This is a genomic window from Sulfitobacter sp. IGS-18, from assembly GCF_059628195.1.
In genome coordinates, this window is the sequence record NZ_CM184556.1 from 894,740 (window position 1) to 1,009,563 (window position 114,824).

Annotated in this window: 101 protein-coding genes and 4 riboswitches (2 of these 105 running past the window's edge); of the genes, 63 read left to right on the forward strand and 38 right to left on the reverse strand. The window is 62.8% G+C overall.

The features are described 5' to 3' along the window. The 14 genes from ACWNZ3_RS04395 to ACWNZ3_RS04460 form a co-directional block, all read left to right on the forward strand. A protein-coding gene (locus tag ACWNZ3_RS04395) for an SMEK domain-containing protein (RefSeq protein WP_496901334.1) crosses the window boundary here: on the forward strand, positions 1-1,166 show its 3' portion. It extends 277 nt beyond the left edge of the window; 1,166 of the gene's 1,443 nt are visible here — the last part of the coding sequence; its start codon lies off the left edge, out of view; it ends in the stop codon at positions 1,164-1,166. Next, positions 1,163-1,534 carry a hypothetical protein gene (locus tag ACWNZ3_RS04400; RefSeq protein WP_496901335.1) on the forward strand — a complete coding sequence of 124 codons (372 nt, stop codon included), beginning with the start codon at positions 1,163-1,165 and terminating at the stop codon, positions 1,532-1,534. Before ACWNZ3_RS04395 ends, ACWNZ3_RS04400 begins: the two co-directional genes overlap by 4 nt. A 23-nt stretch (positions 1,535-1,557) precedes the next feature. Beyond that, positions 1,558-2,781, forward strand: a complete 1,224-nt coding sequence (locus ACWNZ3_RS04405; RefSeq protein WP_269367759.1) for an IS256 family transposase — start codon at positions 1,558-1,560, stop codon at positions 2,779-2,781. A gap of 178 nt (positions 2,782-2,959) precedes the next feature. After that, positions 2,960-3,895: an argonaute/piwi family protein gene (locus ACWNZ3_RS04410; protein WP_496901336.1), complete on the forward strand. Its 936-nt coding sequence runs from the start codon at positions 2,960-2,962 to the stop codon at positions 3,893-3,895. A 45-nt stretch (positions 3,896-3,940) separates the two neighbouring features. After that, on the forward strand, positions 3,941-4,285 hold the full coding sequence (locus tag ACWNZ3_RS04415; protein ID WP_496901337.1) for a hypothetical protein: 345 nt from the start codon (positions 3,941-3,943) through the stop codon (positions 4,283-4,285). Positions 4,286-5,035: 750 nt separating this feature from the next. After that, the gene (locus tag ACWNZ3_RS04420) at positions 5,036-5,311 is read left to right on the forward strand and encodes a helix-turn-helix domain-containing protein (RefSeq protein WP_496901338.1); all 276 of its coding nucleotides are present in this window, start codon (positions 5,036-5,038) and stop codon (positions 5,309-5,311) included. A 187-nt stretch (positions 5,312-5,498) separates the two neighbouring features. Beyond that, entirely contained in the window at positions 5,499-6,191 is a 693-nt protein-coding gene (locus ACWNZ3_RS04425) for a hypothetical protein (RefSeq protein WP_496901339.1), read from the forward strand. After that, positions 6,188-8,365, forward strand: coding sequence for a TnsB C-terminal domain-containing protein (locus ACWNZ3_RS04430; RefSeq protein WP_496901340.1), 2,178 nt, complete (start codon positions 6,188-6,190; stop codon positions 8,363-8,365). Before ACWNZ3_RS04425 ends, ACWNZ3_RS04430 begins: the two co-directional genes overlap by 4 nt. After that, positions 8,358-9,362, forward strand: coding sequence for a TniB family NTP-binding protein (locus ACWNZ3_RS04435; protein ID WP_496901341.1), 1,005 nt, complete (start codon positions 8,358-8,360; stop codon positions 9,360-9,362). The genes ACWNZ3_RS04430 and ACWNZ3_RS04435 overlap by 8 nt, the downstream gene beginning before the upstream one ends. Further along, positions 9,359-11,191 (forward strand): TniQ family protein, encoded by a 1,833-nt coding sequence (locus tag ACWNZ3_RS04440; protein ID WP_496901342.1) that lies wholly within the window; start codon positions 9,359-9,361, stop codon positions 11,189-11,191. Before ACWNZ3_RS04435 ends, ACWNZ3_RS04440 begins: the two co-directional genes overlap by 4 nt. A 241-nt stretch (positions 11,192-11,432) precedes the next feature. Continuing rightward, positions 11,433-12,647, forward strand: a complete 1,215-nt coding sequence (locus ACWNZ3_RS04445) for a DUF6361 family protein (protein ID WP_496901343.1) — start codon at positions 11,433-11,435, stop codon at positions 12,645-12,647. Further along, complete coding sequence (locus ACWNZ3_RS04450; protein WP_496901344.1) at positions 12,644-14,494, forward strand: phospholipase D family protein; 1,851 nt, start codon at positions 12,644-12,646, stop codon at positions 14,492-14,494. The genes ACWNZ3_RS04445 and ACWNZ3_RS04450 overlap by 4 nt, the downstream gene beginning before the upstream one ends. Continuing rightward, positions 14,491-17,547: a helicase-related protein gene (locus tag ACWNZ3_RS04455; RefSeq protein WP_496901345.1), complete on the forward strand. Its 3,057-nt coding sequence runs from the start codon at positions 14,491-14,493 to the stop codon at positions 17,545-17,547. Before ACWNZ3_RS04450 ends, ACWNZ3_RS04455 begins: the two co-directional genes overlap by 4 nt. A gap of 834 nt (positions 17,548-18,381) precedes the next feature. Beyond that, on the forward strand, positions 18,382-19,890 hold the full coding sequence (locus ACWNZ3_RS04460) for a glycoside hydrolase family protein (protein WP_496901346.1): 1,509 nt from the start codon (positions 18,382-18,384) through the stop codon (positions 19,888-19,890). A gap of 143 nt (positions 19,891-20,033) precedes the next feature. Here ACWNZ3_RS04460 and ACWNZ3_RS04465 read toward each other — a convergent pair whose 3' ends face one another. From ACWNZ3_RS04465 to ACWNZ3_RS04475, 3 genes are all read right to left on the reverse strand, one after another. Further along, positions 20,034-22,331: a BapA prefix-like domain-containing protein gene (locus ACWNZ3_RS04465; protein ID WP_496901347.1), complete on the reverse strand. Its 2,298-nt coding sequence runs from the start codon at positions 22,329-22,331 to the stop codon at positions 20,034-20,036. Between the two features lie 444 nt (positions 22,332-22,775). Continuing rightward, complete coding sequence (locus ACWNZ3_RS04470) at positions 22,776-24,173, reverse strand: FAD-binding oxidoreductase (RefSeq protein ID WP_496901348.1); 1,398 nt, start codon at positions 24,171-24,173, stop codon at positions 22,776-22,778. 122 nt (positions 24,174-24,295) lie between these two features. Further along, positions 24,296-25,201 carry a LysR family transcriptional regulator gene (locus ACWNZ3_RS04475; protein ID WP_269362414.1) on the reverse strand — a complete coding sequence of 302 codons (906 nt, stop codon included), beginning with the start codon at positions 25,199-25,201 and terminating at the stop codon, positions 24,296-24,298. A gap of 141 nt (positions 25,202-25,342) precedes the next feature. On the opposite strand from ACWNZ3_RS04475, the gene comD reads away from it, so the two are divergent. The 5 genes from comD to ACWNZ3_RS04500 are packed head-to-tail and all read left to right on the forward strand — an operon-like array spanning position 25,343 to position 29,392. Continuing rightward, positions 25,343-25,840, forward strand: a complete 498-nt coding sequence (gene comD, locus ACWNZ3_RS04480) for a sulfopyruvate decarboxylase subunit alpha (protein ID WP_496901349.1) — start codon at positions 25,343-25,345, stop codon at positions 25,838-25,840. 1 nt (position 25,841) lies between these two features. Continuing rightward, positions 25,842-26,405: a sulfopyruvate decarboxylase subunit beta gene (comE, locus tag ACWNZ3_RS04485; protein WP_274574312.1), complete on the forward strand. Its 564-nt coding sequence runs from the start codon at positions 25,842-25,844 to the stop codon at positions 26,403-26,405. A gap of 46 nt (positions 26,406-26,451) precedes the next feature. Next, positions 26,452-27,408, forward strand: coding sequence for a tripartite tricarboxylate transporter substrate binding protein (locus tag ACWNZ3_RS04490; protein WP_269362411.1), 957 nt, complete (start codon positions 26,452-26,454; stop codon positions 27,406-27,408). A gap of 26 nt (positions 27,409-27,434) precedes the next feature. Beyond that, positions 27,435-28,937 carry a tripartite tricarboxylate transporter permease gene (locus tag ACWNZ3_RS04495; protein ID WP_496901350.1) on the forward strand — a complete coding sequence of 501 codons (1,503 nt, stop codon included), beginning with the start codon at positions 27,435-27,437 and terminating at the stop codon, positions 28,935-28,937. Then, on the forward strand, positions 28,937-29,392 hold the full coding sequence (locus ACWNZ3_RS04500; RefSeq protein ID WP_496901351.1) for a tripartite tricarboxylate transporter TctB family protein: 456 nt from the start codon (positions 28,937-28,939) through the stop codon (positions 29,390-29,392). The genes ACWNZ3_RS04495 and ACWNZ3_RS04500 overlap by 1 nt, the downstream gene beginning before the upstream one ends. Before the next feature lie 75 nt (positions 29,393-29,467). Here ACWNZ3_RS04500 and ACWNZ3_RS04505 read toward each other — a convergent pair whose 3' ends face one another. The 5 genes from ACWNZ3_RS04505 to ACWNZ3_RS04525 all read right to left on the reverse strand — a co-directional run bounded on the left by ACWNZ3_RS04505 (position 29,468) and on the right by ACWNZ3_RS04525 (position 33,640). After that, positions 29,468-29,839 carry a hypothetical protein gene (locus ACWNZ3_RS04505; RefSeq protein WP_496901352.1) on the reverse strand — a complete coding sequence of 124 codons (372 nt, stop codon included), beginning with the start codon at positions 29,837-29,839 and terminating at the stop codon, positions 29,468-29,470. Positions 29,840-29,880: 41 nt separating this feature from the next. Beyond that, on the reverse strand, positions 29,881-30,408 hold the full coding sequence (locus tag ACWNZ3_RS04510; RefSeq protein ID WP_496901353.1) for a helix-turn-helix domain-containing protein: 528 nt from the start codon (positions 30,406-30,408) through the stop codon (positions 29,881-29,883). Between the two features lie 64 nt (positions 30,409-30,472). Next, the gene (locus ACWNZ3_RS04515; RefSeq protein ID WP_496901354.1) at positions 30,473-31,243 is read right to left on the reverse strand and encodes an SDR family NAD(P)-dependent oxidoreductase; all 771 of its coding nucleotides are present in this window, start codon (positions 31,241-31,243) and stop codon (positions 30,473-30,475) included. After that, positions 31,240-32,463 (reverse strand): SGNH/GDSL hydrolase family protein, encoded by a 1,224-nt coding sequence (locus tag ACWNZ3_RS04520; RefSeq protein WP_496901355.1) that lies wholly within the window; start codon positions 32,461-32,463, stop codon positions 31,240-31,242. The genes ACWNZ3_RS04515 and ACWNZ3_RS04520 overlap by 4 nt, the downstream gene beginning before the upstream one ends. A gap of 1 nt (position 32,464) precedes the next feature. Beyond that, entirely contained in the window at positions 32,465-33,640 is a 1,176-nt protein-coding gene (locus tag ACWNZ3_RS04525; RefSeq protein WP_496901356.1) for an MFS transporter, read from the reverse strand. Positions 33,641-33,756: 116 nt separating this feature from the next. On the opposite strand from ACWNZ3_RS04525, the gene ACWNZ3_RS04530 reads away from it, so the two are divergent. After that, positions 33,757-34,578: a LysR family transcriptional regulator gene (locus tag ACWNZ3_RS04530; RefSeq protein ID WP_496901357.1), complete on the forward strand. Its 822-nt coding sequence runs from the start codon at positions 33,757-33,759 to the stop codon at positions 34,576-34,578. Positions 34,579-34,629: 51 nt separating this feature from the next. Here the strand turns inward: ACWNZ3_RS04530 and tcuA are convergent, their stop codons facing one another. Then, positions 34,630-36,099 carry an FAD-dependent tricarballylate dehydrogenase TcuA gene (gene tcuA, locus ACWNZ3_RS04535; protein ID WP_496901358.1) on the reverse strand — a complete coding sequence of 490 codons (1,470 nt, stop codon included), beginning with the start codon at positions 36,097-36,099 and terminating at the stop codon, positions 34,630-34,632. A 58-nt stretch (positions 36,100-36,157) separates the two neighbouring features. Between tcuA and ACWNZ3_RS04540 the strand changes: the two genes are divergently transcribed. The 3 genes from ACWNZ3_RS04540 to ACWNZ3_RS04550 are packed head-to-tail and all read left to right on the forward strand — an operon-like array spanning position 36,158 to position 38,530. After that, positions 36,158-36,808 carry a GntR family transcriptional regulator gene (locus ACWNZ3_RS04540; protein WP_496901359.1) on the forward strand — a complete coding sequence of 217 codons (651 nt, stop codon included), beginning with the start codon at positions 36,158-36,160 and terminating at the stop codon, positions 36,806-36,808. After that, positions 36,805-37,836 carry an AbrB family transcriptional regulator gene (locus ACWNZ3_RS04545; RefSeq protein WP_496901361.1) on the forward strand — a complete coding sequence of 344 codons (1,032 nt, stop codon included), beginning with the start codon at positions 36,805-36,807 and terminating at the stop codon, positions 37,834-37,836. The genes ACWNZ3_RS04540 and ACWNZ3_RS04545 overlap by 4 nt, the downstream gene beginning before the upstream one ends. Positions 37,837-37,855: 19 nt before the next feature. Beyond that, positions 37,856-38,530 carry a transporter substrate-binding domain-containing protein gene (locus ACWNZ3_RS04550; RefSeq protein WP_496901362.1) on the forward strand — a complete coding sequence of 225 codons (675 nt, stop codon included), beginning with the start codon at positions 37,856-37,858 and terminating at the stop codon, positions 38,528-38,530. A 10-nt stretch (positions 38,531-38,540) separates the two neighbouring features. Here the strand turns inward: ACWNZ3_RS04550 and ACWNZ3_RS04555 are convergent, their stop codons facing one another. The 5 genes from ACWNZ3_RS04555 to ACWNZ3_RS04575 form a co-directional block, all read right to left on the reverse strand. Next, positions 38,541-39,515, reverse strand: a complete 975-nt coding sequence (locus ACWNZ3_RS04555; protein WP_496901363.1) for a D-2-hydroxyacid dehydrogenase family protein — start codon at positions 39,513-39,515, stop codon at positions 38,541-38,543. Beyond that, on the reverse strand, positions 39,512-39,751 hold the full coding sequence (locus ACWNZ3_RS04560) for a hypothetical protein (protein WP_274574328.1): 240 nt from the start codon (positions 39,749-39,751) through the stop codon (positions 39,512-39,514). The genes ACWNZ3_RS04555 and ACWNZ3_RS04560 overlap by 4 nt, the downstream gene beginning before the upstream one ends. Positions 39,752-39,802: 51 nt before the next feature. Then, a complete protein-coding gene (locus ACWNZ3_RS04565) occupies positions 39,803-40,894 on the reverse strand; it encodes a 4-oxalomesaconate tautomerase (protein ID WP_496901364.1) in 1,092 nt (363 codons plus the stop codon). A gap of 10 nt (positions 40,895-40,904) precedes the next feature. Further along, positions 40,905-42,932 (reverse strand): tripartite tricarboxylate transporter permease, encoded by a 2,028-nt coding sequence (locus tag ACWNZ3_RS04570; RefSeq protein WP_496901365.1) that lies wholly within the window; start codon positions 42,930-42,932, stop codon positions 40,905-40,907. 66 nt (positions 42,933-42,998) lie between these two features. Continuing rightward, entirely contained in the window at positions 42,999-44,105 is a 1,107-nt protein-coding gene (locus tag ACWNZ3_RS04575; RefSeq protein ID WP_274574331.1) for a tricarboxylate transporter, read from the reverse strand. Positions 44,106-44,209: 104 nt separating this feature from the next. On the opposite strand from ACWNZ3_RS04575, the gene ACWNZ3_RS04580 reads away from it, so the two are divergent. Continuing rightward, positions 44,210-44,914, forward strand: a complete 705-nt coding sequence (locus tag ACWNZ3_RS04580; protein ID WP_331284224.1) for a response regulator transcription factor — start codon at positions 44,210-44,212, stop codon at positions 44,912-44,914. Beyond that, positions 44,911-46,311 (forward strand): sensor histidine kinase N-terminal domain-containing protein, encoded by a 1,401-nt coding sequence (locus ACWNZ3_RS04585; protein WP_496901366.1) that lies wholly within the window; start codon positions 44,911-44,913, stop codon positions 46,309-46,311. The genes ACWNZ3_RS04580 and ACWNZ3_RS04585 overlap by 4 nt, the downstream gene beginning before the upstream one ends. Before the next feature lie 146 nt (positions 46,312-46,457). On the opposite strand, the gene ACWNZ3_RS04590 is transcribed toward ACWNZ3_RS04585, so the two are convergent. The 8 genes from ACWNZ3_RS04590 to ACWNZ3_RS04625 form a co-directional block, all read right to left on the reverse strand. After that, a complete protein-coding gene (locus ACWNZ3_RS04590; RefSeq protein WP_496901367.1) occupies positions 46,458-47,234 on the reverse strand; it encodes a class I SAM-dependent methyltransferase in 777 nt (258 codons plus the stop codon). Continuing rightward, positions 47,231-47,656 carry a pseudoazurin gene (locus ACWNZ3_RS04595; RefSeq protein WP_496901368.1) on the reverse strand — a complete coding sequence of 142 codons (426 nt, stop codon included), beginning with the start codon at positions 47,654-47,656 and terminating at the stop codon, positions 47,231-47,233. The genes ACWNZ3_RS04590 and ACWNZ3_RS04595 overlap by 4 nt, the downstream gene beginning before the upstream one ends. Before the next feature lie 4 nt (positions 47,657-47,660). Further along, on the reverse strand, positions 47,661-48,428 hold the full coding sequence (locus ACWNZ3_RS04600; RefSeq protein ID WP_496901369.1) for an ABC transporter ATP-binding protein: 768 nt from the start codon (positions 48,426-48,428) through the stop codon (positions 47,661-47,663). Next, a complete protein-coding gene (locus tag ACWNZ3_RS04605) occupies positions 48,425-49,465 on the reverse strand; it encodes a FecCD family ABC transporter permease (protein WP_496901370.1) in 1,041 nt (346 codons plus the stop codon). The genes ACWNZ3_RS04600 and ACWNZ3_RS04605 overlap by 4 nt, the downstream gene beginning before the upstream one ends. Beyond that, on the reverse strand, positions 49,462-50,472 hold the full coding sequence (locus ACWNZ3_RS04610) for an ABC transporter substrate-binding protein (RefSeq protein ID WP_496901371.1): 1,011 nt from the start codon (positions 50,470-50,472) through the stop codon (positions 49,462-49,464). Before ACWNZ3_RS04610 ends, ACWNZ3_RS04605 begins: the two co-directional genes overlap by 4 nt. Before the next feature lie 171 nt (positions 50,473-50,643). Further along, positions 50,644-50,838, reverse strand: a riboswitch (cobalamin riboswitch). A 97-nt stretch (positions 50,839-50,935) separates the two neighbouring features. After that, positions 50,936-51,943 (reverse strand): ABC transporter substrate-binding protein, encoded by a 1,008-nt coding sequence (locus ACWNZ3_RS04615; protein WP_496901372.1) that lies wholly within the window; start codon positions 51,941-51,943, stop codon positions 50,936-50,938. 171 nt (positions 51,944-52,114) lie between these two features. Further along, a riboswitch (cobalamin riboswitch) is annotated at positions 52,115-52,313 on the reverse strand. Between the two features lie 20 nt (positions 52,314-52,333). Further along, positions 52,334-53,407, reverse strand: a complete 1,074-nt coding sequence (locus ACWNZ3_RS04620; protein ID WP_269362376.1) for an FAD-binding oxidoreductase — start codon at positions 53,405-53,407, stop codon at positions 52,334-52,336. A gap of 4 nt (positions 53,408-53,411) precedes the next feature. Continuing rightward, the gene (locus ACWNZ3_RS04625; RefSeq protein ID WP_496901373.1) at positions 53,412-54,638 is read right to left on the reverse strand and encodes an aromatic ring-hydroxylating oxygenase subunit alpha; all 1,227 of its coding nucleotides are present in this window, start codon (positions 54,636-54,638) and stop codon (positions 53,412-53,414) included. 122 nt (positions 54,639-54,760) lie between these two features. Continuing rightward, a riboswitch (cobalamin riboswitch) is annotated at positions 54,761-54,959 on the reverse strand. 129 nt (positions 54,960-55,088) lie between these two features. Beyond that, positions 55,089-55,280, forward strand: a riboswitch (cobalamin riboswitch). Positions 55,281-55,376: 96 nt separating this feature from the next. Here ACWNZ3_RS04625 and nrdH point away from each other — a divergent pair. The 4 genes from nrdH to nrdF all read left to right on the forward strand — a co-directional run bounded on the left by nrdH (position 55,377) and on the right by nrdF (position 59,161). Next, a complete protein-coding gene (nrdH, locus tag ACWNZ3_RS04630) occupies positions 55,377-55,598 on the forward strand; it encodes a glutaredoxin-like protein NrdH (protein WP_114274842.1) in 222 nt (73 codons plus the stop codon). Positions 55,599-55,608: 10 nt separating this feature from the next. Further along, positions 55,609-56,025, forward strand: coding sequence for a class Ib ribonucleoside-diphosphate reductase assembly flavoprotein NrdI (nrdI, locus tag ACWNZ3_RS04635; protein WP_496901374.1), 417 nt, complete (start codon positions 55,609-55,611; stop codon positions 56,023-56,025). A gap of 68 nt (positions 56,026-56,093) precedes the next feature. Next, positions 56,094-58,175: a class 1b ribonucleoside-diphosphate reductase subunit alpha gene (gene nrdE, locus ACWNZ3_RS04640; protein ID WP_496901883.1), complete on the forward strand. Its 2,082-nt coding sequence runs from the start codon at positions 56,094-56,096 to the stop codon at positions 58,173-58,175. An 8-nt stretch (positions 58,176-58,183) separates the two neighbouring features. Continuing rightward, positions 58,184-59,161: a class 1b ribonucleoside-diphosphate reductase subunit beta gene (gene nrdF, locus ACWNZ3_RS04645; RefSeq protein WP_269362372.1), complete on the forward strand. Its 978-nt coding sequence runs from the start codon at positions 58,184-58,186 to the stop codon at positions 59,159-59,161. A 167-nt stretch (positions 59,162-59,328) separates the two neighbouring features. Here the strand turns inward: nrdF and metH are convergent, their stop codons facing one another. Together metH and ACWNZ3_RS04655 are read right to left on the reverse strand one after the other, a co-directional pair. Continuing rightward, the gene (gene metH / locus ACWNZ3_RS04650; protein ID WP_496901375.1) at positions 59,329-62,043 is read right to left on the reverse strand and encodes a methionine synthase; all 2,715 of its coding nucleotides are present in this window, start codon (positions 62,041-62,043) and stop codon (positions 59,329-59,331) included. Further along, the gene (locus ACWNZ3_RS04655; RefSeq protein ID WP_496901376.1) at positions 62,040-63,083 is read right to left on the reverse strand and encodes a homocysteine S-methyltransferase family protein; all 1,044 of its coding nucleotides are present in this window, start codon (positions 63,081-63,083) and stop codon (positions 62,040-62,042) included. Before ACWNZ3_RS04655 ends, metH begins: the two co-directional genes overlap by 4 nt. 176 nt (positions 63,084-63,259) lie before the next feature. On the opposite strand from ACWNZ3_RS04655, the gene ACWNZ3_RS04660 reads away from it, so the two are divergent. The 3 genes from ACWNZ3_RS04660 to ACWNZ3_RS04670 are packed head-to-tail and all read left to right on the forward strand — an operon-like array spanning position 63,260 to position 66,279. Beyond that, positions 63,260-64,396 carry an ABC transporter substrate-binding protein gene (locus tag ACWNZ3_RS04660; RefSeq protein WP_496901377.1) on the forward strand — a complete coding sequence of 379 codons (1,137 nt, stop codon included), beginning with the start codon at positions 63,260-63,262 and terminating at the stop codon, positions 64,394-64,396. A gap of 60 nt (positions 64,397-64,456) precedes the next feature. Next, positions 64,457-65,524, forward strand: a complete 1,068-nt coding sequence (locus ACWNZ3_RS04665) for a FecCD family ABC transporter permease (protein WP_496901378.1) — start codon at positions 64,457-64,459, stop codon at positions 65,522-65,524. Continuing rightward, positions 65,518-66,279 (forward strand): ABC transporter ATP-binding protein, encoded by a 762-nt coding sequence (locus tag ACWNZ3_RS04670; protein ID WP_274574351.1) that lies wholly within the window; start codon positions 65,518-65,520, stop codon positions 66,277-66,279. The genes ACWNZ3_RS04665 and ACWNZ3_RS04670 overlap by 7 nt, the downstream gene beginning before the upstream one ends. A gap of 103 nt (positions 66,280-66,382) precedes the next feature. Here the strand turns inward: ACWNZ3_RS04670 and ACWNZ3_RS04675 are convergent, their stop codons facing one another. Continuing rightward, a complete protein-coding gene (locus ACWNZ3_RS04675; RefSeq protein ID WP_496901379.1) occupies positions 66,383-67,093 on the reverse strand; it encodes an FMN-dependent NADH-azoreductase in 711 nt (236 codons plus the stop codon). Positions 67,094-67,216: 123 nt separating this feature from the next. Between ACWNZ3_RS04675 and ACWNZ3_RS04680 the strand changes: the two genes are divergently transcribed. Beyond that, on the forward strand, positions 67,217-68,095 hold the full coding sequence (locus tag ACWNZ3_RS04680) for a LysR substrate-binding domain-containing protein (RefSeq protein ID WP_496901380.1): 879 nt from the start codon (positions 67,217-67,219) through the stop codon (positions 68,093-68,095). A 1-nt stretch (position 68,096) separates the two neighbouring features. Here ACWNZ3_RS04680 and ACWNZ3_RS04685 read toward each other — a convergent pair whose 3' ends face one another. The 7 genes from ACWNZ3_RS04685 to ACWNZ3_RS04715 all read right to left on the reverse strand — a co-directional run bounded on the left by ACWNZ3_RS04685 (position 68,097) and on the right by ACWNZ3_RS04715 (position 74,910). After that, complete coding sequence (locus tag ACWNZ3_RS04685) at positions 68,097-68,792, reverse strand: DUF1989 domain-containing protein (protein ID WP_496901381.1); 696 nt, start codon at positions 68,790-68,792, stop codon at positions 68,097-68,099. Continuing rightward, positions 68,789-69,688, reverse strand: a complete 900-nt coding sequence (locus tag ACWNZ3_RS04690) for a polysaccharide deacetylase family protein (RefSeq protein ID WP_496901382.1) — start codon at positions 69,686-69,688, stop codon at positions 68,789-68,791. Before ACWNZ3_RS04690 ends, ACWNZ3_RS04685 begins: the two co-directional genes overlap by 4 nt. Next, on the reverse strand, positions 69,685-70,935 hold the full coding sequence (locus ACWNZ3_RS04695; protein WP_496901383.1) for an amidase family protein: 1,251 nt from the start codon (positions 70,933-70,935) through the stop codon (positions 69,685-69,687). The genes ACWNZ3_RS04690 and ACWNZ3_RS04695 overlap by 4 nt, the downstream gene beginning before the upstream one ends. Next, positions 70,935-72,035, reverse strand: coding sequence for an ABC transporter ATP-binding protein (locus ACWNZ3_RS04700; RefSeq protein WP_496901384.1), 1,101 nt, complete (start codon positions 72,033-72,035; stop codon positions 70,935-70,937). The genes ACWNZ3_RS04695 and ACWNZ3_RS04700 overlap by 1 nt, the downstream gene beginning before the upstream one ends. After that, positions 72,032-72,853 carry an ABC transporter permease gene (locus ACWNZ3_RS04705; RefSeq protein ID WP_496901385.1) on the reverse strand — a complete coding sequence of 274 codons (822 nt, stop codon included), beginning with the start codon at positions 72,851-72,853 and terminating at the stop codon, positions 72,032-72,034. The genes ACWNZ3_RS04700 and ACWNZ3_RS04705 overlap by 4 nt, the downstream gene beginning before the upstream one ends. A gap of 1 nt (position 72,854) precedes the next feature. Next, the gene (locus ACWNZ3_RS04710; RefSeq protein ID WP_496901386.1) at positions 72,855-73,721 is read right to left on the reverse strand and encodes an ABC transporter permease; all 867 of its coding nucleotides are present in this window, start codon (positions 73,719-73,721) and stop codon (positions 72,855-72,857) included. 76 nt (positions 73,722-73,797) lie between these two features. Then, positions 73,798-74,910, reverse strand: coding sequence for a polyamine ABC transporter substrate-binding protein (locus ACWNZ3_RS04715; protein ID WP_496901387.1), 1,113 nt, complete (start codon positions 74,908-74,910; stop codon positions 73,798-73,800). A gap of 108 nt (positions 74,911-75,018) precedes the next feature. On the opposite strand from ACWNZ3_RS04715, the gene ACWNZ3_RS04720 reads away from it, so the two are divergent. After that, positions 75,019-75,963, forward strand: a complete 945-nt coding sequence (locus tag ACWNZ3_RS04720) for a LysR substrate-binding domain-containing protein (protein ID WP_269362341.1) — start codon at positions 75,019-75,021, stop codon at positions 75,961-75,963. Positions 75,964-75,981: 18 nt separating this feature from the next. Here the strand turns inward: ACWNZ3_RS04720 and ACWNZ3_RS04725 are convergent, their stop codons facing one another. Next, positions 75,982-76,911, reverse strand: coding sequence for a LysR family transcriptional regulator (locus ACWNZ3_RS04725; RefSeq protein ID WP_114275040.1), 930 nt, complete (start codon positions 76,909-76,911; stop codon positions 75,982-75,984). 211 nt (positions 76,912-77,122) lie between these two features. Here ACWNZ3_RS04725 and pxpA point away from each other — a divergent pair, with 211 nt between their 5' ends. The 16 genes from pxpA to ACWNZ3_RS04805 all read left to right on the forward strand — a co-directional run bounded on the left by pxpA (position 77,123) and on the right by ACWNZ3_RS04805 (position 95,433). After that, the gene (gene pxpA / locus ACWNZ3_RS04730; protein WP_496901388.1) at positions 77,123-77,863 is read left to right on the forward strand and encodes a 5-oxoprolinase subunit PxpA; all 741 of its coding nucleotides are present in this window, start codon (positions 77,123-77,125) and stop codon (positions 77,861-77,863) included. Between the two features lie 29 nt (positions 77,864-77,892). Beyond that, on the forward strand, positions 77,893-78,135 hold the full coding sequence (locus ACWNZ3_RS04735) for an acetyl-CoA carboxylase (RefSeq protein ID WP_114274825.1): 243 nt from the start codon (positions 77,893-77,895) through the stop codon (positions 78,133-78,135). Between the two features lie 7 nt (positions 78,136-78,142). Beyond that, positions 78,143-79,522, forward strand: coding sequence for an acetyl-CoA carboxylase biotin carboxylase subunit (locus ACWNZ3_RS04740; protein WP_496901389.1), 1,380 nt, complete (start codon positions 78,143-78,145; stop codon positions 79,520-79,522). Between the two features lies 1 nt (position 79,523). Further along, positions 79,524-80,399 (forward strand): 5-oxoprolinase subunit B family protein, encoded by an 876-nt coding sequence (locus tag ACWNZ3_RS04745; RefSeq protein WP_269362333.1) that lies wholly within the window; start codon positions 79,524-79,526, stop codon positions 80,397-80,399. Beyond that, positions 80,389-81,363, forward strand: coding sequence for a 5-oxoprolinase subunit C family protein (locus tag ACWNZ3_RS04750; RefSeq protein ID WP_496901390.1), 975 nt, complete (start codon positions 80,389-80,391; stop codon positions 81,361-81,363). Before ACWNZ3_RS04745 ends, ACWNZ3_RS04750 begins: the two co-directional genes overlap by 11 nt. A 434-nt stretch (positions 81,364-81,797) precedes the next feature. After that, a complete protein-coding gene (gene torT / locus ACWNZ3_RS04755; protein WP_269362329.1) occupies positions 81,798-82,847 on the forward strand; it encodes a TMAO reductase system periplasmic protein TorT in 1,050 nt (349 codons plus the stop codon). A gap of 18 nt (positions 82,848-82,865) precedes the next feature. Continuing rightward, positions 82,866-84,446, forward strand: coding sequence for a sugar ABC transporter ATP-binding protein (locus tag ACWNZ3_RS04760; RefSeq protein WP_496901391.1), 1,581 nt, complete (start codon positions 82,866-82,868; stop codon positions 84,444-84,446). A gap of 1 nt (position 84,447) precedes the next feature. Next, entirely contained in the window at positions 84,448-85,452 is a 1,005-nt protein-coding gene (locus ACWNZ3_RS04765; RefSeq protein WP_496901392.1) for an ABC transporter permease, read from the forward strand. Continuing rightward, the gene (locus ACWNZ3_RS04770; protein WP_496901393.1) at positions 85,445-86,428 is read left to right on the forward strand and encodes an ABC transporter permease; all 984 of its coding nucleotides are present in this window, start codon (positions 85,445-85,447) and stop codon (positions 86,426-86,428) included. Before ACWNZ3_RS04765 ends, ACWNZ3_RS04770 begins: the two co-directional genes overlap by 8 nt. A gap of 14 nt (positions 86,429-86,442) precedes the next feature. Next, positions 86,443-86,592, forward strand: coding sequence for a hypothetical protein (locus ACWNZ3_RS04775; RefSeq protein WP_496901394.1), 150 nt, complete (start codon positions 86,443-86,445; stop codon positions 86,590-86,592). A gap of 53 nt (positions 86,593-86,645) precedes the next feature. Next, entirely contained in the window at positions 86,646-87,608 is a 963-nt protein-coding gene (locus ACWNZ3_RS04780; RefSeq protein WP_269362319.1) for an AraC-like ligand-binding domain-containing protein, read from the forward strand. Between the two features lie 102 nt (positions 87,609-87,710). Then, positions 87,711-89,738 (forward strand): hydantoinase/oxoprolinase family protein, encoded by a 2,028-nt coding sequence (locus ACWNZ3_RS04785; RefSeq protein WP_496901395.1) that lies wholly within the window; start codon positions 87,711-87,713, stop codon positions 89,736-89,738. 3 nt (positions 89,739-89,741) lie between these two features. After that, complete coding sequence (locus tag ACWNZ3_RS04790; protein WP_274574374.1) at positions 89,742-91,703, forward strand: hydantoinase B/oxoprolinase family protein; 1,962 nt, start codon at positions 89,742-89,744, stop codon at positions 91,701-91,703. A gap of 69 nt (positions 91,704-91,772) precedes the next feature. Continuing rightward, positions 91,773-92,651, forward strand: coding sequence for an FAD binding domain-containing protein (locus ACWNZ3_RS04795; protein WP_496901396.1), 879 nt, complete (start codon positions 91,773-91,775; stop codon positions 92,649-92,651). After that, positions 92,648-93,130: a (2Fe-2S)-binding protein gene (locus ACWNZ3_RS04800; RefSeq protein ID WP_496901397.1), complete on the forward strand. Its 483-nt coding sequence runs from the start codon at positions 92,648-92,650 to the stop codon at positions 93,128-93,130. The genes ACWNZ3_RS04795 and ACWNZ3_RS04800 overlap by 4 nt, the downstream gene beginning before the upstream one ends. Beyond that, a complete protein-coding gene (locus tag ACWNZ3_RS04805; protein ID WP_496901398.1) occupies positions 93,127-95,433 on the forward strand; it encodes a xanthine dehydrogenase family protein molybdopterin-binding subunit in 2,307 nt (768 codons plus the stop codon). Before ACWNZ3_RS04800 ends, ACWNZ3_RS04805 begins: the two co-directional genes overlap by 4 nt. A 585-nt stretch (positions 95,434-96,018) precedes the next feature. Here the strand turns inward: ACWNZ3_RS04805 and ACWNZ3_RS04810 are convergent. Further along, positions 96,019-96,564, reverse strand: coding sequence for a TetR/AcrR family transcriptional regulator (locus ACWNZ3_RS04810; RefSeq protein ID WP_496901399.1), 546 nt, complete (start codon positions 96,562-96,564; stop codon positions 96,019-96,021). Positions 96,565-96,704: 140 nt separating this feature from the next. Here ACWNZ3_RS04810 and ACWNZ3_RS04815 point away from each other — a divergent pair, with 140 nt between their 5' ends. From ACWNZ3_RS04815 to ACWNZ3_RS04825, 3 genes are all read left to right on the forward strand, one after another. After that, positions 96,705-97,889 (forward strand): acetyl-CoA C-acyltransferase, encoded by a 1,185-nt coding sequence (locus ACWNZ3_RS04815; protein ID WP_496901400.1) that lies wholly within the window; start codon positions 96,705-96,707, stop codon positions 97,887-97,889. Between the two features lie 162 nt (positions 97,890-98,051). Next, positions 98,052-98,579 (forward strand): PaaI family thioesterase, encoded by a 528-nt coding sequence (locus tag ACWNZ3_RS04820; protein WP_274574385.1) that lies wholly within the window; start codon positions 98,052-98,054, stop codon positions 98,577-98,579. 3 nt (positions 98,580-98,582) lie between these two features. Continuing rightward, the gene (locus tag ACWNZ3_RS04825; protein WP_496901401.1) at positions 98,583-99,740 is read left to right on the forward strand and encodes an MFS transporter; all 1,158 of its coding nucleotides are present in this window, start codon (positions 98,583-98,585) and stop codon (positions 99,738-99,740) included. On the opposite strand, the gene ACWNZ3_RS04830 is transcribed toward ACWNZ3_RS04825, so the two are convergent. Then, on the reverse strand, positions 99,723-100,946 hold the full coding sequence (locus ACWNZ3_RS04830; protein WP_496901402.1) for a M20 family metallo-hydrolase: 1,224 nt from the start codon (positions 100,944-100,946) through the stop codon (positions 99,723-99,725). The two genes, ACWNZ3_RS04825 and ACWNZ3_RS04830, sit on opposite strands and share 18 nt — an antisense overlap. A 69-nt stretch (positions 100,947-101,015) precedes the next feature. Here ACWNZ3_RS04830 and ACWNZ3_RS04835 point away from each other — a divergent pair, with 69 nt between their 5' ends. After that, positions 101,016-101,804, forward strand: a complete 789-nt coding sequence (locus tag ACWNZ3_RS04835; protein WP_496901403.1) for a FadR/GntR family transcriptional regulator — start codon at positions 101,016-101,018, stop codon at positions 101,802-101,804. Between the two features lie 19 nt (positions 101,805-101,823). Here the strand turns inward: ACWNZ3_RS04835 and ACWNZ3_RS04840 are convergent, their stop codons facing one another. After that, the gene (locus tag ACWNZ3_RS04840) at positions 101,824-102,489 is read right to left on the reverse strand and encodes a DUF1028 domain-containing protein (RefSeq protein ID WP_496901404.1); all 666 of its coding nucleotides are present in this window, start codon (positions 102,487-102,489) and stop codon (positions 101,824-101,826) included. 95 nt (positions 102,490-102,584) lie between these two features. Here ACWNZ3_RS04840 and ACWNZ3_RS04845 point away from each other — a divergent pair, with 95 nt between their 5' ends. From ACWNZ3_RS04845 to ACWNZ3_RS04860, 4 genes are all read left to right on the forward strand, one after another. Continuing rightward, positions 102,585-104,159 (forward strand): ABC transporter substrate-binding protein, encoded by a 1,575-nt coding sequence (locus ACWNZ3_RS04845; RefSeq protein WP_269362423.1) that lies wholly within the window; start codon positions 102,585-102,587, stop codon positions 104,157-104,159. Positions 104,160-104,250: 91 nt separating this feature from the next. Beyond that, complete coding sequence (locus tag ACWNZ3_RS04850; protein ID WP_269362294.1) at positions 104,251-105,198, forward strand: ABC transporter permease; 948 nt, start codon at positions 104,251-104,253, stop codon at positions 105,196-105,198. After that, positions 105,195-107,078, forward strand: a complete 1,884-nt coding sequence (locus tag ACWNZ3_RS04855; RefSeq protein WP_496901405.1) for a dipeptide/oligopeptide/nickel ABC transporter permease/ATP-binding protein — start codon at positions 105,195-105,197, stop codon at positions 107,076-107,078. Before ACWNZ3_RS04850 ends, ACWNZ3_RS04855 begins: the two co-directional genes overlap by 4 nt. After that, positions 107,075-108,046 carry an oligopeptide/dipeptide ABC transporter ATP-binding protein gene (locus ACWNZ3_RS04860; protein WP_496901406.1) on the forward strand — a complete coding sequence of 324 codons (972 nt, stop codon included), beginning with the start codon at positions 107,075-107,077 and terminating at the stop codon, positions 108,044-108,046. Before ACWNZ3_RS04855 ends, ACWNZ3_RS04860 begins: the two co-directional genes overlap by 4 nt. 2 nt (positions 108,047-108,048) lie before the next feature. Here ACWNZ3_RS04860 and ACWNZ3_RS04865 read toward each other — a convergent pair whose 3' ends face one another. Continuing rightward, positions 108,049-108,549, reverse strand: coding sequence for a cell wall hydrolase (locus ACWNZ3_RS04865; protein WP_496901407.1), 501 nt, complete (start codon positions 108,547-108,549; stop codon positions 108,049-108,051). Between the two features lie 185 nt (positions 108,550-108,734). Between ACWNZ3_RS04865 and ACWNZ3_RS04870 the strand changes: the two genes are divergently transcribed. After that, a complete protein-coding gene (locus tag ACWNZ3_RS04870) occupies positions 108,735-109,409 on the forward strand; it encodes a hypothetical protein (RefSeq protein WP_496901408.1) in 675 nt (224 codons plus the stop codon). 255 nt (positions 109,410-109,664) lie between these two features. Here the strand turns inward: ACWNZ3_RS04870 and ACWNZ3_RS04875 are convergent, their stop codons facing one another. After that, positions 109,665-110,528, reverse strand: coding sequence for an NAD-dependent epimerase/dehydratase family protein (locus ACWNZ3_RS04875; RefSeq protein ID WP_496901409.1), 864 nt, complete (start codon positions 110,526-110,528; stop codon positions 109,665-109,667). A gap of 93 nt (positions 110,529-110,621) precedes the next feature. Between ACWNZ3_RS04875 and ACWNZ3_RS04880 the strand changes: the two genes are divergently transcribed. From ACWNZ3_RS04880 to ACWNZ3_RS04895, 4 genes are all read left to right on the forward strand, one after another. Next, positions 110,622-111,530, forward strand: a complete 909-nt coding sequence (locus ACWNZ3_RS04880; protein WP_269362284.1) for a LysR family transcriptional regulator — start codon at positions 110,622-110,624, stop codon at positions 111,528-111,530. Between the two features lie 183 nt (positions 111,531-111,713). Continuing rightward, complete coding sequence (locus ACWNZ3_RS04885) at positions 111,714-112,724, forward strand: BMP family protein (RefSeq protein ID WP_496901410.1); 1,011 nt, start codon at positions 111,714-111,716, stop codon at positions 112,722-112,724. A 247-nt stretch (positions 112,725-112,971) separates the two neighbouring features. Further along, on the forward strand, positions 112,972-114,504 hold the full coding sequence (locus ACWNZ3_RS04890) for an ABC transporter ATP-binding protein (RefSeq protein WP_496901411.1): 1,533 nt from the start codon (positions 112,972-112,974) through the stop codon (positions 114,502-114,504). Further along, positions 114,494-114,824, forward strand: partial view of an ABC transporter permease gene (locus ACWNZ3_RS04895; protein WP_496901412.1) — the start only. 719 nt of this gene lie beyond the right edge of the window; the window shows 331 of its 1,050 coding nt (coding positions 1-331); the start codon lies at positions 114,494-114,496; its stop codon lies off the right edge, out of view. Before ACWNZ3_RS04890 ends, ACWNZ3_RS04895 begins: the two co-directional genes overlap by 11 nt.

Below are 114,824 nucleotides of genomic sequence, written 5' to 3' on the forward strand. Positions count from 1 at the left end.
AGCAATTCATGGATCGAACTTACTACAACAGTTTCGACGAGCTTTTTGTTCTTATGCTGACCCCGAAACAGTCTTCCTACAGCCAAACCGCGATTGACGGACTGCTGTCGGACCGGTTCTCCTTCAATTGCAAGAAGCACATCATCGACCTTGGCGATCTTCTCAGGGAGGTGTCAGCATTGCGCGTCACCGCGCAAGAGCGGATCTTGCATGAGTTTGAGCATATCTTGGGCGAAGCCGAGGCCTTCACTAGCTTCAACGCCGAGACCGTTGAGGCACCGACCACGATCACATCTAACCTGCAGGCCATCGATCTTCCCGAGGCCATTTACGTCGCTGAACTCACAATTGACGATAAGGCAGTTATTGCGCGGGCAAAGGCCGAGTTGAACTATGGCGGTCGATCCAAGAGTAAACGGTCGACCATCAAAATGGCCCTCTTGTTAGAGGAGATTGAAACGGATGCGTGGGTCTACCACGATGGCAGATTATTCGCGTTCGAAGACATGGAGCTATCAGGGCTAGCGGCGGTAATCGACACAGGGTCGATTGAACGTTTGGACGTGGTGGACCTCGCAGACTCATCTGAGGTGGATAATGTCAACATTCTCAAGCAGCTTTTGCATGCCCATACCCGCGAACGGCTAAAAGCCGAGTGTGTTAAGGTGCACGCTAAGGACAGGTTTTTCTTCTTTGGCCCAAACGCGGATGGGCAAACGGAGCGGAGGGAGGCCTGGGTAGGCAAGAAAAAGTCGGTGCGCCGGGTGTATCGAGTAGTACAGCAGAAGAAGGACCCCACCAAGGTCGCGCATCACCAGCACATGTGTTTCGAGTTGTCATTCAATAAGTTTGGTGAAGAGTGGTACACAGAGATTGTGCCTAGTTGGTACTATTCTTTCAATGGCTATAGACGATCGAACTGGCATGAGGACCTTCTCTCGAAGCAAAAGCGGCTTGAACATAACGGAAGCGTTCGGGATCAAGTTCGCTTCGTTGCATACTTCCTCGCTAGCCTCTCCGAAGGGCGCTCAGCCGCTTCCGACATCCGCTACCGCTCTCTCCTGCAATTCGAAACGGATCAAGGTGCTGAAGCGGAGGCCTTGATGGACGAAGTGGAGGAAGACACAGAGTGTAGTAGTGAAAATTCCGATGAGGTGGCAGCATGAAGTTCACGACACTTTCAGAACCTCTGTTGGAATTCGGTACGGGTACGCACATCTGTCCTCGGGCTGGGATAGAACAGATGGGTGTCTACGATAAGCGTGATGAATTGCGCCGCACCGAACTTAGGATCGGCGTTGTCGGACGTGGCGAGGGCGTCGATTTGCTGGACGAATGGCTTGCAAAATGTAGGGCTGGACTGGAACGAAAGGCCGGATCTAAGCTACCTAATCTCTTCCGCGGCTTTGGCGGAATTAGTCCTGATCACGGTTTCCTGACCCGCGTTATCAATTCGCCGCAATACACCCGAATTTTGCAAAAGTCGGAGATCACTAGCGGGGACTATCCTGAATTTTGTGCTCTGGCGTGGTAGCTCTGAGATGAGGAGACCCCCGTATGAGCATCAACAAAGACCTTTTGGACCAACTTATGGAAGGCCGGAAGCCCGGCGACCTGTTCGGCAAGGACGGGATTTTGCAGGAGCTGACGAAGGCTTTGGCGGAACGCGCCTTGAGCACCGAGCTGGACGCGCATCTGACCGAGGAACGGGCCGATCCGCCGCCTGAAGGTGCGAACCCGCCGCCGAACCGGCGCAACGGCAGCAGTCAGAAGACGGTAGCAACGGACAACGGCAAGGTTGTTCTGGACATTCCCCGGGATCGCAACGGCAGCTTTGATCCGTTGCTGATCGCCAAATATCAACGGCGGTTTCCGGAGTTCGATACCAAGATCGTCAGCATGTACGCGCGCGGCATGACGACCCGGGAAATCCAGGGCCATATTGAGGAGATCTACGGCGTCGAGGCCTCCCCCAGCCTGATCTCGGCGATCACCGATGCGGTCATGGACGAGGTCACCGCTTGGCAGAACCGCCCCCTGGAGCCATGCTATCCGGTGGTGTTCATGGATGCGATCCGGGTCAACATCCGCAGCGACGGGGCTGTGTCGAACAAGGCGGTCTTCGTGGCCCTGGCCATCCTGCCAGACGGGACGCGGGACGTGCTGGGCCTTTGGTTCCAGGCGAACGAGGGCGCCAAGTTCTGGGCCAAGGTGCTGAACGATCTGCGCAATCGCGGCGTACAGGATATCCTCATCGCGGTCGTTGACGGGCTCAAGGGCTTCCCCCAGGCCATCGAGGCGGCGTTCCCGCAGACCCAGGTCCAGACCTGCATCGTGCATCTCCTGCGCCATTCCATGAGCTTTGCGAGCTACAAGGACCGCAAGGCTGTCGCGAAGGCCTTGAAGTCCGTCTACACCGCCGTGGATGCCGAGGCGGCAGAGGCCGCGCTGGCTGAATTTGAGCAAAGCGATCTGGCTGCCAAATACCCGGCCATAGCGCCGAGCTGGCGACGGGCCTGGAGCGAGGTGATCCCATTCCTGGATTATCCGCCGGAGGTGCGTAGGCTGATTTACACCACCAATGCCATCGAGGCGCTGAACTCGAAAATCCGCCGCGCCGTCCGCACAAGGGGCCACTTCCCCAGCGACGAGGCGGCGGCAAAATTGATCTACCTGGCGCTGAATGCTACATCACAGGAGTGGAAGCGCTCAGTGCGCGAATGGCATGCCGTAAAAAGTCAGTTGGCAATCATGTTCGAAGACCGCTTCCCAATGGCCTAATCAAACGCGCCAGGGCACAAAATATCTGACAGTCTCCACTAGCGCGCTGCGTCTCGAAACTCGGGCTGCTAGAGTAGATCGAGCTGTCGACCTCTTCTACGAGCAGGTTCGATTTCTCGCGGAAAATAGGGCTGTAGATGTTATCGTCTGCGTGCTGCCGAATGAGCTCTTTGACTCTGTGACCACGAAAACCGAAGGTGAGGCACCTAGAGAAGAACTGGAGTACAACTTCCGTCGCATCTTAAAGGCGAGGTGCATGCACCTAAGTACACCTTTACAGCTCGTGCGCGAGAAAACTATCCTCATTACCAAGCATGCGGGCGACCAGCAGGACCCAGCAACGAAGGCATGGAACTTTGCGACAGCACTCTATTACAAGGGAAACCGCACGATCCCATGGCGGCTAGTCGAAGATAACGCGAAGCCTCCTTCCTGCTACATCGGCATTGGGTTTTATAAAAGCCGCGACGGGGAGACTGTTTCGTCAAGTCTTGCGCAAGTTTTTGATGAATTTGGCCACGGTATCATCCTGCGCGGCACGCCGGTTTCTATCGATAAGAAAAACCGACGCCCCTACCTCTCCGAAGATCAAGCCTACAAATTGTTGCGCGATGCGTTGGATGAATATGACCGGGCTCTTCAGCATATGCCCGCTCGCGTTGTAATTCATAAGTCGAGCCACTTCCGTGACAGCGAGCGGGCTGGGTTCCGCCGGGCACTAAAAGAAAAGTCGATCCGCTCGCGGGACTTCGTGGCAATTACAGGTACCGACATTCGCCTCTTCGCGGACAAAAACTACCCACCAAAACGCGGCACCCTTCTAACGATGTCTGAATCCGACGGCGTCTTGTATACGCGCGGGACCGTAGACTTCTACAAGACCTATCCAGGTATGTACGTGCCCAATCCACTCCGCATTACAGCCTACGACCAAGATTCGTCTTTGGAGAGCCTATGTGGAGAGATCCTCGGGCTTACAAAAATGAACTGGAATAATACACAGCTCGACGGACGGCTACCCATCACCCTGGAATGCGCCAGCAAGATCGGGGACATTATGAAATACGTTGATCCGAAAGATCGCCCTCAAGTGAGTTACAGCTACTATATGTAGTTTGGATTTTTGAGTTTACGATATTCAGTTTGAAAGGTGGTGAGTTTGGAAAAGCCCCGCGATCTTACCAAAAGGCACTACGACGCTCTCAAAAAGCTGAGCGAAGAATGCGATTACGAGGATTCTCGCAGTGATGGGGTGTTGATTTTTGTCCTGCGTAACAAGCTGTCTCCCGGTATCGGCGATAAGACTCTTTCGGATCTCGAGATTTGGAGGATGATCGAAGCTGGTATCAACAAATGGTTTGGAACCCTTGGCTATCGTATCACCGACCTCGGCAAACAAGAGATTGAAGCCTACCCACTGAAGGTGTTCAAACCAAAGGCCAAGCACAAGCTGCGACCCTTGCCTTCCCGCCTAGGAAAACCGAAAGCGAGGCTTGATCGATAGCCAACAGAGGCGCATTGGACTCACTGTCTAGTTAATGATGAACGGCAGGTATGGAGAAGCTGCGTTGCAGCGAACGACCGCGCACTGTAGGTCTGCAATGGGCCGCTCTTTCCTGAGGGTCGTCGCAGCCGCAGTGTAAATCAAGCACTCGCGGCGAACGGCTGGAAGAGTTCCACACTGCGGTCCTCGGTCACTTGGACGATGCCGCGCGGTGTCATAAACGTCCGGTGTGGGAAGTCGGACTTCTGCAGTGGTGGCCCTTGCAAACGGCGGGATTGGCCGAGTGACGGCAAGGCAATGCTGGAGAACGTGGCAAGCCGCACGGCATCCGACCCGGCACCTATCGGACGGCAAAAGCGTGCGCAGCCCACAAGAGGCGCACAAGTTTGAGCTCACACACTTTATGGCGGCATCTCAGAGAGCAACCTGATTTGGTGTGCTTAAGAACCCCGACCTCTTTTCTCCAAAAAGTCATGCGACAAAGCGTCACACATTTATCGAATTACTGACGAGGCTTAGATTGGCTGTGCGCTGGCGGGAGACTGACGTTCTTCGCTAAGTTGTTGTTTCACTTGGGATGCGCACTTCGTTTGTGTAAGTATTTGAATTAATTATTTACATTGCAATAGGTTAGACCTTCAAGCTTGTGTGGTTAGGCGGTGCAGCCAAGTCGCATGAAATAGCTTGCACGCAAATTTCCTGATTCGTATCGCTAGGTTAAATATTCAACCTAAGCGTCTGGACTTGGCTTTGAGCGACAAGATCGACACTGCTCTCCGAGAGCGTCTCAAATACGAGCTTCGCCTTCGCGGGCACAACTTCAGCAGCATTGCTGTGGAACTCGGCGTTTCGTTTGGCGCCATTTCCAGTTGCGTTTCTGGAGCCATGAAAAGTCAGAAAATTCAGGCAGCTGTCGCTCTGAAGCTTGGCAAGGACCCTGCAGAAATCTGGCCTGACAGATACCGGCGGCCCGACGATAAGAATTCTACGAAATCAAAGAAGGAGGGAACCGAGCCAGAAACCTGATCGGGTTCCCGGAAACGGCAAAGGCCAGAACGCTGGAACGTCCTGACCTTTGAAAGATGTCGTGAAATTGGAAGCTTCACTGCGTCTTTGATCCCCTCTGTTGTGCCGAGAGTCAAGCCTGACGTGCCCTTGCTGGAGCGCGAACGGCCTCCCTTGGCCTTTTCTCTGACACTCTAGGGGAGGCAAAATGTCTTCGATACATCCAGAACGCCCTGTTCTGCAGCCGGTGATCTTGCAAGGTGCACGTAAGATCAACCGCCGCGCTCGCGGGCACGGAACCAGTCTTATCACCTTGCCAGGGCGACATGGCGCACCGAACACGGCGATCATCACGGAAGCGATCCTGGAGCGGAAAGCGGCCCAACATTACTTAGCGCAACCCGATGTCGTTTCGGTTCGCGCTCAAGTCGGTCCGGTTCCTTATCGCGGGCTGGATAACACCCAGCATACCCATGTCTTCGACTTGCTAGTCGAGCGTCGCGATGGACGCCGTATTGCCGTCGCGGTAAAGCCATACGCGCTTGCTGTGAAAGAGCGGCTGGACCTCAAACTCGGGTGCATCGCTCAGTCGATCTCGCCCAAATTTGCAAATGAGGTATCGCTCTTCACCGACCGTACGATTTCGCGTGCGACGGAGGCGAACAATGCGCGCTTTCACGCACTCCGCAAGGTTGAGGACACCGAAGCTGATGCTGCAGTTCGTCGGTTCATCGGCACACTGACTGGACAGATCACCTTGGGGCGGCTGGTTGAGGTTGTTGGGCTAGGAGGCCGCGCCTTCCGTGCTGCGTTCGTTGCGGTCTTTTTGGGCCTGTTGGTGCAAGTCAGTAGCGGCGTGATCGACTACTCTACTGTGGTTCGCGCGGGGAGACCGGCATGAACATGGTGCGCCCAAACCTCTGGCAATACTGCGGCGGTGATTTGTTCACGATAGATCAGACAGAGTATATTTTCGTTGATCAGGATCGGAACGGTATTAGCCTCGAAACCGTGCGTGAGCCGCGCGTCACAGAGTACTTTTCACATGACCAGCTAGATGAGTTGGGCAGGTTGGAGAGACTGAAGTACGTCCGTGACGGCGCGGCGCTGAAAATGAATCCCGCAATACGTAACAGGCTAGAGCTGGATTTTCCGGAGTTTCCGGATGACCCCGTGCAGCAAAAGGTTCTTTGGAAGAAGCTTTACTGCGACGAGCTGAACAGATTGCTGGTTAGCGGTCATGCTCTTCGGACTGATCGTTCGATTGCAGCCGTCCTCGCGGAAGTATCAATTGCCGTTTCACGAAAATGGCACGCGATGCAGAAGGAGGGAAAGAAAAAGCGTGCTGGAACTGATCTGAATTTCAATGAGGAGCCGTCGCCGCGAACGCTATTGCGCTGGTTCTGGAATTACGAGCGCAGCGGATATCGCGCGATCGGATTGCAAGAAAATTATTCAAATTCTGGAAATCGGACTCCCAGGTTTCCACCGGAGGCGATGGCGCTGCTCACGCGTTGCGTCCAAGGCTACGCAACGCGTCGCCGGAAGACGAAAAAGAGAATTGTCGAGGATACCCAGGCAGCCTTTGAAGAAATGAATTCCCGCCGCCTCGCCGAGGGGATGAGGCCGTGGCCAATTCCGGGCGCAAGCGCGGTGAGGCGAGCCATAGGAAAGCTCGACAAGTTTTACGTAGCCTGCCAGCGGTACGGTCTCGACGCCACACGTAAGAAGTTCGCTGTCTTCGAGAATGGGGTGTCATCGCTGTATCCAGCCGAGAGGATCGAAATCGACGAATGCGAAGTCGATGTTATGACCCTCGCGACCAATTCCTTTATTTGGCATCTGCTTTCAGAGGAGGAACGAAAGCGGGTACCGCGGGGGCGACGTTGGATGTACGTCGCTATATGCGCCACTACTCGCTGTATCTTGGCGCTCCATATCTGCAAGGCTCCGTCAGCCGCCGAAGCGGTTAAGTGTTTGGCACTGGTGACACGTGACAAAAGTGATTTGGCTCGAGCGGCGGGGGCGCAGTGCAGCTGGCACCAGCACGCCGGGCTCTCGGCAGTTGTGACCGACCAGGGAAGCGCGTTCATTGCCTTCATTTTTGCCCAAACTGTGGTCGCTCTTGGAGGCGATCACGACGCTCCTGCTGCTGCGACACCTTGGTTGCGAGCGTTCATCGAACGGGTCTTTGGTACCTTTAATACTGACCTGTTTCAGGAGGCAAATGGACGCACTTTTTCGAATCCGTTTGAACGAGGGGACTTTGACTCGAAAGGCAGCGCCACACTGACGGATGATCAGTTGGCAAAAATGCTGATCCGCTACGTTGTCGATGTATACCATAACCGTCCTCATGAAGGATTGCAGGCGGAAGCACCTGCTGACGCCTGGGAGCGCCTAGGGACGAAATATCCGATCGTCCCTCCTCCATTGCCCGCCGAGCGGCGGGCAATCTTCGGGTTGCGGATGAGGCGGAACGTGCGCGGAAACGGCGTGGTGGTCTGCGGCGTCAGTTACAACAGCCCACAACTGCAGAACCACTTCATCCATGGCCCTGACAACGAGCAGCATGTGCAAGTCCGTGTGAACCCAGAGGACATGGGGGCCATCGACGTCCTTTTGGGGCAGGAGTGGGTTCGATGTTTGCCAAATGGGGGTGGATTCGAGGGAATTCGTTTGGAGCTTTGGATCAACAAAGTACGTGAAATCCGCAAACGCAACCACGACCTCGCACAGATGAAGCGGCACATTGTTCGCGCAGCTCTCGAAGACATCCGGGCGTTGAACGAAGAGCCGTGGCGTCTGACAAGCGTTACTCCCTTTGCGCTCAGCGCTAAGCAGATAAATCAGGTCGAACGATCCGTCTTCATGGGCCTGGAACTTGAACCTCTGGCGGACGATCCGGCGCGAAGCGAGCTGACCGCAACCACCTTTCAGGTCACCGGTCGCTCTGACTCTGGGGAATTGGAAAACGTAACGGACGCAACGGTCGGCCTGACAGCTGTGGCGGTCTGCGACGATGAGATCATTGCTGAAAATGACCAGGTGTTTCGGGGGCGCGGCGATGGCTGATTATGAAGCGCAGGTGAGGGTCGTGAAAGCTTTGCGGGAGCTCGACGACATTTTCGTGGAGAATGATATCTTTCACAGGGTTACCCAGGAGTTTGGCTTGAAGCTCGCAACCTTGCTACTCGATATAGAAGAGGGAAGGGCCCGGCGGGGCAAGGCTTCTGGCTTGGTCGTTCTGGGCCCGTCTGGGTCCGGAAAGACCACGGCACTAGAGCGCTGCATCTTTTCTCACCCTATGCTGCGGCCACCGAGCACACAACGACGAGGGGTCGAGCGTGTACGGCAGATGGACGTCTGCGCACTGAAGACGCCATCTCCAGCTACGCTAAAGTCGCTTGGGCACGAAATCCTCGTCAAGCTGGGGTACGTCGACAAGAGTGACGCGCTGAGCCTGAGGGGAAAGCCTGCCCATGAAATTTGGCATCAAGTTCGAAACCTCCTTCAGAAATGCAGGGTGAAGGTTCTGTTCATCGACGAGATGCAGGACCTTGCCAGCACCGGGGCACGTGGCGCGACCCAAGAGGTCATCAACACGCTGAAATCGTTGCTGCAAGACCCTGATTGGCCAGTGTGTGTTGTTCTCGCGGGCACTCCTGAACTGCGACATCTCGTGGATCAGGATTTGCAGTTGAAGAACCGGGTGACGACGCTCTCTTGCAGGCCGCTTACGACGGAGGTCGACAAAGGAACTGTAGTGGCCATCTTGTCTCGATACGCGGAGGAGGTGGGGCTCGCGGTTCATCCTGACCTTCGAAAAATTTCGTTCATCCGGCGGCTACTTCACGCGTCTGCCGGACACTTTGGGAAGACCGTGCAAGAAATCAGCGGAGCCCAATCAGAAGCCCTGCAGCGGGGTGTCGACGAGGTGAAGATCGAGCATTTCGCTGCCGCGTTCCGTAACAAATACGATCGCGTGGATGCCGCGAACCCCTATCTTGCAGAAGACTTCCGACAAATTCGGAAGCTGGGAGAGAGTGCCGAAACGGATGAAACAGAATGACGCTCCCCGTCTTGGTTGATCTGCAAGAGTGCGAGACGCAGACGTCATTCCTGTCGCGCCTGGCTGCAGCGAACATGAGCAAGTCCGCAACGCGCTTCAGTACGGACATGTCGCTGTCATTCTTGGACCTGGTGCGGGGAAAACCACGCGATCTATCACGCCTTGCAGAACTGGGAGAAGTGGACTGTGAAGCATTGTTGCGACATGCGATCCGGTCAGTCGACGGCGGTGGACATGTTCTCGCGGATCAGGCTTTCGAAAAGAAAACACTGCTACGCTCGAACCTTCGTGTCTGCCCGGCGTGCATCTTGGCAGATCATGGTTCAGGAGGCGAATTCGCCCCCTTCGATCGGAGCTATTGGCACGTCGGCGGCCTTCGCACTTGTACGAGGCACCGTTGCACGCTGCTCAGCACCAGTGAGTTAGCCAAAGATCAGAGCCCACATGACTTCTTCGGTCGACTGATGGAGGTGGCACCACGGGATAGGCTGGCGGGGGGTAGCTCCACCGCGGCCGAGCCGACAGGTCTAGAGCACTACATTGTGGCCCGGATCCATGGCGACGCTACCCACACTTGGCTCAACAAGTTTGGACTGCAGGTCGTCATCAAGACGAGTGAGATGTTGGGAGCAGTCCTGCGCAGTGGTGCGAATGTCGATTTACTAGCCTTGGATGAACGAGAATGGGCGGCCTCGGGAGGAGCGGGATTCTCGGTCCTCTCAGCGGGTGAAGCGGCTTTTCGTGAAAGCCTTCGCGATCTCCAGCGTAGACATGGTGGATCGACAGGCGGTCCCCAGGCGCATTTCGGGCGGTTCTACCAGTGGCTCTATTCAGGTGCGAAGGCAAAGCAATATGATCGTGTAAGGGATATCGTGCACGACCACATCACCTCTTCATATCCGATTGCTACCGGCACTGTGGTGCTTGGCAAACCTTGTGTTCGACGCCGTGTGCATTCGGTGGCATCTGCCGCGAAAGAAGCCGGCCTTCATCCCAAGAGACTGCGCAGTATCCTTGAAGCAGAAGGCTTTTTGCAGAGTCCGTCCGGAGCAAGCCGAAACGACGGTGAGCATCTGTTCGACGCCGAGCTGGTTAGGCCGCTCCTGATAAACACATCAATGTCGGTCTGCCAGGGAAGAGCTCAGCGAGAACTTGGGATTTCCAGAAGCCAGTTCGATGTCATGCGCAAATGGGGATTTGTCGCGCCTGTCAGCGAGACTGCGAAGGCAAAACCCCGCTACTCAGTCCTGGCGATCCGTGAGTTCCGGAAAAAGATACTGAGACACGCGGAAACTGTTGCGCTTCCAGAGGCCGGGCAGTCCGATCTTCAAACTGCGGCTCGCAAGGTGGTTTGCAGCACGGGCGAGATCGTGACTCTCATCCTTAGCAATCAACTGGAATTCGTTGGATGCCTCCCGCGCCAACGCAACTTCGGCGGCCTTCTTGTCGACGTCGAGGAGGTGAGGGCAAAGCTCGCGATACCCCCCGATGATGGGTTGACCAAGCCTGAGCTGCAAAAGAGGATTCATGCTAGTTACGCGATGGTAAAATGGCTTTGTGACGAAGGCTATCTTTCGCTTGAGCGCAGTAGGTCATCGGTGTCGAGGAAGAGCCAGATGATAGCGCGGCGCGAATGTGTAGAGGCGTTTTGCAAGAGCTATACGACGCTTGGGTTGTTGATGCATGAGACCGGGCGTGCGGCAACTGCGATCCGAGCGCAATTGAAGCGCCTTGACGTGCTTCCCGTCGTTCCGGATCATCCGCTCGGCCGAAGGCTGTATCGGCAATCCGATTTACAGGCTTGTTCGTGGAATGCGTTAAGAAAGTGATTTGGTGTGTCTAGCGGGCCGCTGAAAGAGGTTTGATGAAGGCTGTGACGCTGGTTAGACATCAAAACCTGAGTTTATTCTACGCGGCGCAGCTTGCCAGAAGTGTCGGAAAGGTTTCATATGGCAAGCTGTCGTCAACGGTTTTGAATGAAGTTCAAGAGTAGCATCCTTTTCGGGAATACGATGAATTCGATGCCGCTGTTTCGATCAAAGACATGAGTCGGTGAGGCAGGCGGGGAAGTTGTCCCGAACAAAACGAGTAACAGCAGTAGAGCCGGCGCTCGGCTGGACCTATCTTTCGCGGGAGGCACTTGCCCGCGCTAAGGCTCAGATGGACGAAGAGTCCATGGGGGTGCGCGATGAGATCGGCTTTCTAACGATCCATCAGCGGTATGCCGACCATTTCTTTCCCGGCACGTCGGTTCTGCACACCCGAGCTCGCTACGCGTTGTTCGTGCCTTGGTTGTTCGAGGATCTCGCAGGCAAAGTTGGAGTGGCTGCACAACGTGCCCTGCGTGACGGAGAAACGCGGCTCGCAGGTCGGCTAAAAGACGCTGGCCAGGACCAAGTGATCGGCAGCCGCGTGTACCCCAAGCCCTCCAGCCAGCCGCCGTCAACAGTCTATTGGAACGCCCTTGCGGTTTGGGGAATCTTGCGCCCGCGGCCGGACGGTCGGAAAATTTCCCGTGAGCAGACGCATCGTCTCTTGAAGGCCGCTGCCTCGCCTGCCGACGACGATGGTCAGCCTCTCGTGAGCTTTGAGCCGCCTTTCGTGCCGCTACCCAAACGTCCGGACAATTGGCAGAACGGTGAAATCTTGCTGCATTTGGAGAAAGCAGAGGCTGAGTTCCTGCGCGAGCGTCTGGGGCAACTGCGGAGCAATGGCGACCGTGAGCTGTCGCTGCTTGCAAGGCTGGTCAGATCCAAGGAACCGGCTCCTACCGATATGTGGGATGATGAAACGTACGCCGTCGCCGGTCCCGACAAAGGTCTGCTCGACCGCGCGCGGCAGGCCGGTTGTCTCGCGGGCATCGGTCGCGCCGTCTATGACGCCCTGCTAGAACGGAGCATCGAGATCGACGACAAAAGGCAGATCTCAGCCCGCCACCGCGAACATCTGAATAGTATGCTCACAAAAGAACAGCGGGCAATGGCAGCAGAACTCGATATAGCGTCGCTTGAAACAGACATCGGGCCCCTGCCAGTGAAATTGCTTGCCGTGGTGAAGACGACGAAGGAGTGGATCGCCTCGGGATCAACGGATCCAAAAGCGCTTTTCGAAGTCTATAGGGCCGCCGAAGCGCGAAAGGGGCCCCGCGCGCGGCTGGCTCTGACTCCAAATGGGCGGGCTCGGCGACACGAATGGTCAAGCGACCAGCATGTATTGGCCGGTCCGCTGCATTACAGGTGGCAGCAGGTCCATATGCTTCTCGATGACTTGGCGCGCGCCAGATGACCGGTTCAGTCGAAAGTTGGCCAGCCCTCTCGTTTCTCGAAGGCCTGCGTCCCGGCCCTGATGAGCATGTCGAGTTGGCGTGCCTTGCGTTCTATTCGGCGGACCTTGGATCGATTGGGGCGACTTTGCTGGCCCTCGCGGGCAAGGACAGTGATGGGGGGACAGGCAGCCCATCTGATTTCGCTGATGCAGTCGAGCGCCTGCGCGGCAAAGTCCGGATCATTATCCAGCGCGGTCGGCTTGCAAAGATGCGGCGAACACCGAAAATCGCGGCGGTGCTGGACCAATTCTTGCAGGAAGTCGATTTCGACGAAGCTGAGCATAGCTGGCATCCCAAGGCGGCGCTGATAAAGACGCGAAGCGAGGGCGGTGCGGTTGGCTGGCGGCTCTGGATCGGAAGCCGCAATCTCACCGAATGCGTCAATCGCGACATCGGGCTCTTGCTTGTTTCAGACGCGAAAAGCGGAGGTACAATTTCAGGGGCAGGCGATCTGGCGCGCGCGCTGGCAGAGAAAGCCGAATTGAAAGGGGTCCGGCCAGCTTCCGTTGCAGCAGCAGTCTCCAAGGTCTCATGGCGCGCGCCCGTTGGTGTGCATGTCGAGGAAATTCGATGGTCCACAGGCATAGGAGGTCTGCAAGCCCCAATTATACCGCCGGGGGCCGATGAAATCGTGGTTGTGAGCCCGTTCGTCGACAAGACGTTCCTTTCCGCAAAAGTATTAAAAGGGTCGTCAGGCGCAAAACGCGTGCTGCTAACCACTATGCGAGAGATCGAGCGGATGGGCCCGTCACTCGCCTCTTTCGACGAGTTGCTGGCGTTGGATGCACCGGACTATCCCATCGGCGATCCGGAGTTGAATCAGGCACACGCTGCCCCGACATCCGAGGCGGATGTCGCAGAAGACGAGGAGGAAGAGATCGGCCGCGGTCTCCATGCAAAACTGCTTTTCGTGCGCGAGGGACGCGGACGGACGTTATGGCTTGGAAGCGCTAACGCCACCATGCGGGCCTGGACGGGCCGCAACGCCGAGGTCACCGCCAAACTACATGTCACCGGGGCCGTGGAAAAAGGTCTGATGGCATTGATCAACTCTGCACGGATTGTCGATGCTCCGGCCAACGAATATCAGACAGACGCGACGGCGCTTGAAGAAGAAGCGCTCGAGCGCGCTCGAGCGCAAGTCGCAGCTCGCTGGGCAGGCACGCTCAACATTGACGGTGACGAGATTGGTCTCGTCCATGATAGTGATCGCCACCCAAATGGACCACATCCCGAAGAAGCGGACATCCTTCTCGAAGTCGGCAGCTTGCGCGGCGAGCTCAAAACCTGGCCGCGGGGGCAGGCGGCGGTGATGCTTGGGGCGACACCTCTCGCTGAACGAAGCGAGTTTGTGCGTTTGCGTGTCAGTCGTGGTGAGACAGGACTTTCCTGGCTGCAGCGTGCCCCAACCGAACCGCCTTTCGGCGAAGACCGCGATCGCGCGGCCTTTGTGCGACTTCTAGGTGCCAAGGGCTTCCTTCTATGGGTCGCTGGACTGTTGGCAGATGATGGCCGCGATGGGGACTCGGATTGGACGATTGAGAAGCAAGCGGATCGTGCCACTCCCCGCACAAATCCAGCACTTGATCCCTTGTTGCCCACCCTGGAGGATATGCTCACCGCTTGGTCACGCGATCAAGGCAGGTTTCGCGAGATACGACGCCGTGTGTCGGACTACCTGCCGGCGGTGCTGGAACAGTCTGACCAAGAAGACCCAAAAGCCGCCGAAATGCTCCGCCGCTTCGAGACGCTGTGGTCTAAGCTGCTGATCGGTCTGGGCGAAGAGCGCAAGGGCATGCGTCGATGAGCGATCCCAAGCCCTTCCAGGCAGCAGCTGTCGATGCGGCTCTTGCGGCATTCGGCAAACATGGCGGTCGTCGCCGCTTTTTGGTGGCCGATGAAGTCGGACTGGGAAAGACCGTCGTCGCAAAGGAAGTGACACGCCGAATGTCGGAAGGCGGCAAGCGACCTCTCGTTGTCTATTACATAGCCAACGGCCATGCGGTCTCCCAGCAAAATAAGGAGCGGGTCGTCGGGTTCCTCGAAGAGCAAGCACGTAAGGCGGTTGTAGCGACGCCGGATCGGCTCTCTCTAATGGCAGTCGCGAAGCGGCCCGATCATCCGGTTTCGATCTACGCACTCACTCCCGCAACGTCCTTCCCAGGCGCCCGAGTTCGATTGACCGGCGGAAGAAAAGAAGAGAGAGCATTCATTAAAGTGCTGCTGGATCGAGCCTACCCCGCATTCGCTCGAGATCTCGATCCGGGCGTAATGCGACAGAGAGTTGGCAATTCTTGGGATCGACTCGTTGAAGATGCCGAGAGGAAACTTTCTGCAGCACCACCGAACTTGACGCGGCGGTTTCGAGAGGCGCTGGCGGCGGAATTCGGAAAGCCGGCGCGCGAGAAACTTGAGCAAGCCCTGCATGGTGACCCGCAGCGAAAGATCAAACCTCTCAAGCCAACGACCTTCGTCGGTCGTCTGCGCCGTGCCCTAGCGCTGGCGACCCTCCGTCACCAGCCGCCCGATCTGGTCATTTTGGACGAATTTCAGCGCTACAGGCACCTCCTTGATGACAAGGATGCCGATCCACTCCTGAAGGAGCTGCTCGAGCCGACCGGGTCGGGGGCCAGGCCCGCCATCCTGCTGCTCAGCGCTACCCCTTACCGGCTGCTTAGTATGCGATGGGAGGATTCTCAGGGTGCACTGGCGCAGACCGAGTTGCTGGCATTGATTGAGTTCCTCGCCGGCGGCTCTGTCCGCGACCACGCCAAGACCCTTTTTTCTGAGTTTGGCGCGAAATTGCGAGACATTGCTGTACGTGCGGAGGCACTCGAAAACAGCCTGCAAACTGAGATCCAAGAGGCCAGCAGACTGCGGGATGAACTTCGCTCCTTGCTGACCCCGGTCATGTCGCGGACAGAGCGGGACAGCGTCGCCTCGTTGGATCCGCTGGCTCGAACGCAGTTTCTTGCAGCGGACCCGATCGCAGAGGACTTTCAGGTCTATCGGCACCTTGCCGACAGCTTCCCCGAGGACCTGCGATACGAAGCGTTGCCTTATTGGTCCTCCGTTCCATTGCCCGCGCAGTCCTTGGGGCCGAGATATGCAGCTTGGAAGCGCGCGAACATCAAAGCCGCACCGAAACTCACGAAGATGACAAAGGAGCGCCGCAACAAGCTCGACGCGCCGATGAGCTGGCCTGACGCGAAACTTAGGGCGCTCAGCCTTGCTGCGCCGGCGAAACTTCTTTCCCTGCCATGGGTCGCGCCATCCCTGCCGTGGTGGCCGCTTGCTGGCGGCTGGAAGGGCAATACGAGCGATCCGAAACTTCTGATGTTCAGTCGGTTTCGGGCGACCCCGCCGAGCGTGGCGGCACTTCTGAGTTTCGGCGTCGAAGCGGCGTGCCTTCCCCACCAGCGCGGCGGCTACGAGAAAGCCTATCGGCGTCGACGCTTCAAGCTAACCGCCATGCCAGGACCGGTGATGGCGGCCTTTCATCCGTCTCCGTGGCTCATACGGCACACGGATCCGATTGCTAAGGCAGGCAAAAAGATAGGCGTCGTCCGTAGGCATATAAAGCGGCAGATTCTCGCTTCACTTCCCAAGGGGATCATCGACAAAGACACGGCAAAAGCCCGTCGGCGGCACCGGTCTATCGGCCAAACCTTGGCTGCGATAGAACGGGCTGCGGAGCTGGCAGACCAATCGGCGGATGCCTGGAGCAGTGCCGTCGGTGAGGACCGCGCTGCCCGGTCCGCTGTCCTCAAATGGCGGCAGACGCCGAAGATCGATCGCCTCTCGCCAGCCGAACTCGATGATCTCGTCGACTATGCCATTGGCGCACCGGGCGTGGCGCTTGGCCGGGCGCTGTTTCGGCATGACAAGACCGTTCTTGATCCTGAGCGCTATGGTGAACTCGTTCGATTGAGCTGGCAGGGCTTGCGCGCGTACTTGGACAATCCAGTGATCCTGTCGTCCCTGCCGGGAAGAAGCGCCGTCGACAAGGTGATGGGGGCCGTTGTCGATGGCGGTTTCGAAAGTGTCCTCGATGAGCATTTCTGGCTGCGAGCGCAGAATCTTCCAGATGGTGCGGCGGGCCTTGCCAGAGATTTGCAGTCTGCGCTCGGCCTGCGGGCGGGTAGCTTCAGCTTTCACAGTGTCGGGGGGGCGTCGCAAAAGATACCGGTAAGGTCTCATGTCGCTGTTCCGTTCGGGGATGCCGAGGCGGAACCAACCGGCAAGATGAATGGAGGGCACGCGCCGTCCAGACCCGCGCGACCGGACGAAGTCCGTCGTAGCTTCAACACGCCTTTCTGGCCGCACGTGCTAGCAACGACATCGGTTGGACAGGAAGGTCTGGATTTTCATCCTTGGTGTTCGCATATCGTACATTGGGATTTGTCCTCCAACCCACTTGACCTTGAGCAGCGTGAAGGTCGCATCCAGCGCTTTGCCGGCCTGGCGGTGAGGCGGCGGCTTTCGGTAATGCTCGATGATGAAGCCCTTGAATATGCCGCGGAAAAGGGCGGCTCGCCGTGGCATCACTTGGCGCGCGAGGCGGACAAGCTGGTTGATGCGAGTGGCCTTCGACCCTGGTGGGTGCTTGAAGGCGCGGAGATCCAGCGCCACGTCTTCGAGCGTCCATTTGGCCGCGACATAAGTCGCTTCGCACTGCTGCGCGAGCAGCGCATGATCTATCGCTTAGCGCTGGGTCAGCCGAACCAGGAAGACTTCGTCGAGTTTCTTGCGCGTGGGGGTGACGAGATCCGCCAGATATTGCGCCTGCTTGTGCTAGATCTGTCTGCTATGGGGCTGCGTCTCTCAAGCTTAGGCGAATATAATAGTGGCAACCCTTAGCGGTTCGCCGATCCTGTTGGTAGGACGCCCGGCGATAAGGACTTCGAGGATGGTCTTGAGGTGACGGCCTCCCAAGGCGCGGTAACCATGCTGAGACGGGCAGGGTCTCAAGTAATCCAGCCTGATAGCTTCGGTTTGCTTGTTAAGGGGGGAGGCGACGGTGTTCAAACTATGTGGTTTGAATGGGCACCAATATGACATTGGCTTTCATGTGATATACTAAACTTCAAAGGGTTATATGATCGCAAATGGGCAAACTATGGGTCATCTCAGATGTGATGTGCCACGCGACATGACCTGAGCGTCTCAAAAGGTTATTTTGGCTGAGATGGTGAGAAAGCGGCCCCGGAGCAATCCGGGGCCGATTGCGTATGTGGTGGGGACTGGTGAACGGCGGTCCGTTTCACCCCCGATGTTATCGGTGAATGTCGTATCGCCCCCTTTCGTGACATTGCTGCGCAAAGCGCTGCCGGGCAGTGAATGAACCGTCCATCGCTGATACGGCCTCTCTTCATCCTCTGTCTCCCCGGCTGGAGAACAGGCCAAGCTCAAATCGCGGACCTTTCAGGGGTGCAGGTCATGCGGTATGTGTGTTTACATTCCCAAGCTGATAAAAATCCCAACCGCGAACGCTGAATCCTTATGAAAATCACTGGCGTATCGAAATTTCTGGATGAGTTCGCCTCGCGGGTATCCGCTCTTCCAGCGCCTTATCCGCGTTTTGTTGTCTTTGTTTCTGCGACGGATGGGGACAGTCGGGCGCGGGTCAGGACAATCACGGCTTCATCGCTGGATGAATTGCGCGAAGCGCTGCAGGAAAAAGGCCCTTTGCAGATGCTTGGCGCGCGTCATCTGCGCCTGGACTGGGCGACCTCGGTACAGGCGGTATCCTTTGCCACCTACAAGGCCGCGATGCAGAAGGTGAAACGCAACTACAGCCGCAAGGGGCTGTCTCTGGATGCGGATTTCCAGCATGCGATCACCGAAGGTGAACTGAACGGCAGCGCCTTGCTATATCAGGGCGCGCAGGTCCCGCATTGCGAAATCAACCTCAACAACTTCGGGATCTACTGGAAAAGGCGGTTTGGCAAAACGTTTGAAGTTCCCAAAGAGGCCGACACCGTCCATCTCTTCTCAACTGACGGGATGTTTCGGGACCGCGACAGCGGCGAAATTGTCAGCCTCGAACCGTCCGGGCCGAATGGCGGCCGGCGCATTTTCGACATCATGCAGCCTGCCAATCTCGATTTTCTGATAGATGAGAGCGCCGGATATCTCGCCGCCCAGGTGAACGAAAACGGCATGTTCCATTATGGCAGGCATCCCTGCTTTGACCGTCCGATCAACCACTACAACACATTGCGCCATGCCAGCAGCACCTATGCGCTGTGTGAAGCCTATGAGTTGACGCAGAGAGATGATCTTCGCGCGGCCATTGACCGGTCTTTAAGGCAGATCGCGAAAAACCTTGTCAAATACAGCAAGGGACCGGGCGGCGCTTCTGCCTTTCTGATGGACACGGGCAGGGAAGTTAAACTTGGCGGCAACGCCGTTGCCATTCTGGCGTGCTGCAAGTTTTTCGAGGTGACAGGCGACAGAACCGTTCTTGAGCTGGCGCGTCGGCTGGGCAACGGCATTTTGTCGATGCAACGGGCGGACGGCAGCTTTTGCCACGTATTGGATGCGGACACCCTGACCCCGAAAGAGGACTTTCGCACGGTCTATTATGACGGAGAAGCTGCATTCGGGCTGATGCGGCTTTACGGTGCCACGGGCGATCAGCGCTGGCTGGATGCGACCCGGCGTGCCGTCGATTATTTCATCGACAAGGATTACTGGCAGTACAACGATCACTGGCTGGCCTATTGCGTCAACGAATTGTCGCGTCATTACACCGACCCGAAGTACATCGCTTTCGGCATCCGCAACGTCCGGGACTACCTGCCCTTTATCCGCGAGCGGATCACCACCTTTCCGACCCTGCTGGAACTGTGTTGTGCCACCCGGCTGCTGCTGCAAAGAGCGCTGCAGGACGCATCATTGGCCCCGGTCATCGACGCGCTGGATCTCCATGCGTTTCGCGAAGCGATGGAACATCGGGCGCAATATCTGACCAATGGGTTCTTTTTTCCCGAAGTTGCGATGTATTTCCGGAATCCGGCCTCTGTCACCGGAAGCTTTTTCATTCGCCATCACGGCTTTCGGGTGCGCATCGACGATGTCGAACATTATCTGTCCGGGTTGATCGCATATCGGTCCTATCTGAAAGAGCGGGACGGTTTTATCGCCCTATGCGATCAGCAAAAGCAAAGGCAGCTCGGAAAACCGGCATTGGAGCGCTGAACGCTTTCGGGGACCGCCATAAAGTTCCAACCCTGAGTGCGGGGCAAATGCGCTCTCCCATCGCGACAGCCGGCTGAAATGCAAACAAGCCCCACATGGAATGCGGGGCTTGAGATTGTTTCGTTGTTCTATCGAACCACCGGTTAGACGATGTCGTCTGCTCCACCGCCCAGACCACCGAGCAACCCGCCCAGCATCCCGTCTTCACCGGCTACACCGTCCAGCAGGCCGTCGCCACCGCCGAGCAGGCCGCCAACGAGACCCTCATCGCCGAGGACACCATCCAGCAGACCGCCGTCACCGCCGAGCAGGCCACCAACGATACCCTCGTCACCGAGCACACCATCCAGCAGACCGCCGTCACCGCCGAGCAATCCGCCAACGATACCCTCGTCACCAAGGACACCATCCAGCAGGCCACCGTCGAGAAGGCCGCCATCACTGCCGTCGCCCAGCAGGCCGACACCGGTCAGGTCACCGACCAGCCCATTCTCCCCGGTCACGTCACCCAGCAGGCCCATGTCACCGACAAGATCACCCGCCAGGCCGTCGGACCCGGTCACATCGCCCAGCAGGCCTTCGTTCCCGGTCACGTCACCGAGCAGACCACCGTCGGCGATCACCGGGTCAAGCAGGCCATCTTCGGCACCAATGCCGGCCAGCAGACCACCGTCACCGCCAAGCAGACCGCCAACGATACCCTCGTCGCCGAGCACACCGTCCAGCAGACCACCGTCGCCACCGAGCAGACCACCAACGATGCCTTCGTCCCCGAGCACACCATCGAGCAGACCACCGTCGCCGCCGAGCAGGCCACCAACGATGCCTTCATCGCCGATCACGCCATCCAGGAGACCGCCGTCACCGCCGAGCAGACCGCCAACGATGCCTTCATCGCCGATCACGCCATCCAGGAGACCGCCGTCGCCACCGAGCAGACCCCCAACGATACCTTCGTCGCCGATCACACCGTCCAGCAGACCGCCGTCGCCACCAAGCAAGCCACCAACGATGCCTTCATCGCCGATCACACCGTCCAGCAGACCACCGTCGCCGCCCAGCAGGCCGCCAACGATGCCTTCGTCGCCGATCACGCCGTCCAGCAGACCACCGTCGCCGCCCAGCAGACCACCAACGATGCCATCTTCACCGAGCACGCCGTCCAGCAGGCCGCCGGTTCCGCCATCTCCGTCAGTTGTCCCAAGCAACCCGGTTCCCACCAGATCACCGACCAGGCCATCAGCGCCGGTGAGATCCGACAAGGCACCATCGTTGCCTACCAGATCGCCAAGCAAGCCATCGGAACCCGTGACATCCCCAAGGACGCCGTCGTTTCCGGTGACGGCACCAAGCAATCCATCGTTGCCCACAACACCATCCAGCAGGCCGGTCTCGTCGGAGATTGTGCCGTCACCGACGACCGGTTGGCCCAACAGATCGTTGCCGGCGTCACCCAGGACACCGTCGTCGCCGAGCAGATCTCCAAGCAAACCGTCCGAGCCTGTGACAGCCCCGAGAAGCCCGTCATTTCCGGTCAGGCCCCCGAGAAGACCATCGTCTGAGAGAAGCGGGTCAAGGAAACCTTGTTCGCTATCTGCATCGGCGTCTGCATCCGCGTCTGCATCCGCATCTGCATCAGCGTCTGCATCCGCATCTGCATCCGCATCTGCATCAGCGTCTGCATCAGCGTCAGCATCCGCATCGGCGTCAGCATCCGCATCGGCGTCTGCATCGGCATCTGCATCCGCATCGGCGTCAGCATCTGCATCCGCATCGGCGTCAGCATCCGCGTCTGCATCCGCATCGGCGTCAGCATCGGCGTCCGCATCTGCATCCGCATCGGCGTCGGCATCCGCGTCAGCATCCGCATCCGCGTCGGCATCAGCATCGGCATCCGCGTCCGCATCCGCGTCAGCATCCGCATCAGCATCCGCGTCTGCATCCGCATCCGCGTCGGCATCCGCATCGGCGTCTGCATCCGCATCGGCATCAGCATCCGCGTCGGCATCTGCATCGGCATCCGCATCCGCATCAGCATCGGCGTCTGCGTCTGCATCCGCGTCTGCATCCGCATCCGCATCTGCGTCGGCATCCGCATCTGCGTCGGCATCCGCATCTCCGTCGTCGCTATCGCCGCCACCGGCAGACATTGCCAGCCCCAGGCCCGCCAAACCTGCCGCGACCAGGCCAGCCTGCTCTTCTTCGCTCAGCCCTTCATCCTGCTTACCTTCGATTTCAACATTGGTATCGTCGCCAAGCGTCAGGCTGTGCAGGGACCCGTCCTTTGCAGGCTTGAAGTAATCCTTGATGACAATCGTATCGCCATTTTTCAATTCGACAGTCAGCACATCGCCCTGCCGAGTGTAACGGGCGATGTCCGACTGAAGCGCATCGATTCGAATGTTAATCTCTTGTCCTGCTTGTAAAACAGTGTTGGCCATGGGGCACGTCCTCTCCACACCCCACGCGAGGGTGTCGTAAGTTGCATTCTAAAGAATATAAATCATAACTTAAGTATATATTCAATCGAGAACTCAGGCTCTTGCCGCTCGGATCAGGCTGCATGATTCCCATGGGCACCGAGTGGTTCACGTCGCTCGCGTCGTGTTGGCGATCTTTCAAAATTTCAAAACGAACTGAACGCGGCGACAGCGCGCAGCCCACCACGTTTCACCCAGCCAAAGCAGTCGGTGGTTTCATTTTATCAATGATTTATGAGAGAATAAGCCATGCGCGGCGGTCCAGGGTGCAGCGCCAGCACTGACGCAATGCATTGCGGTAAAAACGAAAAGAGCAGGGCGGCCCCGACCCGGGTGCCCGAAGCTGACCTGAGGATCCTATGATCCTCTTGTCAGGCCTGACGTCACAGCCGCTGCAGCGGCGGGTCAGTCGAGCAGCGCGCCGGGGTTCATGATGTTGTTGGGGTCGATGGCCTGTTTGATCTGGCGCAACACGGTCATCTTGCTCGCGCTTGCGTGTTTCTTCAGGTCATTTCGTTTCAAACGGCCAATCCCGTGTTCCGCGCTGATTGATCCGCCCAGTGACAGGGTCGCCTCGTTGATCGCCTCGCGCACGCGGTTGGCGATGCCGGGATGGGCCTGCAGGAAATCCGACTTGGCCATCCCCTCGGGCGGAAAGACATTGTGATGAATGTTGCCATCGCCGATGTGGCCATAGCTGTTTGTGCGCAGCCCCTGATGCACAGCGGTGACTGCCGCATGGGTCCGGGACACAAAGGCGTCGATCTGGCCGATCGGCACGGCGGTATCGCTGCTGCAGAAGGCGCCGGTCCTGTGGTTGGCCTCGGGCGTATGCTCGCGCAGTGTCCAGAGCGCGTCGCGCTGCGCCTCGGATTCGGCCATCACCACGTCGATGACAAAACCCTGCTCGATACAATCCGCCAGCGCCGCCTCGGTTTCATCACGCAGGCCCCGGTTGCCCGCGGTGTCGATCAGCAGATACCAATCATGGTCCCCGGCAAAGGGTTTCCTCAATGTCTGGAAATGCCTGCACACAAGGCCCACGCCGAACCCGCTCATCAGTTCCATGCCGTTCATGCGGTTGCCGATGGCCCGGCGCAGGGCGCGCAATGTCCGCAGGGCATCCGCCGGTGAGGTGATGGCGCAAAAGGCGGTCACGGCTTCCGGGTCACGCGGCTTCAGCATCAGGCTGGCGGCGGTGATGATGCCCAGGGTGCCCTCGCTGCCAATCAGCAGGTGCCGCAGATCATATCCCGTGTTGTTCTTGCGCAGCGGGCTCAGCTCTTCCAGCACCTCGCCGGAGGGCATCACCGCCTCGATCCCCAGGCAGAGATCGCGGGCATTGCCATGGCGCAGCACCTGTATCCCGCCTGCGTTGGTGGCCAGGTTGCCGCCGATGGTGCAGCTGCCCTTTGACGCCATGCTGAGCGGGAACATAAGGTCGTGCCGCTCGGCCTCTGCATGGATGTTCTCCAGCACGCAGCCCGCCTCGGCCACCATCACGAAATCGTCCGGCGAGACACTGCGCACCCGGTTCATCCGCTCCAGCGACAGGATGATGGCATCGTTGCTGTCGAGCGAAAGCTGCCCGGCCACCACGCCCGTGCCGCCGCCATAGGGGATGATCGCGATGCCGTTTGCATTGCACAGCCGGACGATCTGTGACACCTGCGCCGTCGTCTCGGGCAGGACAACAAGGCAATCCCTGCCGGTGAAGCTGCCGCGCGGGTCTTCGAAGTAACGCGCGGCATCCGCCCCGGACCTGCAGGCGGCATCCCCGACGATGCCCCTGATATCATTCAAAATTCTGTCTTCCGGCGTTTTCAGTGCCACCAACTGCCCGGTACTCCTGTCTTCTGGATCGTGGTACGGGCTCATTCTGTGGCAAAAGCGATCTTTAGCAAGGCAAGATAATTTGCGATTATCTAAGCCATCTCTTTAGGAAATGCCCGCCCGCCAGCGGCCTCGACCGTCCCGATCAGCTCCTCCAGGAACCGCGCCACCAGACGGTATTTCGAGCAATCGGCGCGGCTCAGGATCCCCAGTGTCCGCGAGGGGGCCGTGGGCCCCAGCGCCAGTTTGCGCAGGCTGCCAAAGATCGGGTCCGGCACGCAGAAATCCGGCCCGATGGAGACGCCCAGATCATGCGCCACCATGCTTGCGATGGTGTCGAGCGAGCTCATCTCCATCATGTCGCGCACTTTCAGCTTGCGGCGGGCCAGCCAGTCTTCCGCCATGATCCCAATGGCAGAGAGCGCGCTGTGGCGGATGAAAGGTTTGGTTTCAAGGATGCGCACGGGATCGGTTTCCGTCACCTCGACCGAGGTCAGAAGCACCAGTTTCTCGGCCACGAAAGGGGTCCATGTCATCGTTGCGGGGGTGCGGTTCGGTTCGCTCACCAGCGCGGCATCGACGGTACCGTTCTCCACCATCTCCTGCAGGGCAGGGCTTAACCCCGGCACAACCCGGATGCGCAGGTCGGGGTATTGCCCGATCAGCCCCTTCATCGCCTTGGGGACAAGCCCGCGCAGCGTGGATGGCACCGCCCCCAGCACCATGTCCCCGATCAGGCGCGGGTCACCTGTCAGGTCATCGAGAATCGTCTCATAGGCGGCGACGACCTCCTTGGCCTTGGGCACCATCGCGCGCCCCAGCTGGTTCAGGCGCGGCGACTTCTGCGACCGGTCGAACAGGGCGACGCCAAGGGTCTCTTCCAGCCGCTTCATCTGCTGGCCGACCGCCGCATGGGTGACACAGACGCGGTCTGCCGCTGCGTTGAAACTGCCTTCTTCGGCGACGGCGATCAGGGTTTTGAACAGGACGATGGACACTTGCGCAGCTTTCCCGAAACGTTTGAACAGAGGATTTACTAAAGCATTAATTTACAAATGGGAAAAGAATGTTGGTTTGTTAAAGGTTCTCTTATCGCGCAAGATCGGGAAGTATGAACCTATCCAGGGGGAGGCCTGCACTTGAGCATCGACGCAAAGATCGTCGCCGATCTGGTCAAGAATGACGTGAAACTGGTGACGACAGTTCCCTGCAAGCAGCTTGCAGGGGTGATCGCCGAAGTGGACCGGTCCGAAGACATCTATCACATTCCCGCCAACAAGGAAGACGAGGGGATCGGCATCTGCGCCGGTGCCTTCATGGGGGGCAAACGCGCCGCGATCATCATGCAGAACACCGCCCTGGGTGTGACGGTGAACACGCTGGTCACGCTGACCCAGTTCTACCGGATGCCGCTGCCCATGCTGATTTCCTATCGCGGCGAACTGGGGGAGCCGGTGGCCTGCCAGGTCGAAATGGCGGTGCATACCAAGGCGCTGCTCAATCAGCTTCACATCCCGACCTATCATTTCCATCATGAATCCGACGCGAAGGAACTGGACAAGATCCTGCAGTACACCTTCATGTGCAACAAACCGGTCGCGATCCTGACGGATGCCACTTTCTGGAAAGGGTACTGACATGATCCGATCTGACGTCCTGCGCACGCTGGTCCCGGTGATTTCCGACCATTTCGTGGTCTGCAACATCGGCCTGCCCAGCCAGGAACTGCACATGCTGGATGACCAGCCCACGAACTTCTACATGCTGGGCACGATGGGCCTTGCCTCTTCCATCGGGCTGGGCGTGGCGCTGGCCCAGTCGAAAAAGGTGATCTCGATAGACGGTGACGGTTCCGTGCTGACCAACTTCGGGACGCTGCCGACCATCGCCAACAACGTGGCTGACAATTTCATCCTGCTGATCATCGACAATGGCAGCTACGGCTCCACCGGGGATCAGCCGACCTATGCGGGCATGAAAACCTCGCTGGCCAAGGTGGCCGTGGCCTGCGGCTGCGAGAATGTCATCGAATGTCAGGCCGAGGAATGTGCAGATGTCATGAAAGCCGCGCTGGCCAGCGACAGGATGACCATCATCGTGTGCAAATGCGAAAGCGGGAACATCCCCGTATCGGTCATCACGACCGATCCGGTCGTGATCCGCGACCGGTTCATGAACGCGTTGAAGGAGGCCAACGCGTAATCAAGACGGCGCAAACGCCGATAGCAAGCAGCTCTGGGAGGAACACATGCTGAAAAGAACATTTCTGAAGATGGGCGCAGCCCTTGCCGTGACCGCATCGCTGGCAAGTGGTGCCAGCGCGGCCGAACTCAACGGGCCGGTCAATTATATCATCCCATTCGGACCGGGGGGCGAATCCGACATTTCCGCCCGCTTCCAGCAACCCTTCTTCAAGGACAAGTTCGGCCAGGACCTGGTGATCTCCTACCAGCCCGGCGGCGGCGGTGCGGTGGCCTGGGCCACGCTGAACGGGCTGAGCGATGACGGCCAGACGATCATGGGCGTGAACCTGCCCCATATCATCATCAAGCCGGCACAGAAGGATGTCGGCTTCAAGACCGAGGACCTGAAGGTCTTTCACATGTTCCACTTCACGCCGGATGCGATCATCGTGCGCGCCGACAGCCCCTATATGACGCTGGAAGATCTGGTCGAGGATGCCAGGGCGAACCCGGCGCAGGTCACCATCTCCGGCTCGGGCAAGGCCACGGCCAACCACCTTGCACATATCAAGTTCGACAAGATGGCCGATATCCAGACGACCTATGTGCCGTTCAAGGGCACCGGGGCCGCTGTCACGGCACTTCTGGGCAACCAGGTGAAGGCCGAGTGGGGCTATTCCACCGTGGCCGCGACCCAGGGCGAAGAGGTGCGCATGCTGGCCGTCGCGATGGAGGAGCGTCACCCGCTGTTCCCCGATGTCCCGACCTTCAAGGAACTGGGTTATGACATGGTGGGCGGCGCCTATCGCGGCATCGCGCTGCCGAAATCCGCCAGCGACGAGGTCACAGGCATGTGGTCCGACATGATCGCCGAGATCAACAATGACCCCGCTTTCCGTCAGCAGATGCTGGATAACGGCTTTGCGATGCTGGATGTGGAGGCCGCTGGCATGGAGGATTTCATGGCCGCGCGCAGCGAGGAATACCTCAACGACGCCCGCGAGGCAGGGTTGATCGAATAAGCTGATCCGCGCATAGGCTCCATATCATGGAATTCGGTCATTTCCTGTCCGCCCTGACACCGTTCAACCTGGTTCTGGCGTTGTTCGGTGTGGTGGCGGGCACGATTGTCGGCTCGATCCCGGGCCTTACCGCAACTATGGCGCTGGCCGTGCTGGTGCCGATCACCTTCAGCATGGATCCCGCCTCGGCGCTGATCCTGCTGGGCGCGATCTATACCGGGGCGATCTATGGCGGCGCCTATGCGGCGATCCTGCTGAACACGCCCGGCACGCCCTCTGCCATCGCCACCACCTTTGACGGCTATCCGATGGCGAAACGCGGCGACGGTGACCTTGCGGTCGCCCTTGCCTGCTTTGCCTCCGTTGTCGGCGGGCTCGTGGGGGCCTTCGCGCTGCTGCTTCTGGCGCCGCCCCTGTCCAAGGTGGCGCTGGCCTTCGGGCCGATAGAATATTTCTGGCTGTCGATCTTCGGCCTGTCGCTGATTGCCTCGCTCTCTACCGGCAACCTGATGAAGGGGCTGGCGGGGGGCGCATTCGGCATGCTGCTTTCCACCGTTGGCGTGGCGGAGGTTTCCGCCGATATCCGCCTGACCTTCGGCAGCCAGATGCTGGTCGGCGGCTTTGGCGTGATCGGCGCGCTGATCGGGCTATACTGTATCCCCGTGCTGATCGACCTTGTGGCGACGCCGGACCGGCACCTCAAGGTCGAGGAAGACGTGCGTTCCGTCCGCATCGGAGAGGCGTTCCGCATCGCCACGCGGTCCAAGTTCAACCTGATCAGATCGTCCGTCATCGGCACCCTGATCGGCATCCTGCCCGGCGCGGGTGGGTCCGTTGCCGGTCTTGTCGCCTATTCCGAGGCCAAGCGCAGCGCCAGGCCCGACCAGAAGTTCGGGCAGGGCGAGCCTGACGGCATCCTTGCCACGGAATCCGCCAACAACGCGACCGTGGGTGGGGGTTTCATCCCGACGCTGGTGCTGGGCATCCCCGGCACACCGCCCGATGCCATCGTGCTGGGCGCGCTGCTGGTGCAGGGCGTGCGCACCGGCCCCACGATGTTCAGCCAGAGCGGCTCCATCGTCTATACCTTCATCTACGGGTTGCTGATTGCCACGGTGCTGATGCTGCCCGCGGGCCTGCTGATCGGGCGCTATGCCTACAAGTCGATCGTGAACATTCCCAAGGCCGTCCTCGTGCCGACGGTGGGTTTCATGACGATCATCGGCACCTTCTCCATCCGCAACAGCGTCACGGATGTGATCCTGATGCTGGGCCTCGGTGTCTTCGGCTGGGTCGTCGGGCGCTTCGGCTTTGCAGCCTCGCCCATCGTGCTGGGCCTGATCCTTGGCCCCATCGCCGAACAGGGCTTTGTGCAGGGCTGGACCATCGGCTCGGCCACCGGCAACCTCTTTGGCATGTTCTTCGGGCGGCCCATCTCGCAGGGGATCATCGCCTTCACGCTGCTCAGCCTGTTCCTGCCGCTCTATACCGCGTGGCGGCTGCGTAAGAAACCACAGGAGCAAAGCTGATGCCGGACCAGCAACGCCAGCCGGAAGGCCATGTGGGATCGCTGGTGATTTCCGCGCTCTTCGTGATTATGGGGATCGTCGCACTTTACGACACCACGGGGTATTACGACCGCGACAGCCAGGTCTTTCCACGCACCGTCGCACTCCTGATGATCCTGACGGCGGGGCTGTCCCTCGTCACCCGCTTCCTGCATCCGCGCGAAAGCGGCGGCTTCGGCACCGGCACCTGGTGGCGGCGGGTTCTGCTGATACTGGCCATGTTCGCGGCAAGCCTCGCCATCCCGCATATCGGTTTTCTCGCCAGCGGCGCGATTGCCTTTGCCGGCGGGCTCATCGCGGCAATGCATGACCGGTGGACAGTGATGACAGCGGCGCTCTACGCGGGAAGCGGCGCGGCGGTCATGATCGCTTTCTTCGCGCTCTTTCGTTACGTGCTGCACGTTCCGCTGCCCTGAACGCCGACCTTGTGCGCCAGGCGCGCGCCGAAAGATCCGTGGCGGCGGAGCCTTCGAGATGCGTCTCGATCAGGGTCAGCAGCCCGTCGACGGAAGGGTCCGCGCAGTGATGTCGGGATAGGCTTCGGCGCAGTCCGGACCGGCTTCGGGCGTCAGCGCATGCGCCTTGCAGGGGTTGAAGGCAATGGTGATCCGGTCGCTGTCCGGTCTGCGGTGATCAATGGGCACGGAGACATTGCCGCAGATCACCATCTGGCCGCTGTGAAACGATTGCTGCGCCTTCATGAGTACAGCGAATGCGCCGACTGTCGCGCAGAACACGACAAACACACGCGTCAGGCCAAAGCCGCCCGCACCGCCCCGGTAGCGGGGCAGATCGCATTGCGCCCGCTCGAAACCAAAGAAATCAGGCGATGCTGAAACGGCTTGGTCCGCAAGCATGGGCATAGCTTCGGTCCTTTCGCGCACGACAGCCGTGCTGTTCAAGTCTATGGGACCATTGAAAACCCCTCTATCAGATCTTCGCGCGGGTTATCTGCTTTGCGCAACCGTGAGGCGTTCAGCCGCTGACCCCGGCCTCGCGTTTCGAGCGGCCCGGCGTCACCGAGGGCGGCTTGTGATGGCAGCCCGGTACGCCTGTGCGAAACGGCCAAGGTGGGAAATCCGCAGTCAAGCGCAATCGCCGTGACAGAGCGGCCAGCCCCCGCCAGAAGCCGCGCCCGCGCGCGTTCAAGCCGCATCGCCGTCAGAATTTCCCAGGGGCGCTGACCCGTCGCAACCCTGAAGGCATCCTGAAGACGCCGGGTCGGGACGCCGACAGCCTCGGCGATACCCGGCACCGTGAGCGGATCTTGCACATGGGCGGACATGTATTCCAACGCACGGGCGATCTCTGCGAGACCCCTTGACGGAAGGTGCCAATGGCTCGGTCGCGCGGGGACACCTGCGTCCAGCGGGCAGAGGGGGCAAGCGCCAGCGCCATCCCTTCCTGAATGCCCTGCCGCCGGGAAACGCATGTCGCGGTGTGGCGGCAGGTGTTCTGGCCTGACGGGCTAACGTCCATTCACCAGCGCGAAGGCGCTACAGCGTTTCAACCACCCCGCCGTCAACCCTGAGGCTGGCACCGGTGGTGGCCGAGGCCTGCGGGGCACAGGCGTAGACGATCATATGCGCGACCTCTTCCACGCTGGCCGCGCGGCGGATGATCGAACCTGGCCGGGCCTCCATCGTGAAATCGGCAGCGACCTCTTCGATGGTATGGCCCGTTTGCGCCACGCGTTCGGCCAGCATCTCGCGCAGCCCGTCGCTCAGTGTCGGGCCGGACAGGACCGAATTCACCGTGACGCCAGTTCCGGCAAGGCGTTTGGCCAGCCCGCGCGCCAGTGCCACGTCAGCCGTCTTGCTCACGCCATAGTGGATCATCTCGGCCGGAATGTTGAAGGCGGATTCCGAGCCGAGCATGACGATCCGTCCCCAGCCCTTTGCGACCATGCAAGGGGCCAGGGCACGGCTGAGGCGCATGGCGCTCATCACATTGACCTGCCAGTGCCGCTCCCATTCCGCGTCTTCGGTTTCGAAAAAGTCACATGGCACAAAGATCCCGGCATTGTTGACGAGGATATCGATGTCTCCGGCCGCTGCTGCCAATTCGGCACAGCCCTGCGCCGTGCCCAGATCGGCGGCGATGCCACGTGTGCCGAACGCCGCTGCCAATTCGGCGACCTCCTCCGGGTTCCGGCCATGCAGGATGACATCGGCCCCGGCCTGTGCCAGCGCCTTTGCCGTGGCTTTCCCGATGCCCTTGGTCGAGCCGGTAACGAGGGCGGTCTTGCCGCCAAGATCAATCTTCATTGGTCCAGTCCTTTCAGAAGTGTCTCTGCCACGGCGTCGGCCATGGCCCGGTTGCCCTCCGCCCCCGGATGCAGGTGATCGCCGCTGTCATGGGCCGGGTTCAGGCGCATGTCGTCATCCCTGTCGGCAAGCAATTGGTCGAAATCCACAAGGCCATCGTGAAAATCGGCACCGCGCAGCCACTCGTTCAACGCGCGGCGCAGGGCGTCCTTTTCGGGGCTCCAGTAGCGCGCTTCCATCGGTGTGCCCGGCAGCGCGCCGTCAAAGGGCGGGACAGTGCCGAGGATCAGGCGCATGCCCTGCGCCTGGACGCGGGCCGCGACCTGCAGCAGCCCGGCCTGAAGGCGGTCAAGGCGCATCGGCGGCTCTTCGGGCGCGAATGGCGTGCCGGGCCAGGCGATGTCATTGGTGCCGATCAGCAGCACCAGCGTATCGGCCCCGGGCACCGCCAGCGCGTCGCTCTCAAGCCGGGCCAGCACGCTGCGCCCCATGCCGTCGCTCAGCAGCCGTGCGCCCGAGATCCCCGCATTGACCACGGCAATCCCTCTGGCCGAAAGGGCGCGGGCGAGGAAATCGGGCCAGCGTGCCATGGCATCCATTGGCGCGCCGTTGCCGTCAGTGATTGAATCCCCCATCGCCACGACCACCTGTCGCGCCGGCCGGTCCGACAGCACCGCGCTCAGGGTCAGCCGCGCCGGGATCTCGCTCAGGACCGCCGGGTCGGCGCGGTCGGCATCGACCAGATAGCTGGTCTCGCGGGCGTCCCAGTGAAAATCCTCGGCCACGGCCCCCGGTCCAAAGGTCAATGTGACGGCGATCCGGGCCCCGGCCTCGGCTGGAAAATGCACCGGGTCCGAGACGAATGTTGCCCCCGGCGCGATGAATGTGCCGGGCCTGCCGCCGAAAAGAACGGGCTGCGGTGCATCAACCCTGGCCGCGCCTGCGCTCTGCGCCAGGCTCACGGCGTCGATCGGGAGGGGTTGCGTGCCGTGCAGGTTCGACAACACCAGCCTCAGGTGCGCCGCACCATAGCCAAGCGTCAGCGGCTGGCGGATCGTCGCACCGGCAATGCCGTCCGGCAGGCCGGTCTCAAAGACGGAAGTATCGCGCCAGACCGCTTGCGGGCTGGCCATCCAGGCCGGGGTCCAGCTTTCGGCGAGTGCGGGGGTTGCGAGGCTCATGGTCAGCAGGGTCGCGGTTGCTTGGGAAAGAGTGCGCATGTCAGGTCCTTTCGGGAAGGAAGGCCAGCGCCAGGGCGGCCAGGGGCAACAGGGCCGCGAGGGGCGGCAGGGAGGACAGAACGAAGCCTGTCGTGAGGGCAAGACCGCCAAGCCATGCGCCGATGGCATTGCCGAGGTTGAAGGCGGAAATGTTCAATGTGGCGCCAAGCGTGTCGGCCCCGGCGGGGCTGCGGGCCATCATGTGGTTCTGAAGCGGGGCAAGGGTGGCAAAGGCCAGCATGCCGAGCAGCAGCATCGCCGGGGCCGCAAGGACCGGCAGGGCAAGCGCGACGCGCAGGACGAAAAGCCCCGCGGCGAGCCCCGCCAGCACCACCGGCACCGAGGCGCCGGGCCAGCGGTCGGCAAGCCGCCCGCCCGCGACATTGCCACCGACAATCCCCAGTCCAAAGAGCAACAGGTAAAGCGCCACATGCCGCTCCGGCACGCCGGCCACCTCGGTCAGCAGCGGGGTGATATAGGTGAAGACCATGAACACCCCGGCATATCCCAGCGCCGTCATCGTCAGCGCCCGCCGCGGTGCGGGCCGCAGGAACAGCGCCAGTTGCCGCAACTTCAGCGGTGTGCCCGCATCGGTCTGCGGCACGAAGAGGGCGATGGCGGCAAGGGCCACGGCTCCGATCCCCGCAACCGCCCAGAAGGTGGCGCGCCAGCCAAAGATCTGCCCCAGCCAGGTGCCGAAGGGCAGGCCCAGAACGGTGGCCAGGGTCAGCCCGGTGAACACCGTGGCAATCGCCGAGGCCTTGCGATGCGGCGGCACGATGGCCTGTGCCACGACCGATCCGGTGCCGAAAAACGTGCCATGGGCGAAGCCGGTGATCACCCGTGCCGCCAGCACCAACCCGAAACCCGGGGCGAGGGCGCAGAGCAGGTTCCCGGCGGTAAAGATCGCCATTACCAGCACCAGAACCGCCCGATGCGGCAGACGGCTGGCGGCAATCGCCAGAACCGGCCCGCCGATGGTCACGCCAAGAGCATAGCCCGTGATCAGCAGCCCGGCCGACGGCAGGCCGACGCCGAGATCGCCTGCCACCTGCGGCAGCAGGCCCATGATGATGAATTCCGTAAGCCCGATCCCGAAGGCCCCGATCCCGAGCGCGATGAGCGGCAGCAGTCGCGCGGGTGTCTCCGCCTGCTCCACCTGTGTTGAAAAGGCCATCTGGCAGTCTCCTTGTGATGAACGTCCTGGCTCAGGGGAAACTGGCAGTGCCTGCCTTGTGAATTAATACGTCGAAGCATAACAATACCTATGCCGTGAATTCACAGGTTGTGCCGATGCGAGATACCAATCGCCTGCAGGAAATGGATGTCTTCCTTGCCGTCGTCGACGAGGGCAGCTTTTCTGCCGCTGCTCTGGCGCGCCGCATGACGCCCTCTGCGGTGTCCAAGATGATGACCCGGCTGGAACAGCGGCTTGGCGTCACATTGATGCGGCGCACCACGCGCAGCATCACCATCACCGACGAGGGGACAGCCTTTGCGCGGTCCGCCCGCGGCATCCTTGCAGCCCTTGATCAGGCCGAGCGCGAGGTCGGCTGTGGCCCGGTCGCGGGCATTGTCCGCATCGCCACCAGTGCCGCCTATGCCAACCACATCCTTGCGCCGATCCTGCCTGCCTTGCTGCGCCAGTATCCGGACCTGGAGATCGAGTTGCTGATCGGGGATGGTCTGATCGACATGGGCGGTCAGCCGGTCGATCTGGGGGTAAGGGCCGGGCCGTTGCCGGATTCGACAATGCGGGCGCAATCCCTTGGCGTCAGCGAGGTGATAACCGTCAGGGCCGCCGGTGGCCCTGACGACCCCATCGGATTTGCCTATGCCCGCCGCGACCCGATCTGGCGCGAGGCGGCATCACGGCTGAGGGCAACCGACGGCAATACCCTGGCGGCGCTGGCGGTGCATGGCAACGGCACGGCCCGCGTGGGCCGGTTCCTTGTCAGGGAAGAACTCGCGACAGGCCGCCTGCAGCTTGTGCCAGACGCACCCGTCGCCCGCGAAGAATTCCATGTCGTCTACCTCGGAAAAGCGGCAGCGCTGCCCGCCCGCGTCTCAACCGTTGTCGCGCATCTGGTCCGCAAAGGTCGGGTTGACAGATAGCCTGCGGGCGCGCTGTCCGGGCTTTGCGATCCGGATCGCGCCGCGCAACCCTCAGGACAGCGCAGCGCCATAGCCTGCGCGACGGCCGAAGACAGCGCCTGAGGTCAGGCCCGAACCGCCGGGGTAGCCTGCAAAGAAGACACCGCCGACAAGCTCGCCACAGGCGTAGAGCCCCGCAATCGGCGTTGCATCTTGGCGCATTACATTGCCGTCTTCGTTCACCTTCAACCCGCCATAGGTAAAGGTGATCCCGCCCGTCACCGGATAGGCGCGGAAGGGCGGGGTGTCGATTTTCTGGGCCCAATGCGATTTGGGCAAGGCGAGGGAAGGGGTGCCCTTGCCGTCAAGCCTGGTCGGATCGAATGGCCGGGTTTCATCGACCGCCGCATTGTAGCTTTGCAGGGTCTCCAGCGCGCCTGCACCGTCGACGCCGGTCATCTGTGCGGCCAGATCCTCCAGCGTTTCGGCCTCAACAAAATGCGCGTCGTCGAAGCGGTATTCGGCATAAAGCAGATCGAACACCTTGCTGTCGAACACCTGCCAGGCGAATTGCCCCGGCTGGTCAAGGATCGCGGCACCGTATTGCGCATAGGTATAATTGCGGAAATTCGCGCCTTCGTCGACGAAACGGTTCCCCTCGGCGTTTACCATGACCCCCAGGAAATAGCAGATTTTCCGGTAGTTCTTGCGCTCGCCCGGCGGCAGGTCGAGGTTGCCGAAATCGGCCATATGCAGGTCCATCGGGGTTGCGTGCCCGCCGCTGTAATGGCCATAGGCCTCTGCACCCGCCGCCATCGCCAGGGTCAGCCCGTCGCCGGTGTTATGCGGGGTGCCGCGCACCTTGGCCGATTTCCAGTTCGGCCCCATGTGGCGCACGCGCAGGTCTTCACTGGCCTCGAACCCGCCCGAGGCGAGGATGACGGCATCGGCCCGTATCTCTTCCTCACCAACTTTCACGCCGGTGACACGGTCGCCCTCCCGGAGCAACCCGGTCACGGCACTGTCAAAGCGGACCTTGCCCCCCAGACGGCGCACCGCCGCCAGTTCCATGTCAAACAGGCCAACGCCCTCATTCCGGGCAGCCAGGGTCAGACCGCCCCAGAACACATGCCGCCCGTCCTTTTCAAAGCTCTGGCGGCTGTAGATCGGCTCGAAGGTGACATCATGTGTTGCCAGCCATTTCATCGTCTCGCCCGATGTGGTGACCAGGCTCTGCTGCTCGGGCGAGAGGGGACGGCCATCGTTGAAGCCCAGCAGGTCCGCGCTGAACTTTTCAACCGTGTAGCTGCCGAAATCTGTGACATCCAGACGCGGATCTTCGGGATCGCGCAGAAGCGGCATCAGATCCTCCTTGCCCTGATAGGCAAAGCGCATGGCACCGGCAGTATACTTGGTGTTGCCGCCTGCCAGCGCCTCGTCCGCCTTTTCCAGCAAAAGAACCTGCGCGCCTTTTTCCAGGGCGGCAATGGCGGCGCATAGCGCTGCGTTTCCTGTTCCGACGACGATAACTGATTTCGGCATTGAATCTCACCTCGAATGGCTGCATTGTATCCGCGTGGATACAATATGAGGCAATACCGTGCAGAAGGTTGAAACGCAAGGGCTGTCCCAGGGCGAGGCGGCCTACCAGCAGCTCCACGCCGCGATCCGGTCGGGGACCTATCAACCCGGCGACCGGCTGCGCGAAGTGGACGTTGCCGAACGTCTGGCGCTGTCGCGCACACCCGTGCGGGAAGCGCTGCGCAAGCTGGAGAGTGACGGGATCGTCGAGCACCGTGCGCGGATCGGCGCCGTCATACGCACCCTGACACACCCCGAGATCGTGGAGCTTTACGAGATGCGCGTGGTGCTGGAACGCACGGCGGCAGAGATGGCGGCCAAACACGCCAGCCCGGCAGAGATCGACACGATGGTGGATATGAACGACCGGATCCTCGCGGCGCGCGACGATGCGCGCACAGCCTCCGCGATCAATCAGGACTTCCACCGGTGTATCTGCCTTGCGGCGCGAAACCGGTTCCTGCTGGCCTCGGCTCAGGCGCTGAACAATGCCCTGATGCTGCTGGGGCCCACAACGCTGGAAGATGAAGCGCGGATCAAAACGGTCTGCCAGCAGCACGGTGACATCATCGAGGCGATCCGGAGCGGTGATGCCAAGGCCGCCGGGACAGCCGCAGCACTTCACCTGGAAACCTCGCTGCGCCACAGGCTGAAGGCACAGGGCGCATGATCCGCTTCATCACCGCACTTGGCGTGGCGGCCGGTGGCGTTGCCGCCTTTCACCTTCTGGGCCTGCCCTTGCCCTGGCTGCTGGGGCCGATCCTTGCCTGCCTGATCGCCTCGCTCGCCGGGGTGCCGATGCGCGGCAACAAGATGCTGGGCGATGGCATGCGCACCATTCTGGGCGTTGCTGTCGGGGCGACCTTCACGGTCTCTTTGCTGGTATCCATGGGGGCGATGTGGCCGACACTGGTGCTGATCCCGGTGATGGTACTTGCCATCGGGGCGGTCGGCGTGCCGTATTTTCAACGGCTCTGGGGATATGATTTTCCAACCAGCTATTACAGCGCCATGCCGGGCGGATTTCAGGACATGGTGCTGTTCGGAGAAGAAGCTGGCGCAGATGTCCGCGCCCTCTCGCTGATCCATGCGACGCGGGTCATGGTCATCGTCGTTGTCCTGCCCTTCCTGCTGAGATGGGCCTGGGATGCGGACCTCAGCAATCCGCCGGGCCAGCCCGCGGCCTCGATCCCCCTGTCGCAGCTGGCCCTGATGGTCTTTTGCGGGTTTGTCGGCTGGCAGGTCGCGAAGCGGGCGGGCATGTTCGGGGCATCTATCCTGGGGCCGCTGATCCTGGCTGCGGGCTGCGCCCTGACGGGCTTGCTGCAGCACCGCCCCCCGGCAGAGGCGGTATGGGCGGCACAGTTCTTCATCGGCATGGGGGTCGGCACCAAATACGGCGGCGTGACCATGTCCGAGATCCGGACCTCCGTCACGGCGGCGCTCGGCTTTTGTGTCGTGCTGATCATTCTGACCATCATCATGGCCGAGACCATCCATCTGCTGGGCCTCGCCCCCGCGATGGAGACCATCCTCGCCTTCGCCCCCGGCGGGCAGGCCGAACTGACGGTGCTGGCCCTGATCGTTGGTGCCGATATGGCCTTTGTGGTGGCGCATCATGTGTTACGCATATTTGTTGTCATCATTGGCGCACCGCTTTTCGCGCGGTTGTTCAAGACCACGGCGACCGACCCATGACCCAAAGGAACGCTCAAAGATGACTGCAACCCTGGACACTCTCGCGCGCGACACCCGTTTGCGGGTCGCGATCAACACAGGCAATCGGGCGCTGGTGCAACAGGACGGAGACATCCTGAACGGGATCAGCCCGGCACTGGCGCGACGTCTCGCGACAGAGATCGGCGCGCAGATGGTGCCGGTGATCTATGACGGTGCGGGAAAGGTCTTTGACGATGCGGAGCATGACAAATGGGATGTGGGATTTCTTGCCATTGATGAGAAACGGGCCAGAAAGATTGCATTCACCCGGCCCTACAAGGTGATCGAGGCCACCTTTGCGGTGCGCGCCTCCTCGGACCTGACAGAGGTCGGCGAAGTGGATCGGGCAGGGCTGCGCGTGCTGACCTCCACCGGCTCCGCCTATGACATGCATCTGACCAAATCGCTGCAGCATGCCACGCTGGAACGTTCCGGCACCCCGCCCGAAAGCTTTGCCGAATTCCGCGCGGGGCGCTGCGATGCGGTTGCCGGGGTCCGTGAATCGCTGGCGGGCTTTTTCGGCGATGATCCGGCGGTGCGGATCCTGCCGGGCGTGCTGACCTCGGTGCGGCAGGCGATGGTTCTGCCACGCGCGGACCACCCGCTGATCGGCGCGCTGGACGATTTTGTCGCGCGCGCGATTGCCGATGGGTTTGTGGCCGCCGCCAGCTGAACCTGCGGGGTCAGCGCCCGGTCCAGACCGCTTCGTTGATCATGTGGATCGGTGCGCCATTGGCATAGGCGTTGATCTGTTCGAAGATATCCGTGAATTGCAGATTGAATTCGTCCTCGGTCACATAGCCGATATGGGGAGTCGCCAGGACGTTGGGATGGGTGAGAAGCGGGTCAGAGACATCCGTCAGCGGTTCGTGATCAAAGACGTCGACCGCCGCGTGAATCCGGCCCCTGGCAATCTCGGCCTCCAGCACACCCTTGCCGACCAGCCCCGAACGCGAGGTATTCACGAAAAGCGCCCTTGGCTGCATCGCGGCCAGATCCGCAGCGGTGATGATCCCGCGTGTCTCCGGTTTCAGGCGGACGTGAACGCTCACGATATCGGAGGTGGCAAAGAAGGCCTCGCGGGAAGGGGCGACAGTCTCTCCGTCCTGTGCGGCCCGCGCACGGCCCGCTTCGGAGGCCCACCATTGCACCTTCATGCCCAGTGCCCTGGCGTAACCCGCAACGGCACCTGCAATCCGGCCATAGCCGTAAAGGCCAAGGGTGCGGCCGCGCAGGGTGCGCCCGACGCCCGACTGCCAGTTTCCGGCCCTGAGCGAGGCCGCCTGCTGCGGGATCTGGCGATAGCTGGCAAGGATCAGCGCCAGCGTATGTTCCGCCGCGGCATAGGATGGCGTACCGCCGTGCATGTTCGAACAAAGCAGCACGTTGTGCGCGCTGCAGGCCTCCACGTCGATATGCGGATAGACACTGCGCTGCGAGATCAGCTTGAGCTTTGGCAAAAGCGCAAGCAGGTCCGCGCCGATGGGGGTGCGTTCGCGGAACAGCACCAGCGCCTCGGCCTCCTGCACGCGCGCAGCAAGGGCGGTGGGGTCAGGCTGATGATCGGTCCAGACCGTGACGTCGTGACCATCCAGCATCGAGAAACACGCCAGCCCGCGCAGCGTATCGAACCAATCGTCGAGGATATGAACTTTCATCGGCTTTCGACACCGGCATTCGGCGTTGGTGAGCGCGGCGTAGGCACGAAAACGGCATCATCCAGCGTTTGCAGGGTGCGGCGCACCTTTTCGCGCTCCGCCAGCAGGTGATTGAACTGCGCGTCACACCCGGAAATCGGTGTCGGATAGTTTGCGATCTCAGCGTTCAGGCTTTGGCGCGCCAGGGTCAGCTCCGACCGGGCAATCGCCAGACATTCTTCGTAGTCTTCCATCATTCTCGCCGCCCTCTTTTATTGTATACCATTGTATACCGAAATGCGCCGAGGTCAATGCCCCTTCCAGATCGCGCGGGGAACAAAGACCTCTCCGGCGGCCAGTTTGCGCGCCGTGCGCACCAGCCCGGCTGATTTCAGGTTGAAGCCCTGCGCGGTATTCTCGAAATCCACAACGACATCTATGGTGCCGCTGGCATGCTCCAGCGTGATCGTGGCGGGAGTCTCCTTCGGTATCGCGGCCAGGCCGTCGGCCACCGTGCCGGGCGTCAGCACGCATGAGGCGAGGCATTGCGCACCGGTCACCGCCATCGAGGGGTGGCATTTCCACGGCATGAAATAGCGCGTCGCAATGGTGCCGCCCTGCGTCGCCGGGGCCAGCAGCCCGAATTTCGGCGTGACGGATCTGGAAACGTCCCCCATCCCCATGCGCTTGCCCGCCTCCAGCCGCAGGGCCTCCATCCGGGCATAGAAACCGGCGTTTTCGTCCAGCTTTGCGGCCGTCTCATAGCCGGTTAGGCCGAAGTCTGCGGCCCTGGCGATGACCATCGGCATGGCCACGTCCATGCAGGTCACCTTGATCCCGTCTATCGTGTCGATCAGGTTGCCGGTCGGCAGGAATGCCCCGGTGACACCCCCAACGGTATCCATGAATTGCAACGCCACGGGGGCGGATGTTCCCGGCACGCCGTCAATCTGCACGGCACCGTCATAGCTGACCACCTTGCCGGGCGTCTGCACGATGGCGGCCACCCTTGCCCCGGTGTTGACGGCGCGGATGTTGACGGTTGTCTGACCCTCCTGCGCCTCGACCAGCCCCATTTCGATGGCGGCAGGGCCGACACCGGACAGGATATTGCCGCAGGTGGGTTTGAAATCGACCAGCCGGTCCTCGACGCCGACCTGCGCGAAAAAGTAGTCAACCTCCGCCCATTCATCATCCGAGCGCGAAAGCATCGCCACCTTCGTTGTCACGGCGGCCCCGCCGCCCACACCGTCGATGTTCAGCGGATGCCCCGAACCCACGATCGCGATCAGCGTTTCGGCCAGGGCATCAAGATCTTCGGGCAGGTCGGCGCGGTTCATATAGGGCCCGCGCGAGGTGCCGCCCCGCATGAAGACGAAAGGGATTGCGGTCTGCGTCATGTTAGTCTTCTCAGTTAAAGGGCCAGGGGAAGTTGGTGTATTCCTGCAAAAGTCCCGGCGGGAAATCACGGTTCAGCAACCACGCCATGCCGCACATGAAGGCGATCCCGGCGCCTGTGTAGATCAGGGCGTAAAGCGTACTGACACCCGCGCGGAACCTCATGAAGGCAAACAGGAACAGGCCAAGTGCCAGGATAAAGCCGAACAGCGCGGTCAGCGCCAGAAGGCCTGCAAACCACGACAGCGTCGGCCACAGCCCATGGGTCGCACTGGCGTCTTCGCCGTTCAGCTCGCGGTCGGCAAAGATCGTGTCGGTCTCGGGCTTCAGCATCATGCGGATGATCAGCGCGGCACAGCCCAGCAGACAGACCCCGGCCACGAACATCGGGAAAGTCCGGTCGCGGCTGTACTCCGGGATCGACGCCGCATCGTAGTAGGCATAGGCGATGTAGCCGGTGATGATCAGCAGGAACACGAAGGGTGCCCGCTTGGACCCGGATTGCACGTCACCCTCGGCCAGGATGTTCTTGGCCTGACGCAGCCCCAGCACGACGGAGATCACCGTGATGATCAAAAGGATGATCACAATGGGCGAGAAGATATATTCGATGCCTTCGCCAAAGCTCTTGCGGAACTGGCTTTGTGCGATCTGCACGGCCTGGTTGGCATAGGTCTCGGCCGGGCGGGCCAGCACGAAACCGATCAGGAAGGCCGGGCGCGACCAGTCAAAGCGGCGCATCATGATGCCAAGGAAACCGATGCCCAGAAGCGCCACCAGGTCCATCAGGTTCTGGCCGGACTGGAAGGCGGCAAAGCTGATGATCATGAACAGGAACGGGGCCAGCAGCGCGAACCGGATCGTCGTCAGCTTGGCAATCCCGCCCGAAGCCGCGATGCAGATGACCGTACCGACCACATTGGCCAGGGCCAGCAGCCAGACGATGGAATAGGTGATATCAAGGTTGTTCTTCAGCATGGCCGGGCCGACCTCGATCTGGCCGGAGCCCAGCAGTGCAATCGCGCCGATGAAGATCGCCATGGACCCGGACCCCGGAATCCCGAACAGCAAGGTCGGGACAAGCCCGCCGCCTTCCTTGGCGTTGTTCGAGCTTTCCGGCCCGATCACGCCACGCACTTCGCCCTTGCCGAACTGCGACTTGTCCTTGGTGGTCTGCACCGCATGGCCATAGGCGATCCAGTCAACGACAGACCCGCCAAGGCCGGGGATGACCCCCACGATCACGCCGATGATGGAACAGCGGACCGACAGCCAGATGTTGGCCCACCAGTCCCTGACACCCTCCAGCCAGCCGCCGCCAAGCTGCGGTTCGCGTGCAATGGCGCGATCCTGCCGGAGAAGCGAGATGATCTCGGGGATGGCAAAGATGCCAAGGCCGACGATGACCAGTTTCAGCCCGTCCGCCAGATAGGGGAAATCATAGGACGACATGCGCAGATCGCCTGAAGAGGCACCCTCGCCAATCGTGCCGATCAGCATGCCCAGACCGGCGGCGACGATGCCCTTGATGGCGACGCGCCCTGCAAGAATGCCGACCATCGACAGGCCGAAGATGGTGATCATCAGCAATTCAGGCGTGCGGAACTCCAGCACGATGGGCCGGGCGATCAGGATGAAGATCGTCAGGAAGCTCGCGCCGACCAGACCGCCGAACAACGATGAGGCAAAGGCGGCCGACAGCGCGCGCGCGGCCTGTCCCTTCTTGGCCATGGGAAAGCCGTCCAGCACCGTTGCCTGGCTGGCAGACGATCCCGGAATGCCCATCAGAACAGAGGCGAAAGTATCCGATGTCGGCACCACGGCCACCATCCCCACCATGAGCGCAAGCCCCAGAATCGGGTCCATCCCGAACATGAACGGCAAGAGCAGCGACAGCCCCGCGATGCCGCCCAGACCGGGAAACACCCCGATGCAAAGGCCCATCAGAACACCAAGTGTGAGGTAACCCAGTACGACGGGCTGCAGGATCAGCCCCCACGCACTGCCCAGCGCCGGCAGCGCCTCCATGATGACTTCCATGACAATTCCTCCCGATCCGCTTGGTCAAACGCCCCGCCTGCCGGCGGGGCGCTCGCAAAGCGGGTCTCAGTTCAGCGACACGCCGTATTTTTCCTGCAGCCAGTTCTGGATGAAGGCCTTGGCCTCGGGTGTGACCTTGGTGGCGCTGGCAAGCGCCTTTTGCGCAGGCACGCCGGTCATCTGGGGGTATTTGCCCAGACGCTTTTCCGAAATCGCAGCGAAATCGGGACGCGCCTTGATGGCCTCGAAGGCGGCGGTATAGGTCGCAATCGCCGCTTCGGAGGCACCATTGGGCAGGAAGACCATCTTCTGCGCCGGGAAACCGGCGATGAAGAACGCTTTCCAGGCATCCCAGCTCTCGCCGGAGGTTTCGCAGCCCTCGGTGGCTTCGCAGACTTCCTTGAAGGTCGGGATGTCGGGGAAGGTCGGATCGCGCACGATGTTGCCATCGTCATCCAGCGCGCCCCAAGTCATCATCGGCACGGCTGTGCCCGCCTCGACCAGCGGCGTCACGCCGGACAGGTAAGACGAGGACGTCTGATAGTCGATGTTGGCTTCGCCCCGCTCAAACATCAGGCGGCCATCGCCACGGCCCTTGATGCCCATGACGCTTTCGACATTCAGGCCCAGCATTTCCCAGGCCAGTGTCGGCACGAGGTCAAGGCGCGTGGCACCCTGGTTGCCATAGATGAAATCGACTTCCTTGAGGGCGCTGGCGTCCATGCCGTCCATCTTCGCCGCCAGGTCGGGCGGCAGATAGGCGACACCGCCGGTCCCCGAGGCCAGGACAACGTTCCAGTCGGCATAGTCGAACTTGACGCGCGGATCACCCAGCAGGAACGGGAATTGTGTGGAGCCGCTGGAGCCGAAGATGGTGGTGCCGTCCTCAAAGGTCTGCGACTGGAAATAATTCGCACCCTTGGTCGAACCGGCACCGGGCATGAACTTCACGACCACCGTGGGCTGACCCGGCAGCGCCTCGGACAGAAGCGGGGCGTAGAAGTTGGCCCATTTGGCCGAGCCGCCGGTTTCCGAGAACGGGATGATCCATTCGACGGTCTTGCCCGCCATATCCATGGTTTGGCCTTCGGCATGTGCCTTGACCGAGAATGTTGCAGCGGCAGCGGCGACGAGACCAACGGCCACGCGACGCGTGGTTTTGAAAGTGGACATATCTTCCTCCCTTGAATGTAGTCCCGATAGTAAGGGACCAAATTAGAATCACGAGGGGGTGTCCGCCCCCTGTTGATCTACGCTGAGTGAACTGCGAACCTTTCATGAAACTTGCATGCGGGAAAATAAGTGCCGTGCGGATTACGCTGATCGAGGACAACGCAAGCCTGGCCAAGGGCATCGGATACCGTCTGGAAGACGCAGGCCATGCCGTGGATCATCTGGCCGATGGGGCCGAGGCGGAAACCTATCTGCAGGCCGACGGGGCCGATCTGGTCATCCTCGACATCAACCTGCCGGGAGTGGACGGGCTGACGCTGCTGCGCCAGATGCGCCAGCGGGGCGATACCCGGCCGGTGATCCTGCTGACCGCACGGGCAGAGACCGAGGACCGCGTGCTCGGGCTCGATGCCGGTGCCGATGATTATCTGATCAAACCCTTCGACATGGCGGAACTGGAAGCCCGCGTGCGCGCCCTGCTGCGCAGGCGCGCCATTCCCCAGCAACAGCGCGAGGCCGTGGGCGCCCTGCAATATGATGTCGCCGGTCGGCAGTTGTTCGACGGTGAAACCGAGATCGACCTGCCACGCCGCGAGATGTCCATGTTCGAATGCCTCTATGCCGCCAATGGCAGGCTGGTGACCAAAAGCACCCTGCTGGACCATGCCTATGGTGTCGGCACCGATGTGGCCGATACGGTGGTCGAGGTCTATGTCTCGCGCCTGCGCCGACGGCTCAGCCCCCATGGCATCCAGATCAAGACCCAGCGCGGTCTGGGCTATCAACTCCTGACCGGGCAGGCAGAATGAGGCCGCATTCGCTCCGCTCCCGGCTGATCCTGATCATCCTGACCCCTTTGCTGCTGATCGCCCTGATCACCGGGATCTGGCAGTACAGGACAACGACACTCAGGGCCGAAGGCATCTTTGACCGGGGTCTTCTGTCGGCCGCCCTCGCAATCTCGCGCGATATTGCGGTTTCGGACGGCGACGCGCTGAGCCCGCCGACCCGCGCCATCCTCAGCGATACCTCGGGGGGCGAGATTTTCTACCACGTCTATGCGCCCGACGGCGTCTTTGTCACCGGCTATGCAACCCCGCCGGTGCAACCCCCGTCGGCCCCCCAGAATCAGGCCGAACCCTATTATTACGATGCCCGTTACCGGGGCGAGGAGGTGCGGGTCCTGCGGTTTCAGGATGGCACGACGATCAGCGGTGTCAGCGGGGTCTTCAACATCACGGTCTGGCAGAATGCCGATGTGCGCAACAACTTCGTGCATGAAGTCGTGACGCGATCCTTCGCTGTCATCGGTTTGCTTGTGGCCTCGGTGGCCCTTGTCGTCTGGTTCGGCGTCGCCCTTGGCCTGCGCCCGCTGCTGGATCTGGAAATGGCCATTGCCCGCCGGACCCCCACCGACCTGGAGCCGATCCGCCGTCCGGTGCCGATAGAGGCGCGCAAGCTTGTCGAAACGCTGAACACCCTGCTGGACCGGGTCTCTCGCCGGATCAGCTCGAAGGATGAATTCATCTCCAACGCCGCACATCAGTTGCGAAACCCTGTTGCCGGTGTGCTCGCCCTGGCCGAGGCGGTGCAGAACGCCCCGAGCCGCGAATCCGCCATCGCGCGCAGCGCCGAACTGGTCGATGCCGCCCGTGAAGCGAGCAGCCTGACAAACCAGCTATTGTCCTTTGAGCGGGCGAGCGGCACAGATGTTGACCGCTCCGGCACCCGGATCGACCTGCGCGACCTGCTGAGCCAGATCACCGAACGCTTCAAGGCCCAGATTGCGCCGAGGCAAGTGGATCTGACCCTCGCGCTTCCCGACAGGGCGGTCGTGATCAAGGGCGACGAATTCATGCTGCAGGAAGCCTTTTTGAACCTGTTGACGAATGCCGTGGTGCACGGCGGCCCCGACATGTCGGCCATCGCGGTCAACCTGGCCAGGGAAGGCGAGATGGCCGTGATCGAGGTGAAGGACAACGGCGTCGGCATCCCGCGCGAAAAATTCGTCGAAGCGGTCAGCCGTTTCGGTCAGGCCAATGGCGGCCCGGGCAGCGGGCTGGGCCTGCCCATCGCGGCGCGGGTGATGGAAAACCACGGTGGGTCGCTCAGGCTGCTCGACATATCGGAGGGGACGGCTGTGCTGCTCGCGCTTCCTTTGGATGAAGGGGACCTGCCGCACGACAGCCGCCGCAGAAGCGACTGACGATACAGCGTCCCGCCTTTAACCTGATACACGCCGTATCGCCGATGTCCCGAGAGAGCGGCAGGGTATCGGCGATTCAAGTTCAAGGCCGCGCGCTTTACCCGGTTGCGCCAGAGCGCCCCGATGATTTTGACCGCTGGGATAAATCAGGCGATCGGCGGTTTTTCGGCCAGCAGGATGAACCTTTCGTAAAGCCGGGTCCGCAGGTTGTTGCGCAACCCGGTGGTCTGCCGCTGCGCCCGCGCAATCGGCGCATGGGAGAGTTGCCGGATTGGCGAGAACCCGGCCGCCTCCAGCATGGGCGCCAGCCGTTCGGCCCTCAGCCCCCCAGCAAAGGGCAGACGCCGCATGATCGCGCGATGCTGTTCGCCCACCGCCCCGTCAATATGTGGCTCGGGTGAAATCCTGTTCCACAGCGCCAGAACCCGGGCGGCCACCCGCCCGGCAAGCGGCAGGTTCGCCCAGTCACCGTCATAGATCAGCAGCCGTCCGCCGGGGCGCAGAATGCGGTACCAATCGGCAAAGGCGGCCTCCGGCTCGACCAATGTCCAGACCAGATGGCGGCAAAGCACGGCGTCATAGCTGTTGTCAGGCTCCAGCGTGCGTGTGGCATCGGCATGAAGGAACCGCAAACGTGGCTTGCCTGCGTGTTTTTCGCGCGCCCGGGCCAGCATGGCTTCGGAAAAATCAAGCGCGGTGACGTCATGGCCCTGATCATGGATCAGCCTGGTGACCTCGCCCGTGCCACAGGCCAGCTCAAGCACACGCCTGGGCGCCGGTCCCAGATGTTCGCGCATCGGGGATGCCCAGGCCGCCGCTTCCGCGCCCGGCTCGATGCGGTGCCCAAAGGACATATCAAAGGTTGCAGCGCGCCGGGACCAATGGGCGCGGATTTCCTCGGTCAGATCGTGGTTCAGGGTCATTCGGTTTCCCGGGTAAGGATGTCGGTGAAACGATCTTTGGCGCGGCGCGGAAGATCGGCTGGAAAATCGGCTTGGGGAATGTCTCCGACCTGAATCAACATGACCATTCCCATCGCGAAATGCGGCGAGCATTTGATTCCGTAGCTGCCCGGCACTGTCAATGTCACGGTGAACTCTTCGTTGATCTGGCTTTTGAACGGCGCGGCACCCTGCGGCAGCATCCCGTCGATGATCGCGGCATTATGCCCCGATTGCACCGGGATGAAACGCACCGCGTCGCCGGGGGCGATTTTCAGAAATTCCGGTTCATAGATCATCGCCCCCTGGTCGTTGCGTGTGTACATCTGCACCTCATGCGTTTCGGCAAGGGCCACCGAGGGGGGCAGGGCGGACAGGATCGTCAGCAGCGCAATATGCTTCATCGGTTCACACCTCGTGACATAGAAAGCGAAAGACAGTTGCATTGTCGGCGGGGTCGCGGAGCCGGGTGGCCTGAACGCGAAAGATCGAGGCCAGCCGCGCGGTGCTCAGCACCTCATCGGGCGGCCCGCAGGCGACCATTCGCCCGTTGTCCATCACCGCCAGGCGGTCACAGCCCATCGCCTGGTTGAGATCATGCAGCGCCATGACCACCGTCACCGGCAGATTGGCCACCAGCCGCAGCAGCGACAGCTGGTGGTGGATATCAAGATGGTTGGTCGGCTCATCCAGGATCAGGATGCGCGGCCGCTGCGCCAGTGCCCGTGCGATCTGGACCCGCTGGCGTTCACCGCCCGACAGCGTGGCCCAGCGGTGCCCTGCCATCTGGGCCATGCCCACGGCCTCCAGCGCATCGGTCACGATGGCCCGGTCCTGCGCACCGAAAGGGGCCAGCGCCGACAGCCAGGGCGTGCGCCCCAACTCGACCACATCGCGCACCAAAAGTGCCTCTGAGGTTTCGGCGATCTGTTCCACAACCGCAATCTTTTGGGCGATGTCGCGCCTGCTGAGCGTGGTCAGGGGCGCGCCCTCCAGCAGCACGGTGCCGGTGCGGCGCGTCAGCAGTCCCGCCAAAAGACGCAGCAGCGTGGATTTGCCGGAACCGTTCGGGCCGATCAGGCCAAGCGTCTCACCCGGCGCAACCTCAAGCGAGACGTCCTCGACAATGGGCCGCGACCCTGCCGCCCAGCCAAGCGATTTTGCCTCCAGCCTCATGACCATCTCCTGTTGCGCACAAGGATCAGCGCAAAGCCCGGTGCGCCAACCAGCGCCGTGACCACACCAATCGGGACAACCTGACCGGGGATCAGCATGCGCGAGGCGATATCCGCCACGATCAGAAACACCGCCCCCGCCAGGGCCGAAGCAGGCACCAGCCGCGCGTGCCGGGGGCCGACGACAAAGCGCATGGCATGGGGGATCACAAGGCCCACGAAACCGATGGAGCCGACCAGGCTGACCATGGTGGCGGTCATCAGGGTCACGGCACCGATCAGCATGATCTGCACCCGACGCACCGCGATGCCAAGCGAGGCCGCCGAGGAGACCCCGAAGGAAAACGCATCCATCGCGCGGGCAAACCACAGGCAGATCAGAAAGCCGACCGCCGTGACGGGGGCCGCCAGCATCACATCGGGCCAGCGCACCCCCGACAGGTTGCCCAGCAGCCAGAACATGATGCCGCGCGCCTGTTCGGCATTTGCCGATTTGGCGATCAGAAAGGATGTGAGCGCGTTGAAAAGCTGCGAACCGGCGATGCCCGCAAGCACCAGCTGCGCCGAACCGCCACCCGCCGCGCGCGCCAGCATTGCCACCACGGCAAAGGCCAGCGTCGCCCCGACAAAGGCCCCGCCCGAGATGCCGAGCAGACCGCCGCCAACGCCCAGAATGGTGACCGCAACCGCACCGGCTCCGGCCCCTGCGGACACGCCCAACAAATAGGGATCGGCCAGCGCATTGCGCACCAATGCCTGCAGAACGACACCTGACAGGGCAAGCCCCGCACCACAGGCGGCAGCCAGAAGGGTGCGCGGCAGCCGGTAGCTCCAGATGATCCCGGCGTCGATGGGGTCCACAATCAGCCCGGCGTCCCAGATGTTATTGGCAAAGACCGCCGCCACCGTCGCAAGCGGCAGCGGCGTCTCGCCAATGACGACACCGCCCAGAACGGCCAGCATCAATATGGCCGCCCCCTGCGCGACCCGCAGCCCATATGTGCGCCGCAAAACGCGGGGGGCAGCCAGATCACTCATTGAAGATCAAACTCCGGCAGGGCCTCGGCCAAAGTCTCAAGCGCTGTGACATTGCGGATCGAGGGGTCCATCGAATGCGCGTTCAGGATCACGATGCGGTCATTCCTGACTGCGTCCATCTGGCTGGTCACCGGATCGCTGCGCAGGAATTCCAGCTTTTTCTCCACATCATCCGCCTCGAAACGGCGCCGGTCCATTTCGGCGACGACGATGACCGAAGGATTGGCGCGGGCGATGCTTTCCCAACTGACAACCGGCCATTCCTCGTCGCTTTGTACGACATTGCGCAGCCCGAGCTTGTCCATCATGTAACCCGGAGGTCCCTTGCGGCCCGCGACATAGGGGTCGATGTCCATCTCGGCGGAGGAGAACCAGAACACGGCCGAAGCATCCTCAAGATCCAGCGCCGCCGCCTGTTCGATGGCCGCCGCTTCGCGGGCTTTCAGATCGGCGACCAGAGCCGCGCCTTTTTCGGACACGTCAAAGATCTGTGCCAACTGGGTGACACCGGCATAGATGCTGTCCATTTCGAACATGGCCAGACGGGTGCCGTCCGATCCGGTGCTGTTGTCCTTGGCCCAGCAATCGGCGGGCAGCACGAAGGTCGGGATGCCAAGGTCGGCAAACTGATCGCGGGTGGCCACGATGCCCTGCGGGCCGATGTGCCATTCATATTGCACGACAACCACATCGGGGCGCTTCTCGACCACGGATTCAAAGCTGGGGTCATTGTCGGCCAGACGTTCAATGCCAGCGTTCAATTCGGTGAACTCCGGCAACACTTCGGTGAACCACACCGACGTTCCGGCAACCCTGTCGCCAAGCCCCAGCCCATACATCAGTTCGGTTCCGGCCTGACCGACAGTCACCGCCGTTTCAGGGGCCGCGTCAAAGGTGACGTCGACGCCGCAATTCTCGATCGTCAGGGGATAGGCCGTCTGGGCCTGCGCCACCGGCGCGAAACAGACCGCGCCCAGCAGGGCCGCCCTTAGTTTCTTGTGGTACATCCTATGTCTCCGGAGTGTGATGCGCCCGGAGACAAAGAGGGTATGGCGAACCCATGGCTGGCCTGCATGGCAACCGGGGCGGCTGACATCTGCAGGCTGGCGATGGAGGGTGCGTGGGAGCACCGCTGGACAAAGTTCATTCGACACCTCCCCGGACTCCCCGCCCGGGCCGCGTTACGTTTGCTGTCGGCAGGTCTCCTGACTGGCGGGTCGTCACGGCAGCGGCCTTCCCATGGCACGGGGCCACAGTGGCATGATCGCTGCACGCTCATCGCCTACAGTTGCGGGGGCAGTTCCGGTTCACCGGCGGACCGGTGGCGGATTCCCTTTTGATTCCTTGCGGAAACCGACAGGCGTTGTTCTAGCCAGCAATTTCCGCAGCCGCAATCGCCGATCTCGGGCCGCTCAACCACAGCCCGGAGCGCGACGGGTCGCAGCTGCGCGGCAGGGGCGGCGGCACAGGTCATTTCAGGCCCTGCGCCTCCATCGCTTCGGCCAGTGCCTCAAGCCCGTCGATGATCCGGGTCGAAGGGTTCAGCGTCATCGCGTCCATCGGCAGCACCCGGCCCTCGCTGACCGCCTCCATCAGGCTGGCCACCGGATCGCCGGTCAGGAACGCCATCTTGGCCTCGGTCGAATCCATCGGATAGCGGCGGCGGCTCATGTCGGCGATGGCGATGATCGTCGGGTTCTTCCGGGCGATGGTCTCCCAGCTCACGGTCGGCCAGTCCTCGAAACTGTCGATGATGTTGGTCATCCCGAGTTGCCGGGCCATGTAGCCCGGTGCGCCGTTCTGCCCGGCGACATAGGGGTCGGCCTCCGTGGTTGCCGACGAGAACCAGAAGACGACGCTGACATCCCCGGAGACCGCGCCGACCCTTGCCTTTGCCGCTGCTTCACGCTTGCGCAGATCCGCGATCAGCGCCGCGCCCCGGTCCTGGACGTCAAAGATCTCGGCCAGCTCGGCAATGTCACGATAAACGAGGTCCATCTCGAAGGGCACCGGGCGCGGGCCGTCCGAGGTTTCCATCTGCGGCCGGTCGGCACAATCCGAGGGCAGGTTGTAGGCCGGAATGCCGAGGTCCGCGAATTGCTGACGCGTGCCGACGGACCCCTTTATCCCGATGTAATATTGCAGGTCAGTCGTCACCAGGTCGGGGCGGCGTTCGATCACCGCCTCGAAGGAGGGGTTGTTGTTGTCCAGCCTTTCGATCCCGGCATCCACTTGCGCGAACTGCGGCAGCACCGGACTGCGCCAGACCGAGGTCGCCCTGACCCGGTCGGCCAGCCCCAGCTGATACAGGATATCGGTGCCCCGCTGGCCAAGCGAAACCACAGTCTCGGGGGCCTTCGGGAACACCAGTTCTATGCCGCAGTTGTCGATGGTCAGCGGATAGTCGGTTTTGGCCAATGCCGGCAGCGCCAGCACCATTGCCGTCAGGGCGGCGCCGCTCAGGGATTTGAGGGACATATGTGATCTCCGGTTGATGAAGCGACCGGAGACAGGAAGGGATTGCCGACCTCGGACGGCAACACGGCGCCGGCCGCGAGGGCCGGAGCATTGTTGCAGTTACCGGAAACCCCGAAAGGCCCCGTTGAGGAAAACGTCATATGGCACCTCCCCGGACACCCCGCCCGGACCGCGTTGCTGTTGCATGTCGGCAGGTCTCCTGACTGACGGGTCGCTGTGCTTGGCTGCCTTCCCATGGTCCTTGGACCACAGTGGCATTTATGGCTTGGCACTCGCCGTCTACAGTTGCGGGGGCAGTTCCGGTTCACCGCTTGCGCGGTGGCGGATTCCCTTTTGATTCCTTTCGGAAACCGACAGAAACTGGTTAACCTCTCGTTCTGGTGAATACAATCACACCTCGACGGTGACCTTGCCGATCGGGTTCGAACAGCAGGCCAGGATATAACCCTCCGCGATATCATCCTCCGAGATGCCGCCGTTATGGACCATGTGAACATCGCCCTCGGTCTTGCGGATCTTGCAGGTGCCGCAGATGCCAAAGGTGCAGCCCGACGGGATGTTGAGCCCGCTGGCCTTGGCCGCCGCCAGGACGGTGTCGGTCTGTGCGACCCTGGCAGTGACGCCCGAGGTGGCAAAGGTGATCTCGGCGCTGGTATCCTCGTCCGGCACGATGTCGTCCAGCGCGGGGGCCTCGGCCTCGTTCGGGGTGGGGGCCTGGAAATTCTCCTGGTGGTAGCGATCCATGTCATAGCCAAGACCCTGAAGCGCCTCGCGCACGGTCTGCATGAAGGGCTCGGGCCCACAGCAAAAGACTTCGCGCTCCAGATAATCGGGGGCCATGAGGCCCAGCATCAGCTGGTTGATCTGGCCGCGATAGCCGGTCCAGGGCGCAAAACGGTCGGCCGCCTTGACGATCCAGTGCAGGTCGATGCCCGGCACCCGGCTGGCCATGTGCTCCAGCCGCTGGCGAAAGATGATCTCGGACGGGCGGCGCGCGCAGTTCACAAAGACGATGTCAGGCTCGGTGCCCAGATCGAACATCCAGGTGGTCATCGACATCATCGGCGTGATGCCGGACCCGGCCGAGATGAACAGGTATTTGTCTGACGGGAAATCGGTATGGGTGAACCAGCCCGCCGGTCCCGTCACCTTCAGCCGCATGCCGGGTTCCAGGTGATCCAGCATCCAGCGTGTGCCGATGCTGTCAGCCTGCGCCTTGACGGTGATCGAGATCGACCGCGGCCGCGAGGGCGAGGAGGAAATCGTATAGGTCCGGTGCACGGTGCCGCCGGGCACCGGCAGTTCCAGCGTCAGGAACTGACCCGGCTTGAAGTCGAACAGCGCCCCCGAGGGCGCGCGAAAGGTGAATGTGGCGGTATTGGCCAGTTCGGGGATGACTGACACGCATTCCAGCGGTTCATCGTCCTGCCAGAAGATATTGGACGGATGGGCGATATCTTTCATCGTGTTACTCCGCCGCCATCTGGGTCGGGGTCAGCCGCCGCGACATCGTGTTGCAATACCAGTCGACAAAACCGATCACGCCGGTCTCGTGGATGGGCGAATAGGGACCGGGCTCATAGGCGGGTGAATTGATGCCGCGCTGGTTGTCTTCCACCACCCGGCGGTCCTCGTCATTGGTGGCGATCCAGACCTCGGTCAGGCGCCGGAGATCGTAATCCACACCTTCCACGGCATCCTTGTGGACCAGCCATTTGGTCGTGACTTGCGTTGTCGTCGCCGTCAGCGGTGTGACGCGAAAGACGATGGAATGATCCGGCAGGAAATGGTTCCAGGTGGTGGGGTAATGGTATTTCAGCAAAGTGCCGGCGGTGTCGTCCCGGACCCGCCCGAGAAACTTTGTCACTGCGGGTTTCAGATCCATCGTAAAGCTCTTGGCACCCGGCAGAAGCGGCATCCGCGCAAGGCGGTATTGCATGTCCTCGGCCATGCGGAATTGCGAGGGATAGCCCTGATCTTCCAGCCGGTCGAAATGGGTCTGAAGATGCGGCGGTGTCTCCCCTTCCTCGATGCCGGTGACGGTCGGATCATCGGTAAAGGACCGGCACAGGCCCGGATGGTTGCCGCCGCAATGGTAACATTCGCGGTTGTTTTCCCAGACCAGTTTCCAGTTGCCGTCTTCGATGATGCTTGTCTCATGCGCGACCTTGGCGTCGCTCAGGTCATGCACCGCAAGATAGGGCTGCGCGAGGGCGGCGAAGGCGTCGAAATCGGGCGCTTCATCGGCAAGGCAGATATAGATCAGCCCCTGCAGATCCCGGCAATGGACCGGCTTCAACCCATGCTGTGACGGATCGAAATCAGGCCCCATTTCGCGGGCCCACAACAGCTTTCCGTCCAGGCTATATGTCCATTGGTGGTAGGGGCAGACCAGGTTGGGCGATACGCCCTTTGCCTTGTTGCAGATGACCGAACCGCGATGGCGGCAGGAATTGTGAAAGGCGCGGATCACGCCATCGGAACCGCGCACGATGACCACGCCGTAGCTGCCGACCTGATGGGTGACATAGCTGCCCGCTTTGGTCAGTTCGCAGGCAGGGACGGCGAACAGCCAGTCGCGGTAGAAAATCGTTTCCATATCCGCGCGAAAGACGTCGGGATCGGTGTAGAAGGGTTGTTCCAGCGCATGGCCGGCGCGGCGCCGTGCCAGCAGGTCGCTGAGTGGGTGGGTCATCTTTCTGGTCTCCTGCCGCGCCCCGCGGATCGATTTGGGCAGATGACAGCACAAGACACCGATGGGCCGCAGCCTCTGGGAGGTGCCGCGCGCCAATTCAGTGCCAAGACCGCCACCCGCGGTTGAACAACTTCACCAAGGCTGGTTTCCGGACTTGATCGCAGCCCGTGAGGGCCCGAGGCGCAACGCCTTCCCGGGCTCCTCCTGCCCAGTGGCCGTTGATGCGCCGCATTACGATCTTACCGTTGCGGGGGCAGTGCCGGATTTTCGCCGGCTTCCCAATTCTCGGACCGAAGCCCGCACCTTGTCCTGTGATGATAGGCCGGACGCATGTTTTATGAAGATTTATTTGCGACCAAAACACTCTTGGAAAAGACAGCAACGCATTTTCCCGGAAGGGGAAGGTAAAAAGGCCGACATCTATATATTGACAGTTTGCCTCAAGTTCACCCAATATGCAGTTGCTTTGGTGCCGGCGACTCGTCTTGCCGGTGAAAAGGGAAGCTGGTGAAAATCCGGCACTGCCCCCGCAACTGTAAGCAGCGAGTCACGTCCCGTTACCACTGGTGCATGCCGCACCGGGAAGGGGGCCGCGACACCCGAGCTGCGAGTCAGGAGACCTGCCGGAGCGCCATAGATGACGACCGCGGCGGAGGGCCGGGGCGCGTGTTCCGGTGCCGCTGGCGCCCGATCCCGTGCCCTTGCTTTCGTGCCAACACCATAGTGAGGACAGGGCAAATGACCATTACAGTCTATTCCAAACCGGCCTGCGTGCAATGCACCGCAACCACCCGCGCGCTTGAGATGCGCGGCATTGATTTTCAGCTGATCGACCTGACCGAGGATGCCGCGGCAATGGCACTGGTGCAGGGTCTGGGCTATCGGCAGGCCCCCGTCGTGGTGGCAGGCGATGATCACTGGGCCGGATTCCGCCCCGACAAGATCAGCGCGATGATCTGAGGGCGCGGCAATGGGCGGGCTGGTCTATTTCTCGTCCCGGTCGCAGAACACGCATCGTTTCGTGGGCCGGACCGGTCTGGCGGCGGCGCGTATTCCGCCGGACCCCGAAGCGCCGCTGCCCGCTCCCGACGCGCCCTTTGTGCTGGTCACACCGACCTTTGCGGACGGGCAGGGGCGCGGCGCGGTTCCCAAACCGGTGATCCGCTTTCTCAACATCGCGCGCAACCGTGCGCTGTTGCGCGGGGTCATCGCCTCGGGCAACCGGAACTTCGGCGCGACCTATGCGCTGGCGGGCGATGTGATCGCCAGAAAATGCGCCGTGCCGGTGCTGTATCGCTTTGAACTCGCGGGGACCGACGGTGATGTCGCCCGTGTCCTGGATGGATTGGACAGATTTTGGAAAACGCAACTCTCGACCGCGAACTGACCGACAGCGCCCCGGCCGCAGCGGTGCCTGCCGAATGGCAGGGGCTCGACTACCACGCGCTGAACGCGATGCTGAACCTCTATGACGATCAGGGGCATATCCGTTTCGACGCCGACCGCATGGCGGCGCGGCAGTACTTCCTGCAGCATGTGAACCAGAACACGGTGTTCTTTCATTCGCTGGATGAAAAGCTGGACTATCTGGTCAGCGAAGGCTTTTACGAAGAGGCCGTGCTGAAGCAATATGACCGCGGCTTCCTGCACCGGATCTGGGCGGCAGCCTTTGCCCTGAAATTCCGTTTTCCGACCTTCCTGGGCGCGTTCAAATACTACACCAGCTACACGCTGAAAACGCTGGACGGGAAACGCTACCTCGAACGCTTCGAAGACCGCGTGGTGATGGTCGCCCTGACGCTGGCGCGCGGCAGTGAAGACGACGCGATGCGCCTGATGAACGAGATCATCGCTGGCCGGTTCCAGCCCGCAACGCCGACCTTCCTGAACGCGGGCAAGGCGCAAAGGGGCGAGCTGATCTCCTGTTTCCTGCTGCGTCTGGAAGACAACATGGAAAGCATCGGGCGGGGCATCAATTCGGCCCTGCAATTGTCCAAGCGCGGCGGCGGCGTGGCCCTGCTGCTGACCAACCTGCGCGAACATGGTGCGCCGATCAAAGGGATCGAGAACCAGTCGTCCGGGGTGATCCCGGTGATGAAACTGCTGGAAGACAGCTTTTCCTATGCCAACCAGCTGGGCGCGCGTCAGGGCGCCGGAGCCGTCTATCTGAACGCGCACCACCCCGATATCCTGCGTTTCCTCGATACCAAGCGCGAAAATGCGGATGAAAAGATCCGGATCAAGACTCTGTCGCTGGGCGTCGTCATCCCCGACATCACCTTTACCCTGGCCAAGAAGAACGAGGATATGTACCTGTTCTCGCCGCATGATGTGGAACGGGTCTACAAGATGCCTTTCTCGGAAATCTCGGTGACCGAGAAATACCACGAGATGGTGGACAACCCCAGGATCCGAAAGAAAAAGATCAACGCGCGGGCGTTCTTCCAGACGCTGGCCGAGATCCAGTTTGAATCGGGCTATCCCTATATCATGTTCGAAGACACGGTGAACCGCGCCAACCCGGTCAAGGGGCGCATCGTCATGTCGAACCTGTGTTCCGAGATTCTCCAGGTCAGCGAGGCCTCCGAATTCAACGACGATCTGAGCTACAAGCATCTGGGCACCGATATCTCCTGCAACCTCGGGTCACTCAACATCGCCAAGGCAATGGACGGGGGCGATCTGGGGGGCACGGTGCAGGCGGCGATCCGGGCGTTGAACGCGGTTTCGGAACTGTCGGCGATCGACTCGGTGCCTTCCGTGCGCCGGGGCAACGACGAAGGACATGCCATCGGGCTCGGGCAGATGAACCTGCACGGTTTCCTCGCGCGCGAGCACATCCACTACGGCAGCGCCGAGGGTGTGGATTTCACCAACATCTATTTCGCTACGGTGCTGTTCCACTGTCTGCGCGCATCTAACGCATTGGCGCGCGAACGCGGCCGCAGCTTTGCCGGTTTCGAAGCGTCGAAATACGCCGATGGCAGTTTTTTCGATACCTATGTCGAACGGGACTGGCTGCCCGAAACCGCGCGCGTCAAGGCCCTGTTTGATCAGTTCGGGATCGAAGTGCCCAGCCGTCAGGACTGGAACGCGCTGAAAGAAGAGGTCATGAAGGACGGGCTGTTCAACCGCAACCTTCAGGCGGTGCCGCCGACCGGGTCGATCAGCTATATCAACAATTCGACCTCGTCGATCCACCCGATCACCTCGAAGATCGAGATCCGCAAGGAGGGCAAGCTGGGCCGCGTCTATTACCCGGCGCCCTATATGACCAACGACAATCTTGTATACTACCGGGATGCCTATGAAATCGGGCCGGAGGCGATCATCGACACCTATGCCGCTGCCACGCAGCATGTGGATCAGGGCCTGTCGCTGACGCTGTTTTTCAAGGACACCGCCAGCACCCGCGACATCAACCGCGCCCAGATCTACGCCTGGAAGAAAGGCATCAAGACAATCTATTACATCCGCCTTCGCCAACTGGCGCTGGAAGGAACCGAGGTGCAGGGCTGCGTCTCCTGCTCGTTGTGAGGACCGAAATGAAAGATCTGACCCATTCCCGCCCCGTGCCGCGCGCGATCAACTGGAACCGTTTGCAGGACGACAAGGACCTGGAAATCTGGAACCGTCTGACGGTGAACTTCTGGCTGCCGGAAAAGATGCCGCTGTCGAACGACATCCAAAGCTGGTCGCAATTGTCGGAGGAGGAACAGCGCCTGACCATCCGCGTGTTCACCGGCCTGACACTGCTGGACACGATCCAGAACACCGTCGGCGCACCCGCGCTGATGGCCGATGCGGTCACGCCGCATGAAGAGGCGGTTCTGACCAATATCGCCTTCATGGAAGCGGTCCATGCGCGGTCCTATTCCTCCATCTTCTCGACCTTATGTTCCACTGCCGAGGTGGACGAGGCGTTCCGCTGGTCGGAAGAGAATGCGCAGCTGCAGCAGAAATCGCGGCTGATCCTGGATGAATATGACGCCACATCGAACCCGCTGCGCAAGAAGGTGGCCAGCGTGTTTCTGGAAAGCTTCCTGTTCTATTCCGGCTTTTACCTGCCGATGCATTGGTCCAGCCGCGCCAGGCTGACCAACACCGCCGATCTGATCCGCCTGATCATCCGCGACGAGGCGGTGCATGGCTATTACATCGGCTACAAGTTCCAGCGCGCCATGGAACGGCTGACCGAAGCGGAGCGGGCCGAGTTGAAAGACTTCGCCTTTGCGCTGATGTTCGACCTCTACGAGATCGAGACCCGCTATACCGCGATGCTCTATGACCCGCTGGGGCTGACCGAAGATGTAAAGAGCTTTCTGCACTACAACGCCAACAAGGCGCTGCAGAACCTCGGCTTCGAATCGCTGTTCCCCGAGGAATTGTGCAAGGTGAACCCGGCGATCATGGCGGCCCTCAGCCCCAATGCGGATGAGAACCACGATTTCTTTTCCGGTTCCGGCTCATCCTATGTCATCGGCAAGGCCGAGGCGACCGAAGACGCCGATTGGGATTTCTGAACGCGCGGGGCGGCCTGCGGTCTCGAATTCGCGCGTGGGGAAAGCGGAAACGGCTCGCAGGTCGCCCGGCCGTACCAGGCACAAACATCTCCTTTGCACGCGCGCCGGTGAACCGGATCCGCGATGCGCCTCGAACGCCGGTTTTGCCGCACAGCTGACAGCGGCGGCTATTCCGCCGCGATGACGGCCCGTGGGGCAGGCACATAGTTCAGGATCGGCGCAAGCCAGCGTTCAACCTCGTCAAAGGGCATGTTCTTGCGGCTGGCATAATCCTGCACCTGATCCCGTTCGATCTTGGACACGCCGAAATAATAGCTGTCGGGATGCGCGATATAGAGGCCGGACACCGATGATCCCGGCCACATCGCCATGCTTTCCGTCAGCGTGACACCTGTGGCGGCCTCGGCGTCCAGCAGGCTGAACAGGGTGCGCTTCTCTGTGTGGTCGGGCTGGGCGGGATAGCCCGGGGCGGGGCGGATGCCCTGATAGGGCTCGCCGACCAGTTCGTCAGGCGCAAAGGTTTCATCGGCGGCATAGGCCCAGTAACTGCGGCGCACGCGCTGGTGCAGCATTTCCGCCATGGCCTCGGCAAAGCGGTCGGCCAGCGCTTTGACAAGGATCGCGGAATAATTGTCGTTTTCCTTGTCGAACCCTTTGGCGATCTCTGCCTCCTGCGCACCTGCGGTCACGACAAACCCGCCGACCCAGTCGTCGGTCCCATCGGGGGCGACAAAATCGGCCAGTGCCACATTGGGGCGTCCGGGGCGTTTGGCATGTTGCTGGCGCAGCGTGTGCAATCTGGCCAGATCACTGGTGCGGGAGCTGTCGGTGAACAGCTGGATGTCATCGCCCCGTGCATTGGCGGGCCAGAACCCGACAACCGCCCGCGGCCCGAACCATTTTTCATCAATGATCCGTTTCAGCATTTGCCTGGCGTCGGCAAACAGCGCCCGCGCGGCTTCGCCCTGTTTTTCATCCTCAAGGATTTTCGGATAGACGCCCTTCAGCTCCCATGTGCGAAAGAACGGCGTCCAGTCGATATATTCGGCAATCTCGGCCAGATCCCAATCCTCGATGGTCCTGGCACCGGTGAAGCTGGGGGCGGGCACGGTATAACCGCTCCAGTCGATCCGCATCGCATTGGCGCGCGCCTCGGCCAGCGGCACACGTTTCTTGGCGCGTTCGGCGCGTTCATGACGCTCGGTCACCTCGATGTATTCGGATCTGATCCTGTCGATATAGGCGGCCTTGCGGTCCTTGCTCAGCAATTCGCCAACCACCCCCACCGCGCGGCTGGCATCCAGCACATGGACCGCCTGACCCCGGGTGTAGCGCGGCGCGATCTTGACGGCGGTATGTACCTTTGAGGTGGTGGCGCCCCCGATCAGCAGCGGAATGTCAAAGCCCTCGCGCTCCAGCTCGGCGGCCAGGTGGGACATTTCGTCAAGGCTGGGGGTGATCAGGCCGGACAGGCCGATCACATCGACATTCTCGTCGCGGGCGATCTGCAGGATCTTCTGCGGCGGCACCATCACCCCAAGGTCGATGATTTCATAGTTGTTGCAGGCCAGCACGACGCCGACGATGTTCTTGCCGATGTCATGCACGTCGCCCTTGACCGTGGCCATCAGCACCTTGCCCGCGGTCTCGCGGCCGACACCGCCGTTCAGCCGCTTTTCCTCTTCCATGTAAGGCAGCAGGACCGCCACGGCCTGTTTCATCACCCGGGCCGATTTGACCACCTGCGGCAGGAACATCTTGCCCGCGCCAAACAGGTCTCCGACCACGTTCATGCCCGCCATCAGCGGCCCTTCGATCACATGCAGGGGGCGTTCGGCAGACTGGCGCGCTTCCTCGGTATCGGCTTCGATGAACTCGGTGATGCCGTTGACCAGCGCATGTTCCATCCGCTTTTCGACACTCCATTCGCGCCATGCCAGATCACGCAGCTTTTCCGTGCGCGCGCCGCCGCGAAAACGGTCGGCGATGTCCAGCATCCGTTCGGTTGCATCGTCGCGACGGTTCAGCACCACATCTTCGCAGGCCTCGCGCAACTCGGGATCAATCTGGTCATAAACCGCCAGCTGCCCCGCGTTGACGATCCCCATGTCCATGCCCGCCTGAATGGCGTGGTAGAGGAACACCGCATGCATCGCCTCGCGCACCGTGTCATTGCCGCGGAAGGAGAACGACAGGTTCGACACCCCGCCCGAGACATGGGCATGGGGCAGGTTGCTGCGGATCCAGCGCGTCGCCTCGATGAAATCGACGCCGTAATTGTTGTGTTCCTCGATGCCAGTCGCCACGGCGAACACATTGGGGTCAAAGATGATGTCTTCGGGGGGAAAGCCGACCTCATCCACCAGGATGCGGTAGGCGCGTTCGCAAATCTGGATCTTGCGCGCGCAGGTGTCGGCCTGCCCGTCCTCGTCAAAGGCCATGACGACCACTGCGGCACCATAGGCAAGGCACAGGCGCGCATGGTGGCGAAAGGCGTCTTCGCCCTCTTTCATGCTGATCGAATTGACCACGGACTTGCCCTGAACACATTGCAGGCCTGCCTCGATCACCTCCCATTTCGAACTGTCGATCATGACCGGCACCCGGGCAATGTCCGGCTCGGCGGCGACAAGGTTCAGGAACTCGATCATCGCGGCCTTTGAATCGATCAGCCCCTCGTCCATGTTGACGTCGATGATCTGGGCACCGTTTTCGACCTGATCCCGCGCCACGTCCAGTGCCGCACTGTAATCGCGGTTGGTGATCAGCTTGCGGAACCGCGCAGAGCCGGTGACATTGGTGCGTTCGCCCACATTCACAAAGGGAATGTCGGGGGTCAGAACAAAGGGCTCCAGCCCGGACAGGCGCAGATGGCGGCTCATGCTGCCACCTTGCCTTGCAACCGGCGGGGGGCATGGGGTGCCACCGCCTCTGCAATGGCGGCGATATGGTCGGGCGTGGTGCCACAGCAGCCGCCGACCACGTTCACCAGCCCTTCGGCAGCGAATTCGGCCACCTGCCGCGCAGTATCCCCGGGCCCTTCGTCGTATTGCCCGAAGGCATTGGGCAACCCGGCATTGGGATAGGCACAGATCAGCGTATCGGCCACCCCCGCAAGCTCCGCGATATGCGGGCGCATCGCGCTGGCCCCAAGCGCACAGTTCAGACCCACGGTGAACGGCCGCGCATGGCTGACCGAATGCCAGAAGGCGGTGGGCGTCTGCCCCGACAGCGTGCGCCCGGAGGCATCGGTAATGGTCCCCGAGATCATCAGCGGCAGCCTGCTGCCCTGTTCCTCAAAAGCCTCGAAGCAGGCGAAAATCGCAGCCTTGGCGTTCAGCGTGTCAAAGATCGTCTCGATCAGGATCAGATCGGCCCCGCCCGCGATCAGCCCGCGCACCTGCTGGCCGTAGGCCAGGCGCAAGTCGTCGAAGGTGACAGCACGGTATCCCGGATCGTTCACATCCGGGCTGAGTGATGCGGTTCGGTTTGTCGGCCCGACCGCCCCCGCCACGAAGCGCGGCCTGCCGTCGATGGCCGTCGCCCGGTTCATCGCAGCACGGGCGATGCGCGCCCCTTCGGCGTTCAGGTCGTGCACGGCGCTTTCCATCCCGTAATCGGCCTGGGCGATGGTGGTGGCAGAGAATGTGTTGGTCTCGACAATATCCGCACCGGCCATCGCAAAGGCGAAATGGATATCCTCCACCGCCTGCGGCTGCGTCAGGGTCAAAAGGTCGTTGTTGCCCTTCTGCGGATGCTCGGAATGGTGGCGGCAGGCATGGCCGGACCCATGCCCGGCGTAGTCCTCTTCACTCAGGCCAAGGGTCTGGATCTGCGTGCCCATGGCACCGTCGAGGATCAGGATGCGCTCGCGTGCAAGGGCAGCGATCTGCTGGGCGGGATCTGGTTTTTGGGATGTCATGCGCTGCACATAGGTCATCGGGGGAGAAGAGGAAAATTCATAATATTGCAGAACAATATGAAAATCTCTCATGTCGGCATGATCTGACTTAACAGAGTAAATTTGTCGACTTTTTAGTTGACTGAAAAAGTGGGAAATAATAGGCGAGCCTCAGAGACCCTTCCAAGGAGCATCCCATGACCTTTCAACCCTTCCTCGGCGCATGTGCGCTGGGCCTTTTCGCAGCCAGCCTAGTGCAAGCCGATCCCGTCACCGTGACCGACATTGCAGGCCGCGAAGTCACCATCGACGCACCGGTCGAACGTGTGATCCTGGGCGAGGGCCGTCAGGTGTTCTTTACCGCCGTTCTGGACACCGAAAACCCCTTTCAGCGCGTGGTCGGCTGGCGTGACGACTTTCAGGAAGCCTCGCCGGAAACATATGACATCTACGCCGAGAAATTCCCGCAAATGGCGGATATCCCCACCTTTGGCGGTTTCAAGGACGGCTCGTTCGACATCGAACAGGCGGTCTCGCTGAACCCCGATGTGCTGATCATGAACCTTGAATCCAAGGCCGCAACCGACGAGGCCGGCTACGAGGAGAAACTGGCCAAGGTCGGCATCCCGATTGTCTACGTCGATTTTCGTGAAAAGCCGTTCGAGCATACGGCGCAATCCATGGAGATCATCGGGCAGCTTTTCGGCAAGGAAGAAAAAGCCGCAGAATTCGAGACCTTTTACGAAGAGCAGATCGCCCGCGTGACCGATGTGATCGCCGCCCAAACGGATTTGCAGCGCCCGCTGGTCTTTGTCGAACGTGCCGGCGGGTATACCGAGGATTGCTGCATGTCCTTCGGGAACGGCAACTTTGGCCGTTTCGTGGAACTGGCGGGGGGCACCAACATGGGCTCCGAATTCATCCCCGGCACCTTTGGCACCGTGAACGCGGAGCAGGTCATCGCCTCCGACCCGGACCAGATCGTGGTCACCGGCGGCAACTGGGACGCCTATGTGCCCGGCGGTGCCTGGATCGGCATGGGGCCGGGATCGGACATGGACGAGGCCAAGCGCAAGCTGGCGGCCCTGATGGAACGTCCCGCCTACACCGGGGTGAAGGCCGTGAACAACGGGCAGGTCCACGGCATCTGGCACCAGTTCTACAACTCGCCCTACAGTTTTGTCGCCGTGCAGCGGCTGGCCACATGGCTTCACCCCGAGCTTTTCGCCGACCTTGATCCCGAAGCGACGCTGAAGGAATTGCACGAACGCTTCCTGCCGGTGGATTACAGCCCCGGCTACTGGGTGTCGCTGGACGGCGCCCCGACCAACTGACCCCGTCACTGTCACAGCAAGGCGGCCCCGGACGGGCCGCCACTTGCAGTCGGAGAGATCATGACCATTGCAGACGCAGATGCCCCCAGGACCGCAGGCGCACAAAGCTATCGCGGGATGGCCACCCGCCGCATCGCCATCCTGGGCGGGCTGAGTATCGCCCTGGTGCTGTCGGTGGCAGTGGACGTGTCACTGGGGCCTGCGCGCTATGCGGTGTGGGAGGTGTTGCAGACGATCTTTGCGCCCGGGACCGCCGATGTGCAGATGCGCGTGGTGGTCTGGGACATCCGCATGCCCATGGCGCTGCTTGCGGTGACCGTGGGGGCCAGCCTGTCGCTGGCGGGCGCGCAGATGCAGACCATTCTGGCCAACCCGCTGGCCAGCCCCTTCACGCTGGGTCTTTCGGCGGCGGCCAGCTTTGGCGCGGCGCTGGCCATGGTGCTGGGCGTGGCGCTGTTTCCCGGCGCGGTGTCGCTGATGGTGCCGATCAATGCCTTTGCGATGGCAATGGCCGCCTCCATGCTGATCTTCGGCCTGTCGACCCTGCGCGGCGTGACCACGGAAACCATCATCCTGCTGGGCATCGCGCTGGTCTTCACCTTCAACGCGGCACTGGCGCTGCTGCAATATTTCGCCTCCGAACAGGCGCTGTCGGCGGTGGTCTTCTGGACCATGGGCAGCCTGACCAAGGCGACATGGGGCAAGGTCGCCATCACCGCCCTGATCCTGTGCATCTGCACCCCGCTCTTTGCCCGCCGCGCCTGGGCGCTGACGGCGATCCGGCTGGGCGAGGTCCGGGCGGCGGCCATGGGCGTGCCCGTGAAACGCCTGCGGCTTGAGGCGCTGGTGCTGGTCTCCATCCTCGCCGCTGTGCCGGTCAGCTTTGTCGGCACCATCGGCTTCATCGGCATTGTCGGGCCCCATGTGGCGCGCCTGCTGCTGGGCGAGGATCAGCGGTTTTTCCTGCCCGGCGCGATGCTGTCGGGGGCGGTGATCCTCTCGGCCACATCGGTCCTGTCCAAGGCGCTGCTGCCGGGGGCGGTCCTGCCCATCGGCATCATTACGGCCCTTGTGGGTGTGCCGTTCTTTGCCGCCCTGATCCTGACGAAAGGACGCAAATCATGGTAAGCCTGACGCTGGAGCACATCGGCGCACGCTACGGGCGGCGCGACATCCTCACGGAGGTCTCTGCCCCCGTGCAGGGCGGGGCGCTGACCGCCCTTGTCGGGGCAAATGCCGCCGGCAAATCAACGCTGTTCCGCCGGATCGCCGGACATCTGCGCGGCGCGGGCCGGGTGCGGCTGGCGGGGGCGGAACCCCATGAGCTGCGCTACATGCCGCAGGACACGGGCATGTCTGCGGCACTCACCGTCTATGAATCCATCATCCTGGCGCTGAAACAGGACCGCGGCGGCTGGCGTCTGTCCGCCGATGAATTCCGCGCCGTCGACGCGGTCCTGCACCGTTTCGGGATATCCCACCTGGCGGACCAGCAATTGCCCGATCTTTCGGGTGGTCAGCGGCAGTCGGTCTCCATCGCCCAGGCGCTGGTCAACGGCCCCAAGGTGGTGCTGATGGACGAGCCGACCTCGGCGCTTGACCTCAACCGCCAGTACGAGGTGCTGGAAACACTGCGGCAATATGCCGAGGAAACCGGCGCCGTGATGATCCTGGCGCTGCATGACCTCAATCAGGCGATGCGGTGCTGCGCCGCGACCCTGGCGCTGGGCGAGGGCCGGATCCTCGCCAGCGGCCCCACGCTCGAAGTGCTCACGCCCGCCCTGATCCGTCGCCTCTACGGGATCGACAGCCGCGTCGAACATTGCTCGCGCGGCTGCCCGGTGATGATCGTTGATGGGCCTGCGGATCGGGCACTGGCCTGACGCCCCGCCCCGGGCAGGCAAGGGCCCGGCCTGCGCTGCGCCTCCGAAGTTCAGGAAGGCGCCTTCCGAACCTCCACACCGCAGGCTGCTCCGGAGAGACGGGTCAGCAATGCGACACCAAGGCCGGTTCTGCGCGATAGCTGTTACCTGGCGCCTGGCCGGTTGCCTGCCCGAACCGCTGCGCCAGGGCGCGCGCCGCCTCTTTTGCCGTGGCCACGGAACGCGTATGGCGGGCATCCTTGAACTCCTGGTACTCGATGGCGATTGTCTCGATATCCGCCGCATTCACCCCAAGATAATGCGCGCAGGCGGCAATCGCTGGGTCCAGCGCGTTCAGATGCGCCCGTGGCCCGCCGGGTTCAAACCCGAACTCGCCGCGCGATGACAGGACGACCAGTTGCTTGCCCTTCAGGATCGGCTCGATCGGCACGTCGCCCCGCGCCAGATCGAAAGAGAAGGTCCGCCCGATCCGGGCGATGTGATCAATCCAGCCCTTCAGCGCGGCAGGCATCCCGTAGTTGTACATCGGTGCGCCCAGCAGGATGATATCCGCGGCTTCGACCTCGTCGATCAGCCGGTCCGACAAGGCCAGCCGCTCGGCCATCCAGTCTTCGCGGGCCTCAGACGGGGTGAAGGCCGCGTGGATAAACCGGTGATCAATCGCCGGAACCGGGTCTTGCCCGATGTCGCGGGTGATCACCCTGGCATCCGGATTGGCGGCCAGAAATTCGCTCGTGAACAGCCCGGTCAGCATGCGGGTCAGCGAGCGGTCTTCCAGCTGTGCGCTGGCGTCGATACGAAGCAGGGTGGTCATGGTGTTCTCCTTTGTGGGGGCCGGTGTGGCCCCGTCACAGCAGGAGGTAGCAGCGGCCAAAACCTTTGGCCAAAGCGAATATTTCAGGCATAAGATGAATGAGATTCACCCTGCGGAACGACCATGCGCAAACTGCCACCCCTACACGCCCTGCGCGCCTTTGAGGCTGCTGCCCGGCATCTGCATTTTGCCGATGCGGCAGAGGAACTGGGCCTGACGCCGACCGCGATCAGCCATCAGGTGCGCCAATTGGAAGACATTCTGGGGGTGACATTGTTCCACCGCTTTCCCCGGCCCGTGCGCCTGACGGCGGCGGGGGAAAAGCTGTTTCCGGTGCTGCGCCAGGCGCTGGACCAGATTGCAGGCACAATCGACCAACTGTCTGTCTCCACTGCCGAAACACCGCTGCGCCTCTCGGTGACCATGGCCTTTGCCAGCCGCTGGCTGATGGCGCGCCTGCCGCGCCTGCGTGCCGAGACGGGGCTGAAGATCACGGTAGAGGCCGCCGACCTGCCCGCCGATCTGCATGCCTCGGATATCGACATGGCAATCCGTTATGCGGGCCAGCCCGATGACCGGGCAGAGTGGCACCGGCTGTTTGACGATGCGATCATTCCGGTCTGTGCGCCGGATCTGGTGAACCTGCCGCTGACCCCGGATGACCTTTTGTCGCTGCCCTTGCTGGACTACCGCTGGAAATCCGCCTCGCAGAATGCGCCCAGCTGGCAGCGCTGGCACGCCCGCGCAGGCGTCAGGGCATCGCTGCCCGCTGTGGCCCAGACCTTCTCCGAAGAGATCCACGCGATTGACGCGGCGGTGTCAGGGCAGGGCGCAGTGCTGGCCTCGCAGCTTCTGGTGGCGGATCTGCTCAACACCGGTCAGCTTGTGCAGCTCTCCGAGATCGCCTTGCCCGGCCTGACCTATTGGGCGGTGTTCCTGTCCACCCACCCCGATCAGGCCCGTCTGGCGCAACTGCTGGGCTGGTTGCGCCGGCAAAGCTGAATCAGGCGGCCGAGACGGTCACCGACAGGCTGCGCGGCACCGCATCTGCGCCATTGATCGGCAACAGATCCATCGGACAGGCGGAGACCACGGCGATCAGGTCCATCTCGGCCCGAAACATCACCGTGTCACCGGCCCGCGAGACCGGCGGCAGCCAGACCATCTCGCCCCCGGGACGGGCAGGCGTGTTCATCCACAGGTTGAACGGGCAGGGCACCTGCGGCAGGGCCAGGCCAATCGCCGCCAGGGCCATGCGCAGATTGTCGGTGCAATTGTCATGATACCCCTGATGACCCAGCTCGTGATAGCGGTGAATGTCGCAAGAGGCGACAAGCGTGTCATGCACCCCCTCGGAACTGTCAGAGACCAACGTCAGGATCGCCCGCCTGCGGTTGGTCACCAGCGCATCACCGGCAGCGGGGCAGAGTTTGCGCAGGTTCGGGCGCATATGTTCCATCGACAGATGTTCGCCGGGGTCGGCGGCGCTGAAGGCCCAGAAATCCGCCACCTGACTGCCGTGGGTGTTGATGACCTTCAGCATCTGCCCGCGTTTCACACGGATGGCGCGGCCCTGACGTGCCGGCACGTCATAGGCTGTGTCCAGATGCGGCCGGCCCAGATCCCCCAGAGTTTCAATGGCCGAAGGGTTGCTGCCATCGGGGCGGGCGGGGTCGAAGGGAAGGGGAAAATCGCTCATCTTGATACTCCTTGAAAGACGGCTGAAGGATAGGGCGCTGCCGGTTCCACATGCGGTGTCCAGGCGCCGCTGTCGCGCAGCTGCCGGACATGTGCGGCGATGTCTTCCAGCGGGGCGAACCAGACATCGGGGCGGGACAGAACGGTCTCCAGCCAGCGTTCCACCACCCGCCAGCGCGCCAGCCGCCCGGTCAGGAACGGATGCCAGATGCCGACCCATAATCCGCCCGCTTCATATTGCGCCTCGAACTCGGCAAAGGAGGCTTCCAGCCCCTGCGCGGGGCTCATCACCGGCATCATATAGCCGATCTCGGCATAATGGGCGAAGGGGGGCCAGTCGTCGCTGCCCCAGTGGACGGGGACTTCGATCAGATCCCCTTTGGCCGCGGACAGGACATAGGGCAGGTCGTCGGCCATCATGGATGAATCATAGGTCAGCCCATGGGCGATGGCCAGGTCGATGACCTTTGGCGTGACGTTGTAGACCGGCGCGCGGTAGCCGCGCGGGGTCTGGCCGGTGGCGCCTTTGTGAACCTCCAGCGCGCGCTCGAACCAACAGGTCTGCTCGGCATCGGACATCTCGGCAGGGTCCTCGTGCAGATAGCCGTGCAGCCCGATTTCATGGCCGTCTTTCAGAATTGCCTCGACGGTTTCGGGATAGGTTTCCATCACCCAGCCGGGCATGAAGAACGATTGCTTCAGCCCCAGCCGGCGATAGGTTTCCAGAATCCGCGGCACCCCGGCGTTGGGGCCATAGCGGCCCATGCTGATGGGGTACAACCGCCGGTGGCTGTCGGCGGGACGCGCGATGTGGATCAGGCTGTCGGCATCGACGTCAAAGGTGATGGCACAGGCGCAGCGCGCGCCATTGGGCCAGGGGATCGGATTGCGGATCATGGGCAAAGTCCTTTCAGTTCAAGGGCGTGTTCCAGCTTGCAGGCGGCCATCAACAGCGCACGGTCACAATGGGGCGCGCCGACCAGTTGCAGGCCGACCCACTGCCCCGCAGCGGTCTGCCCGACCGGCAGCGTGACAGCGGGCAGGTCCAGCAGGCTGGCGGGCATGGTCAGGCTCAGCGCCTGCTGATTGATGCGCGCATAGGTTTCGGGATCGGAGAACAAGGGTTCAGCCAATGGTGCGCCAAAGGGCACGGTTGGCAGCGCGATGAGGGTATCGGGGGCAGGCCAGAGCCTGCGCAGATCCACCGCGCTGGTGCGGAGCTTTGCCATGGCCTCAGGTGACAGCCGTGCCGCCCTCTGCAGCCGCGCGGCCACCAGCGGGTCGACCTGTGCAACGGCCTCCGACTGGAGCAGGTCGTGGTAAAGTGCTGCGGCATCGGCCCCGCCGGGCCAGCCCTGCGCCGCAATCAGGTCCATCGCATCCGAGAGCGGGCTGCGCGGCTTTTGTGCCATGGCAAACCCTTGGCGGTGCGCGGCTTCCACTGCGCTGCGCGCCGCATCGGCAACTTCCGATCTGGCCCGCGCCGTCGCATATTGGTCCAGCCAGATTTGTGGCGCGCTGTCAGGTTCATCCGCGTCGCCGCTCAAGATCGCATCCAGATCAAGCAGATCACGGGCGGTTCCGGTGATCAGCCCAACGGTGTCATAATCCGGCGCCAGCGGCAGCACGCCTGTCATCGGATAACGCCCGCGTGTGGGTCGAAACCCGAACAGCCCGTGAAACGCCGCCGGAACACGGCAGGACCCGGCGGTATCGGTCCCCACCGCCAGCCGCACCATGCCACGCGCCACCGATGCCGCCGCCCCCGAAGAGGACCCGCCCGGCACCCGCCCCGCGATCAGGGGGGTGCCGAAATGCGGGTTCTGGCCGATGCCGGAGAAGGCGAATTCCGACAGGTTCGTGGTGCCGATGGTGATCAACCCCGCCGTCGCCGCGCGGCGCACCACCCCGGCGTCCTCGGGTGCGGGGGGCGTGTTCAGGCGGGTTTTCGACCCCGCCGTGGTCACGACACCTGCCAGTGCGATCATGTCCTTCCATGACACGGTGGCCCCATAGAGCGCCCCTTGTCCGCTTGCTGGCGCAAGTCGGTCAGCCTCGCGCCTTGCGCGCTCCCCGGTGACCGTCAGAAAGACATCGGGCGCGGCCCGCGCCGCCGCCAGCGCCCGGTCAAGCGGCATGGCCATCACGCCACCGCCTTCAACGCAGGGGCCCCCAGCAGCACCCCGTCCTCCGGGTGCCAGGAGGCATAGACCTGTTGCCCCGCCCGTGCCGACAGCCGTTCAAGATCGCGCTGCTGAAGCTGGGCGACAATCCCGGTGCCCGCCGCCGTTTCCAGATGCAGGTTGACGACGGCGCCTGCAAATTCTTCCGACATCAGGGTGCAGGGCACCTCGTTGGTGCCCCAGCCGGGCTGAGTGGTCACATTGATCCGGTCGGCGCGCACCGCGAGGTCGCATCTGGTGCCACTCTGCGCGCTGGCAGAGTCCGCGATCTGCAACAGCCCATCCGCGCTGTCGATCCCGATCTTGCCCTCTTTGGTGGATTTCAGCACGCCGCTGAACAGGCTGATACCGCCGACAAACTGCGCAACGAACCGAGACCGGGGCCGCAGGAAAATATCCTGCGGGGTGCCCAGCTGTTCGATCCGGCCCGCGTTCATGATCACCACGCGGTCGGCCAGCGAAAAGGCCTCCGAATGGCTGTGCGTCACATAGACAAAGGTGATGCCCAGCTCGCGCTGCAACCGTTTCAGCTCGCCCTGCATCCGGATCGACATATGCGCATCCAGCGCCGACAGCGGCTCATCCAGCAGCAGCACCTTGGGCTGCAACACCAGTGACCGCGCCAGCGCCACGCGCTGCCGCTGCCCGCCCGACAGCTTCGCCACATTGCGATCGGCGAACCCCGCGATGCCCAGCCGTTCCAGCCATTCGGCACAGCGCCGTTGCCGTTCGGGGGCAGGCACCTTTTTCATGCGCAGGCCGAATTCGACGTTTTCCCGCACGGTCATATAGGGAAACAGCGCCAGGTTCTGCCAGACCAGCGGCGTCTCGCGCTGCCAGACCGGCAGGTCGTTGATCTGCTGACCCTCCAGCCGGATTTCGCCGCGCGTCGGGTCCTCCAGCCCTGCCATCATGCGCAATGTCGTCGTCTTGCCGCAGCCCGAAGGACCCATGATGGCAAGAAACTCGCCCGCATCCACACTCAGGTCGATGTCCTTGACGGCCTCGAAGGTGCCGTAGGATTTGTTCAGGTTGTGCAATTCCAGAAGCGGTTGGGTCATGGCGACACCTCCTTGTTTTTGTGGGATTTCGTGCTGCGCAACAGCAACAGCTGCGCGGCAAAGACCAGGCTGAGCGTGGCGGCAAAGGCCAGCGTGCCGATCACGTGGATGGTCGGGTCGACCTGTCCCTGCAATGTGTTCAGCACGGTGACGGGAACGGTCTGTTCCAGCCCGCCGACAAACCAGGCGATGGCATATTCATCCAGCGACACGGCAAAGGTGATCAGCGCCGCCGCCCCGATGGCAGGTGCCGCATGTGGCAGCACGATCAGACGCAGGGCCTGCCCCGGCGTCGCGCCCAGGTTTTGCGCGGCGGTCTCATATTCCTGCGGCATCTGTTCCAGCCGCAGACGACAGATCGCCATGGCAAAGGGGGTGGCGACAACCACATGGGCCAGGATGATCGACCCCACCGTGCCCGACAGCCCGATCCGCGAAAAGAACGCCAGCATGGCAAGGCTCAGCACCACAATCGGCACCGTCGGCGGCAGCAGCGCCAAGGCCAGCACCATGCGCTGCCCGAAGAACCGGAACCGGAAGTCGGCATAGGCGGCAGCAAAGCCCAGCGTGGTGGCCACCAATGCCGTGCTCAGCGCGATGGTCAGGCTGTTTTTCAACGCCTCCAGCACGCGGGCATCTGCAAAGACCTGGGCATACCATTTCGTGCTGAACCGCGTGATGTCGAGGCTGGGAAACCTGTCGGCGCTGAAGGAAAAGACCAGCGCAGACAGGATCGGCGCATAGAGGATCACAAAGACCAGCATCAGCCCCGTGAACCAGACCCAGGCGGGCAGCGCGTGTTTCAGATGGCTGTTCATCTCAGTTTCCTTTCTGGCGATAGGCCCAGGCCACGGTGACCAGCGACGTCAGCAGCAGCACCGCCATCATCAGCAGCGACACCACCGCCGCGCGGGGCCATTGCTGGCCGCCCCGGATCAGGTCGGTCAGCAGGATCGGCAGGGTCTGGAAGACGCCGCCGCCCAGATAGGTGGCGCTGACGAATTCGGCATAGCTCAGCAAAAAGGCAAACAGCACGCCAAGGGTCAGACCCGGACGGGCGGCGGGCAGGATGATATGCCGCAAGACCTGCAGCGGGCGCGCCCCCAGATTGACCGCCGCCGACATCTCGGTGCGGTCCACATTGCCCAGCGCCAGGGTTTGCAGCACCAGCACCACGGGCAGGGTCAGGGTGGCGTGGCCCAGAAACAGCGCGGTATAGCTGTTCAGCAGGCTGGCCTCGGACAGGCCGACGCTGTGGAACATCTGCGGCAACACGCCGCCTTCGCCCAGAAACACCTGCAGCGAATAGATCCTGACCAGATAGCTGGTGAAAAACGGTGCCAGGGCAAGACCCAGAAAGGTCAGCCTTCTGGCGGGCGAGATCAGGAACGCCATCGCGTAGGAGGCCGGAAAGGCCAGCAATGACACCAGCACAGCGCTGAGCAGGGACAGCCCGTAGCTGCGCCAGAAGCTGGACCACAGAAAATCGAGCGACAGCACATAAGTCCAGGCCGACAGCGAAAAGTCGGGGGTCAGGCGATAGTTCTGCACCGACCAGAACGACATGGCGATCAGCAGCAGCATCGGGCCCAGAAAGAACAGCGCGAACCAGACCGGCAGCGGGGCGGCCCACAGGGCAAACCATCCACGCCGGCGCAAGCGCAGCTTTGCGGATAAGACAGACATCGGATTTCCTTTGAATGAAGGGCGGCCCGTCCCGCGCCTGTCAATGGCGGTGCGGGGACGGACACTTGGGGGCGGCTCAGGCGTTTTTGTAGCGCACCCAGGCGTCGTTCCAGCTTTCCAGCGATTGCTGGACGGGCAGGCGGCGCAGCTGAATGCGCCCGGCGCGGATTTCATCCAGCGCGTTGGCACCGGTCAGGCTCATGTTCTGGCGTGCGGCCTCATTCGGGTTGGTCTCGTTCAGCATCGCCCAGCCCGCCCTTGTCGGCACCATCGCGGGGTACGCCCTGAGCGTGGCTGTCGCCACCTGGCCGCGCGGGCTCATCATGTAGCGGATGAATTCCCGGGCCAGATCCTGGTTGCGCGACCCCTTGCCGATGGACAGCGACTCGGTCCATTGCAGCCCGCCCTGTTCGGGAATGGTGGTGGCAACATTGGCCCCGTCGCGCTGCAGGACGCCGGTGATCCAGTCGCCGATCCCCGGCATCGCCGCCACCTCGCCCGAGCGCAGGGCAGACAGCGTGCCACCGTAGTCATAAAAACCCCGCACCTGGGGCCGCAGCGTCAGCGCCGCCTCCTGCACCTGCTGCCAGGCGGCCGTGTCCAGGTCAAAGGGGGCCGGATTGCCTTCGATCAGGCTGATGGTGCCAAAGTTGGGCAGATGCCAGTCGAATTGCCCGACCTTGCCGCGCAGGTTTTCCTGCCACATCGCCCTGTAGCTGCGCGCATCCGAGCGGCTGATCGCGTCCAGATGATGCGACAGCCCCAGAAAGCCAAAGCGCAGGAACACCGCGTAAAGACCGTCATCATACCAATGGCCCTCGAACTTCTGGAACTCGGGGAAGAAATCATCAAACGGATAATCCGCCGGGTCCAGCTGTTCGATGTAATCGGCCTGATACAACTGCGAGACATATTCCGCGTCGGCCAGGATGACATCATAGGTTCCGGCCGGCGACTGGGCAAACTGCGCCAGCATCTGATCACCGCCGACATATTCCTTGGCGCGGATGCGCACGTTATGGGCCTGCTCAAAGGGGCCAACGACCTCCGGATCGGCGTGGCCTGCCCATGTCAGCATGGTCAGCTCGCGCTGCGCCTGCGCCCGCACAACCGACGGGGCGGCCAGCACGGCACCCGCAGCCAGACCGCTTTTCAGCAGCGCGCGGCGTGAATATTGAAAATTTGACATATCGTTTTTCTCCCTGTTTTGTGACTGCCACCTTCTGCGAAACGCCCCATTTGCTACAAATTCGTTTATCTCAGGGGGTCTTGAGCAAAACTTCACGAAGGACAAAGGATGCGACGGCTTCCGCCCCTGAATGCGATCCGCGCCTTTGAGGCGGTTGCGCGCTGCCTCAGCTTCTCGGCCGCCGCCGACGAACTGGGCGTGACCACGACGGCGGTCAGCCACCAGATCCGGCATCTGGAAAGCTATCTGGGCTTCAAGCTGATCGTGCGAAACCCCCGCGACATCGCGCTGACCCCCGCGGGGGCAGAGATGTTTCCGAAACTGCGCGAAGGGTTCGATCTGCTGGCCGAAGCCTTTTCGGTGCTGAATGTGGACATCGAAAAGAACGTGTTGCGCGTCACCACAACCCGCGCTTTTGCCGACAACTGGCTGCTGCCCCGGCTCTCGCGCTTTCTGGCCGAAAACCCCGGCATTCAGGTCGAGCTTGTTACCGACGATGCGGTGCGTGACCTGTCTTCGGACCGGCTCGACGTGGCAATCCGCTATGGCCAGAGCCCCAGAGACGCCGCCGACAGCATCCTGTTCTCGGATGCCTATCGCCCGATTGGCCGAAAGGACGTGATCGAGAACGGATCAGGCACCTATCCGGTGATCGGATTTTACTGGAACAACAAAGATCTGGACGGCCCTGTCTGGGCCCGCTGGGCACATGATTCCGCGCAGAGCTTCGCGGTGGCGGGCGTCCTGAACTGCAGCGATGAATCCGCGGCTTTCGAGGCGCTGGATCAGGGTCTGGGCCTGCTGTTGTGCAGCAACATCCTCGCCGCAGACCGGCTTTCGGCGGGCACCCATCAAAGCCTGGGGGATCTGCAGATCGAGGGGTTTCAATATTACATCGTCACCAATCACGCCTCCCGCGCCAAACCTGCCGCAAAGGTCTTTATCACCTGGCTGCAGGCGCTTGCGCGCGAGACCGCCCGGCAGGTCGAATGCACGCAGGAACAGCAGCGCGGCCCGACCGGGGGCGCAGATCAGCAGGAACACCCTTCCTGATCAACGCCCGCTTGCGCATTACTCGGCGGGTTTGGACAAGGGCCCGCCCGACCCCTGCACCGCCAGCTTCATGAACTCCAGAAACGACAGCGCGGCGGGGCAAAGCTCGGCGGCGCGGGGCCAGGCCAGTCCGACGTCCATCGTCGGCAGCGTGTCAGTGATATCAATCACATCGACCTTGCTGCCATCCAGCGACCAGGGCCGGTAGACCATGTTCGACAGGATGGAGACCCCCATGCCGGTCGCGACCATGCTGCGGATCGCTTCAACCGAAGAGGTCTTGAAGATGATGTTGGGCTTTGTCGGCAGGTGATCCCAATAGTGTTTCGCGGTCTCTGATGCCTCATCCACCGTCAGCATGATATAGGGTTCCCTGGCAACATCGCTGAGCGACACGGATTTCGCCGACAACAGCGGGTGGTTCGCCTGCAGCCACAGCCTGCGCCGCGACCGCAGCAGCACCGTATGATCTATGGCGCTGCGGTTCTTGAGGTTCGAGGTCAGCATGACCGCCACATCGAACCGCCCGTTGGTCAGCCCCTCTTCGATGGCCACCCGCTCGGCTTCGACAAGCGTCACCTGGACGTTCGGCAGCGCCTGCTGAAAGCGCAGCAGAAGCGGCGGTAGGAAATACCCCCCCACCGTATAGGTCACGGCAAGGTTGAAAGTGCCGATCACATCACGCTGAACCCGCCGGGGAATGCGAATCGCCTCTTCGACGGAATCGATGATCCCCCGCGCATGGTTGAGGAACAGGCTGCCCTCATAGGTCAGGGTCACCCCGCCGGCATGGCGGTCGAACAGCGATGTGCCGATCAACTCTTCCAGCGCCTTGATCGCCGTGGTGATCGCGGATTGCGAGACGTTGATCTCGCTTGCGGCCTTGGAAATCTGGCCCGCATCGGCGGCGGCGATGAAATAACGGATCTGGCGCAGGCTTGGGGTCATGGCAGGTTTCCTTGTGGGGCGGCGCCGCAACGCAGGGCCAAAGCAGGCGCCGCAGGCAGGCAAAGCATTATCTGTTTTTCAGAATGTACTACCTGAAAAATCATATTTTACAATCAAGTCATGCCCTGCGTAGCCTTGGCGCAACGACGCATCGGCCAGCAGGATTTGGCGGCGCATCAGTGATTTACCTTGGCATTTCCGGGAGGCTGAAATGGCTGTCGACATCAATTGTGACATGGGAGAGAGCTTTGCGCTCTACAGGCTGGGCGACGATGACGCTCTGATGCCCCTGATAACGGAGGCGAATATCGCCTGCGGTTTCCACGGATCGGACCCCAATCACATGCGCCACGCGGTGCGCTCGGCCAAGCAGCATGGCGTGCGGATCGGCGCCCATGTCGCGCTGCCCGACCTGTCCGGCTTCGGCCGCCGCGAAATGGTGATCGACCGGGACGAGATGGCCAATATCGTGCTTTACCAGATTGGCGCATTGAATGAATTTCTGGCGGTCGAGGGGCTCAGCCTGTCTCACGTCAAGCCGCATGGCGCGCTCTATGGCATGGCCGCGCGGCACGAACATATTGCCCATGCGATCTGCGATGCCTCCGAACATCTTGGCGTGCCGATCTTCGGCCTTGCCGGGACATTGCACGAGGAAATCTATACCGCACGCGGTCTGGGGTTCCGGGCCGAATTCTTTGCCGATCTCGATTACGACGACAATGGCAAGCTGATCATCACCCGCGAACATGATGCCAAGGACCCGGCGGAAGTTGCCGCCAAGGTGCTGCGCGCGGTGGACGAAGGCATCGTTCTGAGCGCCGCCAAGAAGCCAAGCAATGTGCGCGCCGAAACCATCTGCGTCCATTCCGATACGCCCGGTGCCGTCGAAATCACCCAAGCCGTGCGCGCCGCCCTCGGCGACCGGCTGGCAACGCGCGCGGATGCCTGAACACCCAACAACCCGACAGGAGAGAAAACATGGCCAAATCTGAAATCCGCTCCCCGCTGCCCGGTGTCTTTTACCGCCGTCCTTCCCCGGAAGAGAAAAACTACAAGGAAGTCGGCGACGACGTGAAAGCGGGCGATGTCGTGGGTCTGGTCGAGGTGATGAAGACCTATACCGAAGTGAAATCCGACGCGGATGGAAAGCTGACCGCTTTCCTGGCCGAGGACGAGGATGCGATCATGCCCGGCCAGGTCATCGCCGAACTGGAAAGCTGAGCGCATCATGGGGATCACAAAGCTTCTGATTGCCAATCGCGGCGAAATTGCCGTCAGGATCATCCGGGCGGCAAAGGAAATGGGCATCCGCACCGTGCAGGTCCACAGTGCGGCGGATGCCGGGTCGCTGGCCGTCGAAATGGCCGATGAGGCGATCGAGATCGGGCCGCCGCCAGCCTCCAAATCCTATCTGAACATCGCCGCCATTCTGGATGCCGCCCGGCAAAGCGGCGCGGACGGTATCCATCCGGGCTATGGTTTCCTGGCCGAGAATGCCGATTTCGCCGATGCGGTCGAGGCCGCCGGCATCGCCTTTGTCGGACCGACGGGCGACATGATCCGCGCGATGGGGGACAAGGCCTCGGCCCGCCGCGCCGCGCAAAAGGCCGGGGTGCCCACGGTGCCCGGCAGTGACGGCGTGATCGGCGACCTGGCAGAGGCGGCCCGCAGCGCCGATGAAATCGGCTATCCGGTCATGATCAAGGCCACGGCGGGCGGTGGCGGGCGCGGCATTCGCGTGGCCGAAAACGCCCGGGACTTTGCCAATCTCGCCCCCCAGGCCGCGGCAGAGGCGAAATCGGCCTTTGGCGACGGCGGGCTCTATCTGGAGAAACTGATCGCCAGGGCGCGCCATATCGAGGTGCAGATTCTCGGCGACGGCACCAACTTCGTGCATTGTTTCGAACGCGAATGTTCCCTGCAGCGCCGCCGCCAGAAGGTCTGGGAAGAGGCCCCGTCGATGGCGCTGACCGACGCCCAGCGCGCCGATCTTTGCATGAGCGCGGTGGCGCTGGCGCAGGCGGTCAAGTATCGCGGCGCAGGCACGGTCGAATACCTATACGACGATGAAACCGGCGCCTTCTATTTCATCGAAATGAATACCCGCATCCAGGTCGAACATCCGGTCACCGAATGCGTGACCGGGCTGGACCTTGTGGCAGAGATGATTGCCATTGCCGGGGGCAAACCGCTTTCCGTGCGTCAGGAGGACATCCACCTGCGCGGCCATGCCATCGAAGTGCGCATCAACGCCGAGGATCCGGCCAATAATTTTGCGCCTTTCCCCGGCATCGTCGATGGGTTCCGCGCCCCCGGCGGGCCGGGCGTGCGCTTCGATCACATGCTCTACGACGGCTACCAGATCCCGCCGTTCTACGATTCCCTGCTGGGCAAACTGATCGTCACCGCAGATGACCGTCCGGCGGCCATCACCCGGCTGAAACGTGCGGTGGGCGAATTGCGCACAGGCGGGTTGAAGACAACCGCGCCCCTGTTCCTCGCCCTGGCGGAGGACGCCGACGTGCAGGCCGGGAACTACCACACAAAATGGCTTGAGCCATGGCTCGCAGAGCATGCCGGGACATTTTCAGATGAGGAAGGTACATAACATGACATCCAGATATACCTTTGGCGGCGACGAACATGTGTTCGTCGAGGTCAGCGAGGAAATGTCGCTTGAGGCATTCTTCACCACGCTTTCGATGACCAATGCCGTGCGCGATGCCAAGATCGACGGGGTGACCGAAATCTGCCCGGCCAATGCCTCGTTCCAGATCAAGTTCGACCCCGATGTGATCCATCCCGATGCGCTGATGGACAGGCTCAAGTCGATGGAGGCCACAGCCGCCAAACAGGAGCCGAAGCTGACGACCCGGATCATCGAAATCCCGGTCTATTACCAGGATCCCTGGACCCATGAAACCCTGATGCGGTTCCGCGAAAGGCATCAGGACCCGGAGGCGACGGATATCGAATATGCGGCACGGATCAACGGCTATGACAGCGTCGATGCCTTTATCGCGGCCCATTCCGGCGCGCCCTGGTTCGTTTCCATGGTCGGTTTCGTCTCCGGTCTGCCCTTCCTCTATCAGATGGTGGAACGGGAACGGCAGATACAGGTGCCCAAATACCTGCGTCCGCGCACCGACACCCCGAAGCTGACCGTGGGATACGGCGGCTGCTTCTCCTGCATCTATTCCGTGCGCGGGGCAGGGGGTTACCAGATGTTCGGCGTGACGCCGATGCCGATCTACGACCCGGAACAGAAGACGGGCTACCTCAAGGACTTCATGGTCTTCTTCAAACCCGGCGACATCGTGAAATGGAAGCCGATCGACCGCGCCGAATATGACCGCTGCCTGGCCGCGGTCGAGGCGAACACCTATGCGCCCCGCATCCGCGAGGTGGTGTTTTCCCTTGATGAATTCAACGCGGATATCAACGGCACCAACGCCAGGCTGGAGGAGGCTCTTTATGCCGATTAATGTCATAACATCCGGTTTCGCCACCACAATTCAGGATCTCGGACGCCCGGGGTACTATCACCTTGGCATCCCCATGGGCGGCGCGATGGACCGTTTCGCCCTGCGCTGCGCCAATATGCTGGTGGGCAATGATGAAGGTGCCGCAGGCCTGGAATGCGTCTTCATGGGTCCGGAACTGGAATTCACCGAAGATTGCACCTTTGCCGTGACCGGCGGCGACCTGCCTCCCAAGCTGGATGGCGAAGTGCTCGAATCCTGGACAGCGATTCCCGTGAAGGCGGGCCAGAAACTGTCGTTCGATTACCTGCGCTCCGGCGCACGGGCCTATATCGCCTTTTCGGGGGGCATCGACACGCCGCTCGATCTGGGCAGCCGTTCCACCTATCCCATCGGTGCCCTCGGCGGCATCGACGGGCGCGCGGTGCAGCCCGGCGATACGCTGCCTCTGGGGGCGGCTGACGGCAAGGCGAAAACCGGCGCGCATATCCCCGAGACGCTGCGGCGCATGCCAACAAGGGAAACCGAACTCAGGGTCCTGCCCGGGCTCTACTGGCACCGCATCACAGAGGCATCGGGCACCCGGTTCTTTGAGGAAACCTGGAAGGTCGCATCCGAAGCGGACCGCATGGGCTATCGCTTCAAGGGCGGCACGCCGCTGGAATTCGTGGACCGCGAACCACCCTTCGGCGCGGGCTCCGACCCCTCCAACATCACCGACGCCTGCTATCCCTATGGCTCGGTCCAGGTGCCCAGCGGGACAGAACCGATCATTCTGCACCGCGACGCGGTCTCCGGCGGCGGCTACTTCATGATCGGCACGGTGATTTCCGCCGATATGGACCTGATCGGGCAGTTGCAGCCCAATGTGCCGACCCGCTTCGTCAAGGTGGACATGGACACGGCGCTGTCCGCCCGCCGCGACCGCGCCAAAGCCCTGGATGCGGTCCGGGCGCATCTGGCCTGAAACCGCCGAGGGTGGCCCGGCGCCACCCTCGACCCATCACGCAGATGCCAGGTGCCGCGCGGTTCACGGACCGCCACCTGACCACAACCGGAACGAGAGATCTGGAGAAGGAGGAAAACGACAGGGCACGATATCCGATTTTCCGATATTAAGAGTATGAAAATCGTATTTTACAATATCATGGGGAGAGGCCTAGTCTCAGGCAGACGGCCCTGAAGCGTCAATGCGACCCAACGCCCAAAGGGGCATGTTCGCGGATCTCTTCATGAAAGGCCGCTTATAACCAATAATAAGTCCGCTGCCCGTTTCATACTGCGAACTACAACCAACGACCAAATTTGGCGAACCGGGCCGGAGGGCCGGGCGCACCACATCGGCGCTTATAATGCGAAAAAGCAAACTGCGCTGTTCATCAACAAGACTGGGAGTCCAACATGAAGAAAACACTCAACAGCATTTCGACAGCCGCCCTCATTGCGGCGGGTCTGACCACCACGGCAGCCGCGCAGGATGCGATCTGGCCGTTCGACGTGGTCAACTCTGCCGGCGGCGGCAGCGAAATCGTCTCTTATCAGGGGCTGGAGAAGGCTGAGAAACCCTGGCACATCTGCGTGCTCTTTCCGCATATGAAAGACAGCTACTGGGTCGGCGTGAACTACGGCATCGTCGATCAGGCCCGCAAGCTGGGCGTCAAGGCGACCATCCTCGAAGCGGGCGGCTATACCGAAGCGGCCAAACAGGTGTCCCAGTACAACGACTGCGTGGCGCTCGGCGTCGATGCCATCGTGATCGGTGCAATCTCCGAAGCGGGTCTGGCCAAGAGCATGGCCGAAGGCAACGAAAAGGGCATCGTGCAGGTCGGTGTCATCAACCCGATGAGCGATGTCGCAGGCGCGCGGATCTTTGCGAATTACGACGATGCCGCAGAGGCAGGCGCGAAATTCCTCGCGGACATGACCGAAGGCAAGCCCATGCGCATGGTCCACTTCCCCGGCCCGCAGGGCTCCGGCTGGGCCGAGGCATCGACCGAAGGGGTCGAGCGCGGCATCGAGGGCAGCGGCATCGAACTGCTGGAAGCCAAATACGGCGACACCGGCAAGAGCATCCAGTTGCGCCTGGTCGAGGATGCCCTGCAGGCCTATGATGACGTGAACATCATCTACGGCACGGCTGTCACCGCCGAAGTGGCCAAACAGGCCCTGGAAGAAGCCGGCAACGACGATGCCCTGATCGCGGCCTATTACTCGAACGAAGGGATGGTCGATCTGGTCAAATCCGGCGTCGTGACCGCCACGGTAACGGAATCCCCCGTCATGGAAGCGCGCATCGCCATGGACCTCGCCGTGCGCATTCTGGAAGGCAAGGATCACCTGGTGGAGCTCAACCCCTCGATGACCGTGCTGACCAAGGACAACATCGACAGCTTCGACATGAGCCGCTCGTTCGCCCCCGCGGATTGGGAACCCGTCTACGCGGTCGAGTAACCCCTCATGACAGAACACATGATTGAACCGGACGCAGCACTTGCGTCCGGCCATCCCGCGCATAAGGCCGGGGAAACATTGATCGAACTGCGCGACCTCGACAAATCCTATGGCGCCTTCAAGGCCTTGCAGGGCATGCAGTTCGAGCTTCGCGCCGGTGAAGTCCACGTCCTGTTCGGTGAGAACGGGGCGGGGAAATCGACGCTGATCCAGATCATCTGCGGCGTGCAGGGGTTTGACAGCGGCAGCTACCGTCTCTTCGACGAACCGGTCTCGATTATGACCCCGGCGCTGGCCCATGACAAGGGCGTCAGCATCGTGTTTCAGGAATTCAGCCTGATCCCCGAGATGACGGTCGAGGAGAACCTGTTTCTGGGCCACGAGATGGTGCAGGGCCTGCGGCTTGCCAAAACCGAAATGCGCCGCAAGGTGCATGCGGTGCTGGACCGTCTGGGCTTTGCCCTCGATCCGCGCGCCAGGGTGCGCAACCTGCGCCGCGCCCACCAGCAGATGGTGGAGATCGCAAAGGCCCTGCTCTGGGACTGCCGGGTGCTGATCCTGGACGAGCCGACCGCTTCGCTCACCGATCAGGAAGCCGCCCAGCTTTTCGACATCATCGAACAATTGCGCGCCGATGGCCTGGGCATTGTCTATGTCTCGCACCGCATGCCCGAGATTTCGCGGCTGGCGGATCGCGTCACGGTGCTCAGGGACGGCAAATACATCGATACCGTCCAGATGGCCGACACAAGCGAGAAAGAACTGGTTCAACTGATGACCGGGCGCACCTTCGACGAATTCTTTCCCGAGATCACCCGCTCTGCAGGCGACACGCTCTTGCAGTTCGAGGGCGTCACCCTGCAGCGGGGCATGGCCCATGACCTGAGCTTCAGCGTGCGCCGGGGCGAGGTGCTGGGCTTTGCCGGTCTGGCGGGCTGCGGCAAGTCCGAAGTCCTGCGCGCGGCCTTCGGGCTGGATCCGCTTTCCAGCGGCCAGATCACCTGCGGCAGCACAAGGCTTGAACGCCACTCCCCCCGCAAGGCGCTGGGCAACCGCATCTGCTATTTCCCCTCCGACCGCGCGACCGAAGGTCTGGCGATGAGCCAGAACCTGATCAGCAACAGCACGGTCGCCGCCCTCGATGACGAAAAATTCTCCCGTCGCGGCATGTTGCTCAAACGCCCCGCCGAACGATCCTTTACCAAAGAAATCATCGAGAAACTGAAAATCCGCACGCCGGGGCTGAACGCCAGGGCCGATCAATTGTCCGGCGGCAACAAGCAAAAGCTGATGATCGCGCGCGGCCTGTCGCGGGAATTCGACATCTTTCTCTTCGATGAACCGACCGTCGGCGTCGACATCCAGGCCAAGCTGGAAATCTACGATGTGATCAAGACGCTGACCGAAGCAGGCAAGGCGGTGGTGATCGCCTCCTCCGAACTGGCAGAGGTCATGCATATGTCGCACCGGGTCATCGTGATGCGCGAAGGCGCCATCGTCGGAGAGCTGGACGGCGACGAGGTGACCGAACAAGCCCTGCTGTCGCATTTCTTCGCCCATGAAGAACCAGCAGCACAAGCGGCGGGGGAGGGGAATTAAGATGACCGTTCAAACCATCCGGAACACCGCGCGCCGCAACCGCATACTTGCCTCCATCGGTATCCTGCCCATCGTGCTGATCGTGACCTGCGGGCTGCTTGCCCTCTATGAACCCCGGTTCCTGCGCAGCTCGAACCTGATCAACGTGCTGCGCAACGCCTCTTTCCTGTCGATCATCTCTGCCGGGCAGATGCTGGTGATCATCGTCGGCGGTTTCGACATCTCGGTCGGGGCCATCGTGGCGCTGACCTCGGTCAGCTCGGCCCTGTCCATCGTCTGGCTGGCGGACCTCGGCATCGCAAGCACGGCTGTGGTCGTCGCCCTCGGATGCCTGCTGGGCCTGATCCCCGGCATCCTGGTCGGCCTCGCCAACGGGTTCTTCGTCAGCGTGATGAAAATCTCGCCCTTCATGGTGACCATCGGCACGATGACCATGGCGGCGGGCATCGCCGGATATGTGACCGGCGGAACGCCGATCTATGACCTGCCAGAGCTTTTCACCCGCGAGATCGGGCGCGGCAGCCTGTTCCGGTTGCCCTATATCGTCTATGCGGCGGCACTTGTGCTGTGCCTGCTGTGGTACATGCAGACCCAGACCCGGCTGGGCCGCTATTTCTATGCCGTCGGCGGCAATGAAAAGGCGGCGCGGCTGTCCGGGCTGAACACCCGCAAATACATCTGGGCCGCCTATGTCCTCAGCGCGCTGCTGGCGGGCATCGTCGGGCTGTTTCTGACCGCGCGGGTCGGCTCGGGCGAGGCGACCCTTGGCAGCAACCTGATGCTGGAAAGCATTTCCGTGGCCGTCATCGGCGGCGTGGCCCTGAAAGGCGGGGTGGGGCGCATCCCGATGGTCGCCCTCAGCGCGCTGTTCCTGTCGGTGCTCAGCAACGGGATGAGCCTGATCCGCATCGACAGCAAATACCACATCATCATCATCGGCATCGTGATCGTCATCGCGGTGGCCGCCGAAAGCTACCGCGAACGCCGGAGGGCCGGACATGGCTGACCAGACCCAAAGCACCCCGCTGGACATGCGCGCCATCGCCCCGCATCTGCTCTTGCCGCTGGCGATCATCGGGGTGGTGGTGTTCTTTGCGGCCCTGCAACCCGCAATGATCTCCGGCGGCAATGTCGTCAACATCATGAAGCAATCCTCGCTGTTCTTCTTTGTTGCGGCGGCACAGCTTGTTGTCATCATCACCCGGGGCTTTGACCTGTCGGTGGGGGCCAATGTCTCGCTGGTGTCGGTGGTGTCCTCGATGGTGATGACCAGCCTGCTGCCCGGTCTCGGCACCGGGATCGGCGTCTTTGCAGGCATCTGCACCGGCCTGGCCATCGGCGCGGCCCTGGGCGCGATCAACGGGGCGCTTGTCGCCTATGCGCGGATCAACCCCTTCATCGTCACCCTTGCCACGATGAGCATCTTCACCGGCATCGCCACAACGGTTTCGGGCGGCTTCCCGATCTTCAACCTGCCCGAAGGGTTCAGCTTTGCCCTGAACCAGATGAAGATCCTGGCGCTGCCGATCCCGCTGGTGATCGCGGGCGCGGTGGCCTGGGCGCTGCATTTCATGCTGACCCGCACCGTGCATGGCCGGGTTCTCTATGTGCTCGGCGACAGCAACGAGGTTGCCCATGTCGGCGGACGGCGGGTGCGCGAACATCTGTTCTTTGCCTATGTCACCAGCGGCATCCTGGCCGCGATTGCCGGCTTGCTGATGACCGCGCAGACCGGATCGGGGGAGCCGAACCTGGGCACCTCGCTGGTCCTCAGCAGCATCGCGGCGGCGGTCATCGGCGGCGCATCCCTGCGCGGCGGCACCGGGACGATCTCCGCCCCGATCTACGGTGCCTTGCTGATCACCTGCCTGTCGATCGGGATGAACCTGCAACAGATCAACGGCTCCTTGCAGCCGGTGGTGATCGGGGCAATCCTGATATTCGGCGCAGCACTCGACGCCTATCGAACCCGTGGACGGTAAGGAAAGGACAGATCATGTGTGACGCAGCCGCAGCCGGAACCGCCGTCGGCAAGGTCCTTATCCGGAACCACCGGACCCGCGTGACCGAATGGCGCTTTGCCGGGCGCGGGGCAAAGCTTTATGCGCAAATCGCCAAGTATTCGAATGGCGATAAGATAGGTTGAATTCAACGAGTCGGCCGGTTCACGCCGGAACACGGCCGACAGGGGAGAAGACGATGTATTTTTCGACGGACCATTGCGGTACAATGAACAAGGACGAAGTCTGGACCCGGACCTTGTCCGACACCTATTTCCCGCTCTCGGCAAAATGCGCCCGGCCCGAAACCTTCAAGGGCTCCTTGCAGTCCTGGCGGCTGGGCAACCTCGGCCTGTCCGAGATGAACTGCGACGGCGTCAAATACATCCGCACCAGGTCGCATTTCACCAACGAGCAGGAAAGCAGCCTGCTGATCACCATCCCGCATAAATCGGACGTCTGTTTCCAGCAGGGGGCCCGCGACACCAGCTGCAGCCCCGGCAGCTTCCTGGTGGAACGCGGAGACCTGCCTTATGAATTCTCCCATGGGCAGGCCAACAAGCTCTGGGTGCTCAAGGTGCCCACCGCCAGCGTGCGTTCGCGGCTGGGCGCCACCGACCGGCTTGGCGCGCTGACCTTTGACGCCAGCTCGGGGGTGGGTTCCTATTTCCTGGGGTCGGTGCGCAATACCATCGAAAGCATTGAACTGATCGGCGATGCCGCCCGGGAAATGGCCGGGCAGCACCTGCTGGACCTTCTGTGCCTGTCAATGCGCAGCGACAACCGCATCCTCGACAGCACCGCCTCGACGATCCGCGCGGCGCATTTGCAGCGGGCCGAACAATTCATCCGCGACAACCTCGCCAACCCCAACCTGAACTCCCAGGTCGTGGCGGAATCCTGCGGCATCTCGCTGCGCTATCTGCAACGGCTCTTTGCCGAGAATGACCATTCCGTCGTTGGCTACATCCGCGACAAGCGGCTGACCCGCTGCCACGAGATGCTGCGCATGGTGAACAACACCAGCACCATGGCCCAGATCGCCCATAAATGGGGGTTCTACGACCAGGCGCAGTTCTGCAAACACTACAGAGCCCGGTTCGGCTGCACCCCGACCGATACCAGAAAACAGACCCGGCTGGAGGCCATGGCCCGAAGCTGACGCACCCGAAAGTAAAATGCGCCACCACCCAAAGCTGTGCTTTCGGGTGACCGATACCGGCTTGCCGGCACCTGTGGCCTCAACCGAAGTAGGAAAGCAGAGATGACAAAAACCAGAGTCGCAGTCGATGTCGGGGGCACCTTCACCGATGTCTGCATCATGGACGAAGACACCGGCCAGATCCGGATCGAAAAGACCCCCTCGACCCCCGATGATCCGATGCGCGCCATCATGACGGGCATTTCGGATGCCGGGATCGACCTCGGCGATGTCACGATGTTTTCCCATGGCACCACAGTGGCCACCAATGCGCTGATCACCCGCAAACTGCCCCGCGCGGCGATGGTCTGCACCGAAGGCTTCCGCGATGTGGTCGAAATCCGCCGCTCCAACAAGGAGGATCTTTGGGACACCTACAAGGATGTCGCCAAACCCTATATCCCGCGCCGCGACCGGTTGACCGTGAAGGAACGGATCGACGCGGCAGGCAAGGTCATCACCGAACTGGACGAGGCCGAGGCCCGCCGCGTGGCCCGGATCCTCAAAAAGCGGGACGTAAAGGCCATCGCGGTCTGCTTCATCAATTCCTATGTCAACGGCGACCACGAGGTCCGGATGCGCGACATCCTGCGCGCGGAAATGCCGGATGTGCATATCTCCATCTCCTCGCAGATCATGCCGGAAATCTTCGAACACGAGCGTTTTTCAACCACCATGGTGAATGCCGTGGTCTCTCCGGTGGTGGTCGATTACGTTTCCCGGCTGGGCGACAAGCTGGCCGAGGGCGGCTATACCCGCGACCTGCTGCTGCTGCACACCGGCGGCGGCGTGATGACCCCGGCCAGCGTCAAGGATTTTGCCGCGCGTCTGGCAGGGTCCGGCATTGCGGCGGGGGCGCTGGCCAGCCGCTTCATCGGCAACCTCTGCGGCTATGAAAACTCCATCGGCTTCGACATGGGCGGCACCTCCACCGATGTCTCGCTTTGCTTTCAGGGCAATTCGACGGTGACCAAGGATTGGTACATCGAATACGGCTACCCGATCCGCTTTCCCTCCATCGAAGTGCTGACCATCGGCGCCGGCGGCGGCTCGCTGGCCTGGAAGGACGAAGGCGGCTCGCTGCGCAACGGGCCCCAATCGGCAGGGGCCTTCCCCGGTCCCGCCTGCTATTCCAACGGCAATGAGGTCGCCACCAACAGCGATGCCAATGTGGTGCTGGGCCGTCTGGGCCACAGCCTGGCGGGGGGCGACATCACGCTGGACGCGGGTCTGGCGGAAAAGGCAATCCGCGAAACCGTGGCCGTGCCTTTCGAAATGGAACTGCACGAGGCCGCAGAGGCGGTGATTGACGTGGCCAATGCGAATATGGCCAACGCCGTGCGCCTGCTCTCGATCAGCCGCGGCCACGATCCCCGCGACTTTGCCCTGGTGGCCTTTGGCGGCGCGGGTGCCCTGCACGGGGCCGCCGTGGCCAAGGAGCTTTCCATCCCGGTGGTGATCGTGCCGCCGAACCCCGGCGTGACCTCGGCGATGGGCTGCCTGCTGGTCGACATCCAGCACGACTTTTCCGACAGCTTCATGGCCGATGCCTCGCAAACCGCGCCCGAAGACCTCGAAGCCGCCTTTGCGCGGATCGAAAAGGAAGCCGTCGACCGGCTGCGTCACGAGGATGTCGCCCCCGAAAACACCGTCCTGCAGCGCACGGTAGAGATGATGTATCAGGGCCAGTGGCGCTCGCTCGCCGTCTCCGCCCCCGCGACGATCACCAGCACCGAAGACCTCGTGCGCGGTTTCCACGATGAACACGAACGCGAATACAACTTCCGCCGCGAAGATGCGCCGGTCAGCATATTCCGGGTGGGCGTCAAAGCCACCGGCGTGGTGCAAAAGGCCGAGCTGCCCTCCTTCGAGGTGACGCCCCATGCGCCGGACCCCGCCAGCCAGCGCGATGTCTGGTTCAAGGGGAAAAGCTGCCGCACCGATGTCTATGACCGCGCCACCATGAAGGCGGGCGCGGAATTCACCGGCCCGGCCATCGTCGAACAGGTCGATTCAACCGTGGTGGTCCCCCCCGGCGCCACCGCGAAGATCGACCAATATATGAACATTCTGATCCGCGTGAAGGACTGAGACATGAACATGATGCCAAAACAGGAACTGGACCCGGTCACCTTCGAGGTGCTCAAGAACTCCTTCATCACCTCGGTCGACCAGATGGCCGAACAGATGCTGCGGACCTGCTATTCCTTCGTGATCTACAACCGCGATTTCTCCAACGGGCTGCACGATGCCGAGGGCAACTGCGTGGCCCAGGGCAATTCCGACATCGCGGTCCATGTCGGCACCCTGCACCATACCTGCAAGGAGGTGATCCGCTTCTTCAAGGGCGATATGTACCCTGGCGATGTCTATGCCATCAACGATCCCTATGCCGGCGGCACCCACTTCAGCGACGTGCGTCTGATCCGGCCGATCTTTGACGAGGAAGAACTGATCGGCTTTTCGCAGTCGAACGGCCATTGGTCCGATCTGGGCGGCTCCGTCCCCGGGTCGTTCAACGTGACCGCCCACGAGATGTTCGGCGAGGCGGTGCGCATCACCCCGATCCGGCTGTTCCACAAGGGCAGGTTCTGCGCCGACGTGGCCAATATGATCGCTGCCAACACCCGCGACCCGGCCTCGATCATCGGTGACATTCATTCACAGGCCCAGGCCACCCAGGTGGCCGAACGCGAATTGCAGCGGCTGGTGGGCAAATACGGCCGCGATCAGGTCACCCAGGGCATGGATGCGGTTCAGGATTACGTCGAACGCGCCGTGCGCCAGCGCATCCGCGACCTGCCGGACGGCACATGGGAGGCGGTGGATTACATCGACCGCGATCCGGGTGCGGGCGAGGGGATGATCCCGATCCACATCAAGATGACCATCAAGGGCGAAGAGATCACCTATGATTTCGAAGGCAGCCACGCCACCATCGCCTCGATCTACAACTCGGCCCCCGGCGCGACCTTCTCCGCCGTGGTGGCGGGCATGAAGACCTTCTTCCCCGACCTGCCGCTGAACAGCGGCTTCTACCGGATGGTAGAGGTGAAGGCCCCCGCCAACAGCGTCGTCAGCGCCCAGTGGCCAGTGGCGGTGACCGGCTTCCTGATGCCGTTCGAAAAGATCATGAACGCGATCTTCGAAATGTGGTCGCAGATCATGCCGGAACGCGCCATCGCCTGTGCCTTCAACCTGGAATACCTGCTGGCGGGCGGCAACGACCTGCGCAAACCGGACAAGCCGATCTACATGTTCTACGAATGGCTCCCCGGCGGCTGGGGCGGGCGCAACGGCAAGGACGGCAGCGACGTGACCACCGCCTGTTTCGGCACCGGCCTGATGTCCCAGCCCTCCGAAGGCAACGAAAGGGTCAACCCGACCCGCGCGGATGAATTCCAGATCAAGCAGGACAGCCCCGGCCCCGGCAAATGGCGCGGCGGGGCAGGGGTGATCAAGGCTTCAACCCTGCTTGAGGCGGAAAACACCGTCATGTCCTACATCTGCGACCGCGAACGCGCGGTGGTCTGGGGCGTCGAAGGCGGCCTGCCCTCCATGCCACACGGGTTGATGGTCGAACATGTCGACACCGGCGAGGAAGAATGGCTGGGCTCGGTCTTTTCCAACTACAAGATCAAGAGCGGCGACAAGTTCACCCGCCCCACCGCAGGCGGCGGCGGTTACGGCGACCCGATGGAACGCGACCCCGAACATGTCCTCAACGATGTGATCGACGAATATGTCTCCGTCAAGCGCGCGGAACTCGACTACGGGGTCGTGATCAGGGTCAATGACGCCGACATGCTCGACTACGAGATCGACCATGCCGCCACCGAAAAGGCCCGTGCCCATATCCGTGCGAACCGGGTCGGCTGGGCCCGGATGGACCCCGAAGAGGTCTCGCAGATGTACCGCAAGGGCAAGATCAACGAGATGGACGCGGTGCGCAGATACGCGGTGATCCTGGATTGGGGCACGGGCGAGCTGATGCCCAGATCCACCGCGCAGTTCCGCGAAAGTTTCGAGAAACGCTCGGTCTCGCACTGGTCGTGATACCGGGGCGGCCCGCCTGCCGGGCCGCCTGATCCCCCGCACCCGGAACCTGAACAGGACATTGCCGGCATGACCCAGACAGATGTGGTTTTTCACCGCCCCGATACGATTGCAGCGGCACTTTCTATCCTCGCCTCCGCCGCCCCGCGTCCGGCCATCCCGCTGGCGGGCGGCACATGGATCATGCGGGCCGCGCTGCGTGGTGAGGAGACCGACAAGACCTTTGTGTCCCTTGCGAATATCGCCTCCCTTCACGGCATCGAAAAAACGGACGCCGGGCTGACAATCGGCGCCATGGTCAGCCACGCCGCACTTGCGCAGGCGCTGGGCGCTGACCCCGCCCATGCCGGCCTGCGCATGGCCTGCGCGGCCTCCGCCAATCCCGCGATCCGGCATCGCGCGACCATCGGCGGCAACCTCTGTTCCGATGGCTTCATGGCCCCCGATCTTGTCCCGGCGCTGATGGCCCTTGGGGCCATGGTCACCCTGCAGGCCCCGTCAGGTGAAAGACGCCTGCCCATTGCTGATTTCCTGCGCGGGCGCGGCGCGCGCCCCGCCGCCGAGATCCTGACACATGTGCACCTGCCCCCGCCCCGGGGCACAGCCGCCCATGCCCGCGCCCTGCTGCGGCAGGCGGGCGAATATCCGGTTGCGGTCGTCAGCGTTCTTGCCGGTTGCCGCGATGATGGCACCTGCCAGAGCCTGCGCATCGCCCTCAGCGCGGTGGAACCTGCACCGCGCCGCTGGGAGACACTGGAAGACGCGCTTCTGGACCGCCCCCTGGACCCAAAGGCGGCGCGCGACGCCGCACAGGCTCGCATCCATGACCTGCACCCGCGCGACGGCGTCGATGCCAGCGGCTGGTACCGCGCCCGCCTGCTGCCGCAACTGGTGCAACGCGCCTTTGCCGATCTGACCCGGCCCACCGCAAAGGGAGACCCGCAATGACCGTAAGCTTCACCCTCAACGGCCGCGCCCGCAGCTTCTCCGGCGACCCGCGCGCCTCCTTGCTTGAGGTGCTGCGCGACACCTACCGGCTGACCGGCGCCAAGGAGGTCTGCGGCGAGGGGTTCTGCGGTGCCTGCATGGTCCGGATCGACGGGCATCCCGCCACCGCCTGCCTGGTGCCGATGGGCACGTTGGAGGGGTCCGATCTGCGCACCATCGAAGGGATCGGCACCGAAGCAGAGCTGAACCCCGTCCAGCAGGCCTTTGTTGATTTTGACGTGGTGCAATGCGGCATGTGCTTTCCCGGCATGGTGATGACGCTCACCCATTTCATGAAGGACAATCCGCAACCGACCCGCGAGGCGGTCAAATCCGCGCTGACCGGGAACATCTGCCGGTGTACCGGCTATGAGCGGATCATCGACGCGGTGATGTCCCTCTCGGGCGCCGCACACCCCGTGACGGAGGTTCAGCCATGAAGAACGCCCATGATCCATCCCTTGCCGTCATGGACCTGCCGCGCCGCGATGCGCGCGACAAGCTGCGGGGCCGGACCAGATACACCGTCGATCAGGCGGGGCCGGAGGTCCTGCACGCGGTCTTGCTGCGCGCGACCGTGGCCTCCGCCCGCATCACCCGGCTGGATGTCATCCCGGCCCTGACGATGGCGGGGGTCCACGCCATCGCCACCCACAGGGACGCCCCCGGCCTGCACGGGATCGGCATCGCCGATCATCCGATCTTTGCCAGCGATACCGTGCGCTATCACGGCGAACCCCTCGCCGTCATCGCGGCAGAGACACTGGCCCTGGCCCGGCGCGCCGCCAAGGCCGTGATTGTCGAATATGAAGCCATGCCGCCGGTGCTGACCCTGCAGGCGGCACTGGCCCCCGATGCCCCCCTCGTCCATCCCGGCTGGGAAAGCTACGAGGTGCTCCACCCCGGCGCGACACGGGGCGGCAATATCGCCTGGGAAGCACGCGTCGACCGCGGCGACACCGATGCCGCCTTTGCCCGCAATGACGTCACCATTGTCGAAGGCACCTATGATGTCGGGCGGCAGAACCACCTGTCGTTTGAGCCGCGCGCGGTGATCGCATCTTATGAGGATGGCCGCTTCCACATCCAGACCTCCACCCAGGCGCCATGGACGGTCAAACATGTCGTCGCCAGGGTTCTTGAGGTCCCGGAATCCGCCGTGCGGGTGACAGTGCCCGCCGTCGGTGGCGGTTTCGGGCTGAAGTTCGATTGCTCCCTCGAACCCTATGCCGCGATCCTGGCCCGCAAATCCGGGCGCGCTGTCTCGCTGGTCAATTCCCGCCGCGAAGAGATGATGACCTGCCTCTGCCGGGAAAACGCCGAAATCCACATCCGCTCCGCCATCGACGCGGAGGGAGAGATCGTCGCCCGCGAGGCCAGCGTGCTCATGGATTGCGGCGCATATGGCGGCGAACAGGTCTTCCTGACCACGATGACCGCCCATACGCTGGCCGGCAACTACCGGCTGGGTGCCGCGAAAATCGTGACAAGGGCGGTCTATACCAACACCCCCCCGAACGGGGCCTTCCGCGCCTGCAACGGGGTCTACAACACCTTCGCGCTGGAACGACATACGGATGAAATCTGCGCCGCCATCGGGATGGACCCCTTCGAGTTCAGACGCCGCAACGTGATCGGTGACGGCGACATCGGGGCCACCGGACAGACCTTTCAGGGCGATGTGCTGGCCCCCATGCTGGACCGCATGGTTGACAAATATCCCGTCGAACGGCGCAGCGGCAGGTTGCCCGACGGGCGGCTCTACGGGCGCGCGACAACCGTGGGGACATGGTTCATCTTTGTCGGCCCCTCTGCGGCAACGGTGAACCTGAACGCCGACGGCAGCGCGACGCTGGTCACCGCCGGGGTCGAGATCGGCTCCGGCACCATGATGCAATCCCTGCCGCAGATCGTCGCGGCAAACCTTGGCATTCATCCCGATGCGGTCATCGTGAAAACCGCCGATACGGATGCCGCCGGGCGCGATCTCGGGGTTGGCGGCGGGCGCACCACCGTCTCCATCGGGGCGGCAAGCGAGGCTGCCTGCGCCGAGGTGCGGGAAAAACTGCTGACAGTGGCGGCCAGATTGCTGCAGACCAATACAGCCGCACTGGTGCTGACCAACGGCCGGGTCGAGGTTGACGGCAAACCCGGCAGCGGCATGACCCTGAAAGCCGTGATCGCCGAAGCGGAGCTGACCACCGGCCCGATTGCCGGCAGCGGTGCCTTTACCGCGCCGGGCACAACAGCCATGCCCGGCTGCGCCACCGGCCATTTCATTGACGCCATCGACATCCCGGTATTTGCGGTCCACGACTGCGAAGTGGCGGTTGACGAAATCTCGGGCCGTTGCGAAATCCTGTCCTACCGCGTGGTACAGGATGTGGGCCGCGCCCTGAACCGGCGCGCCATTCATGGCCAGATTCAGGGCGGCGTGGTGCAGGGCATCGGCTATGCCCTGACCGAAGAGGTCACGATCGGCCCCGACGGCGCGGTCGATCAGACCGGGCTGGAAAGCTACCGCGTCCCGCTGGCGGGCGATGTCCTGCCCATCGACTTCGAGCTTTACGAGGGGGCACCCTCCCTCGGCCCGCTGGGCACCAAGGGGGCAGGGGAGGTGCCGATCCTGAATGTCGCCGCATCGCTGGCCTGCGCGATTGCCAATGCCACGGGCAAACCGGTGACCTCCCTGCCGATGACACCGGAGCGCATTGCCACCCTGATTGCCGGAGAGGCACTTTAGGTTCCGTCCTTGGATAGAGAAATTGTTCCTTGCACAGGCGGTTGTCCGGATCACAGAGGGCCGCGCCCGATCCTGGGAGGGCGCGTTCCAGACGTTTGAACAGGGTGCCGCGCTGCAAATACTCTGTGCTGTCGATGATTTACGCGACATTGCAAGAGCGCCCTCCCGTGGGGAGGGTCGGGCGCGGCCCGGGCTTTCAGCCCGCGCCAAGGGTTGTGGCGGCCGCATCGACGAACAATTTCCCAGTTGCGGCTTGGCAAACCATATACAGACTCGGTTTTCAGCAGCCTGTTAATGTCTCAACCATGATGAACCCCATCATGGGCACGCCCAGCCTCACCAAATCGCCTACCCGGCATGCCAAAGGCATGCCGACGATCAACGGCGCACCTTTGGTGCGACCGGCGGGCAGGCGATGGCCCGGCGCCTGCGGCTTGTTCCGGGCCTGGGCGTGATTGATCGACGGCGGTTTTTCCGGTTCGAGCACTCCCCCAAGCGCGGAATCAAGGCCGCAAGCCGCCGCGCATCACCGCACCACCACCCGGCAATGCGCTTCGCCGCGAAAGTCAGCTCACCCCTTGGCCATCAACCCTCATCGGCCTTGCCGCCAACCGCCGCGATGACCTGATCCGCAACCGGGTGATCCCCCGCCGCCCGCGCCAGCATCAGCGCGCCGACCACCTGGGCAATGGTGCTCAGCGCCACCGCCCTGTCCTCCGGGGCCACCAGATCCGCCAGCTTCTCCAGCCCCTCGGCAAAGGCGGTCTGCAAGGCCTCTCCGTGGCGCGGCGCCTCTGCCGCAAGCGCGGGCAGGACGCAGCCCTCGGCAACCCGCGTCAGGTGACTGTCGTGCAGATAGGCCTGCCGGAAGGCCTCCAGCCGGTCGCCCCCCGCTTTCTCCAGCCGCCTGGCCCAGTCTTTCTCATGCTGTGCCATCGCCGCCTGGGTGGCCTCCACCATCAGCGCCGTTTTGTCCGGGAACTGCTTGTAGAACCCGCCATGAGTCATCCCGGCGGCTTTCATCAGGCCCGAAATCCCAATGCCTTCATATCCGTGGATGCGAAACAGCCGGGCGGCTTCGTCAACCACCTTCTGGCGATTTTCCTGTGCAACTTCACGACTTACACGCATGTCAGCGCCTTTTCATCACTGGTCGGTATGGCCCGCCAATCCTAGAAAAATCCATTTTGGATGTCAATTAACATCTAATCTTGACAGTTTGGATGATGCTTATAATCTAATCGTAAATCACGAGCAAAGCGAGTCGCCCCATGTCCCCTACCGATCCCATCGTCATCTGCGCCGCCCGCCGGACCCCGCTCGGCGCCTTCATGGGCGCGCTTGCGCCGATCCCCGCGCCGCTGCTGGGGGCCACGGCTATCCGCGCCGCCATGGCCGACGCCGGGCTCGGGCCGACGGACGCCACAGAGGTGCTGATGGGCTGCGTCCTGCCCGCCGGACAGGGCCAGGCCCCGGCACGGCAGGCGGCGCGGGCAGCAGGGCTCGACGATGCCGTGGGCGCAACCACGATCAACAAGGTCTGCGGCTCCGGGATGAAGGCGATCATGACCGCCGCCGACCTGCTGACGCTGGAACGCGCCGAGATCATCGTCGCGGGCGGCATGGAATCCATGTCTCGCGCCCCCTATCTCGCACCGGAAATGCGCGCAGGCCGCAAGGCAGGCAGCGCCGCGCTGATTGATCACATGATGTTCGACGGCCTCGAAGACGCCTATGAACCGGGCCGCCCCATGGGCGCTTTCGGCGAGGTCACGGCACGGGACTTCGGCTTTGACCGCGCGGCACAGGATGCCTTTGCCATCGAAACGCTGGAACGGGCCCGCATGGCGGTCACCTCGGGAGCCTTCACCGATGAAATCGCGCCGGTCACAGTGCCCCAGCGCAAGGGCGAAGTCACCGTCGCGCAGGACGAACGCCCCGGCCAGGTCGACCCGGCAAAAATCCCCGGCCTTCGGCCCGCCTTTGCCAGCGACGGGACAATCACCGCCGCCAGCGCCTCCGCCAATGCCGATGGCGCGGCTGCGCTGGTGCTGACCCGGCGCAGCCACGCCCGGGCGCGGGGCCTGCCGGTGCTTGCCACCATCGTCGGGCAGGCCGCCCATGCCCAAGCCCCGGCGCTCTATACCACCGCACCGATCCCGGCGATTGAAAAGCTGCTGGCCCGCACCGGCTGGACCGCGGATCAGGTCGATCTGTGGGAAATCAACGAGGCCTTCGCCGTGGTCCCCATGGCCGCCGCGCAAAAGATCGGCATCCCCCGCGAAAGGCTCAATGTGAACGGCGGCGCCTGCGCGCTGGGCCATCCCATCGGCGCCACCGGCGCACGCATCCTCGTCACCCTGCTGCACGCCCTGCGGGCGCGGGGCAAGCGGCGCGGCGTGGCCACGCTCTGCATCGGCGGCGGCGAGGCTACAGCACTGGCCATCGAAATCTGACCCGGCTTTCACCCAACCCGAAAGGACACCCAATGGATCTGACCCGGACAGCCGCGCATGTCACCAGCGCACCCCATGACAGGGGGCGGCGGGCCAAGGCCCCAGCCCCCTTCCGCAACCGCCCGCAGGGCATTCCCACACCCAGATATTCCGGAGGCACCCATGCCACAGCATGACACCACAACCAAAGAACGCGCCTTTGACGCGGCCACCATGCCCGAAGTGAGCTTCAGCCCGCCGGACCCGCGCCAGATCGCGGCCATGTCCGGGCTCGACATCCTGCGCGCGATCCCCACCGGCGGCGTGCCCGCCCCGACCATGGCGCGGACAATGCGGCAATGGATACACGCGGTCTCCGAAGGGCAGGCGGAGTTCCGGGGCGATCCGGGGCCGGAATTCCTGAACCCCATGGGCACCGTCCACGGCGGCTGGATCATGACCATGCTGGATTCCGTGCTGGGCTGTGCGGTCCATTCGGTGCTTGGCCCCGGCCAAAACTATACAAGCATGGGCACGGAGGTGAAGTTCATCCGCCCCCTCGCACCCGATGCGGGACAGGTCCGGGCGCTGGGCACCCTGGTCTCCCGAGGGCGGCGGTCGGCCACGGCAGAGGCGCGGCTGGAGGATGCCTCGGGCCGGCTGATCGCCACCGGCACCACCACCTGTTTCCTCTTTCCGGCACAGGGGTAGACCATGCCCGTCATCACGCTCCTCTCCGTCCCCTTCGCCTTCCTGCTGGGGGGATTCGTCTTCTCCGGCCTGCTCGGCCCACTGGCCGCCGACCTCGGCATCAGCGTCTCGGCCGCCGGGCTTTTGCAGGCGGGCTATGCGCTTGGCTGCGCCTTTGCCGGGCCGTTCCTGGCCCATTGGACCCGGCACCGGCGCAAGAAACCGCTGCTCCTGACGGTGCTGGGCAGCATGGTGCTGCTCAATTTCGCCTCGATCCTGGCACCGGGCTTCAATGAACTCCTGTTCCTGCGCACCGCCCTGGGGATCACCGGCGCGCTTTCGCTGCCGCTGGCGGTCTCCATCGCCGTGACCCTGGTCCCCGCCGAACAGCGGGGCGGGGCCATCGCCAAGGTCTATTCCGGGGTCGCCTATGCGCTGATGCTGGGAATGCCCGCGGGCTCGCTGGCCGGGGACTGGCTGGGCTGGCGGGCGAGCTTCGGCGTGGCCGCGCTGGCCTCGGCCGCGGCCCTCGTGCTGGTCTGGCGCAACGTCCCCGACATCGCGGCACAGCCTGTCCCCAAGGGCAGCGCGCGCCTTGACGCCAGATCCACGGGGCTGCTGGCCTCGACCTATCTCGCCTTTGGCGCGATGTTCTGCCTGGTGGGCTACATCGGCCCGGTTGTCACCAGCCTGACCGGCGGCACCGGCACCCATGTGGCGCTGTTCCAGCTTGGCGTCGGGCTGTCCTGCCTCGCCGGGCTGATCCTTGGCGCGCGGATCGCGGCCACCCTCGGCGGGCGCGGGCTGGCCTGGCTCTTTGCCGGGATCGCCCTGGGGCTTGCGGTGCTGGTGCCACCACTGTCGACCAACCCGCCGCTGCTGGTCAATATCCTGGCGCTTGTCGTCAGCGTTGCCCTTGCGCCGGTCTGCCAGTTTGCCACCGCACCGGTGGTGCAGGGGAGCCTTGCGGCAACGGCGGGACCCTCGACGACCTTCGTTCTGACGCTGAACAGCTCGATGGTCTATCTCGGACAGGGCACCGGCGTGCTGCTGGGCGGCACTGCGATCAGCTTCGGCGGCTATGCTGCCGCGCCGCTGACCGGTGCCTTTGTGGCGCTGCTGGGTCTTGTGGTCGCCATCGCCCTGCGCTCGGGCACCGCGCGGTCACTGTCCCGGACCTGAGGACACCAGCACATGCACAAGCGCATCCAGCGCCGCCCCCATATCGGCGGCGCTGGCATATTCATCGGGATGATGGCTCAGCCCGCCCCGGCAGCGCAGGAACAGCATCGCGATAGGGCAGAGATCTGACATGGCAGAGGCATCATGGGTGGCCCCCGAGGGCAGCGTGACCGCCGCCGCGCCGCCCTGTTCCACCGAAGCAACCAATGCCGCCGACAGCTCCGGGTCGCAGGACACCGCAGGCTGGACATAGGTCCGCGTCATCTCGAAAGACAGGCCGGCCTCCCCGGCAATACGATTGCCAAGCGCGCGCATCTCATCGGTAAACCCCTGCCGCGCCTCGTCGGAGACCGAACGCACCTCAAGCGGGAAATCCGCCCGGTCCGGGATCGCATTGACCGCATCGGGATGCACCGAAATCGACCCGACCGTGGCGCGGATACTGTTGGTCTGCCCGGCCTGTTCCGACACTGCCGCGATAAAGCGGGACGCAGCCACAAGCGCATCGCGGCGGTCCGCCATCGGCACCGTGCCCGCATGGCCCGTCTCTCCTGTAAAGCGTATGGCGTTGCGCTCGATCCCGCAGATCCCGGTCACCACCCCGACCGCCGCAGCCCGGCGCTCCAGAACCGGCCCCTGTTCGATATGGACCTCCAGATAACCCAGCACCTCGGCGCGATCGCGGCGCAACGCCGCCAGCTGCGCCGGATCGCCGCCGAACCCGGCAAGCGCCGCGCCAAGGGTCACACCATCCCGGTCCGACAGCCCCAGCGCCGCCGCATCAAACGTCCCGGCCAGCACCCTCGGCCCCAGCAGCGCCGTGGGAAACCGCACCCCTTCCTCATCGGCAAAGGCCAGAACCTCCACCGAACAGGCCGGCGCGCGGCCCTCCCGGCGGATCTTCTCCAGCGCGAGGCAGGCCAGCGCAATGCCCATGATCCCGTCATAGCGCCCGCCGCCGGGTACGGAATCCTGATGCGACCCGATCAGCAGGGTCTTGCTGCCCTCCGGCCCCGCGCAGCGCCCGACCAGGGTGGCCGCCGCATCCATATGCACCTGCAACCCGGCAGCCTCCATCCAGCCACGGATCTGGTCCAGCGCCGCGCGGTGTTCGGGCGTGAAGGGCAGGCGGGTCACACCCGCACCGGCCTGCGAACAGGCGGCAATCTCGTGCAGGCGGCTCTGGGCAATCTCACCGAAGGTCATAGGCATCCTGAATTTATTATGATAAATTATGAGCTACACAAGACTCCAGCCCTCGTCTAGACAAATGTCATGAAGCAAACCGCCGCCCGCCCCTCCGATCCAAAGATCACCGATGCGCCCCGGGCGCAGAAACGGTCGCGTCCCGTTCAGGTCGCGGATCAGATCAAACGCTGGGTGGTCGAACGTGACATGCAAAAGGGCGACAAGCTGCCGAACGAGGCGGCGATGATCGCAGAATTCGGCGTCTCCAAGGGGACCGTGCGCGAGGCGATGCGCATTCTGGAGGCCCAGGGCCTGATCGTGACCAAGACCGGCCCCGGCGGCGGCAGCTCGGTGGGCGAGGTCAGCAAGGACCGGGCGATGTCCCTGCTTGGAAACTACTTCTATTTCAAGGACCTGTCGCTCTCGGACATCTACGAGATGCGCAAGCTGGTGGAACCGGCCCTGGCCGCCCGTCTGGCCGGCAACCTCTCGGACGCGACATTGGCCGAACTGCGCGAGATGGCGCACAGATACCCCGAACCGGCGCAGACAGCGGAAGAGGAAAAGCAGCAGCATATCTCTTCGCTGGCCTTCCACGCCCGGCTCGCCGATGCCGCCGACAACCAGCTGATGGGCTTCCTGATCTCCTTCATGGCGCGGATCCTCTCTGACCTGACCGTGCACCGCCGCCTCTATGCCACGCCCAACCGGGAGCTTTGGGAACGTGGCCGCAGGCATCAGATCGAACTGGTGGAGGCGCTGACCCGGGGCGACGGCCCGCGCGCCCATGCCATCATGACCTCGCATATGGAAGGGGCCGAACGGCTGATGAACGCGCAGGAAATGCGCATCACCCGCGAATTCATGGCCGAATAGACGGGGCCGCGCGCCTGTCTTACGACCGCGGCGCGCGGCTGCGGTCCACCGCAACGGGCGCTTCATCCAGCCAGGTGGCATAGGGCGGCGCGCTCACCCTGGCGCATAGCGCTGCAAGATCGTCCAGCGGGCGGGCGCTGTCATCAATCCGCAGGTCGATGGGCGGCGCAACCGGGCTCAGAACCAGAAGGGCGGCAGATTGCAGGCCGCGCACATCCGATCCCGCCGCCTCACCGGCGCGCAGGGCGGCGACAAGCCGTTCCGCCGGCGTGCCCTCCCGCGTGGCAAAGGCGGCGGCAGCGGCCTCCAGAACCCCACGCGACCTGATCATGTTGCCCGCGACAATCACCTCCGGGGCGGCGATGAAACCGGCGTAAGGAACACTGGCCGCGCCGGTGAACCCGGCGGTGGCACCGGTTCTGTCAAGCACCGCCAATTGCCGGTGGTCCCGGCCCGTGTCTTCCCCGGTCAGCGCGGCCACCACATCCCCGGCCCCGGCACCCCCATGCAACCGCCGCATCGCATCGTCGCGCCAGAAGGTGCTGGGCGCGGTGCCCTGCGAGGCACAGAGCCCCGATTCGATGTCGCCGCGCAGCACCCAGCCCCCGACACAAAGGCTGCCCGTCGCCGCCGCACCTGCGTAAACGCCTGTTTTTTTGTCATATGTCAGAATGGAAAACGTCATGAGGCGACCCCGGCACATTTAACTTGTATTTATCATGATAATTTGGCCAAATGCAATTTATAATGATAAATAAGATGAAACAGAGAGGATACGCCATGACTTTCCTGACCCTCACCCGCCGTGCCCTGCTGGCGGCGACCGCGGCCTCGGCGCTGGCCCTGTCGGCAGGCGGCGCAACCGCGCAGACCCCCGAAAACGTCCTGATCGTGGGCCAGATCGCCGAACCCAAATCGCTCGATCCCGCCGCTGTCACCGCCGTCAACGATTTCCGCATCCTGATGAATGTCTATGACGGGCTGGTCCGCTACAAGGACGGCACGCTTGAGGTCGAACCCGCCCTTGCCACCGACTGGACCATCTCCGAGGATGGCACCGTCTATACCTTCACCCTGCGCGAGGGAGTCAGCTTCCACGATGGCAGCGCCTTCGACGCCGAGGCGGTCAAATTCAACTTCGACCGCATCCTGGACGAATCCCACCCCTTCCATGACACCGGCCCGTTTCCGCTCGCGTTCTTCTTTTCCGCCGTGGAATCGGTCGACGTCATTGACCCGATGACGGTCTCCTTCACGCTGAACGCGCCCTATGCGCCCTTCCTGTCGAACCTTGCCTATCCCACCGGGCTGATCGTCTCGCCCGCAGCGGTCGAACAACATGGCGCGGATTTCGGGCGCAACCCCTCCGGCACCGGGGCCTTCAAATTCGGCGAATGGCGCAGCAACGAAGCGGTGGTGGTGCAGGCCAACCCCGGCTACTGGGACGGCGCGCCGGGGCTGGAGGCGGTCGTGTTCCGCCCGATCACCGATGCCAATACCCGCACCGCCGAAATGCTGGCGGGCGGCATCGACCTGATGGTCGAAGTCCCGCCGGTCGCGCTCAGCGAATTCCAGGGCGACAGCTATTCCGTCTTTGAACAGGCGGGCCCGCATGTCTGGTTCCTGATCCTGAATGCCAAGGAAGGCCCCTTTGCGGATGTCCGTGTCCGGCAGGCGGCAAACTATGCGATCAACAAGGAGGCCATCGTCAATGACGTGCTCGAAGGCACCGCCGAGGTCGCGGCCGGCCCGACCCCGCCCGCCTTCGCCTGGGCCTATAACCCCGATCTGGAGCCCTATCCCTATGACCCAGACCGCGCCCGCGCCCTGCTGGCAGAGGCCGGTGCGGAAGGGGCCGAGCTGACCTTCTACGTGACCGAAGGCGGCTCCGGCATGCTGGACCCGGTGTCGATGGGCACGGCAATCCAGGCCGATCTTGAGGCCGTGGGCCTGAAGGTCAGCATCGAAACCTACGAATGGAACACCTTTCTGGGCAATGTGAACCCCGGTCTGGAAGGCAAGGCGGACATGGCCGAAATGGCCTGGATGACCAACGATCCCGACACGCTGCCCTTCCTCGCGCTGCGCACCGAAGCCTGGCCGGACAAGGGCGGCTTCAACTCCGGCTATTACTCCAACCCGGAGGTGGACAAGCTGCTGGACGCCGCCCGCGCCGAGACCGATCAGGCCGAGCGCGCGCGCCTCTACCAGCAGATGCAGGTGATCGTGCAGGAAGACGCGCCATGGGTCTTTGTGGCGAACTGGAAGCAGAATGCCGTCACCTCCGACCGCGTCGAAGGCTTTTCACTGCAGCCCTCGTTCTTCCTGCTTCTGGATGACGTGACCAAGAAGTGATGACGTGACCAGGATGTAATGAGTGACCAGGATGTAACCTGACCCGTTGCGGCCCCGCTCAGGGGGCCGCAACAACCCGACGGAGCCGCCCATGACCGGATATATCCTCAAACGCCTGCTCTCGGCCATTCCGGTGCTGCTGGGCATCAGCGTGATCGTCTTTGCGATCATGGCGCTGATCCCCGGCGACCCGGCAACCGCGATCCTGGGCTCCTATGCGACCCCCGAGAACGTCGAGAAGCTGAACCGCGACCTCGGGCTCGATCAGGGCATCGTGGCGCGGTATTTCATCTGGCTCGGCAACATGCTGCAGGGCGATTTCGGGCGCAGCTTTGCCCTCAACCGCCCGGTGCTGGACGAGGTGCTGGACCGCTTCGGTGCAACCCTGATCCTGGCGGGCAGCTCCTTTCTTCTGTGCTCGCTGCTGGGCATCGCCGCCGGTGTCATCTCGGCGGCGCGGCAATACGGGTTTGCCGACAAGGCGATCACCTTTGCCGTGCTGCTGGGCATCTCGATCCCCTCGTTCTTTTTGGGCATGATGATGATCCTGATCTTCGCCGTCCAGCTGCGGTGGTTCCCGGTGTCGGGCATGTGGCCGATCTACGGGGATCGCAACCTGCCGGTGCTGCTGGACCATCTGGCGATGCCCGCATTCGCCCTCTCGGTGGTGGCGACCGGGGTGATCGCGCGGCTGGCCCGTTCCGCCATGCTGGAGGTGCTGCGCCAGGATTTCATCCGCACCGCCCGCGCCAAGGGCGTGAACGAACGCCGGGTGATCTGGCGCCATGCCCTGCGCGCCGCCATGGTCTCGATCATTCCCATCCTGGGCATTCAGGCGGGCTTTGTGCTGTCCGGTGCCGTCTATATCGAGATGGTCTTTCAATGGCCCGGCGTTGGCCGGATGCTGGTCGATGCCATCCTCAAACGCGATATCCTGCTGGTTCAGGGCGGGGTGGTGTTCATCGCCGCCTGCTACGTGATGTTCAACATCCTCGTGGACGTGGCCCAGGCGCTGCTTGACCCGAGGATCAAGACATGACCGCCTTTCTGAAACTGCTGGCGCGCAACCGTCTTGCCCTGGCGGGCCTTGTCATGATCGGCATCGTGGTGCTGCTGGCACTGCTGACGCCGCTGCTGCCGCTGGCCGATCCCGATGTCACCCGGACCGCCGATCGCTTCAAGCCGCCCTTCAGCGAGGGCGCGCTTCTGGGCACCGACCATCTGGGCCGCGACCTGCTGAGCCGCCTGCTCTGGGGCACCCGGCTGAGCCTTGCCATGGGGCTGGCCGCCGCGATCATCGCCGCCACGCTGGGCTCCGCCATCGGCATCATCGCGGGCTATTTCGGGGGCAGGACCGACAACATCATCATGCGCGGCGTCGATATGCTGATGGCCTTTCCCTATATCCTGCTGGCGCTGGCCATTGTCGCCGCGCTTGGCCCCGGCCTGATGAACGCGCTGATCGCGGTGGCGGCGGTCAACGTGCCCTTCTTTGCCCGCAACATCCGCGGCATCACGGTCGGCATCGCCCATAAGGAATTCATCGACGCCGCCCGGCTGGCCGGGATGCGCGACCACGAAATCATCCTGGGCGAGGTGCTGCCCAATGTGCTGCCGGTGATCGTCATCGCCATGTCCACAACCGTCGGCTGGATGATCCTGGAGACCGCGGGCCTGTCCTTTCTCGGCCTCGGCTCGCAGCCGCCACAGGCCGATCTCGGCTCGATGCTGGGCGAGGCACGCTCCGCGCTGATCACCAACCCCCATACCTCCATCGTGCCCGGTGCGATGATCCTGATCATCGTGATGGGCATCAACCTGCTGGGCGACGGCATCCGCGACGCGCTGGACCCGCGCCTGAAATCCGGCGCGCTCAGCCGCCCGATGGCCGCAACCACGGTCGACCGCCAGGGGGCGGTGCCCGCCGCCCGCACCGACAGCCTGCTGGACATCACCGGGCTGCAGACCGAATTCCATGTCCGCGACCGGCAATACAAGGCCGTCGGCGGTGTCGATCTGCATGTGGAAAAGGGCGCCTGCCTGGGCATCATCGGGGAAAGCGGATCGGGCAAATCCGTCACCGCGCTCAGCGTCATGGGGCTGGTCGCCTCGCCACCCGGTGTCATCACCGGCGGCGCGGTCCACTTTGACGGCAAAGACATTGTCGGCGCGCCCTATGAGGTGCTGCGCGCCCTCAGGGGCCGCCGGGTGGCCTATATCTTCCAGGATCCGCTGGCCACCCTGCATCCGCTCTACCGGGTCGGGGATCAGTTGATCGAGGCGATCCAGTCGCATGAATCACTCCCCCGCAGCGCCGCCCGCGCCCGGGCCGTCGACCTGCTGAAATCGGTGCGCATTCCCAATGCGGAAAGCCGGATCGACAGCTACCCTTACGAGATGTCGGGCGGCATGCGGCAGCGGGTCGGCATCGCCATGGCACTGGCCAATGACCCCGATGTCATCATCGCGGATGAGCCGACAACCGCCCTGGATGTGACCGTTCAGGCGCAGATCCTCTCGGTTCTCAGCGATCTCAGGCGCGAACGCGGTCTGGCGATCATCTTCATCACCCATGACTTCGGCGTGGTGGGCCAGCTCTGCGACAGCGTGGCGGTGATGTATGCGGGCCGGATTGTCGAACAGGGACCTACCGGGGCCGTCCTGCGCAACCCGCAACACCCCTATACCAGCCGGTTGATCGACTGCGTGCCGACCCTGGGCGGCGGCCGGCGCAAACTGGCCGCAATACCCGGATTGCCCCCCGTCGTCGACAACCTGCCGGCCGGCTGCGCCTTTGCCGCGCGCTGCGACAAGGCGCAGGCGGAGTGCCGGGCGGGGCAGATTGATCTGCGCCCGACCGGACCGGACCGCCGGGTCCGCTGCCTCTTTCCCGAAAACGCGACGGAGCACAGCATATGACCGATGCGCTCAAACTCACGGGGCTGTCAAAATCCTTCCGGGTCGGCAAACGCTCCTTCGGGGCACCCTGGTCCTATGTGCATGCGGTCCAGCCGCTGGATCTGACAGTCAAAACCGGCGAGACTCTGGGGATCGTCGGCGAATCCGGCTGCGGCAAATCCACCTTGGCCAAGATGCTCGTCGGGCTCCTGCCGCCCAGCACCGGAGAGATCGAAATCGAAGGGGCGGTTCTGGACAACGCCGATCCCGCCATCTTTGGCAAACGCATTCAATACGTGTTCCAGGACCCGATCAGCAGCCTGAACCCGCGCAAGACCATCCGCCAGATCATGGAGGCCCCCCTGCGCAGGCTGCACCGCATGGGCAAGACAGAGCGCGCCGCGCGGATCAGCGAGATTTTTGCCGCCGTCAACCTGCGCGAGGAATTCCTGGACCGTTATCCGCATGAATTCTCCGGCGGGCAGGCGCAGCGGATCGGCATCGCCCGGGCGCTGGCCGCCAGGGCGCGCATCCTGATCCTGGATGAACCGGTCTCGGCGCTGGATGTCTCGGTGCAGGCGCAGGTGCTGAACCTGCTGGCGGATCTCAAGCAGGAATTCGGCCTCACCTATCTGTTCATCAGCCACGATCTGGCGGTGGTCGAGGCGGTCAGCGACCGGGTTGCGGTGCTCTACTTCGGTGCGGTTGTCGAAATCGGCCCGGCGCGGGAAATCTTCGCCAATCCGCGCCACCCCTATACCGCCCTGCTTGCCCAAAGCGCGCCGGAGGTCGGCCGCCCGATCTCCGCCCCGGAGAAAGCCGGCGTGGAACTGCCCGATCCGCTGGACCCGCCCAAGGGATGCGCCTTCAACGAACGCTGCGCCTTTGCGACAGATCGGTGCCGCCGCGAAAGGCCCGCCCTGACCGGTGACAGGGGGGGGCGGGAAATCGCCTGCTTCAATCCGCTGGGCGCTGCGGCAGAGGTCTGATTCTAGCCCGAGGTCAGACCTTCCGTCGGGGGCAGGGGCGCGGGCACCGAGACATGCTCCGGCCGCCGCTTTTCGTAGAACGCATTGCCGCCGGTCGTCACCACATAGTGGATGTTGTTGTAATTCGCCTGATACCAGGCCGCGTGAAAGAACTTGGCCGCGCCGGTATGGGGATGCCGCTCACCGCGATAGACCGCAAGGGCGGTGTCACGGGCAAGTGCCGCCCCCCTGCTTTCCATCGGGCTTGTCATGACGCCGGGGGCGAATTGGTTCGGCTGGCCGACCACGCCGCAGACCGTGTCGGGAAAGGCGTCGGAGGCGACCCGGTTCATCACCACGCTGCCCACCGCAACCATCCCGTCCCGGCTGGAGCGGTTCGATTCGAAATACATCGCCCGGGCCAGGCATTCCACATCGCTTGCAGAGGGCGGCGGCGCTTCGGACCTGCCGCATCCCGCGACAAGGGCAACCAGGACCAGCCCGGCACAAGTCGGGCGTTTCAAACTAAAACTCGGCACCGTACAGCCCTCGCATCCTGGGTTCGCTTTTGTCGCGCGGAGAATATTCCGCAAGCCCCGCCCTGGGCAAGCGGAATGCTGCGGCGCGGGGCCTGCCCCCTCGCCATGGGCGCGTTGTTGCCTTATGCAAAACCCGACGCCCCTGATGCCCCTGACAACGGAAACCCAGCATGAGATGTTCCGCGATCCTGACCGCCTGCGCGCTGGGCCTGCTGGCCGGACCGGCGCTTGCGGAAAAGCTGAGCTTTGCCATGGCGCTGGGCAACCGCCAGATCGGCACGCTGACCTTTGACGGCGGGCCGCGCGCGGGCCGTCTGCTGGCGGTCATGGACAACACGCCGCTGGGGGTGGCCGACGGCAGTTTCGAGGCGGTGACCAGAGCGCGCGGCGCGGCGGTGGGCTACGAAAGCCGCAGCCGCGGCAGCAAGACGCGCGACATCGCGGTGACCCGGGCAGGGGGGCAGGTGACCGAAGTCACCGTCATCCCGGCGGATGAGGCGACGGACCTCAGCGATGTGGCGCAGGTGCCAAGGGGCGTGATTTCCCTGACCGAAGCCTTTGCCGCGCTGGCGCTGGGCCGCGACTGCCCGCAGCCGATGGTCGTCCACGACGGCCGCCGGGTGGTGCGCATCGCCACCGCCGCGCGCAGCGACAGCGGTGGCGAGGTCACCTGCAGGATGTCCTACCGCGTGGTGCAGGGGCCGGGGCATCTGTCACCCTTCCGGTTCAAGTCGCTGGGCATGCAGCTGACCTATGCCACCCGGACCCTGCAACGCATCACGCTCAGCGCGGGCGGTTTCGATGTGACCCTCACCCGGCAGGGCGCGAAAGCCGCGCTGGAGTAGGTTGGTCAAGCCGCCCCGCCCGGCTTCCCGGAATCGAAGTTTGCGGTCTTGTACAGGCGCGACAGAGGTTCGCGCCCGACCCCGAGGGGGGGCGTGGTGAGGCTTGGCGCGCGATCCGGGTATGGCGAGAGGTTGCAACAGGTGAAAACGTTGGAATAATTCGCGCCCGCCCTGGGGGGCGGGGTCGGGCGCGAACCGGATCGCAAGCGATCCGGGGACGAATGGCAAGCGGAATGTACTTTGGCTTCGGGGCACCTAACCCGCATCGTGAAGCTGAATCAGCCTTCCAACCATCTCCTCGAACGGCGTATGCCGGAATGCCGGGCAAAGCGCCGCGAATTTCTCGCCGCACAGACGGTGCGGATGATCGAACAGATAGCGCTGTTCAAGCAGCTCACGCCCCAGTTCCCAGACCGGCGCGCTCAGGCGCAGCGCCCACCAGGGGAACTGGCCGATCTTCATCTCCCGCCCGCTCTGGCGGGTGATCTCACGGGCCAGATCGTTGATGCTGAAGCTATGCCCCGGCAGGGCGACATCGGCAAAAACCGGCAGATCCTCCAGTTTCGACAAGGCAACAGCCGCGCGGGCGAAATCGGGCAGATAGGCATAGGCCCGCTCGACCCCGGGTGCGCCCATCGCCGTGATCCGGCCCTTGTGCAGCTTTTTCAGCACCACCAGCCCGATCGCCTGACCGCTGCGCTGGTGATCAATGAAATCGCCGCCGCGCAGGATCGTCACGGGCAGGCCGGAGGTGCGCCAGGCGGCCTCCATCTCGACGCGGATCTGCCCCTTCCGGCTGCAGGCCCGGTGCGGCGTCTCTGCCGACCAGGGACCGGGCTGATTGCCGTAGACATAGACGTTGCCGGGGATCAGCACCCGCGCACCGCTGGCGCGGGCCGCAGCCATGGCAATCTCGGTGATCTTCGGGATCTGCCGGGCCCAGTCGTGGTAATCCGGCGGGTTCATGGCATTGACGATCAGATCGGCACCGCGCGCCGCCTGTGCCGGATCGGTGCCGCGCTGGAAACGGCGGACGCGCCAGCCATCCGCCGAAAAGGCGCGGTCAAAAGCCTGGCCTGCGAAACCCGAGGCACCGAGAATGAGAACTGTTCGGGACATGTGAACTCCTGTGAAACGATTGCCCCGCCCTTGTTGCTCAAAATAATCCGAATGGGGATTGCCAGAAATTGCAGTTCAGGTATTCATAAATGAATGGATATACGGGCATTGGACTGGTCGCTGCTGCAAAGTTTTCTGCAGGTGGCAAAGGCGGGATCGCTGTCGGCGGCGTCGCGCGCCTGCGGCGTCAGCCAGCCGACATTGGGGCGCCATGTGCGCGCGCTGGAAACCGCGCTGGAACAACCGCTCTTTATCCGCAAGCCCGACGGCCAGAGCCTGACCGCCCTGGGCCATCAGCTTTATGACCATGTGCGCAAGATGGAGGACGCGGCCTCCCATGTGGCGCTGACCGCCGCGGGCAAGAGCGCGCGGCTGGAGGGGCGGGTGCGCATCACCGCGTCGCGGGTCGTGGCCTATTGGCACCTGCCGCCGATCCTGGCCCGCCTGCGGGCGGAGGAACCGGGCATCCAGATCGACCTTGTGGCCTCCGACATGCCGGAAAACCTGATGCACCGCGAGGCGGACATCGCCCTGCGGATGTTCCGTCCCGAACGCGGCAACCTGATCGCGCAGAAGATCGCGGAGCTGCCGCTGGGGCTTTACGCGGCGCAAAGCTACATCGCCCGGGCGGGCCGCCCCGACACGCCCGAGGCGCTGATGAAAATGGATTTTGTCGGCTTCGACAGGTCCGAGCTGATCCTGCGCCTGATGGCGCAGAACGGCCTGCACGTCACCCGTGATTTCTTTCCGCTGCGCTGCGAGGATCAGCTGGTGAACTGGTCCCTTGTCTGTTCGGGGGGCGGTGTGGGCGGATTCCAGCGTCTGATCGGCGATGCCGACCCGAGGGTCGAGCGCATCGCCGATTTCGTGACCCTGCCGGCGCTGCCGGTCTGGCTGGTGGTCCCCGATGCCCTGCGCCATGTGCCCCGGATCGCGCGGGTGCGCGACATGCTTGCGCAGGAGCTGTCAACCCTTGGCAGGCCCGCCGGCCAACCGGCATGAGCCGACGCCCCGCTGCGGCGTGCAGTGGCTTTTGCGGTCTCTCCCGGCTGGCGGCGGACCGCCTGCGGACTGGGCGCATCGCCGCGACCGCGACAGAAGTATTGCTTAATCAGGCGGCGTTCTATTGACTCATCGGGGCCACTGGCAAACGATCTGCAATAATAAAACCAACGGGGGATCATCATGACCACACGTCGCTTCACACGCCGCTTTCTGCTCGGCTCCGCCGCCGCCATGGCGGGCGCTTTCGCCCTGGCACCGCGCACAGCCCTTGCCGCCGAACCGATCAAGGTTGCGGGCATCTATACCGTACCTGTCGAACAACAATGGGTCAGCCGCATCCACAAGGCGGCAGAGGCGGCACAGGCCCGCGGTGACATCGAATATGTCTTTACCGAAAACGTCTCCAACACCGATTACGCCCGCGTCATGCGCGAATATGCCGAAAGCGGGAACACCCTGATCATCGGCGAGGTCTTCGGCGCGGAACAGGAGGCGCGCGAGGTCGCCGCCGATTACCCCGATGTGGCCTTCCTGATGGGATCAAGTTTCAAGGAAGACGCGGGCCTGCCGAACTTTGCCGTCTTCGACAATTACATCCAGGACGCCGCCTATCTTTCCGGCATCGTGGCAGGGGCGATGACGACAAGCGGCAATATCGGCATGGTCGGCGGCTTTCCGATCCCCGAGGTCAACCGCCTGATGCATGCCTTCATGGCCGGCGCCGCCGAGATGAAGCCGGACATCGCCTTTCAGGTCAGCTTCATCGGCTCCTGGTTCGATCCGCCCAAGGCCAAGGAAACCGCATTTGCGATGATCGAGAATGGTGCCGATATCCTTTATGCGGAACGTTTCGGCGTCTCGGATGCGGCGCAGGAAAAGGGCATTCTGGCCATCGGCAATGTGATCGACACCCAGGCGGAATACCCCGAGACCGTCGTCGCCTCGGCGATCTGGCACTTTGAGCCGACGCTGGATGCCGCGATTGCCGCGGTGAAGGCGGGGAACTTCACCGCCGCCGACTATGGCGTCTATTCCTTCATGAAGGAGGGCGGCGCATCGCTGGCGCCTTTCGGCACGTTTGAGGGCAAGATCCCGCAGGCGGCGCTGGACCTGATCGCGGAACGCACCAAGGCGATCAAGGCGGGCGAATACACGGTCGAGATCAACGACGAAGAGCCGAAGTCCAGTTGAGTGCAGGCCTTGCAGATGGTCCGGGTTACCCGACGGACTCGCCCGGCCGACAGGCCGGGCAGCGCCTGCCTGCCCCCCGGCAGGCGCTTTGGACGTTGCCACCCGTTGCAACGATGCATGTACCCCGGCCCGGTCGCCATTTTCGCCGTCACGCCCCTGCGCCTCCCCAGGCAGGCGCTGCCCTTTGCGCCACCCCTCGGGACGGCGCTGCCCTTCGCATCTGCCAGCACCCGCTGACGGCCCCTGAATGCCCGTGACCACAACCCCCATTGTCCTGCGTCTTGACCGCATCACCAAGCGGTTCGGCGCGCTGACCGCGAATGATGCGATCAGCTTCGAACTGCGGCAGGGCGAGGTCATCGCCCTGCTGGGCGAAAACGGCGCGGGCAAGACCACGCTGATGAATATCCTCTTTGGCCATTACACGCCGGACGAGGGCAGCGTCGAAGTCTTTGGCCAGCCGCTGCCCCCCGGCAACCCGCGCGCGGCGCTGGAGGCCGGGGTGGGCATGGTGCATCAGCATTTCACCCTCGCCGACAACATGAGCGTGCTGGAAAACATCGTGCTGGGCACCGCACCGCTCTGGCGGCCGGGGTTCGGCCGTGCCGCCGCGCGCCGCCGGATCAAGGCCCTGATGCAGGATTACGGGCTGCGGGTGGACATGGAGGCGCAGGTCGGCGCGCTCAGCGTCGGCGAGCGCCAGCGGGTCGAGATCCTCAAGGCGCTTTACCGCGAGGCGCGCATCCTCATTCTGGATGAACCCACCGCCGTGCTGACCCCGCAGGAGACCGACGATCTCTTTGCCACCATGCGCCGGGCGGTGGCGCGGGGGCTGTCGGTGATCTTCATCAGCCACAAGCTGCACGAGGTCACGGCGATTTCCTCCCGCGTGGTGGTGCTGCGCCATGGCAGGCTGGTGGCCGAGGCGCGCACCGCCGATACCGATGCGGCGCAGCTGGCGCAGATGATGGTGGGGGCGGAGGTTGCCGCGCCGCAGGTGCGGCAGGCCAATCCCGGTGCCCTGCGGGTCTCTCTGCGGGCGGTCACCACGCCGGACCGGGGCAGCGCGCCGGGGCTCAAGGCGGTCGATCTGGACCTGCGCGCGGGCCAGATCACCGGGCTGGCGGGGGTGTCGGGCAACGGGCAGGCGGCGCTGGCCGACCTGATCGGCGGGCTGATTGCGCCCGCATCGGGGGAACTGCGCATCTCGGACGCGCCGGTTGCGGGCTGGAGCCCGCGCACAGCCCTTGCCGCCCGGATCGCGCGCATCCCCGAGGACCGGCACAAGACCGGGACCATCGCGGATTTCGACCTCACGGAAAATGCGGTGCTTGAGCTTTACGCCAGCCCGCCGTTCTCACGCCGGGGCTGGATGAACTGGCGCGCCGCCCGCGATTTCGCGCAGAACATCATCGCAGGCTATGACGTGCGCTGCCCAGGGCCCGAAACCCGCATCCGCCTGCTGTCGGGCGGCAACATGCAAAAGCTGATCCTGGGCCGGGTGCTGGAAACCACCCCCGACGTGGTGCTGGCGAACCAGCCGGTGCGGGGCCTCGACATCGGGGCGCTGACCTATGTGCATGAACAGCTGCTGGCGGCACGGGACCGGGGCGCGGCGGTGCTGCTGATCTCCGAGGATCTGGACGAGGTCACGGCGCTGGCGGATGTGATCCATGTGATCTCCGAAGGGCGGCTGTCGCCCGCCTTTGACCGGGGCGCGCTGAGCGTGGCGGAACTGGGCGTCTGGATGGCGGGCGAGGGGTTTGACCATGCGGCTTGAACCCATTGCCAACCCGGCGCTGACCCGCCGCCTGGGCCTGCCCGCGCTGGCGCTGGCGGGCACCGTGGTGATCGCCTCGCTGCTGGCGATGATCGCGGGGGCGCAGCCGTTTTCGGTGCTGGGGCTGATCCTCAAGGGGGCTTTCGGATCGAAGTTCGCCACGCTGGAAACGCTGAACCGCGCGACGCCGCTGATCTTTACCGGGCTGGCGGTTGCCGTCGCCTTCAAGGCCAGGCTGTGGAACATCGGGGCCGAGGCGCAGCTATACATGGGGGCAGTGGTCACCGTGGTGCTGGGCACCGGTGCGCTGGCCTGGCCTT

Coding starts and splice junctions, on each gene's coding strand:
- nrdE (WP_496901883.1), top strand. CDS start 56,094: ATGCTGAACCTCTATGACGATCAGGGGCATATCCGTTTCGACGCCGAC.
- ACWNZ3_RS04575 (WP_274574331.1), bottom strand. CDS start 44,105: ATGTCCACTTTCAAAACCACGCGTCGCGTGGCCGTTGGTCTCGTCGCC.
- ACWNZ3_RS04405 (WP_269367759.1), top strand. CDS start 1,558: ATGAGCATCAACAAAGACCTTTTGGACCAACTTATGGAAGGCCGGAAG.
- ACWNZ3_RS04855 (WP_496901405.1), top strand. CDS start 105,195: ATGACCGCCTTTCTGAAACTGCTGGCGCGCAACCGTCTTGCCCTGGCG.
- ACWNZ3_RS04710 (WP_496901386.1), bottom strand. CDS start 73,721: ATGTCTGTCTTATCCGCAAAGCTGCGCTTGCGCCGGCGTGGATGGTTT.
- ACWNZ3_RS04510 (WP_496901353.1), bottom strand. CDS start 30,408: ATGCGTTTCCCGGCGGCAGGGCATTCAGGAAGGGATGGCGCTGGCGCT.
- ACWNZ3_RS04845 (WP_269362423.1), top strand. CDS start 102,585: ATGACTTTCCTGACCCTCACCCGCCGTGCCCTGCTGGCGGCGACCGCG.
- ACWNZ3_RS04580 (WP_331284224.1), top strand. CDS start 44,210: ATGAAACTTGCATGCGGGAAAATAAGTGCCGTGCGGATTACGCTGATC.
- ACWNZ3_RS04525 (WP_496901356.1), bottom strand. CDS start 33,640: ATGGCCTTTTCAACACAGGTGGAGCAGGCGGAGACACCCGCGCGACTG.
- ACWNZ3_RS04500 (WP_496901351.1), top strand. CDS start 28,937: ATGCCGGACCAGCAACGCCAGCCGGAAGGCCATGTGGGATCGCTGGTG.
- ACWNZ3_RS04460 (WP_496901346.1), top strand. CDS start 18,382: ATGCTTGGCGCGCGTCATCTGCGCCTGGACTGGGCGACCTCGGTACAG.
- ACWNZ3_RS04720 (WP_269362341.1), top strand. CDS start 75,019: ATGCGACGGCTTCCGCCCCTGAATGCGATCCGCGCCTTTGAGGCGGTT.
- ACWNZ3_RS04680 (WP_496901380.1), top strand. CDS start 67,217: ATGCGCAAACTGCCACCCCTACACGCCCTGCGCGCCTTTGAGGCTGCT.
- ACWNZ3_RS04400 (WP_496901335.1), top strand. CDS start 1,163: ATGAAGTTCACGACACTTTCAGAACCTCTGTTGGAATTCGGTACGGGT.
- ACWNZ3_RS04735 (WP_114274825.1), top strand. CDS start 77,893: ATGGCCAAATCTGAAATCCGCTCCCCGCTGCCCGGTGTCTTTTACCGC.
- ACWNZ3_RS04425 (WP_496901339.1), top strand. CDS start 5,499: ATGTCTTCGATACATCCAGAACGCCCTGTTCTGCAGCCGGTGATCTTG.
- ACWNZ3_RS04810 (WP_496901399.1), bottom strand. CDS start 96,564: ATGCGTGTAAGTCGTGAAGTTGCACAGGAAAATCGCCAGAAGGTGGTT.
- ACWNZ3_RS04765 (WP_496901392.1), top strand. CDS start 84,448: ATGACCGTTCAAACCATCCGGAACACCGCGCGCCGCAACCGCATACTT.
- ACWNZ3_RS04625 (WP_496901373.1), bottom strand. CDS start 54,638: ATGACCCACCCACTCAGCGACCTGCTGGCACGGCGCCGCGCCGGCCAT.
- tcuA (WP_496901358.1), bottom strand. CDS start 36,099: ATGCCGAAATCAGTTATCGTCGTCGGAACAGGAAACGCAGCGCTATGC.
- comE (WP_274574312.1), top strand. CDS start 25,842: ATGATCCGATCTGACGTCCTGCGCACGCTGGTCCCGGTGATTTCCGAC.
- ACWNZ3_RS04715 (WP_496901387.1), bottom strand. CDS start 74,910: ATGTCAAATTTTCAATATTCACGCCGCGCGCTGCTGAAAAGCGGTCTG.
- ACWNZ3_RS04520 (WP_496901355.1), bottom strand. CDS start 32,463: ATGCGCACTCTTTCCCAAGCAACCGCGACCCTGCTGACCATGAGCCTC.
- ACWNZ3_RS04685 (WP_496901381.1), bottom strand. CDS start 68,792: ATGAGCGATTTTCCCCTTCCCTTCGACCCCGCCCGCCCCGATGGCAGC.
- ACWNZ3_RS04745 (WP_269362333.1), top strand. CDS start 79,524: ATGACATCCAGATATACCTTTGGCGGCGACGAACATGTGTTCGTCGAG.
- ACWNZ3_RS04555 (WP_496901363.1), bottom strand. CDS start 39,515: ATGAAAGTTCATATCCTCGACGATTGGTTCGATACGCTGCGCGGGCTG.
- ACWNZ3_RS04750 (WP_496901390.1), top strand. CDS start 80,389: ATGCCGATTAATGTCATAACATCCGGTTTCGCCACCACAATTCAGGAT.
- ACWNZ3_RS04695 (WP_496901383.1), bottom strand. CDS start 70,935: ATGGCCATGCCGCTTGACCGGGCGCTGGCGGCGGCGCGGGCCGCGCCC.
- ACWNZ3_RS04585 (WP_496901366.1), top strand. CDS start 44,911: ATGAGGCCGCATTCGCTCCGCTCCCGGCTGATCCTGATCATCCTGACC.
- ACWNZ3_RS04560 (WP_274574328.1), bottom strand. CDS start 39,751: ATGATGGAAGACTACGAAGAATGTCTGGCGATTGCCCGGTCGGAGCTG.
- torT (WP_269362329.1), top strand. CDS start 81,798: ATGAAGAAAACACTCAACAGCATTTCGACAGCCGCCCTCATTGCGGCG.
- ACWNZ3_RS04450 (WP_496901344.1), top strand. CDS start 12,644: ATGACCGGTTCAGTCGAAAGTTGGCCAGCCCTCTCGTTTCTCGAAGGC.
- pxpA (WP_496901388.1), top strand. CDS start 77,123: ATGGCTGTCGACATCAATTGTGACATGGGAGAGAGCTTTGCGCTCTAC.
- ACWNZ3_RS04785 (WP_496901395.1), top strand. CDS start 87,711: ATGACAAAAACCAGAGTCGCAGTCGATGTCGGGGGCACCTTCACCGAT.
- ACWNZ3_RS04675 (WP_496901379.1), bottom strand. CDS start 67,093: ATGACCACCCTGCTTCGTATCGACGCCAGCGCACAGCTGGAAGACCGC.
- ACWNZ3_RS04850 (WP_269362294.1), top strand. CDS start 104,251: ATGACCGGATATATCCTCAAACGCCTGCTCTCGGCCATTCCGGTGCTG.
- ACWNZ3_RS04880 (WP_269362284.1), top strand. CDS start 110,622: ATGGATATACGGGCATTGGACTGGTCGCTGCTGCAAAGTTTTCTGCAG.
- ACWNZ3_RS04660 (WP_496901377.1), top strand. CDS start 63,260: ATGACCTTTCAACCCTTCCTCGGCGCATGTGCGCTGGGCCTTTTCGCA.
- ACWNZ3_RS04595 (WP_496901368.1), bottom strand. CDS start 47,656: ATGAAGCATATTGCGCTGCTGACGATCCTGTCCGCCCTGCCCCCCTCG.
- ACWNZ3_RS04620 (WP_269362376.1), bottom strand. CDS start 53,407: ATGAAAGATATCGCCCATCCGTCCAATATCTTCTGGCAGGACGATGAA.
- ACWNZ3_RS04740 (WP_496901389.1), top strand. CDS start 78,143: ATGGGGATCACAAAGCTTCTGATTGCCAATCGCGGCGAAATTGCCGTC.
- ACWNZ3_RS04820 (WP_274574385.1), top strand. CDS start 98,052: ATGCCACAGCATGACACCACAACCAAAGAACGCGCCTTTGACGCGGCC.
- ACWNZ3_RS04870 (WP_496901408.1), top strand. CDS start 108,735: ATGAGATGTTCCGCGATCCTGACCGCCTGCGCGCTGGGCCTGCTGGCC.
- nrdH (WP_114274842.1), top strand. CDS start 55,377: ATGACCATTACAGTCTATTCCAAACCGGCCTGCGTGCAATGCACCGCA.
- ACWNZ3_RS04570 (WP_496901365.1), bottom strand. CDS start 42,932: ATGGAAGTCATCATGGAGGCGCTGCCGGCGCTGGGCAGTGCGTGGGGG.
- ACWNZ3_RS04605 (WP_496901370.1), bottom strand. CDS start 49,465: ATGAGTGATCTGGCTGCCCCCCGCGTTTTGCGGCGCACATATGGGCTG.
- ACWNZ3_RS04665 (WP_496901378.1), top strand. CDS start 64,457: ATGACCATTGCAGACGCAGATGCCCCCAGGACCGCAGGCGCACAAAGC.
- ACWNZ3_RS04890 (WP_496901411.1), top strand. CDS start 112,972: ATGCCCGTGACCACAACCCCCATTGTCCTGCGTCTTGACCGCATCACC.
- ACWNZ3_RS04515 (WP_496901354.1), bottom strand. CDS start 31,243: ATGAAGATTGATCTTGGCGGCAAGACCGCCCTCGTTACCGGCTCGACC.
- ACWNZ3_RS04435 (WP_496901341.1), top strand. CDS start 8,358: ATGGCTGATTATGAAGCGCAGGTGAGGGTCGTGAAAGCTTTGCGGGAG.
- ACWNZ3_RS04615 (WP_496901372.1), bottom strand. CDS start 51,943: ATGTCCCTCAAATCCCTGAGCGGCGCCGCCCTGACGGCAATGGTGCTG.
- ACWNZ3_RS04655 (WP_496901376.1), bottom strand. CDS start 63,083: ATGACATCCCAAAAACCAGATCCCGCCCAGCAGATCGCTGCCCTTGCA.
- ACWNZ3_RS04840 (WP_496901404.1), bottom strand. CDS start 102,489: ATGACGTTTTCCATTCTGACATATGACAAAAAAACAGGCGTTTACGCA.
- ACWNZ3_RS04770 (WP_496901393.1), top strand. CDS start 85,445: ATGGCTGACCAGACCCAAAGCACCCCGCTGGACATGCGCGCCATCGCC.
- ACWNZ3_RS04550 (WP_496901362.1), top strand. CDS start 37,856: ATGACTGCAACCCTGGACACTCTCGCGCGCGACACCCGTTTGCGGGTC.
- ACWNZ3_RS04875 (WP_496901409.1), bottom strand. CDS start 110,528: ATGTCCCGAACAGTTCTCATTCTCGGTGCCTCGGGTTTCGCAGGCCAG.
- ACWNZ3_RS04670 (WP_274574351.1), top strand. CDS start 65,518: ATGGTAAGCCTGACGCTGGAGCACATCGGCGCACGCTACGGGCGGCGC.
- ACWNZ3_RS04885 (WP_496901410.1), top strand. CDS start 111,714: ATGACCACACGTCGCTTCACACGCCGCTTTCTGCTCGGCTCCGCCGCC.
- ACWNZ3_RS04455 (WP_496901345.1), top strand. CDS start 14,491: ATGAGCGATCCCAAGCCCTTCCAGGCAGCAGCTGTCGATGCGGCTCTT.
- ACWNZ3_RS04860 (WP_496901406.1), top strand. CDS start 107,075: ATGACCGATGCGCTCAAACTCACGGGGCTGTCAAAATCCTTCCGGGTC.
- ACWNZ3_RS04505 (WP_496901352.1), bottom strand. CDS start 29,839: ATGCCCATGCTTGCGGACCAAGCCGTTTCAGCATCGCCTGATTTCTTT.
- ACWNZ3_RS04465 (WP_496901347.1), bottom strand. CDS start 22,331: ATGGCCAACACTGTTTTACAAGCAGGACAAGAGATTAACATTCGAATC.
- ACWNZ3_RS04800 (WP_496901397.1), top strand. CDS start 92,648: ATGACCGTAAGCTTCACCCTCAACGGCCGCGCCCGCAGCTTCTCCGGC.
- ACWNZ3_RS04790 (WP_274574374.1), top strand. CDS start 89,742: ATGAACATGATGCCAAAACAGGAACTGGACCCGGTCACCTTCGAGGTG.
- ACWNZ3_RS04440 (WP_496901342.1), top strand. CDS start 9,359: ATGACGCTCCCCGTCTTGGTTGATCTGCAAGAGTGCGAGACGCAGACG.
- ACWNZ3_RS04725 (WP_114275040.1), bottom strand. CDS start 76,911: ATGACCCCAAGCCTGCGCCAGATCCGTTATTTCATCGCCGCCGCCGAT.
- ACWNZ3_RS04690 (WP_496901382.1), bottom strand. CDS start 69,688: ATGATCCGCAATCCGATCCCCTGGCCCAATGGCGCGCGCTGCGCCTGT.
- ACWNZ3_RS04760 (WP_496901391.1), top strand. CDS start 82,866: ATGATTGAACCGGACGCAGCACTTGCGTCCGGCCATCCCGCGCATAAG.
- ACWNZ3_RS04565 (WP_496901364.1), bottom strand. CDS start 40,894: ATGACGCAGACCGCAATCCCTTTCGTCTTCATGCGGGGCGGCACCTCG.
- ACWNZ3_RS04490 (WP_269362411.1), top strand. CDS start 26,452: ATGCTGAAAAGAACATTTCTGAAGATGGGCGCAGCCCTTGCCGTGACC.
- ACWNZ3_RS04830 (WP_496901402.1), bottom strand. CDS start 100,946: ATGACCTTCGGTGAGATTGCCCAGAGCCGCCTGCACGAGATTGCCGCC.
- ACWNZ3_RS04835 (WP_496901403.1), top strand. CDS start 101,016: ATGAAGCAAACCGCCGCCCGCCCCTCCGATCCAAAGATCACCGATGCG.
- ACWNZ3_RS04780 (WP_269362319.1), top strand. CDS start 86,646: ATGTATTTTTCGACGGACCATTGCGGTACAATGAACAAGGACGAAGTC.
- metH (WP_496901375.1), bottom strand. CDS start 62,043: ATGAGCCGCCATCTGCGCCTGTCCGGGCTGGAGCCCTTTGTTCTGACC.
- ACWNZ3_RS04795 (WP_496901396.1), top strand. CDS start 91,773: ATGACCCAGACAGATGTGGTTTTTCACCGCCCCGATACGATTGCAGCG.
- ACWNZ3_RS04530 (WP_496901357.1), top strand. CDS start 33,757: ATGCGAGATACCAATCGCCTGCAGGAAATGGATGTCTTCCTTGCCGTC.
- nrdF (WP_269362372.1), top strand. CDS start 58,184: ATGAAAGATCTGACCCATTCCCGCCCCGTGCCGCGCGCGATCAACTGG.
- ACWNZ3_RS04775 (WP_496901394.1), top strand. CDS start 86,443: ATGTGTGACGCAGCCGCAGCCGGAACCGCCGTCGGCAAGGTCCTTATC.
- ACWNZ3_RS04600 (WP_496901369.1), bottom strand. CDS start 48,428: ATGAGGCTGGAGGCAAAATCGCTTGGCTGGGCGGCAGGGTCGCGGCCC.
- ACWNZ3_RS04545 (WP_496901361.1), top strand. CDS start 36,805: ATGATCCGCTTCATCACCGCACTTGGCGTGGCGGCCGGTGGCGTTGCC.
- ACWNZ3_RS04700 (WP_496901384.1), bottom strand. CDS start 72,035: ATGACCCAACCGCTTCTGGAATTGCACAACCTGAACAAATCCTACGGC.
- ACWNZ3_RS04590 (WP_496901367.1), bottom strand. CDS start 47,234: ATGACCCTGAACCACGATCTGACCGAGGAAATCCGCGCCCATTGGTCC.
- ACWNZ3_RS04815 (WP_496901400.1), top strand. CDS start 96,705: ATGTCCCCTACCGATCCCATCGTCATCTGCGCCGCCCGCCGGACCCCG.
- ACWNZ3_RS04430 (WP_496901340.1), top strand. CDS start 6,188: ATGAACATGGTGCGCCCAAACCTCTGGCAATACTGCGGCGGTGATTTG.
- ACWNZ3_RS04705 (WP_496901385.1), bottom strand. CDS start 72,853: ATGAACAGCCATCTGAAACACGCGCTGCCCGCCTGGGTCTGGTTCACG.
- nrdI (WP_496901374.1), top strand. CDS start 55,609: ATGGGCGGGCTGGTCTATTTCTCGTCCCGGTCGCAGAACACGCATCGT.
- ACWNZ3_RS04610 (WP_496901371.1), bottom strand. CDS start 50,472: ATGTACCACAAGAAACTAAGGGCGGCCCTGCTGGGCGCGGTCTGTTTC.
- ACWNZ3_RS04805 (WP_496901398.1), top strand. CDS start 93,127: ATGAAGAACGCCCATGATCCATCCCTTGCCGTCATGGACCTGCCGCGC.
- ACWNZ3_RS04825 (WP_496901401.1), top strand. CDS start 98,583: ATGCCCGTCATCACGCTCCTCTCCGTCCCCTTCGCCTTCCTGCTGGGG.
- ACWNZ3_RS04495 (WP_496901350.1), top strand. CDS start 27,435: ATGGAATTCGGTCATTTCCTGTCCGCCCTGACACCGTTCAACCTGGTT.